Genomic DNA, 111467 nt, shown 5'->3' with positions numbered 1-111467 from the left:
GCTGCTGCCGGCACAGGCGCGCGACAAGCTGCGCTCTTTGACGCCGGTTCCCTACGCACCCGCCCGCAAGGAAGCTCTCGCGCTTGCCGGCAGGCACCTTGCCGCCGAGGCGGAGGCGGCCCTCGTCTTCATTAGCGACGGTGTGGATCTCAAAGCGGACACGTCCATCGCCGCCGACCTGGCAGCCCTGAAGCCGGCGCGTCCGCCGCTCGTCATCACCGGCGGCATTGCCGCGCCACTCGCCCTTACCGCACCTGATAATGCGGCCGGATCCCTCACCGTGAAGGTGCTGCGCGCCGATGTCGGCACCGCCCGCAGCGGCATGGTCGAGGCGCGCGATTTGAAGGGACTGAGCATGAGCGAAGCCCCATTCGCATTCGAGGCCGGCGCGCGGGAGAGCGAAGCGCGCTTCGACCTGCCGGTGGAAATGCGCAACGAGATGGCACGGCTTGAAATCGTCGGCGAGCGGTCGGCCGGTGCGGTGCAGTTGCTCGACAAGAGATGGCGTCGCCGCTCGGTCGGCGTCGTCTCGGGCGCGAGCACCGACACCGGCCAGCCGCTGCTGGCGCCGACCTATTATCTCGCCCGCGCGCTCGGCCCTTTCGCCGACGTGCGCCTCGCCGATGGCGGGGCGCCCAGCGAGGCCATCACCCGCTTCATCGAGCAGCGGGTGCCGGTGATCGTGCTCACCGACGTCGGCACGATTCCGCCCGCCACCCGCGCGCGGCTGGTGAAATATGTCGAGGACGGCGGGGTCCTGGTGCGCTTTGCCGGCACGCGCCTCGCCAACGCTCAGGACGACCTGCTCCCGGTGCGCCTGCGACGCGGCGGCCGCGTGCTCGGCGGCTCGCTTTCCTGGGAAACGCCGCAGCAACTCGGAAGCCTGACCACGGACGGCCCGTTCCGCGACCTGCCCATGCCCAATGACGTGACGGTAAACCGGCAGGTGCTGGCCGAGCCGGACGGCGCCCTGGGCGAGCACACCTGGGCGACGCTGAAGGACGGTACGCCGCTCGTCACCGGCGCGCGCAGGGGCAAGGGCATGGTGGTGCTGTTCCATGTCACCGCCGACACCTCTTGGTCCAACCTGCCGCTCTCGGGCACATTCGTGGAGATGCTGCGCCGCGTGCTGGCTCTGGCCGACACCACCGCCGCGACGGAAGAGACCGCAGCCAGCGCGAGCGCCGCGCGCACACTGCAGGCCGCGATCCCGCCGAGCCGCCTCCTGGACGGCTTCGGCGTATTCCATCCCGCAGGCCCGCTCACGCGGCCCCTGCCTTCCGGCTTCACCGGCCGTGCAAATGCCGAGCATCCTCCGGGCTTCTACGGACCGCCCGATGGGCTTGTGGCGCTGAATGCCCTGCTGCCGGACGACAAGCTGAGCCCGCTTGACCTCACGCCGCTGGCCGGCACCATCGCCCCGCTGCAAGCGGGCGAGCCACGCGACCTGCGCGGGCCGCTTCTGGTCACCATCATGGGTTTGCTCCTGCTGGACGCGCTCGCGGTGCTGTTCCTGGCGGGCGGCCTCTCCCGGCTGAGCTATCGGCGCTCTGGCACCGCGCTCGCCTTCGCGCTCGCCGCCCTCTGCGCTGCCCTGCTGGCTGCCCCACCCCCGGCTTATGCGCAGGCCCCGGCCACCCCGGCGGTGAACCGCGCCGGCGATGATTTCGCGGTGAAGGCGACCTCCCAGACCCGTCTCGCCTATGTCACCACGGGCGATGCGGACGTCGACCAGATCAGCCGCGCCGGGCTCGGCGGGCTGTCCACATTTCTCGGCCAGCGCACCGCGCTCCAGGCGGGCGAGCCCATGGGCGTGGACCTCGCGCGGGACGAACTCTCCTTCTTCCCCCTGCTCTACTGGCCCATCCTCTCCACCACCCCCGTCCCCTCCCCGGCGGTATTGGCGCGGGTGGACGCCTATATGAAGCAGGGCGGCACAGTCATCTTCGACACCCGCGATGCCCTCGAAAGCGCATCGGGCGGGCCGCTCTCCCCGGCCGCGCAGCGGCTGCGGGAAATCCTCTCCGGCCTCGACGTGCCGGAGCTTGAGCCGGTGCCGCGCGACCATGTGCTGACCAAGGCGTTTTATCTCCTGAAGGATTTTCCCGGCCGCTTCACCGGCGGCACCACATGGGTTGAGGCGCTGCCGGCCGCACGCGAGGGCGAAGACCGCCCCGCCCGCGCAGGCGATGGGGTTTCTCCCGTCATCATCACCGGCAATGACCTTGCCGGTGCCTGGGCGGTCAGCGAGACCGGAGAGCCTCTCCTCCCGCTCACCCCCGGCGAGCCACGCCAGCGCGAACTTGCCTTCCGCACCGGCGCCAACATCGCCATGTATGTGCTGACCGGCAACTACAAGGCCGATCAGGTCCACGTACCCGCCCTGCTGGAACGACTCGGCCAATGAGCGGGCGTTACTCCCTCCAGACGCGCGGCCTTGTCCCCTCTCCCGCTTGCGCGGGAGGGCTAGGGAGGGGGAGTTGGCCCGATACGAGCGGCACAAGCTCTCGCTTTGAGGCTCCTGCCCCCTCCCCAACCCTCCCCCGCACGCGGGCGAGGGAGCGCATCGCGCCTGCCCCGTTAAAAGCCTCGGCCGAACAGCAAACCGCCATCGTCTCGGCGGCAGGCGCGCGGATGAGGAGCCGCCATAAGGATGCCGCATGACCTACGGCCTCGCCTTCGAACCGTTCCTGCCCTGGCCGCTTCTGGCGGGTGCAGCGTTTGTCGCCTTGGTGCTCGCCGCCCTGCTGCTCGCCTCCCGCACGCGCGGCGCAGCGTTCCGTGCGCTGGCGCTCGCGGCGGGCCTCGCCGCACTCTCGAATCCCTCGCTCACGCGAGAGGAGCGCGAGCCGCTGTCCTCCGTGGTTGCCGTGGTGGTGGACAAGAGCGCGAGCCAGGATTTCGGCGATCGCACGGCCCAGACCGACGCCGCCCGCGCCGCCGTGGCGGAGCGCCTCGGCCGTCTTCCGGGTATCGAGGTGCGCACCATCGAGGCTGCCGCCCGCGACGGCGAGACCGACGGCACGCGCCTGTTCTCCGCCCTCTCCGCCGGCCTTGCGGACGTCCCGCCCGAACGGGTGGCCGGTGCCATCATGATCACCGACGGCCGGGTGCATGATGCGCCCGCCGACACGTCCACGCTCGGGTTTTCCGCGCCGGTGCACGGCCTCATCACCGGGCGGGCCGGCGAGCGCGACCGGCGAGTGAACCTGGAGAAGGCGCCACGCTTCGGCATCGTCGGACAGAAGCAGTCCATCATCTTCCGCGTTACCGACGAGGGCGCCCCAGCCGGCGCACGCGTACCCATGACGATCCGCCGCGACGGCGAAATCATCGCCAACCCGATCGTCACCGCCGGGCAGAACGCCACGGTGGAGGTGGAAATCGCCCACGCCGGACCGAACATCGTCGAGATCGAGGCGCCCCCGCTCCAGGGTGAACTCACCCCCATCAACAACCGCACCGCCGTTTCCATCGACGGCGTGCGCGACAAGCTGCGGGTGCTGCTGGTCTCGGGCGAGCCGAACGTGGGCGAGCGCACCTGGCGCAACCTGCTCAAGAGCGATGCGAATGTGGACCTCGTGCACTTCACCATCCTCCGCCCGCCGGAGAAGCAGGACGGCACGCCCATCAACGAACTCTCGCTGATCGCCTTCCCCACGCGCGAGCTGTTCCAGACCAAGATCCGCGACTTCGACCTGATCATCTTCGACCGCTATTCCCAGCAGGGGGTGCTGCCGCAGATCTATTTCGACAATATCGTGCGCTATGTCCGCAACGGCGGCGCCGTTTTGGTGGCGGCGGGCACCGATTATGTCGAGGCCGGATCGCTCTACAACACGCCTTTGGAAGACATCCTGCCCGGGGTTCCCACCGGCGATGTCACGCAGGAGCCGTTCCGCGCCAAGCTGACCGAACCGGGAAAGCGCCACCCCGTAACCCGTGCCCTGCCGGGCTCGGAGAGCGACCCGCCGAACTGGGCGCGCTTCTTCCGCGTCATCGATGCCGGCATCCGCTCGGGCACGCCGGTGATTTCCGGCCCCAACGACAAGCCGCTGCTGCTGCTGGACCGCGTCGGCGAAGGACGCGTCGCCTTGCTGCTGTCCGACCACATCTGGCTGTGGGCGCGCGGCTATGAGGGCGGCGGCCCCTATATCGATTTGCTGCGCCGCCTCTCCCATTGGCTGATGAAGGAGCCGGACCTTGAGGAGGAGCGCCTGAAGCTCTCCACCTCGGGCCGCGAACTGGTGGTGGAGCGCCAGACCATGGGCGACACCGTGCCGGTGGCCCGCGTGGTCCCGCCCACCGGGCCCGAGCGCAACCTGACGCTGACCCAGGTGGAGCCCGGACTGTGGCGCGCCACGACGCCGGCCGACCAGCTCGGCCTGTGGCGGGCCTCCAACGGCAATCTCAACGCGCTGGTGAACATCGGCCCGCTGAACCCGAAGGAGTTTGCCGAAGTCACCAGCACCCGCGAGGTTCTTAGCCCCATCGCCACCGCCACCGGCGGCGGTCTCTGGCGGCTTGCGGACCTCTCGGGCAGCGTGCCGCGCATTGTCCCCGTCACCTCAGGCGAGCGCCTCGCCGGCGATGACTGGATGGGCCTGCGCACCCGCGATGTCAGCGTGGTGACGGGCATCGGGCTGTTCCCGGTCTTCGCCGGGCTTTCCGGGCTGCTTCTGCTGCTGGGCTTGCTGACGCTGAGCTGGGTACGGGAGGGGCGGTGAGGGGCGTGGGCGCCCCTTACCGCGGTTATTTAAAAATATGTCGCATCTTCACCGACGAGAAGATGTCGAATGGCATTGCCTACAGGAAACCCGCAACCTTTTTCGCCCGGACTCCAGAATAAGTTTTCCACTCTTGTGATAGTCGCCAGCATATATGTCTGCACCAACCATAAGCATGGCGTGAACGAGAGTCTGCGCGGAATCCACGCCGCCTCCATCGAAGGAGTTTCGGCCATCCGGCCAATCTATTTCATATCGACACTGCCACGCACGATCTTCTTCTCTCGGTGCAAAAATCCGCACCTGCCTGAACATCTATTTCGCCGTCTGGAGACCGTATTTTCAATATGCGGCTTGCGATCATGACGCCCTCAGAAATTCAAAGAGGAATTCGACGCCCGCTCGGCCCTTACTGAACTGCATCATCGCTGATTCATCAGCGCCCCGCCCCCCTCCGGCGCCCACATCATCTCACCATATGGCCGCGCACGCCCGCCAGGAAGTCGCGCCATGCCGGGATCGTCAGGAACGAACCCGAGAGGTTGAGGTGTCCATTGTCCCGGAACAGCGGCAGCCCGTCCGTTGACGACGGCCGGCAGGCTTGGGCATCACAGAACAGCGCGCGAGGCAGGAATACGCTGACGCCGGGGCGTCCATCGGCAATCGCGCGCAGGCTTTTCTCCAGGGGGAGCGCGACCGCATCCGACGTTGCGCGCGTCTCGTTGCACCAGCTTTCATCCAGGCCGAGGAAGCGAAACCGTAGCAGACAGCGCCCACCGCCAAGCGAGAACTGGCCGGCGGTTGCCACCAGCACCACGGGCTTTCCGGCGGCGGCAATGCGGTCAACCGCCGTCTGGAGCTTCTGCATCGACGGCTCCAGCGCGGCGCCGCCAGGCCAGTTGCCGCCGATGATCACGAGTTGCACCCGCGGCTCGCTGAGGATCTGTTCCAGCGCATTCGCCCGAAACGCATTGCAGGCGCGCGTCTCCCCCGTAACCATCGACCCCAGCGCCGGGTCAGGGGCTTCCGGCGCACAGCCCGCTTTGGTGAGTTGCAGAAGACCGAACTTGTCCTCGCGCCCCAGGGCATCCAGCGCGGGCGCGTGATGATCGGCGAAGGAATCGCCCCACAGCACGATCAGCGGCGCCTGCGGGTCCATGTCGCCGAAGCGGCACGGCACGTCCGGGCGCGGCGCCAGAAGGCAGGACTTCTGCCCCCGCCAAGGCTCAGCGGCGAGCGTCTGCGCCTTCAGGAAGGCGGCGCTGGTGCGGCCCGGCAGACCATTGGTGGCGATCATCACCCACGCCAGCGCGACCAGCATTCCCAGCGCGACGAGACCCACGCCGACGCTGATCCATTCGCTGCGCGCGTTTGACGGACCGTGGCGGCGGAACGGCGCCTCTATGAACCGCCAGGACAGGATCGAGACCACCACCATCACGGCCAGAAGCAACGCTTCCCGCACCAGCCCAGGCTGCACCCCCAAGGTCAGATAGCGGTACACAGCGAGGATCGGCCAGTGCCAGAGATAGAGCGAATAGGAGATCAGCCCGATCCCCGCGAATGGCGCAAACGAGAGCAGCCGTCCGACGATGGTCGAGCGCCCCTGCTCTCCCGCCCAGAGAAGCAGCAGTGCGCCGATGGTCGGCACCAACGCCGAAAGGCCGGGGAAGACGGTGTGGTGGTCGAACAGCGCCAATGCGGCGAGGATCATCGCCAGGCCAACACCCGCCATCGCCTCGGGCACCCACCTGCCGCGCACCGGCGGCACAAGCCCGAGCGCCAGGACGGCGCCCAGCAGAAGTTCCCAGAACCGGCCGTTGGCGTTGTAGAAGGCGGCCAGGGGCCGATCCACCACGTTGCGCGTGGCAATGAATAGCGAGGCCGCCAGCAGGGCGTAGACCACGAAAGGGCGCACCCGTGCGAGGCGCGGGTGAAACAGCACCGCCAGCACCAGCGGCCAGGCGAGATAGAACTGCTCCTCCACCGACAGCGACCAGGTGTGCAGCAGGAATTGCGTGTCGGGGGTGGCGCCGAAATAGTGCGTCACCGAGAGGAAATAGCGGTTGGCGAAAAAGATCGACGCGGACCGAAGCGATTCCCCGAAGCCCACCAGCAGGTCCGGCGGCAGCAGCACCAGGGCGGCAATGGCGGTTAAGAGCGCCATGGCGAAATAGGCCGGCACGATGCGCCGGATGCGCCGGTCATAGAAGCGCAGCAGGCTGAAGTGCCCCTCCCCCAGATCCTTCGCCAGGATCGAGGTGATGAGATAGCCGGATATGACGAAGAAGATATCGACCCCGACATAGCCGCCGGGCACGAGCGCGGGATTGAGATGGTACAGAACCACGGGCACGACTGCGAGCGCCCGCAGGCCACTGATGTCCGAACGATACTTCATGAGGAGAATGGGCCTGCCCGTCTTACCAACGCGCGGCGATCCTACTCACTCACGAGCGAATTGCCCACGCTTGGGAGGTCGCGTTCCCCCGGAAGCCGACATCGTTAGCCTGTCCCCTACTGCGCGGCCGCCGCCTGCTCCTCGCGCTTGCGGATCGTCTCCTGCCGCTTGGTCATGATGGACGCGAAGATCACGATCAGGGTGACGATGGCGATCATCACGGTGCATACCGCGTTGATTTCCGGCGTCACACCCATGCGGACCTGGGAATAGATGCGCATCGGCAGCGTGGTGGCGCCCGGCCCGGTGGTGAAGGAGGCGATCACAAGATCGTCCATGGAAAGGGTGAAGGCCAGCATGAAGCCGGACACCACCGCCGGCAGGATCAGCGGCAGTGTGATGATGAAGAAGGTCTTGAACGGCGGACAGCCGAGGTCGAGCGCCGCCTCCTCCAGCGAGCGGTCGAAGGTCACGAGGCGCGACTGCACCACCACCGCCACGAAGCACATGGTGAAGGTGATGTGGGCGAGCGTGATGGTCCAGAAGCCGCGCTCGAAGCCGATCGCCACAAACAGCAGCAGCAGCGACAGGCCGGTGATGACTTCCGGCATCACCAGCGGCGCGTAGGTCATGCCGGAAAACAGCGAGCGCCCGAAGAAGCGGCCGTAGCGGGTGAGTGCCATGGCCGCCATTGTGCCGAGCACGGTGGCGATGAGCGAGGAGAGGAACGCCACCCGAAGCGTCACCCAGGCCGCATCCAGAAGCTGCTCGTTCTCCAGCAGCGCGCCGTACCACTGGGTGGAGAACCCGCCCCAGATGGTGACCAGCCGCGAGGCGTTGAACGAATAGATCACCAGCAGCAGAATGGGGATGTAGAGAAAGGCAAACCCAGCCACCAGCGCGGTGACGTTGAACCAGGACAGTCCCTTGTTCATTTCCCCGCCTCCAATTGGCGTGCCTGGATGTTCTGGTAGATCACGATCGGCACCACCAGCACGATGAGCAGCAGCACCGCCACCGCCGATGAGGCGGTCCAGGAGCGGTTGACCGTGAACTCGGTCCACAGCGACTTGCCGATCATCAGGGTGTCGGAGCCGCCCAGCAGATCGGGGATGACGAACTCGCCCACCGCCGGGATGAAGCACAGCAGCGCCCCCGCCGCGACGCCGGGAAGAGAGAGCGGAAATGTGATCAGCCAGAACGCCCGCATTGGCGGACATCCAAGGTCCTCGGCCGCCTCCAGCAGCGTCATGTCCAGCTTCTCGAGGGCTGCATAGAGCGGCAGCACCATGAAGGGCAGGTAGGAATAGACGATGCCGATATAGACCGCGAAATTGGTGTTCAGGATTTCCAGCGGCTGGTCGATCAGCCCCATGGCCTGTAGCGCCTGATTAAGCAGGCCATCCTGCGAGAGGATGCCGATCCAGGCGTAGACGCGGATCAGGAACGAGGTCCAGAACGGCAGGATCACCAGCATCAGCAATGTCGGCTGCATCGATCGCGGCGCGCGCGCCATGGCATAGGCGATGGGATAGCCCACCAGGAGCAGGAACACCGTGGATAGCGAGGCGATGACGAGGCTGGAACCGTAGGCTTCCAGGAACTCGTTGTCCCAACTCAGCACGTAGCCGTAATTGTCGAAATTCAGCTGGGAGATGAAATCCTTGAAGCCCGCCCAGCCCTGCGAGAGATCCAGCAGCGGCGAATAGGGTGGCTGCGCGATCACATCCTGCGACATGCTGATTTTCAGCACGATCAGGAACGGCACCAGGAACAGCACAAGCAGCCACAGATAGGGAACGGCGATGACGAACGATCGCCCCTTGCCCTTGCTTCCCGCCATCGACATGACGCCCCTCCCCTAGTGGCTCAGGACCACGCCGGCATGCGGCGTGAAGGTCACAAAGACCTTATCTTCCCAGGTGATGGGCCGCTCGACCATGCGGGAGAGGTTCGGTTGCGAGACCTTGATGCGGGTGCCGCACGGCAATTCCACATGGTACACGGAGAGGTCGCCGAGATAGGCTATGTCCCAGATCTGGCCCTCGAAACAATTGCCTGCCGCCGCATCCGGGGGATCGAGCGAGATGCGTAATTTTTCCGGCCTGATGGCGAGCCAGACCGAATCGCCCACCTTCGCATCCGAGGGCTGCGCGATCTGGATCGGGTGCGGCGTGATCGGCGTGGTGAGGCGCAGATCATTGGCGAAGCAGCCCTCGACCTTGCACACCATGATGTTCACGTCGCCGATGAAGTCGGCGATATATTTGGTCGCCGGCTGCTCATAAATGGTGGCGGGCGGGGCCACTTGCACCAGCACGCCGTGGTTCATGACGGCGATGCGGTCGGCCACCGTCATGGCTTCTTCCTGGTCGTGGGTCACGATCAGGAAGGTCATCCCCAGTTCCATCTGCAGGTCCATCAACTCGAACTGCGTCTCTTCCCGCAGCTTCTTGTCGAGCGCGCCCAGCGGCTCGTCCAGCAGCAGCACCTTGGGCCGGGTGGCGACCGAGCGCGCCAGGGCGACGCGCTGGCGCTGGCCGCCGGAGAGTTGGTGTGGCTTGCGCTTGGCAAAACTCTCCAGCTTCACCAGGGAAAGCATCTCCTCGACGCGAGCGTTAATCTCCACCTTGGACATGCCGGCCTGCTTGGGGCCGAACGCGATGTTCTCCGCCACGCTCATGTGCGGGAACAGCGCATAGGACTGGAACATCATGTTGACCGGCCGCCGATACGGCGGCACGCCGACCAGATCTTCCCCGGCCAGGGTGATGCGGCCGTCGGTTGGCTCCTCGAACCCCGCAAGCATGCGCATCAGCGTGGTCTTGCCGCAGCCCGAAGGGCCGAGCAGCGCGAAGAACTCCCGCTCGAAAATGTCGAGGCTCACATTGTTCACGGCGGTGAAATCGCCGAAACGCTTCACCACATTCTCGAACCGGATCAGGGGCGTCGCGGTCGGGTCGGTCCAGGGAGAAAACGTGCGCCGAACGGCGCCGATGTTCTGCGTCCGCGCTTTGGCCATAAGCCCCCACTGTCTGTTCTGCTTGATCTTGACCGAAGGCTAACCCCGTACCGGCCGCCGCTCAAGTCTTGTGCAGGCGCAAAAAACGAGCGCAATGCACCATCCCCGCATCATAAAGGTGCATATCGCCTCCCCGGAGCGGGGGTTTCGGCCGATGGGGTTGCGCCCCCTGCCGGCATGTGGCAGGAACGGCCCGCTCGCGGTGGTTCACCCGCCGCCGACGCTCTCGCCGGCATCAAGCTGGCAAGATTTTCCGAGCCCGGCATCAGCCCGGACCCGGACGCTGCGGTAGCTCAGTGGTAGAGCACTCCATTGGTAATGGAGAGGTCGAGAGTTCAATCCTCTCTCGCAGCACCAGCAATTCCCGTGAATTTCAAGTTGTGATTTCGTTAAGCTGGATGCGTGCATCGTCCGCTCGCTCGGCCTCGCCGATGGAAGATCCTCTGCCGATGGGTCACGCGCGGCTGAGACGGAACAAGGACGGCGCTTTCATACTTCGGTCGGGTCGCGGTGTTGCTGAGCTTGGTCGGGGGTGGTAATGCCCACGCCCCTCAATGCCGCCTCAAGACGGTGAGATATTTCAGAATGCAAAGCGATTTCATAGCGATCCTCCCCATGTCCATGGCCCTTCTCGTCATGTCTGTTGTCTGTCTGGGCACCGTTTCTTTCGTGCATCGCGTGTTTGTGGAGAAGCCGCAGCGCGCAGAGGAAGTCGCGAACCGGACGTTTCACTAAGCGCGCGCTGGGGCAAGCAGGCGCATAACGCGCCTCCAAGGCGTCCAGAATCAATTTTGTCCCCGCGCGCACAAACCGCAGCGCGCTGGACGAACAGACGGTGATGCTCCGTAGACGAGCCGCCACGGCGCCTATCATCGCTCTCGGCGCCCTCTTGTTTCCCTCAATCAGCAGCAGGCGGCGCGCTTCTCTCGCCAGCGGGCACCTTTGCGTGCGCGGTGCCTCCTCGCATGCTTGCGGGGACCGGCCATTTCGCGCCTCCCGCCCCCCCCCACGCGCAAGTGCCAAAGAGAAAAGGCCGCCACCTGTGAGGGAGGCGGCCTTGTGGCCCTGTCATCGCTGGGGTGGAACGCTATTCCACCTCGCTCGCCGGCTGGGCGCCGCGCGGGATCCAGCCCGCGCGCTTCAGTTTGCGCAGGCGGAAGGCGATCTGAGCGATGACCAGAACCAGCGCCAGGAACAGGAACACGGCGCTGATGGGACGCTCGACAAACGTCATGAGATCGCCGCGCGAAATCAGCATGGCGCGGCGGAAGTTCTCCTCGAACCTCGGCCCCAGAACGAACCCAAGCATGATCGGGGCGGGGTGGAAGCCGAGTTGCAGCAGCAGGTAGCCGCCGAGACCGATCACCAAGGTCTCGCCCACCGCGAACAGATCGTTGTTGGCGCTGTAGACACCGATGCAGATGAAGAACAGCGCGCTGGGATAAAGATAGCGATAGGGGATCGAAAGCAGCTTCACCCAGATGCCGATCATCGGCACGTTCAGGATCACCAGCAGAATGTTGCCGATCCAGAAGCTCGCCACCAGTCCCCAGAAGATGTCGGGATGCTCGGTGATGAGCTGTGGACCCGGCGTGATGCCCTGAATGATCAGGGCGCCGAGGATCAGCGCCATGACGCTGTCGCCGGGAATGCCCAGGCTCATGGTGGGGATGAAGTCGCCCTGCACCGCCGAGTGGGTCGCTGCCTCCGGGCAGGCCACGCCCTCGATGGCACCGCGCCCGAAACGCTCCGGCGTCTTGGAGATCTTCTTCTCCGTGGCATAGGCCACGAAGGAGGCGATGGTCGGCCCGGTGCCTGGAATAAGGGCGCACAGGCTGCCGATGAGCGTGCCGCGGATCATCGCCGGGAAGGCCAGCTTCAGTTCCGCCTTGCTCGGACGCATGTCCGAGATGCGCACCGTCTTATGCTGGGTGGAAATCTTGGCGACCCGGTTCACGCTCTTGAGGAATTCGGCGATGCCGAAGATGCCGAGCGCCAGGGCGACGATCTCGATGCCGTCCAGCAATTGCGGCGAGCCGAAATTGAAGCGCGGCTCGCCGCTGTTCACGTCGGTGCCGCACAGGCCGAGGAGCAGGCCGAGCACGGTCATCGCCACGCCCTTGAGCGGCGAACTCTTCGCCAGCGTGGAGCCGGCCAGCAAGCCGAGGAACATCAGCGAACAGATCTCCGCCGGCCCGAACTTCAGCGCGACCCCCACCAGGACAGGCGCGAAGAAGATCATCTCGATGATGCCGAACGATGCCCCCACGAAGGAGGAGATCATGGTGATGCCCAGCGCCACGCCGCCCTTGCCCTGTTGGGTCAGGGGAAAGCCGTCCAGGCAAGTCACAGCGTGCGGGGGATGGCACGGCAGGTTGAGCAGGATGGAGCAGATCGCCCCGCCGTACTGCGCGCCATAATAGATGCCGGCCAGCATTAGGATGGCGGCCACCGGCTTCATGGCGAACGTCAGCGGCAGCAGCACCGAGATAGCGGCCATGACGCCCATGCCGGGTAGCACACCGACAAGGTTGCCGAACAGCACGCCGACAAAGCACCAGAGAAGATTTTCCGGCTGGAGCGCGACGCCGAAGCCGCCCCATAGATCGTTAAGTGCAGTAAACATGGCGCCTCACCAGATCACAAGCTGGAATGGAATCTGCAAGGCGTACCAAAACAGCCCCGCCAATACGCTCGTCATCACGCAGGCGAGCGCCAAAGCGCCCTTCCATGACATCGTGCGGTCGCCCATGGCCGAAATGAACACCAGCGCGAAGGTCGCTGGCCCGAAGCCGGCATATTCGGCAAGCACAATGAAGGAGATGATGCCGGAGATGATGCAGAGGCAGCCGCGCACATCGGGAAGATGGAAGGTCTCGCCCGGCTCCACCTCGACCTCGCCGGAGCCGTTGAGTGCGCCCGACACGGCGATCGCGGCGCCGAGCGCCGCGAGGATCACGCCGAGGATGACGGGGAAATAGCCGGCGCCCATATGGGTGAGGCTGCCGATATGGTGGCGCAGGCCTTCAAGGATGGCCCCAACCCCGACGCCGACCATGAGAAGGCCGCCGTAGATATCGCGCCTGGACAGAAAATGGCGGGCGAACACGTCCCGCCACCCCTCGCCGCCGCGCGAACCCGCGCCGGGCAAGCGGGCGGATTTATTGCCCGTATTGGGAACCGACATCACTCAGGCTTCCTCTCTCACGCACCGGTCTGCGCCGGCTGTTCGGTTTCTGCACAGGCGCGACGACGGGAATAAAGCCGCCCCCGATCCGCGTCAGACCTTCCCCTACGCTAACAACACCTCACGCATGGGAAGCTTACTTCAAAATCAAGCGGATTATCCACCCAATTACATTACCTAAAGTCAGTAAATACCGCTAGGTAAGGCAATTTATTGCAGCATCATTCGATATATACGCCATCTATATTTAGGAAAATCGATCATTTTATTGAAAAACGCAAAATGTTTTTTTCCAACTGGGAACAGAACATCTTACGCAAGGGCATTTTTGCGCCCCGCAAATGCAGAGGCTCGAAAAGAGGATGCACGACGCGTGCTCGACACGCGCGTTATCGCAGGGCACACAGCCCAAGCCTCGAGAAAGGCTTACGTCAGATACCGGAGATACTCATGGCCGAGATTCCCGCCTCGATCCTCACCGGCCTTCGGGTCAACTTCGTCCATCCCGACGAACTGGGCAGCGCGCTGATCCTGGATCTCACCACCGATGAGGGCGAGCAGCGGTTCGTCCTGCCGTGCAACCCGGCGCTGAGTAGCGAAACGGTGGAGCAGATCGGCGATGAACTGATGGCGGCCCTCGACAAGCTGATCGCCCCGTCGGACGACGACGCGGCTGAATAGCGAAAGCGCGGCAGGCGGCGGCACAAAATGGCGAATCCGGGCGTTGCTACCTCGAACCTGGCAATGAGGCCCAAATGATCCGCCAAGCCGCCCTTATGAGAGCCGCCCCTCTCGTCGCACTCCTGATCTGCACCGGTGCGACGGGGGCATGGGCCCAGGCCCCGACTCCTACCCAGGCTCCGGCGGTGCCGGCTGTGCCCAACCCCGCGCCGCTTCCCGTTCCGCCCCCGGCACCTAAGGCCGCAGCGAAGGCCGCGGCCAAAGCTGAAGCGGCGGCGGAAGCGGAAGGTGGAGCCGAGACGGCCCTGGTGCTCGCTTGCAAGGAGCGCGCGCTCTCGATCCTGAGGCAACGCTCTCCCTCGATCGAGGATCTGTTCGTCGACATGGATGGCGTGACGGTGGCGAAGGCGGACGTCTCGGTTGGCGACACCAAGATCCACACCGTCATCATGGGCGAGGCTTACATACAGCGCGACCAGACCGACAAGGTGCACCGCTTCCTGTGCCTGACCGGCGAAAGCGGGAAGGTGCTGATGACCTTCTTCACCGAACGCTGATCGCGCTCACTGCTGGCCGATGCACCTGACCGTGCCGGACATACGCACCTCGCGTGAGGGAAGCGCTATGGTCATGTCCTGCACCAGAGCGGTGCTGAGGCCGTTGGCGGTCAATTCCTTATATTGGGGACAAAGCTCGGGCTTGCCCGGCCCGATGATTGCCGAGAACACCACCTGCGCGGGCTCGATCTTGACCGGCGCCTCGTCGTCATATCGGCGGTCGATCAAGACCCGGCGCGCCTCGAGATCGAACAGCGACAGCGTGCGGTTGGGGCCGGTCCCCTGGTCCAGCACAAGCACGCCGCCGGTGAGGCCGAGGACGTAATTGGCATCGTTCGGGCCGCCGACGCTGTAATCGCCGGTGCGGCGCTGGAATTTGCAGGCTCGGGATTGTCCAGGGGTCAGGCGCTGGACCAGGATATCGCTGCCGACCGCGTTTTCGCGCGCCGCGTGGACCACCTGGAAGTGTGAGCTGCGCACGCAAACGGGCGCCGCCTTCGCCGCCGCTGCGCCGGTGGGCGCCAGCAGCAGCAGGCCGAGAAGTGCGACGGGGATCGCGCGCTTGGGCATGAAGGACTCCGGCGGAGAGGACGCTAAAGCGGTTTCAGCAGAATTCCGCGTGATGCGCCAGCATCCTACCGCGAGGACACCGACATCGGTTGTCTTGCCTCAACCCTTCTCGCCTTAGATTTTCTTGCCTCAAGCCTTCCGGGACTCGCGCCGGATCAGCGCCGCCGGCAGCCAGAGGGTGGCCTGGACGGGCGCGCCGGCGCCCTCGTCGAACACAAGACCCCCGTCGCTCTGCGCCGCGAAGCGGGCGACCAGACGCAGCCGGGTTTCGCCCCTCACGCTCGCCTCGCGCGCGGTGCCCTCGGGACTATCCAGGGCAAACGCGATGGCCACATAGTCGCCTGGGGTCAGCCCCTCCACCTCCACGTTGCGCACCATCCGCCGGCTGGCCTCGACGGTCAGGCGCGCGCCGGCGGGTGCAACCTCCTTGAGGCCGAGCACCAGATCCACCAGCGCCAGATCGAATCGGGCGGGGTCGACGAACACATCGATGGACTGCTCTTGCATGTCGGGAAGTTCGAGGGGTGGCCAGATCGATCCCATGAGCAGTTTGTGGGCGGCAATGAGCGAGGTGCTCACATTGACGATGCGCGCCTCCGAGCCGCGCGCCCGCACACCCGCCAGGAGGCGCTGCACCGTGGAGACGCCATGCGCCGCGCCCTCGACCGCCTCCTTCAGGTCGACGTTGAACGATTCGTTGCGCTCACCTGCCGGTGCCGCCTGCGGCAATTGCTGGCGCACAAGCGCCAGCAGCGTCAGCACCACGCCCAGCAGTGTGTCCGCACCGCGCTCGACCCGGCTGGCCGGCTCGCCCGCGATCACGTCGACCGGCTCCCGGCCGCGCGTGCGTGGCACCGTGTCCGCGCCTGAGGGTTGCCAACGCAATAGTCCGCGCAGAACCAGCGCTCCGGCCGCTGCGAGAATGCCGCTGACACCAGCGGCGGCAATGCCGTAGCTCGCCAGGCGGCCGTACCAGGGGGTCAGTGCCTCCGCCTCGCCCACCGCGTAGATCAGGGTGAGCGGAGAATTGGGCAGGGTGCGGAATGCGGTGATGCCAGATTTGCCGTCGAGCCCGCCTGCGCCTGATATCAGGCCGGAACTCTGCGCGGCCGCCCGCGCCACCAGTTCCGGTGGCGCTTGCATGCGCTCGCTGGCATTGCGGGGGCTAGGGGACCGGAAAATCAGCGATCCGTCCTTTCGCATCAGGGCTGCAACGGCGTTGCTGTCCGGCGGAAAGGCGCCGCGATAGAGCGAATGAAAATATTCCGGGAAGATGGTCACAGCGGCGACGCCCCGAAACACATCATCGCGAATCACGCGCCGGCTGGCGGTGAAAGAAACCGAGCGGGAGAACTGGCCTCGGAACGGCTGAGAGAAGAATAGGCCGTCGTGTCCCGCCTTTCCCGCCAGAAAATACTCCCGATTCTGCACCTCATAGGGCGGCATCGGGAACGCACGGCTGCTCGCCGCGAGGCTTCCTGCCTCGTCCACAAGGAAAACCGATTCGAGAGAGGGTAGCCGCCGCTGCACTTCCAGCAGTGTTTTGTGCACTTCGCCGTCCGTACGCAATTCCGCCAGTGGACGGTTGGCGATCGCCAAATCCACCTGGAGCAGCGCCACATCAATTGCACGGAACACCGAATCAACGTGCTCCGCCAGCATGTAGGAGGTGGCCAGCGCCTTCTGCCTGGCGTCCCGCATTTCCACGGCCCGGTCATACCAAGCCACCCCGGCGAACATCAGAAGAGGCAGCGCCACGCACAGCGCCACAAAGCCCACAAGCCATTTGCGGCGCAAACGACCTTCGGTCGCACGCTCGAAACGCATGAAGCGGAAATTCATGCTGGGCCCACCCCCGAGGGACGGCGCAGCCTATTCCACCCATGGCGCAAGAGCGAATCGTGTGGACGAAAGAGGCTGTGAGGAGGCGAACCCGCGCGAGATTGTCATGCAAACGCAGCGGAAATGGCGGGAAAATACCCGGCAAACCCTGGGGATTTCAGGGACGCCCGCACCATCTGGTCATTTTCAGAGAGTGAAGTGGTGGAGCCAGGCTCCACCTAACTTAGCTATCTCGGGATTTCCGGACCACCCACGCATCCGCTGACAGCGCTTAATTTCTGCCCCCTTCTCTGTCCCGACATTTCTTGACGTGTCCGTAGAGCGCAGTATTTTGTTGGGGTGAATGTTGGGGTGTCGGGATGGCGAGGCAAGTCAACAAGCTGACGGCGCGGACCGTCGCCTCTCTTGCGAAGCCGGGACGGCACTCGGACGGTGGCGGCCTCTACCTCGTCATTGATGCGACCGGCGCCAAGCGCTGGGCATTCTTGTTCCGGTGGCAAGGCAAGTTGAAGGAAATGGGCTTCGGAGGCGTGACGTCGGTATCGCTGGCGGATGCGCGCGAGAAGGCAGCAGCAGCACGCCGTCTCATCGACACCGGGAAGAACCCCATTGAGGTGCGCAAGCACGCTGCCGCCGAGGACGCCGCGCGGATGACGTTCGGAGCCTTCTCCGATCAACTCGTGGAAGACATCAAATCCGGCTTCCGCAATGAGAAGCACCGCTGGCAATGGAAGCATACACTGGAGGTCTATGCCGCGAAGCTTCGCGACCGCCCCGTTGACGAAATCAGCACGGAGCAGGTGCTGGAGGTGCTGCAACCTCTCTGGCAGTCGAAGCAGGAAACGGCCTCTCGCCTTCGCGGCCGAATAGAGCGGGTGTTGGACGCGGCTAAGGCCAAGGGCCTGCGCTCGGGGGAAAACCCGGCCCGCTGGCGCGGTCACTTGGACAATCTGCTCCCCCGCCGCCAAAAGCTCCAGCGTGGCCACCATCCTGCCTTGCCCTATGCCGAGGTGCCGGCCTTCGTAGCGGAGTTGCGCACGCGGGAAGCTATTGCGGCGCTCATGCTCGAATTCACCATTTTATGCGCCAGCCGCACGGGCGAGGTGATAGGCGCAAGGTGGTCGGAGCTGGATCTGAAGGCCAAGGTGTGGACGGTCCCGGCCTCGCGGATGAAGGCAGGCAAAGAACACCGCGTGCCCCTGGGGTCTCGCGCCCTTGAAATAGTCGAGACAGTGAAGCCGCTGCGCACTGAAGGCGATTTTCTGTTCCCTGGCCCCAGGAAGGGCAAGCCGTTCTCGAACATGGCGATGCTGGCATTGATGAAGAACCGCATGGAGCGCACTACCATAACGGTCCATGGGTTTCGCTCATCCTTCCGCGATTGGGCGGGCGAATGCACGAGCTTCCCCCGTGAGGTCGCCGAAGCCGCCCTTGCCCATATCGTGGGTGATGAGGTCGAACGCGCATACAGGCGGGGCGACGCGCTGGAGAAGCGGCGGAAGCTGATGCAGGCGTGGGAGGATTTCGTCACAAGCACGGGCGCGGCCGATAACATCGTCCCTATTCGCGCGGGGTGACGTGGGGGGCGGGTATGGCGGACGCCATCCGCGCCGCCCTGAAGCAGCGGGTGTCATCTTCGTTGCCGAGAACGGGGAGGGGCCGGGGGTGCGGCTCAAGAAGGTGCGGGATGAAGGCACGCCACCCGGCAAGCTGAACGCGTCAAACGACGACTGAGGGGGCCAGATGTGGAGGCTAGTTGACGCCGCTCGTTTACTGGCCCTCTTCCTCTACATCCGGATGATGGGGAAATGGGTGGCAGCCCCATTGCTCAACCCTCCAAAGGTCGCTCCCGAACTCAGTTCCTCTCTTTCGTTGATTGGCTCCCGGTTGGAAGTTGGGAGGGCACCAGGAAGTGAGCTGGCACGTGCGCTGGAGCTTATAGGCGAATTGCCGCTCGAAAACATTGAGCAGGCTGACAGAGCAATCGCCTTCTATGCACGTCTCTATCAGCAAGCACCCAAGATAGGAGTTATCAGCTGGCTTAGGGGGCGCCGAAATGCTCGGCACCAGTTGGTTCGCGAAGCTAATCTCGCTTATCTTTTTCTGTTTCATCGCAACGGCCACTTACGGGAGGCTGCCCTGAGAGCGCTTGTGGGTGGGATTTCGTCTCCATTTTTCTTTGCAGTTGTTGCGTGGCGGCTGAATGATTGGGTGCCTGAGGTCCGACAGGCAGCTGTGGACTGCGCAGGGCGCTGTTTCCCGAAATCGGACCCGGAAGTAGTGGCCCGTTGCGCCGCCGTGCTTCTCATTCGCCGACTTGCCTGGGAAAGGTGGAGCGTCGAAGACAGAGTTCTAGACGAGGCGTTTGCACGACCCGACGTTGCTGCATGCTTAGCGGACTTGATAGTCCAGAGCACAACAGGCCCCCTTCCAACCCTGCTACGGGCCGCGCTTCGAATCCCAGCACTCGATCTGCATTTGTCGCGCATCGCATTCAGTGCAGTTCAGCCGGTTGTTCGCGCCACAGCTCTCAGGATACTCATCGATGGTGTTGCGGAGTGGCCATCACGATATGGATGGGAGTGGATCGACAAGTCGATGGGCCTCCGTGTCCGCAAGGTCGTGTATGATCGGCGTGACCTGGCTGCTCCCATGGACCGCCATAAAATAATCGAACGCGGCATTAGTGATCGGTCAGCGATAGTGCGCCGTGTTGCAATTACGGGCGTCGTGCAGCACTTGCGCGGTACAAAGCAAGGGCTTAGCTACGCGCAACAGCTCCTGGAGGATTCTTCGCCTTCCGTTCGCGAGTGCGCGCAGTTCATCATGCGCGATACCCCGGATCATCCTGAAGGATAGTGGGAAATCTGAATCAGATTTCGGCGCAGGGTGGAAGTTTTGCACTATCCTTTATAGCCTGCTGCAATTCTGGAGTGATGCCCGACCACAATGTAGATTGCTTAAGAGCCAGCTCGAAGCCCTGATAGTGTACAGCACGAATGATCTGCCTGAACCAGTCAACATAGGACCATTCGCGCGGCTTTGGACTATAAAGGCAACCGCGCTCAGCGTCCCAATGAACCTCCATCGCCTCGCGGTAGATATGGGCAAAGGCCGCCGTCGCCGGCTTCACCCACAGTGATCCTCTCTCGTCGATCCCAACCGCCTCAATTGTATCCGTACGCATCGCGCATCTCCCAACACACGATGCAACTAGCTTCAAATGCTGGCAACATTCATGGGTTCACAACCTAGCCTTCGGGCCTGTCGATGAGGCCATCGCCCGCAGCATGTCGGGCATATCGACAGCATCACTGTAGACAGTTCAGTTGCTCGGCAACTTATCTGACAATAGGCCTCTTCTCCGGTCTGCGGAAACAAAGCCTGCGGCAATTTGGGTGCCTGTGTCGCGCGGTGGCATCGTGCTTATGCGGCGGCATGCTTAGATACGACATCAAAACGCGGACGTTGGCAGCCTGTCTTTCTGCGCTCGCGGGATATGTGGACGCCTTAGGGTTTATCGCGCTCGGCGGGTTCTTCGTCTCCTTCATGAGTGGGAATTCTACCCGCCTGGGCGTGGGCATAGAGGGGGCGCGTGAATCCGCTCATTGGGCCATCGCAGCGGGCCTGATCGCCACCTTCGTCATGGGCGTCGTGGTTGGCACTGTGCTTGGGCGCTTCATCCGCCGCAGGCGACATGTTGCGCTTCTCGCATTCGTTGCCGCGCTGTTGGCCGCTGCCGCGATGTGCCATGCACTTGGACTACTCGCACCATCGGTCGCGTTGATGGCTTTCGCTATGGGGGTCGAGAACACAGTTTTCGAACGTGATGGGGAGGTAAGCATTGGGCTCACTTACATGACCGGAACGCTTGTAAAGCTGGGGCAGCGCATAGCCTCGGCATCAATGGGTGGGCCGCGTTTTGCGTGGGTCGCGTACCTCGTCCTCTGGCTTGGCCTTGTGTCCGGTGCAATTATGGGGGCGCTCGTCTATCCCTATCTCGGCTTAGGAGCGCTGTGGTTTGCGGCAATGGGGGCGGCGCTCCTGGCTGTAGCGATGGCTAAGGTGGACCTATAGGCAGACGGTATATCGCCTCTGCAAGCGGGTGAGCCCGCGCTCAATCATCTGACCCTCGCGGAAGATAAAGAGCTCTCGACTCCAAGCTGTGCCTTTGCCATTCTGCACGTATCGAATCCCGCGCAGATGGGTATAGAGGAAACGCTCCATGATCGACGGTCTCTACAAGGTCCATTTCAAAACCCCGCTCGGATACGGATCAGGGGTTGTGCATCTTCTGGATGGCCGCGTTAGGGGCGGCGATGCAGGTCTTTACTACACCGGAACGTACGAGGTCAGCGGAGATAGCTTTGGCGCAACCGTTCTGACAGCAAGGCACACGCCGACGCCTGGGTTGGGCTCGGTCTTTGGCGTCGACAGTGCAAGCATTGAGTTAACCGGCACAATTCTACCCGGAGTGCTGACCACAAAGGGAACAGCCGCAATCGCTCCCGGTGTCACGTTTGATGCTGTACTCACTCGTATTGCAGATTAGACGAGCCCACGAGTTACACCGCCAACTGCCTCAACTGCTGGTTCCTAGGGTTGAGGTCCATATCGTCTGACCCCAAGCGCGTCCGGGCACAACGGGCTCACTGATTGTGGCACTTGCGGCCGGGATCAATGGGGCGGCACGCGACGCCTACCATGAGACAATCGCTCACGCTTCCTGACGCGAATCCAAACCAGCGAGCCACGGCGGCGCGCTGGTGCGTACTTCCAAGTCAACGGCTATATCCGCGAGGTATCAAACGCTGACCGCTATCGTTATGCGTTCGCGGCGGCTAGGGCATGGTCACCATGACCATGCCCTCGCGCAAAACAGGGTCGTCACTGACGCGACGGTGCTGCGCTTTCCTTCAAAGTGCTCGATAAGCACCTTAAGGATGTTGCTGTTTTGGATTTTAACCCGGTGCTCGGCTACATGGCTAAGCTTTTCTTCAATGCCCATGCTCATAGCTTTCAGAGCGGGCTCAGAACGCTGCAATCCAGCTACAAAGTCAGCTCCGACGCACTCCGGAACGCTCTAATCGTCGCCCGCCACTCGGCCCAAGCTTATGAGGACGCTGTTCGGGAAGATCCATCAGCATGGATAGGCGAGGAGGAAGGCGGGGAAATTCTTTGGTGCCAGTCTCAGTTCAACGAGATGGAGATCGAACAAACGGAGGCCGCATTAATGTCACTCCGGAAGGCTTATGCAATTGCAATCTACCACTTCTGGGAGCGAAGCGCTATCAGATGGACCGAAGCGCACAAATCTCACCATAATAAATTGGCTGAACTCTGCATTAAATGCGGCCATCCGATTCATATTAAATTGTGTAATATCCAATATTTGGCAAATTCACTTAAGCATAATAGTCAGGAATACGGTAAAAAACTTCGAACTGCTTGGCCAGATGTCATTCCTGGCCGCCCTCAGAAATTTGGAAGCGCCACCGAATGGTACGATTCCATCCATCTAACAGATGCCCATATCCAAGAGATTTTCGAGGTCCTGTACGCGTCTGGCCCCCAGGTGCATGTTGAGCCGTTAAGTTCGGTTGCGAATGCCAGCGAGACGTAGGGGCGACGGCTCGCTTCGGCTTGTGGCGCGCGGCTCTGCGCCAGGGGTCAAATCAAGGCCGAGCGAGTTGCTGTGACGCGGATGCTGGGAGGCGGCGAGCTATGAGGTAGCGTTGATCTCGAAACCCCGCTTAAATCTAAAGCTGGCGGAAAGGGATGGGGTCAGTGGCTGGCATAAAAATATCCAACAGCAGGAACGTGACCATACGCGGAGTGTCCATTTCAAATTCTGACGTCGGGGTGGAAGTTGTAAACTCGGATGTCAATGTCGAAGGGCTTTCATTCAATAATGTTCGAATCCCTTGGCTAACAGATGGCACTTCATCGGGTCGGGTGCGCGGAACCCGCATTAGAAACGACCCTAAGCTTAGACGCGAAGATGTGCGCACTTCCGGCTGGAGCCGACCAAAGGGAGCGCCGCTCCCGCTTATGTGCCCGAACTGCCAAACAGTATCTGCATCAAAGAATTATGTATTCGGCGGTATGTACTGGACTCTTTGGAATAACAACGAAGAGTGCCCCCAATGCGGATATCCGTCCGCGAAATTAGCTGAAGGTTTTTTTGATTTAAGCAATGAATTAGCGAAGATAATATCTGCTCCAGATCTGACTCATGATCTGATTTATATATTGCAGATAGAAATTAAATCATCATTTAGTAAAATACCATTCAATTTAATTGAAGACGTTACGTCTATAAACTCTTCCATTGGCGCTTGGTTGAGGAAGGCAGCTGTAGCGATAGGGTTTGGCGGGGCCATTGGGCTTCTATCGCTTAGCTTAGATGCGGCATCATATCTAAAGGACAGTGACGACACCCACTACGCAGCGATGCAATCTATCGAAGCACGTCAAACACATCTTCTAGAAAAGATACTCGGCGAGCTTGGAAATCGCACTGCCGAGGCTGTGGCGTCGAAAGAGGCCAAAAAAGGCGACCGCGTTGAACAGCATAGCGGCGGACCAACCGAGGCTCAGACCATAGATAAATCTGTGTCGACGAAATTCACTGCTAGCCCCAAACCAAAATCTCGTGAGATTCAGAGAAAGGCCAAGGCCGACGCTCGTCGAGAGCTTAACCCGCGTGCTCGGACGAAGTAGCAATATTATACCCTCCCGTCCACCTTCGCTGTCACCTACTTAGGCACTCAATAGTCAGCAAGTAGGGCGTTGCGGCCCATGGGGCTGGGCATCGCCGCGCGGCGCCGATGCGGCTCAAGATGTTGCCAATTGTTCTCATTTTTCGTCATTTTTCGTCATACATGTCCGCGAACAACTCGCTCACCCTGGCGACCACCTTTGGATGCTTGGTAATGCGCGTCGAATTGCGAGGGTCTGAATAGCCCGCTTCCCGTATCGCACAGGTCGCGGTCCTGCCCTTCACCAGCTCTTGTGCGACGACCTCCCATCGCGGGTTTGAAAGAACGCCCATACTCGCCGCTCCTCAGTGCTCGGTGCAGTGTGTGGCGGCCCATTCTTCTTCCGACATGGGCTGGTCGCTGACGGTGAAGTTGGTGTTCACGTTCTCGCTGCGGTCAACGAACATACCCAGCTCTTTGCCGAGCAGCTCAAGGGCGCGGTTCGCAACAGAGCCGTCATAGCGGTATTCCCCGCTCGCATTCCCGTCGCCGTCGCGGACAGGGCGGGCCTGCATCGAGCGCTCTACGTTCTCCATCAGCTTGCCGAGCACCCACTCCCTATCGATGGCGAGCGCCTGCGTTGCTCTCTCGGTGGCTTCCTTGACCATCTCGGCGTCCAGGGCGTGCATTTCCGCGACACGCTGCAGAATGCTGCTGTCATGTTGCAGGCGGGATGCAGCACCCCGGTTCGGGCGATAGCCGGCATTGCGATATGCCTCGCTGGCGCTGCTGCCCTTGGACAACTCGCGAGCAAAGGCTTCATGCCGGGAATTGCGAAGCACACCCATCATCGCGCCTCCTGGTCATCAAAGCCCAGGGCGGCCGGCAGAGCCTTCCGGTAACGCTGCATGATGCGGATCTCGTCGCGGCGGGTGGGCTTCATGGGGAACTGCTCGAACAGGGTCCGCATCCGTTCGGGGTTCAAGATGGCGTCCTTGATGATGTCGTCCACGTTGGCGAGGCCGGCCTTGCGCATGGCGCTGACGGCGCTGGCCCCGAGGAAGGCCGCTGCTCCGCCTATCGGACCGGCGACGCCATAGCCGACCGCGCTCGCACCAGCAGTGGGGGCGGCGGAAGCGATGATGCCGACTAGGTGAGCCAAGGCAGATTTGGTCCCACCGGCGGCCTCGATGGTGTCTTGTGCGGTGTTCGACTGCCCTGGAAGCTTCGCTGCCGTCACCGAGCGGTTGGAGCGCTGAAGGTCGCCCGCGATGGCCCGCATGACGTTCAGCTCCCTGTCCTTGAAGCCGGCAGCGCGGAGCGCGGCGGTGTTCTCGCGGATGAAGGTCTGGAAGGCATCCGACTTTAAGACGCCTTGGCCCGACGTGGCCGCCTCGGTGTTCGACACGAAACGGTTGGTGACATAGTCGGTGATGGCCTTTTTCAGGCCTTCCCCGGCGTCCGGGTTGCCGTTGAATTGGCGGCGCAGCCACAGCATCTGCTTGGTTGCGTCCTGGCGGTGAAAGACCGCCCCGACCGCGCGCGAGACATCGGCGGGGTCTTCAATCTGAAGCAGCTTGGCGACAACTCCGGTCTGATAGGCATCCAAGGCGGCTTTCCGCTGGATCGCTACCCCCTCCATGGCCTGGGAGGCGCGGACGGGGTTTGCCACCAATCCCTCAATCTCGGGGAAGGCCCGGAGCGCATCAGCATGGGTGCGCTTCCAAATCTCTACCTTCTTCGGGTCCAGGGTGCCGTCCGGGCGCTCTGCGGTGCTGCGAAGGGTGGACAGCGCATAATCGCGCACTTCCTGCACCACCTCGGGGGATGCAGCCTTGCGAAGGGCCTGAACATCCTCATAGCCCGTCCGGCCGGGGTGGAAGAACTTGCTGGGGACGGTGCCGAAGGGTACGCGATAGGGGCCCTCCGAGCCTTCCTTGCGGAGCACCTGGCCGACTGGCCCATTGCCATAGGTCTGCGCGCGCTCCTTGGTGGCGGCGCTGGCGGCCTTCAGTCTATCGACGGCTTCGGCGTCGAAGTTGGGTTCAAGGCGAGAGCCTTGTATGCCTTCAGCTCCCGGAGCATCTGGAAATTTCCCTCCGCCCGGTACTTGCCTTCCAGATACTGGATAAGCTCCGCCCGCTCCGAAGGGGGCATCTCCGCCACCAATCGCTCCAGAGTTTTGCCCCAAACTCGCTTCTGCGGCGCGCCGTTCATTCCATCCTTGAATGTCTCGCCTCAGGAAGGCTGCAATGGTGTCCTCTTCGGACATCTCTCCCCGAGCAACCGCCTGCTCCTGTGCCTCAGCCTGCCGGGACACGGCGCCTTCAATGTCGCCTTCGATTTTGCCCCGAAGCTGAGACATGCGAGCATAAACCGGCGTCCGCCCGTTGTCCCGCAACTCTTGGCGCATTGCCGTGGAGACCCGCGAACGCAATGCCGTCATTTCGCTGAAGGGCGCAACGTCCGGCAATCTTGCCGCCGCGAGGAAGATGGCGCGCTCTTCGCCCTCCATGGGCTTTGCCGACTTTGGCTGGGAGCGGGCGATTTCCAAGGCGGACTTCTTCGTGTCGCTGGCGGGCAAAGCAAGCGTCCCATCGGGGTCTACCGCTTTCCAAAGCGCGCCTTCCTTCGCCCTAGCAGCAGTCTCCGCCTCCGAGAGCCCCTGACGGACGGTGGCGCCGTAGCCCTCCGGCGTACCCCGACCACCGATGGCCCCGGCAGAACTCCGGGCGTTGGTGGTCGCGGTGTCGAGTGCGGCTGCCGTGCTCGCGTCCAGGTCGGCAAGGCCCTGCCGGAGCGCGGCCACCACGTTCTCAGATGCCGCTCCCTTGGGTTCGATGCCCTCCAAGGCGGTCAGGCGCGCGGTGTTCTGGTCGGCGAAGCGTTGATTGAATTCGTCGGGGGCTTTCGTTTTCACCCCTCGCTCAACGGCAGATAGCCCCATGTCGCCGGTGAGTTGCGCCGACGTGGGATTAGAGCCTGGGACAATTTCCCGAGGGGCGGTTTCAATGGCCTCACGCACCGCCTCGGGGTTTGTCGCCCGGCGGTCGAGGGTCTGGGCGGCCGTGCGCTCTTGTCCCCGCACCGTCAGTGGAGCGAGATAATCTCCGGCAGCGCCGGCACCGGCTCTTACCGCAGCAGGAATGGCGGTGGCGCCCGCAGCCATGCCACCCGCCAGCAGGCCGCCCACCATCTCGCCGAGGGGGCGGTATTTCTCGGGGAGCCTCTCCGCTACCAACTCGCCACCAGCACCAGAGGCGCCGCCGACAACGGCATTGGCCGCAAGATCCCCGGCGGTTGTGGATCGGCCTAGCACCTTGCCCGCGATGTTCACCGCGCCTTCCGAGACGGCGCCGAGGCGCCCAAGGCCAGCAAGCGCCGCTTCGGGCGCAATCGCATAACCGACACCCGCGCCGGCTGCGCGCGCCACCTGCTGCCCCGGATTGGCGGGGGCAACCTTCTCAGGGTCGTTGATCCCTAGCATTTCCCCCCAGCGGGCAAGGGACTGGCTACCGAGGGGGCCGGGCTGGATCTCCTGCACCGGGGCGCCGCTCACGGCCCGCGCCTGCTGTCCGGCCTTGTTCAGCAGCCAGGTCGCGGCATCGACCGGCATGCCCGCAACCGAGTAGATGGCGCCATTCAAGCCGGCCGTGAAGTTGTTGAAGGCGCCGGTCTTCGGTGCGCCCGCTTCCTGCTTGGCGCGCTCCTGCTGCAATCGCTGAAGCCCAACCTCTGCCAAGTCGGCCCGGTCGAACACGTCACCGCTGCCCGCCGAGGGGAGGCTGGCAAAGGCCGCGTCCATGCCGCCCGGAGCGCGAATATCCTGCTGCGCGCCGTACTGGCGGCTCTGATCTTCATGAAGCCGCTGGGCGTAAGCCGTGGCGTTCTGCGGGTTGTCGAATGCGCCGAGGTGCTTCCCGGTCATGCGGAAGGTTGCGACGGCCTCCTTGTCAGACAGGTTGCGCCCGTTGTCGCTCACGGTCGGGATCAGGTATTCCCGGCCGTCGATGTTGACGCCGATCGAGCGCACGGTGCTGAAGGAGTCATCCGGGTTGTTGACCACCGGCCGGCGCCCGAGGTCGATATTGCCCGGCTCCAAGAGGCCAGCGGCACCCGTACCACCTGACTGCTGCGTGAACGGGTCATAATCGACTGGCTCAAACCGCGCCGCGCGCTGAGCTGCTGCGGGCTGGGCGAACGGATCGTGGTCGACGGGCTCGAAAGTGGGCATCAGTTCGTCACCTTCAGAAATTTGCCGGGGCGGTTCGGGTCCGGAACGTACCAATTGCCGTCCGGCGCCTGCCTCGGGGGAGCGGCGCCCTGGCTGCCCTGTTGCGGAGCCCGCCCAGCTGCGCCGGTTTCAAGAGAGGGATACGGCGCGCCAGTGGGTGGGGCGGCAAACTGGCTCGGGCTTTTCGAGCCGTTGGGACCTGCTACTGGCGGGACATAGGTGCCGGCGTTCGCCCCGGTTGAGTACGGGTCTTGCTTGGCCTGGGGCTGGCCCTTCGCCTTGGTCTTGGCCCGCTCCAACCCGGCTGTCACCACCCCGGCAAGTTCATCGAGCGCCTCGTTGAAGGCCTTTGGGGACTGGGCGCGGTTCAGGCGGCCGAGTGCGGCCGTTGCCTTCTCGCCTTCAATGTCGGTGATGGCGCCACCACCTCGCAGCATGTTGTAGGCCTGGAGGAAGGTCTGGCCCTTCAGCTGGTCAACCCGCTGGGCGAAATCGTATTCGGGAGTGCCGGGCACAGTGCCCATGAAGCTGGTGGCGCCCGTCCCCCAATACATGGCGGGGTCGGTCTTGATCGCGTTGATCGCCGACAGGGTGTTGCCTGCGGCCGCGATGGTATCAGGGAGGGAAGCCGCCGCCGTACCCTGCGCGGTACCCTCCGCCTTGGCTGCTGCAACGCCTGCCACGTTCTTCGGGATGACATTGACCGGCTGCCGCGTGATGGGATCGAGCACGATGGTGTGGGTGCCGGCATCAACCAGGATGGGCTTCCCCGACAGCACAACACCCGGCGGCATTTGCGACTGCTTCACGGTGCCATCGGTGCCAGGCTGCAGCATGACGGGGTTTCCGTCCGCATCCTGGCCGTAGACCGGCTGCACGCTGTATTTCGTCCCGCCCACTCCGCCGGCCCGGCCGGCAGCGAGGTCATAAGTTCTGTCGGAATTCGCCTGGGCGCGCGATGCTTCCTGCCGGCGCCACGCTGCATTTTCCTCGTTCTGGGCGAAGTCCGAAACCGCCCTGGCGCCCTGCACGTCCCCAAGACCGAGCAACGTGGAGAACGAAGCGGGATAGTCGGGCCTGCCTCCGGGAGCCATCGGCCCGCCCTGGCCCAAGAGAGCCAGACGACCCTCCTGGATCTTGCGTACCTGGCCGTATTGCTGACCTTCGGTGTAGGCATCAAACAGGCCGGAGACAGCTTTCTGCCAATCGGCGTTCGCCTGGGGCATCTGCCCAAGGCCCTGATTGGCATGGACGACGGGGAAAGAGGGCATCAGGAGTTCTCCCCGGACTGGTGCGAGGACGGGACGACCGCAAGCCGGAAGCCTTCGCGCTCCATCTTCTCGAAGACGGACCGGCGGAGATATTCTGACCGGCTCATGTGATTGCGGCGGGCCAGCGCGCGGACGGCTTCGGAAAATCCGGTCGGGGCGCTAAATCCCACGGGTTCAGGAAACAGCATCGAAATCTTCCCTTGCTGATTAGGGAGATTCTATCGAAGCCGTTGGGAAATCGCGAGTTTTCGCGAAACTGCACCAGACTGCATGCGACTGCATGAGACTGCACCAGACTGCATTTCACGGAAACGTGATCAGTGAATTGACCGGTGATCGGTTCGCCTGGGCATGGTTTCCGGCGCTGCGGCTAGCTGCTGGCGCCAGCGAGTGACGGTGCCGAGGAGGCCGAAGAGGGCCAGCATGTCATTCGGCATTCCCAGCCACTCGGAGACGTTCAGCCCCAGAAATCTCGTCGTCTCGGCTTTCTCGTTTTGCGGCTCTGCCTCGCAACGCATCAGCGACAGGCGGGCGACTTCATCGCGGGCCGAGATACATCCCGCCGGTGCATGGAGCATGTTCCACCGATCGATCATCAGCCACTCGATGTCGGCGGTTTGCTGAGCGCTCTGTACCCGCAAGGCCTCAAGCTCCGCGCGGCTGGCGGCGGCCTCCTCGCGCCACACGGTCGCCACCAGATCCGCGATTTGGTGATTGCGGTGGGCGGCTCGTCTCCGGCGCTCGCGTCGGCGCGCGGCCTTGCTGTTGCCCTTCAGTTCGTCAGTCATGATGCAGATCCTTCCGCGATGTAGACCAGCAAGCTCTGCCGTGGATATCGAACCGTCCGCCCCAGCACGACGAAAGGCGGGCCAACCTGCCGGCCAGCCTCCCGCGTCGTGCGACGCCACCGGGCAAGGGTGTCCTCGTGCACGCGCATGTGAGCCGCCGCCTCGGGAGCGGTCAGAAGCTCGCCGAATGCGACGGCATCTGAATTGGCCTGCGGAGTCGCTGGACGGGCGTTTTCGGAAATTGGCACCAAGCTCGACGGAAGCGACGCCTCGGCCGCTGGCGCCGCTGATTTTGAATCCTGAAGGCGTCCAATCATGCGGCGCCCCCGGTCTCGACGCGCTCCGCTGCCCATTGGGCGAGGATGGCGGGGGGCACGCGGCAATCCGGGTTGCCGGGTTCCGATCCCCAGTTGCCGGGCCAATGGCCGGTCGCCCAAGCGTTCTTGACGTTCTCCATGGGCGGAAGGTTGCTAGGCCAGCCAGTTGGGCGAGAGGTCTTCGCCGTGGCCTCAGGCGTCCCGGCATAGTCCCGCCACACGCTGGTGAGGAAGGTCGCGGCCTGCTTCACGAACCGGGTGCCGGTGTTGTTGGTCCTGTCCGTCTCGGCCTTGTAGGCGCGGGCCGCACCGATCAGAATTTGCGGGTCGGTGCCGGCTTTCACGATCCGGGCGAAACGCTCTCGGGCTTTCGTCCAATCTTGGGCGCCCTCCCGTTTCGGATAGGCCCCCTTGAAGGCGAAGAAATCCTCATGGCTCGGAAGTCCCCCATCGGGGGATATAGGGGGTAATCTAATATCTAATTTCTGGACCGCGCGCGTATGCTTGAGCGCCGCTTGTAGCGGGGCTTCATCTATCTCATTGATTTTGTTGATGTCGCCTTCATTTTCGGCGATTTTTCTCCGAGTTTCGGCCGACTTAGTTCCGCCTTTCGCGCCACTTTCGGCCAGTTTTTTTGCCGCTTCTTCTGCGATTTGTAGCTCTTCAACTGCGCGCTGGTTGGTCAAATATCCATCCGCTTTGCACAGCTTGCCGGCCTCCAAGAGCACTGCGCGGATCTTATTCCACTGGCGCGTGGAGCACCCACAGTGGCCCGCAATCCACCGAGCATCGTCGGGGATCGGGCCGCGCCGGTCATAGATCAGATCCAGCACGACCGAGTAGGCGCCCTTCACCTCAAGGGAGAGCCCAGCGGTGCCATGCAGGAAATCCGAAGGATAGCGCTTGTACCAGGGTCTCGTTCTCATGGCTGGCCCCCTCGGGAAGCACTGCTGGGAAGCCAGAAGCCCTCGGACGCAGTCCAGAATTCCAAGACGACGGGCTTCATTTTCGCCCAAGCTCTCGGGCTCACGCGCGCCCACTTGGCGAGCTTCGCGTCATTGTTGGGAAGGCGGCCGCCGGGCTTTTGCCAAGCCGCTATCAAGAGCAGCGCATACACGCCGGCTTGTTCAGCGGAGAGGTGAGCCGTATCCACCAGGAAGCTGGTGGTGCAGACGCGCATTGGGGGAAAGCGGCTCATTGGCGGTGCTCCCCGTAGCCGGGGCCATCGGGCCGGATGGCGCTCGCTGCTATGTCGCAGAACAGATCCTTCGTGAGGGTCGGCCCGTTCCGGTTTTTGGCCGTGATGACCTCCAACTGGTTCTTCACGCCCTGATATTCGGCCAAGGTCGCCGGGTTGCCCTCCTGGTATTCGGGGGACTGAGCGACGTAGTAGGCCTGCCGATAGACGAACATCACCACGTCCGCGTCGGCCTCGATATCGCCGCTCTCCCGCAAGTGGTGAAGCTGCGGGCGCTTGCCCTCCCGCTCACCTTCGCGGTTGAGCTGGCACATGAGGACGATGCACACACCCTCGCGCTTCGCCACTTCGCGCAAGCCGGCGGTTATCTCGGCAACCTCATAGGTCCGGTTGCCTTTGTAGCGGTCGGTGGCCCGAACCATCTTCAGATAATCCACGAAGGCCACGCGCAGCTCTGAGCCCCGCTTCGCCATCCGCTTCTTGGCAGCCGCGATCCGCACGCCGATTTCGCCCACCGAGAGGCGCGCGGCGTAGTCCAGTTCCAGGGGCAGGCGCGCCAGGTACTCCTTCGCCTCGATCAAGCGCCGCATCTGGTCATCCGAGATGTGGGCGGCCTTGATCGATGAATAGTGGATCGCGTTCTGACGATTGAAGGTGATGTCCGCCAGCAGCCGGGCGCCCAGATCCTCCCGTCCCATTTCTAGGCTGAAAAACTGCACCCCATGCCCTGCTGCCGCACACTGCCATGCCGAGCTGGTGGCGAGCGTCGTCTTCCCCATGCCGGGCCGCCCCGCGACGATGATAAGCTGACCGGCGAGGTAACCGGCCATTACATCGTCCAGGGTGGTCCAACCCGTCGTGGCGCCCAGCGGGGCGCCCTGACCGGACAGCCGGTCGTTCAGGCGTTGCAACAGCGCCTCGCCGGTATCGCCGGCAACCTCCCGCGTACCGCCGATATCGACCAGCGAGGCGCGTACCTCGTCCAACTCGCTTTGCAGGGTTGCCAGACGGTCCGCCGGCATTCCGTTGGCCGTCTTGCTGCGTTCCACCGCTTCGTGCGCCGCCCGCAGCGCCCAGCTATCGCGAAGGTCTTGGGCATAGCCCTTCAACATCATCGCGGGGGCCGCCTCCCGCATGAGGCCGGCGACGAAGTGGCCGAATGTCGTCTCACCCACGAAGGGCGCGTTCCAGGCGGTGTGCAGATCCCCCGCGAGGGTTCGAGCATCGCAGGGCAGGCCCTTGCCGAACCTATCCAGCATGGCGGTGTAAATCGCCTGGTGGGCTTGGTCGGACAAATGAACCGGCAGAAGCGTGCCGCTGACGTGGGGCAGCAACTCAGGCCCGAGGAGCAGCGCCCCGAGAAGGGCGCCCTCCATGGTCGATGTAATGGCGGCATCATCCATCGGCGTTGCCTCCATCGCCTACGGAGAGGAGAGCCTGCCGGATGATTTCGCCGTCAATGGTGCGCTCAACCTGCCGCCACCACTCCTCATCTTCTTGAAGGCCCAGGGTAGCCAGTGCTTCACAGAGCACCCCGTTGGGCGTGCCCGGGAAGGCGACCTCGGCCGCCCTGAACTTGTCGCGCCCCTGATCCTGAGCGGCCTTCATCACGTCGATGATCTGGGCCATGACCTGTTCGCGGATGGTGCTGGTGGTGCTGGTCATGACAGCGTCTCCCCGATCAGATCCACCGCGCGGACGCCATCTTGGCGCCAAAGGGCGAGAGCTTCGCGAGCTTCCCCGTAGGACGGGCCATCCCACACGCCGAGATGGCCGCCTTCCTCGTCGACATAATCGAGGAAGTACCAGTGCTGGCCGACCTTGGACGGGTCGGCGTCGCTGATGATGATGCCGCCGTCGAGTTCGACATGCGGCGCCTTGCGGAAGCGGAGGACGTTGCTCACGCGCTCCTCCCGTATTCGAGGGGCGCGCCCGCCGGGAGCGGGGCCGGCGGCGCAGCGGTGGCCCCGGATCGTTCCAGCACCACGACCATAGAGCGAAGGATGTACCTCGCGTGAGTGCCGGCGAAGGAGCCGGAATGCGGCTCGTCAACAGTCTCGATGACGACGCCTTCAGCGCGCAGGAGCCATACGTAATGGCTCCACCTCGGTGCAGGGTTGGAAACCGGGGTCAGCCCCAGGTCTCCCGCCTTGTTGAGCTGATCCAGCGCCCAGGCTGCGCGCCCGGCCACCATGATCACCGTGCCGCCTTCGCCCCCGACCTGGGCGCGGATGAGAAGAGACTGAGCGCCACGCATCAGTGCGTCTCCTTGATAAGCCCGAGGCCGGCCGCTTCGGCGTGGGCAAGGGCGACATGAAAGGGCACACGGCAGCGCGCCGCGAGGCGGCGGGCGGCGACGTGCAGCGGGTTGAAGGAAGCGGCTGGCGCAGGGCGCCAATCGAACAGAGGGAGGCCACTTGCCTCCCTGACGTTCTTGCCCGGATTGAGGGCGTGGGTTATATGAGACATGAAATTTCTCGCAGGGGTGTGAGAGGTTTCAGGCACACGAAATCAGCACCCGGCGCCGCCACAGCGTCGGGTGTTTGTGTTTCTAGGCGGCGGCAGAGGTCGCCTGATTGAGAGTGGGAAGCGCCGCCAGAAACGCGCGCTCGTCGTCAGAGGTGATGATTGTACGGCGCCCGACCTTGCAGGCGCGCAACGTACCCGACTTGATCAGGCGATAAGTCGTCACCTCGCTCCAGCCATGGCGCTTGCTGAAGTCGGCGACGCTGGAAGAACGAAAATCGCTCATCTGCTCCTCACATACTTTGCGACACTTCGGGGTATCCCTGGTGTCAGTGAGAAGAAGATAAGATGCTCAGTCGAATAATATTATAGGGTATTAAAAATAGCTGAGGACAGGTTCACTTGTTGTGGGTGCTATTTTTAATATGGGGGGTTTTTATTCGCTTAAGCTTTTGTCTTTCAGTTTTGAGCGTGTCGCTTGAAAGTGAATGCGCTGCCAATTGCACGGCGCTGCTCATCAGGCTATCGCCCGTCATGCCAAGATCGAGCAATTCCTGGCGGGAATTAAACATCGACTGGGCGCGGTCATCAGTAACTTCGTCATCCCGGAAGCCCACATACCAATTGGAAATCGCTGCTGCGAATTCTCCCTTGGATGAAGGGGAGAGGGCGGCTGCCAGGAAGTTGAAATTCTCCGCGATGCGCCTACAGGCTTCCGCACGCGTTGAGCCGGCGGTGATCAAGACATCAACTGTCATCGCCACATATGCCCGTGCCACCCATATGTCGCCTGCATCAGGCGGCCGCCCCGTCTTCTTATTAGGCTTAAGAAAGTGCCGGACAACTCCGTCGTCCAGCTCTCCCAGCGCGAGCGCGAGTTCTACGAATTCAGAAACATTTCCCGGCCTGAAGCCAACTTCTCTCATGTATTTTGCAATTTCAGCCAGGGCCATTGAGTAACGGGCCCTATCTCGCTTCGCGAGTTCTCCCAGGCGCAAAACGTTGAAAACTTCATTCAGCCGGTTGTCGCAAGCATCTACGCTGGCTTTATATCGAAAATACTCTAGCACCTTATCCAGGGCGTCTTGCGGCACCGCGAATTGAATATGCGCAGAAACCTTGGCCGAATATGACCAATCATCATTACTATCTGTCATGGCCCGCACCGAACCTACACCTAAGGAAGCGCAAGGAAATCGGGGGTGCGTCCCGACTTGTCGGCTGGCCGGCCTATCCTTGCGCAGCTTGTTAGGCGGCGGCAGCTATTGCCTGCGCCGCCGCTTCAATGTCGCTTGCGTAAAGCCCTGGATGCGCGGCAACCTTGAAAAGCCGCAGCAGCTCGGGGGAGGTCTTGGCCGACCTTGGCGACGGCCGGCGCGTGTGTTGCGATTAGCGCGAAATCAGCCCGCCCCATGGGTGGCCTCCTCACGCTCTCCGGTGAGGTACGCTTCCACTTCCTCGATATCCGCCTGAAAGGAAAACGAGCCCGAACCGAGGACGGCGCCGTTCGTGATGGCATCCACCAGCATGTAGCCGCCGAAGTCCACGGCACGGGGGTCGCGGCGGCGAGACTTCAGCAGCCGCAGTCCTTGCCTGTCGGCTACCCGGCGAAGGCGGTTTTCCCTCACGTCTCCAGACATCCGCGCACCTCGTCTATGGAATAAGCGATGCCGAGATTCTACTGGAAGATGTACCGGGAACAATGGGGGAACACTGCTTCTCCCCGATATTCGTACCCCGGCGCACTCTCCCCGCTCTGAGAGGCACGATGCTGTCTCGGTTGCGCGCCAACACGGCGCGCAAGACGGTCCGAAGGCGACGCCCCGGAGCTGAGGCGCATTGGAAGGGTAGACCGTCATGGTACCCCCTTCGAATGGCGTGTATCACAAAAAATATGAGGAATCGGCGCCGCTATCGTTTTAGGGCGCTTACAAAGAGACTGACTATCGCGATGGCTAAGGCAAGCCAGCTAAGCCAGGGCTTGGCGATGTTATCTCTTTCGATCGCAATTTCGCGCCTGAGTGAAAGCCGGGCCTCCGGCGTCAATACCCAAATTCCAAGCGCAGTTTGCGTCCAGCTACTGTCGTCTTCATCGGTCTGAATATTCCTCGGATATGGAATATTATATTTTATGCATTTTCTGATTATTTGGATCGAGCGAATGTCCTCAACTTCAGACTCAAGATCAACTATATTCGTTCTATATTCATGCATCTTCCATTCGTATTCCTCAGAATTTTTGTCGATGGATTTCAGCGCGGTAGTATATTCATAATCAAGTTCGTCTATATGCTCTGTTAGAACAGCGAGGCGCACCTGCTCATCGCGCCATTTCCATAAATCGTGCCACCAACCTCTTTGCGCCATGGTGTCGTTCATCCGCTCAACCAGTTTCACATTCGGAGGAGTGATGAGATGCGTCAAGGCCAAGGCGCGCGCTCGCATCCGCTCTTGCCGGAGATGTGCGAAACAGCGCAATAATGGGGCTCTGAGCGCAGCGAGAAAGATGCGCTGGAGTGGGGCGCTCGTGGTCAGCAAATGACAAATTGTCGTTTGCTGGCTGGCTGCAAGCTAAGCCGGCCTAGCGAGGTACATTTGCACGAACAATGAGGCAGCCATAATCGCCACGGTGACAGCTACGCAGATTGCAGAGACCTTAGTCCACCACGCAGTGTCTTTGGCCGATTGAGTTGCCTCTATCTGGGCTCTTGCCGCCTCGATCTGGGCGTCTGCAACCGCCGTGTCTCTTACAAACTGCCGGCGTCGGATTTCTATGTCGCGCCAATAAGACGCCTCAGATCCAGGCAGCTCCCCCGGCATCTTGAATAGCTCGTCGTCGGAAAAGCTCCTGAAGTTGCTCATTGCTCCGCCCACCTTGGGGCCTGGGTGTGCCACGCATCCGCGAAGGTTGGCCCCTCGCCGCTAAGGGTCATCTCAGGCGCGGGGTTATCCAAATCGATCACTTCGACAACCCACTTGCCGCTCCTGCACGAGACGGACAGCCGGAAATTCTGCGCATCATTCCGGCGAAGCATGTCGATTAGGTCTGCCTCTGCGCCGTCACGGCCATCCTTGGTTTTGCCGGGGGTATTCATGGCTCTCTCCCTCAGTCGTCGTTTGACGCGTTCAGCTTGCCGGGCGGTGTGCCTTCATCCCGGACCTTCTTGAGCCGCACCCCCGGCCCCTCTCCGTTCTCGGCAACGAAGATGACACCGGCGGCCTCCAGAGCCGAGCGAACGACCGTCAGCGTGGCATTTCTCGGCTCAGACATGCCGCCTTCAAATTGCCGAACAGTGACCACCCCAACGCGCGCAGCGTCGGCGAGCTGCTGCTGGGACCAATCTAGAAGTGCGCGCGCGGCGCGGCATTGAGCTGGCGTCATCATCCTCGCTGGATACCACGGACAATCGCCAATCGCCAGATGCGTCGAAAATCGCTTGATCTATCCTTAAGCATCTATTAGCGTCCGATCAGTCGATTATCGATGCTTTGGATAAAGCAATGCCTGACCGGACCGCCCCGAACAAATCCCAGATCATGCGCCGCGCATGGTCCCTCTTCCGCCAGTCCCTGGCGCGCTTCTCGCGCTCGGCTTTCGGTGCCTGCCTGCGTCGGGCATGGCATGAGGCCAAGAACGCCCCGGTGACGCCGCTCGCCACGCTCCGCGCCGTCATGGGCTGCGAGGAAGGCCTTGGCCGGGACGCGGTGATTGAACGCCTCACCCTGGCCCGGAACTGCGCCCGCTCTCAGGCTGCGCGCTACCGCAATGCCGGGCGCCCTGTGAGCTGGAGCGCCGCCAAGCACCGGTCGGCGGACGTCTGCCGCCTGGGCTCCATCGAATTCATTCTGGCCCGCGAAATCGCCGCCCGCGACGGCGTGCCGGCCTGACCACCCACCTTTCCAACCCACCAAACGGGAGACCTAATCATGGAAGTCATCAACGGGGGCCGCGTTAGCATCCCCTCCTTTACTTCCCCGGCGACGCACGTGCTGCTCGGGGCTGTTATCCTCGGCCTGAGCAATACCAAGAAGGGACGCCGCGCCCTGGAAGAGGCCCTGCGAGTTCTCGAAGGAGAAATCCACAGGCACACCGCGACGCGCCTGCATGGGCATCGGGTCGCCCCGGCCACGATGGAGGGAATGAAGCAAGCAGCGGGCGCGCTCCACGGGCTTCTCGGCATCGCTGCCACGACGTGAGGCGCCGAGCTGAAGCGATTCCGTCTGGCTTCCAGAGCCCCTTCCCTGCTTGCGGATCGCTGCCTTTTACCCCGTGAACTGAGCACCCCTCCGGGCGCCAGTTTCGCACCCTCACCCTAAAATTCGGAGTACCCTCATGACGACGCCTTGTGCGGCGAACCCTGCCGCTTTGCCTGCATCACGCCGCTCATTCCTTGCCGGGGCGTTGGCCTTCACCTTGGCAGCGGCGCCAGCGAGCGCGGCCGTGGTGATGAGCGAAATTGACCGACTGTGGCCCGCCGCCGAACGGCTGGCGAAGGCGTTCTCGGATGCAGACCGCGAGTTCAGCGCCGCCGATAATGAGTTCGAGCGCCGGAAACCCGCTCGCCCCGACCTAACTGATTTGCACCCACTCATCTACGCGGGCAACGACGGGTGGTCGAGTTGCCTGACCCCCGCAGGATACACCGTGTATTACGGCACCGCTGAACGGTGGCGCCGCGCGGTGCAAGAGGTCAAATCTCCTTGGGAGCGGAAAGAGGCCGCGAAACGCCTGGCTGCTGCCGAGAAGTACGAAGCGGAAGTCGCCGCACTTGAAGCCGAGCTTCGGCTTGACGACCTTGAGCAGGCGCATGGCGAGGCGTGGGACGCTTCCAGTGAAATCGATAGCGCCATTCTCGCGCTTCCAGCCGCGAACCTTTCTGACGTTCTGAAAAAGATCACCATCGCCCACCGCCGCGACCTTCTCATGCAGAGCGGCCAGCGGGCGACCCTTGGCGTGTTCGCCGACATCGAGCGCCTCGCACGAGGTGGGCGATGACCACCGGAAATAGCCCCACTCGCCGGAGCTTCCTCGGCCATGTTGCCGGCGCCTACGTCGCGACCGTCATGCCGCTGACCGCTGCTACGGCGTCAGATCCCATCCTGGATATCGTCCGCGCCTATCGCGCTGAGGAAGCCCGCCTGATCGACCTGACCGGCGCCCCAGGCGAAGACGAGACAATGCCCGTTTGGGATGTGCTGGAACACGGGGAGCGCTTGGCGCCCGCCCGCACACCATCACCGTGTCGCCCGCCTCGCGACGGTCGCTCCGATCGACACTTCCAAAAGACCTGATCCGGTCTTCGCCGCCATCGAAGAATGGCGACGGGCGAACGCAGCCTTCATAGCAATGGATGAGGTGCCAGACGATGAGAGCGCCCGTCTATGCCGCGAGGAGTCGATGGCAACGCTTGCGGTCCTGCGCGCCACGCCAACCAGCCTCGCCGGCCTTCTCGCCTTCTGCCAGTTCGGGAAGGATCTGTCCGACTGCCAGCATTCGCTCCAGCTAGGCGGACTTGAAGGCCATAACCCAGGAGCTTCGTCGGGCCTCGACCTGCCGGACGCAGAGGTGATGTTCTTTGCCGCTCTAGTCGCCGCGGCGCAGCGTCTCCTACCAGCCGGCGAATGAGGGGGGATGCCGTAAGTTACAGGATGGAGCGCACTCGGCGGGCATACTGTCGGGCCAAGTGGGGCGCACCGTTTTGGCGGGTCGTGGCGGCTGACACGCGGTTCATTCCGAGTTCCCGCCTAACGCCCAGCTAGGGCGTCTTCACTCTGGCCCGTGTCCTCAAGCCTGAATTCGGAAAATCCGTGGGTGTCTTTCCACGCGACGAGAAGATGGCCACATCTAAGGCAGTCTTGTGCCTTGCGTGCCCGCAGCGACGTGGGGGCCGGCACAGCTCGGTGCACCGCTTTACATATCCTGCACGTAAATCGGACGTTCTTTGGCATAATGAGAGCTCGGAGGGTGTTTGAAAATGCTAGCACGGCTACTCCGGCCGGCGAATTCGCGGTGCCAACCTCTCCGGCACTCAAACATGACGCTTTTGCTCTCCCCTTTCCGTGTCTCCGCTTGCAGCCGACCAGCTATAAATAGGTTCTATTGCAAGGAGCAGTCCCATGACCTTTGCTCTGGGCGAAAGCCTAAAAAGCACATGGGTGTCCATTTTCCGCCGGAGAGGTGGCGATGGAAGCTACACCCGCCTCTTCGAGAATTTGGACGCACCACGGCGAGACGCGTTGCTATCTGCGATTGAGCTTCAAGCATCGGAACTGCCTGTCGTTGGCAGCGTCCAAGATACGAGAAATTGGCTCGCTCTCACGACAGATCGTCTCATCTGGTGCATTAACGGAGAGCGTCAACAAATATCGGCGGATGAAATCCGGGAGGCGACATCTGATCTAAGTCGGCTTCAACATAGTTGCGGCAAGTTAGAGATGAGGCAACTTACTGTAAGAACGATAAGTGGCAGAGAATATTTTATAGAGCTAGAGCCTGGGGCGCCTCTGAGTGGGGTCTGGAGCATTTTGAATCACCTCGGGGCACGAAATCGCAACACGTCTATAAGAGGCGGTTAACTGCATATAGCACAGATAATCCACTCGAATTCTGGCCTGCGGCATACCTTAACAGCCGCTCCGGCTATGGCCGCCAACCCTGCCCGGTTAGGTAAGGTGGGCGGTGTTTCCCGCAGCCGGAGTGGCAAGTTCGTTTGCAAGGTGCCGTTCACCCTCCGCCGTCGTCCCGAACGAATAACCGCTCCTGGACCGCACTCGAAGCGCCATCCGGCACCGCCTCATAGTGCAGGTCGGCGTAATAGACCCCGCACCAAGATTGCAGTTTGCGGACCTTACGCGGCCGGCCGCGCCCGCACTCCAGCAGGTCAATAAGCAGATGCAGGTCGATGTCAGCTCCAGCGCGGACCGCCAGGCGCGCGACGCGATAGCCCTTGATTTTATGGGGGCAGAATCGGCAGGCGACGCGCACGACCGCATATGGATAATCGACAAGCTTTTTGATCTCGCGCACCGCTCACCCCTGCGCGTCCTTGAGCTTTGCGTGCGGCATTCGCCGGCGATAGCCCCGCGAGGCAACCCGCGACATTTCGTGCTCAAGGTAGGCTTGCCCCACCAGTAGCGCCCGGATCGTGGCGCGCGGATCGCCATCACAGGCGGCTAGGGCCTCATCAATCTCAGCCTCGCTGACGTCAAAGGGGGATTGTTCGGCGGGCAACGGCTCGCTCGGCATGGCACTCTCCATTGGCTCGGTCGGCCATATGAATCCATGAGAACGAAAAGAGAACAAGCCGCTACATCTGGTATGGTCAACGGCGCTTCGGCGGGTGAGAGTGGCCGCTACTGATCGACGCGGAGCCCCGGCCATGTGCAATCTCTATGACGTGACGACCACGCGCGAGGCGATGCGGGCACTGCGACGCTACATCCACGACATGACCAACGGCGCGCCGTGGCCGCCGCAGATGTACCCGGACTATGCCGGGCTGATCATCCGCAAGGGCGCGGACGGCGAGGAGGAGTTGGCGTTCGCGAGGTGGGGGATGCCGTCGAGCCGCAAGGCGATTCTGGACGCCGCCACGAAGCGGGCGGACAAGCTGCGCGCCAAGGGCAAGGATGTGGATTTTGACGCAGTGCTCAAGATGGAGCCAGACGGTGGGACCACCAACGTACGCAACACCAGCAGCTCACATTGGCGCCCATGGCTTGGACCTGCGAACCGCTGCCTTGTCCCGCTGACGGCCTTCGCCGAGCCCGGCAAGGACGCGGAGGGCAAATTCCAGAATGTCTGGTTCGCCGCCGAGCAGCCGCTCGTGTTCTTCGCCGGCATCCAAATGCTCGGGTGGTCCGGGGTGCGTAAGGCGAAGGAAGGGTGGGTGACATCCGACCTCTATGCCTTCCTCACGACAGATCCGAACGCTGAGGTCGGCGAGATCCACCCGAAGGCGATGCCGGTAATCCTCACTACCGCCGAAGAACTCGATGTCTGGATGCGGGCTCCCTGGTCCGAAGCCCAGGCCCTACAGCGTCCGCTGCCAGACGGTTCGTTGCAGGTCGTGGCGCGCGGGCCAGCGCCGGGAGCGGAGCCGAAGCAACTCGCGCTGCTGTAGCCTCCGGGGCGGCGGCCACCATGCCGCAGGCTACCCCAGGCCGAATCACCTTCGTGTCGTGGCCGCAGCACCAAACAGACCCCAGCCAATCGCCGGAGTCAGCGACAGGTGATTCGTTCTCCCTGCCATTGAGGTCGCGTGCCCGGCTCCAAACCGGGCATCTCGGGAGGGGTGCTCAAATAGTGCTGGTGGAGGCCGCTAACCGTTGCGGCGGACGGATTGAGGTGCGGTGCCCTGCAAGCATGCATCGTCGGGGGGATTTCACCTAGGGAATCAGCCTCGACGCGTTGACCTGAAAGGATTTGGCGACTGCGATTCCACTGGAGGCAATCGGCGCCTTAGGCCAGCACCCAGATTTCCCCCGGCGCGCCGAAGCCGGAGCAGGAAATTCAAGCGACGCTGGCTGTTGGGGTAAATGTTGGGGTGAGCACCCAAACCGCAGCGAATTGTTCAGCAACTTCAACTGCTAAGGGAATATTTTTGGTGGAGCCAGGCGGAATCGAACCGCCGACCTCTTGAATGCCATTCAAGCGCTCTCCCAACTGAGCTATGGCCCCACCGGGCCGCGGGATGAGTGCTCTTTCGAGCACTTCGGGAAGTCCCGCGGCAGTGTGCTTGGGGGAATGTCCCCCGAGCGAGAGCGGCCTTTAAGCACAAGCCGCTGAAGTCATCAAGTCTCTTCGTCGTCCTCGATGCCATCACCGATCAAATCGATGACGTCATCCCCTTCATCCTCGTCTTCTTCGAGGAATGTGTCCTCTTCGTCGTCGACGATGTCCTCATCGACGTCGATGTCGTCGTCGACGGGCACCGACTTCGTGGTGGTGGTTTCCTCGTCGGCTTCCTCGAGGCTGATGACCTCGACGTCGGCGACGTCATCCCCATCCGCCTCGTCGACGACGGCCGCAGCCGCAGCGACGGGAACCGGACGTGGTTCACCCCGCGAGCTGCTGCGAACCGCAGGCTCGAAATAGGAACGCGGATAGGTCTCTCCCGTATAGGGCGAGACCACCGGGTCCTTGTTGAGATCGTAGAATTTACGGCCCGTCACGGGACAGATCCGCTTGGTGCCGAGTTCAGGCTTCGCCACTGCAAGACCCTTCGGTGGGCTTAAAAAGGAGGGTGCTCATTGACGAATGCCTATGGCGCTGTCAAGGCACAATCCGCCGACACGCCTTGGTGCATAGCACGCCCTCGTGATAGAGGCGGCGCGCAAACCCCTTTGCCCCGACCCTTTTGAAGGCTGCCATGTCCAGCACATTCCTGCCGACATCGTCTGCCAGCGCCCACGGCACGGGAGATCCCGTGCCCGCACGCGGCTACCCCTCCCCCGCCCTGGCGGGCCGCGTGCGTGTGCCCGGCGACAAGTCCGTTTCCCACCGCGCCCTGATTCTCGGTGCGCTTTCACGCGGCGAGACCCATGTGCGCGGGCTGCTGGAGGGCGAGGACGTGCTCAACACAGCGAAGGCGTGCGCGCAGCTCGGCGCACAGGTCGAGCGGCTGGGCGAGGGCGAATGGCGCGTCACGGGCGTTGGGGTCGGTGGCTTCCGGGCGCCTGAGGCCCCTCTGGATTTCGGCAATTCCGGCACCGGCGTGCGACTGATGATGGGTGCGGTCGCCGGCAATCCCATCGCCGCCACGTTCGATGGCGACGCCAGCCTGCGCAAACGCCCCATGGGGCGCGTGGTCGACCCGCTGGCCGCAATGGGCGTCGAATTGATCTCCGCCGCTGAGGGCGGCCGACTGCCTTTGCGCATGCGCGGCCTCGCCGACCTTGCCGCCTTCACATATGAGACCCCCGTCCCCTCGGCGCAGGTGAAATCCGCCGTGCTGCTGGCCGGTCTTGCCGCAGCCGGAGAAACCGTGGTCAGCGAGCGCGAGGCAACCCGCGACCACACCGAGCGCATGCTGCTGCATTTCGGCGCGGACGTGACAGTCGAGCCGTTTGGAGAGCACGGCCGCCGCATCACGCTCGCCGGCCGCCCCTCGCTTCTCGGGGCGCCGGTGGTGGTGCCCTCCGACCCCTCCTCCGCCGCTTTTCCGTTGGTGGCGGCGGTGATTGTGCCCGGCTCCGACATCATCATCACCGACGTGATGATGAACCCGCTGCGCACCGGCCTCATCACCACGCTGAAGGAAATGGGCGCGCAGATCGAGACCGTTGCGGAGCGCACCGAAGGCGGCGAGGCCGTGGCGGACCTGCGTGTGCGGCATTCCAAGCTGCATGGCGTCGAGGTTCCGGCGGAACGCGCGCCGTCCATGATCGACGAATATCCCATCCTCGCCGTCGCCGCAGCATTCGCCCAAGGCCGCACGATCATGCGCGGCCTTGCCGAACTGCGGGTGAAGGAAAGCGACCGCCTCGCCGCCGTGGCCGACGGGCTCGCGGTCTGCGGCATCGTCCACGAGGTGGTTGGCGATGACCTGATCGTCGAGGGCGGCTTCGTCGTTCCCGGCGGAGGGCCGGTCGCCACCCATATGGATCACCGCATCGCCATGGCCTTCCTGGTGCTGGGATTTGCCACGAGGGACGGGGTTGCCATCGACGACACCACCTTCATCGCCACCTCGTTTCCCACCTTCATGCCGATGATGCGCGGGCTCGGCGCCGTGATCGCGTGAACCGTCCTCTCGTTATCGCCATCGACGGGCCGGCAGCGTCGGGCAAGGGAACGCTGGCCCGGCGGATCGCACAGACCTTCGGCCTGGCGCATCTCGACACCGGCCTGCTCTATCGCGGCGTCGGCGCCCGCTGCCTCGCCGAGGGAAATCTCGCGGATGAGGCCGCAAGCGCGGCAGCGGCGCGCGCGCTGGATATTTCCACGCTGGACCCGGATGACTTGCGCAGCGCCGAAATCGGCGAGGCGGCCTCCGTGGTGGCGGCCCGGCCTGCTGTGCGCGCGGCGCTGTTCGAGCTTCAGCAGCGATTCGCTGACCAGCCGGGAGGCGCGGTGCTGGACGGGCGGGACATCGGCACCGTCATCTGCCCCTATGCGCGGGTCAAACTTTTCGTGACCGCAACGCCCGAGGTTCGGGCCGAGCGGCGCTATCGCGAACTGCTCGCGCGCGGGGCGCAGACCACGTTCGAGGACGTGTTGGCCGATATCCGCGTACGTGACGCGCGGGATTCAGGCCGCGCGTCGGCGCCCCTCGTCATGGCCGAGGATGCCACGTTGCTGGATACCACCACGCTGGGGATCGAGCAGGCGTTCGCGGCGGCCATGGCGGTGGTGCGGGGGAAGATCGGCCAGGGCTGAGTCCGGCACATCGTGTGGACAAGCCAAAATGGGTCTGATAAGAGAACGCTCCGCTCGGCAGAGTCGCCTGTCTGGTGCGCAAGCATCGGCCGTCTACCGAGCAATCAAACTCAAGTGCGACTGCGATCGGCGCAACAGCTCGAAGAGGCAACACGTGCAAGTTCTCGTCCGCGATAATAATGTTGATCAGGCCCTGAAGGCGCTCAAGAAGAAGATGCAGCGCGAGGGGATCTTCCGCGAGATGAAGCTGCGTGGTCATTACGAGAAGCCGTCCGAAAAGCGCGCTCGCGAAGAAGCGGAAGCTGTTCGCCGGGCTCGTAAGCTGGCCCGCAAGCGCGCTCAGCGCGAAGGCCTCATCCCTTCAAAGCCGCGTCCGACCCCGACCCGCTGAACCTTCTGCAGCCCCGTTTTGCGGGTGCTGATGGGTTTCACGCTTCGACGCGCTTAAAATCTAAAAATCCGCGCAGCCCCTGGCCGCGCGGATTTTTTGCGTTGGCAAGTCGCGTACGCAGAGGCAACCAAAGCACGTATTGTGCGTTGCACCTAAGAGGCGCAGCCTCAAGCGCCTCCATGTGCTGTTCAGTCGATGGCATGAAATCGTAAGCGCTTTCATGTAATTGAACCTGGAGCTGTGCGGAATGGGCGTCAGGCGGCGTCTTGGTTCAGCGTGGCGACACGGATGTCGCGTTTTCGGAGGGCAGGCATGGTCGCTCGTGTCATTTCGGTCGAACCGTTCGATATCGTCGTGTTCGGCGCGACAGGCGACCTAGCCAAGCGCAAGCTGCTGCCTGCGCTGTACGAGCGGGAACTGGCGGGACAGGTGCCGGGCGATGCGCGCATCATTGGCGCCTCCCGCCGCCCCATGGAGCGTGAGGCCTTCCGCGCCTTCGCCCGCGAATCCGTGGAGGAGAGCGGCGGCCCGGTGGAAGCTGAGGCGCTGGAGCGTTTCCTCAACCAGATCGACTATATCGCCGTGGACGCCGTCACCGACGCGGGCTGGGCGGCGCTGCGAGACTATCTCTCCACTGGGGAAGATCGCATCCGGGTGTTCTACCTCGCCGTGGGGCCGGACCTGTTCGACGACATCTGCGCGCGCATTGGCTCCCATGGCCTCGTCACCGCCAAGACGCGGGTGGTGGTGGAAAAGCCGGTGGGCAAGAATCTCGCCTCAGCCCGCGCGGTGAATGCGGCTGTCGGCAAGGTCTTCCCCGAAGAAGCCGTGTTCCGCATCGACCACTACCTCGGCAAGGAGACGGTGCAGAACCTGATGGCGCTGCGATTCGCCAACGCGCTGTTCGAGCCGGTGTGGAATCACGCGCACATCGATCATGTGCAGATCACCGTCGCCGAAAGCCTCGGTGTCGCCGGCCGGGCGGGCTATTACAACACCGCCGGCGCGTTGCGCGACATGGTGCAGAACCATATGCTCCAGCTCCTGTGCCTCGTCGCCATGGAGCCGCCCGTCAATATGGGCGCTGACGCGGTGCGCGATGAGAAGCTGAAGGTGCTCAAGGCGCTGGAGCCCATCGACGAGAGCAACGCCCAAAGCCTCACCGTGCGCGGCCAGTATCGAGCCGGCGCCTCGGCGGGAGGTGCCGTCCCTGGATATCTCGAGGAATTGGGCGGGGACGAAGCGAGCCAAACCGAGACCTTCGTCGCGATCAAGGCTGAGATCGGCAACTGGCGCTGGGCCGGCGTTCCGTTCTACCTGCGCACCGGAAAACGGCTGGCGAACCGGGTCTCGGAAATCGTCATCGCCTTCCGCCCGATCCCCCATTCGGTCTTCGACGGCAACGCCGGGCCGATCATGGCCAACCGGCTGGTGATCCGCCTTCAGCCCGACGAGGGCGTGAAGCTGTGGCTGATGATCAAGGACCCTGGCCCCGGCGGCATGCGGCTCCAGCATGTTCCACTCGACATGAGCTTTGCCGAGGCTTTCGGCGTGCGCAACGTCGACGCCTACGAGCGGCTCATCATGGATGTTGTGCGGGGCAACCAGACCCTGTTCATGCGGCGCGACGAAGTGGAAGCGGCGTGGCGCTGGGTCGATCCGATTCTCGACGCCTGGCGCGCCTCGCGTGAGACACCCAAGCCCTACACCGCCGGCACCTGGGGGCCATCCGCCGCCATCGCGCTGATTGAGCGGGACGGGCGCACCTGGGTGGACGACGTGTAGGATGTAGGTGCACGCCCTCTCCCCCAGGAGAGACAATCGCCACCGACCGCAAGGCGAAAGTCCGCATGACACTGTCCTCGCCCATCGCCCTGAACACCTATCCCGATCCCGAAGCCCTCGCCCGGGCGTTGGCCGCCCATGTGGCGGAGGCGGTGCGCGCGCGGATTGCGCGGGACGGGAAAGCCGCGCTGGCGGTTTCGGGCGGGCGGACGCCGACGCGTTTCTTCCAGGCCCTGTCCGGCGCACCCCTCGACTGGGCGAAGGTTACGGTCACGCTGGTGGACGAGCGCTGGGTGCCCGAGACCTCGGATCGCTCGAACGCGGCCCTGGTCCGGCGCACTCTGATGGTCGGACCTGCGGCGGCGGCGACCTTCCTGCCGCTCTATACCGGCGACGGCTCGCCAGAAAAGGGATTGCCCGCCCTGGAGGCCAAGGGGCGCACGCTCCCCCTGCCCTTCGCCGCTGTCGTGCTCGGCATGGGCGATGACGGGCACACGGCCTCGTTTTTCCCTCATGGCGAGGGACTTGAGCAGGCCATCGACCCGCAGGCGGGCCCTCTGCTGTGCGCGGTGCGTGCTCCGGCAGCGGGGGAGCCGCGCGTGACCTTCACGCTGCCAACCCTTCTTGGAGCGGACACGTTGTTCCTCCATGTGGAGGGAGAGGGAAAACGGCATGTGCTGGAACAGGCCCGCGCTGCAGGGCCGGTCGAGGACATGCCGATCCGTGCGGTTCTGCGCCAATGCGCGAGGCCGCTCGATATTTTGTGGTGCCCCTGATGGAGACGGCCATGACCAGCGACCGCGTGCAGCTTCCCGGCATCTGGCAGGCGCTGGAGACGGCGCACGCGGCAAGTACTGAGACCCGACTGACCGACCTTTTTGCCGATAAGGACCGCTTCGCCCGCTTTTCCGCCCGCTTCGGCGATCTGCTGCTGGATTTCTCCAAGACCGCGCTGACGCCGCAGACCCTGCAACTGCTGCTCGACCTCGCGCGGGCGGCCGGCGTCGAGGCCCGGCGCGATGCCATGTTCTCCGGCGCGCGCATCAATTCGACCGAGAATCGCGCCGTGCTCCATGTGGCGCTGCGCGACACCTCCCCCGCCCCGCTCGCGATCGATGGCGCGGATATCAAGGTGGATGTCCGGGAGACCTTGGATCGGCTCGGCGCGTTCGCACAGGCGGTCCGTTCCGGCGCCATCGCGGGACATCGCGGCCATGCCTTCACCGACGTGGTGAACATCGGCATCGGCGGTTCGGACCTCGGCCCGGCCATGGCGACCCTCGCCCTAGCGCCCTATCACGATGGGCCGCGCACGCATTTCGTCTCGAACGTGGACGGCGCCCATCTCACCGATGTGCTGAAGCCGCTCAATCCCGCCTCCACTCTGTTCATCATCGCCTCCAAGACCTTCACCACGGTCGAGACCATGACCAACGCCCGCTCAGCCCGCGCCTGGATCGCGCAGGCATTGGGCGAAGACGCCGTGGGCGACCATTTCTGTGCGGTCTCGACCGCCCTCAAGGAGGTCGCCGCGTTCGGCATTTCCGCCGACCGCACGTTCGGTTTCTGGGACTGGGTGGGCGGGCGCTATTCGCTCTGGTCGGCCATCGGCCTGCCGGTGCAGATTGCCATCGGCCCGGATGCCTTCGCCGATTTCCTTGCCGGCGGCGCCGCCATGGACGGTCACTTCCGTACGGCGGACCTCGCCGCGAACCTACCGGTGCTTCTCGCGCTTGTGGGCGTCTGGCATCGCAATGTCTGTGACTACCCCAGCCGCGCGGTCATTCCCTATGACCAGCGCCTTGCGCGCTTTCCCGCCTACCTGCAACAGCTCGACATGGAGAGCAACGGCAAGAGCGTGACGTTGGACGGCGGCAAGCCCGCGACCGCGACCGGCCCCATCGTGTGGGGGGAGCCGGGCACCAACGCCCAGCACGCCTTTTTCCAACTGCTCCACCAGGGCACGGACGTGGTGCCGGTGGAATTCCTGATCGCCGCCGAGGGCCACGAGCCGCATCTCAAGCACCACCACGACCTGCTGGTGGCCAATTGTCTGGCACAATCCGAAGCCCTGATGCGAGGGCGCTCGCTGGAGGAGGCGGAGCAGCAGTTGCGCGCCAAGGGCCTCGACGCGCTGGCTGTTGCGGCCCTCGCGCCGCACAAGGTTTTTCCCGGCAATCGGCCGTCCGTCACCCTCGCCTATCCCCGCCTCGATCCCTTCATGCTGGGCGCCCTGATCGCGCTTTATGAGCACCGGGTGTTCGTGGAGGCCGCGATTTGGGGCATCAATGCCTTCGACCAGTGGGGCGTCGAGCTTGGCAAGGAAATGGCGACCGACCTGCTGCCCGCCGCCCAGGGCGGGCCGGTGCCGCCGGCCGCGTCTGGCTCCACGGCGGGCCTGCTCTCGCACTTGCGAAAGACTCTAGTCTAGCGTTGTTGCTATGCAGCATTGCAAGGCGCTTATGCGTATTTTGTATACCACAGGGCGTGCAAGATAGGTCAATATGGCATCCATAATTCAGGGTCGCTGAGACGCGGCCTGTGAAACCGGAGAGCCCCATGACCTTTCTCGATCTCGCCGCCCTTGCGGTTGCCGGTCTCGCGGCCAGCGCAGTCGTGGCGCAATTCGCCAGCCCGAAAGCCTTCATGGCCACCGCTGGCGTTCCCGGAATTCCGCTCGAAGTGGCCTTCGAGGACGACATGAACGTGCGCACAGCCGGAACGCGCTTCGGCGGAAACACGGGCGCGGATGAAAAGTCACCCAGTTGGGCGTCCTTCCCTCGCGCGTTCTGAACAAAAAGGGCCCTCCCGGCTTTCACCGGGAAGGCCCTGCGAGGTTGCCGCGCGCGTCTGCGCGAGGCGGGAGGTTCAGTGCGTGGCTTTGGCGGCCCGGGCTGACACGGTGTCGTCCGCCGCCTTGGCTTCCGCGATGAAGCGGGCGCGCATGGGTTTCAAGACGAACAGGGCCATCAGCGCCGCGATGGCGTTCACCGCCGCCGTGATGGTGAAGACCAGATCCCAATTGCCATATTGCACCACCATCACACTCGCCAACGGCACGACCAGCGAGGCCGTTCCCTTGGCTGTGTAGAGGAAGCCGGCATTGGTGGTCGCGAAGGTCGATCCGAACGTGTCGCCGCACGTCGCGGGGAACAGCGAGTAGATTTCACCCCAGGCGAAGAACACCAGGCCGGTCAGCAGCACGAACAGCACCGGGTTGGTGCCGAAGTGGGCGAGCGCCAGGATGCCCACCGCCTCAAGTGAGAACGCGATGAACATGGTGTTCTCGCGGCCGATATTGTCCGACACCCAGCCGAAGAACGGCCGGCAGACGCCATTCAGCACCCGGTCGATTGAGAGAGCAAAGGTGAGCGCCGGCATGGTGAGGCCCATCAGGCTCACCGGCACGCCGGCGATCTTGAAGTCCTTGGCAATGGAGCCAAGCTGCGCCGTCGCCATCAGGCCGCCGCCGGCCACCAGCACGAACATCACATACATGACCCAGAACACCGGCGACTTCAGCATTGCGGTCGGCTTGTAGTCGCGGCGGGTCTGCGCCACCTGCTTGCTCTGCGAACGCGGCAACTGGCCGGGCTTGGGGACCTGGAGGAACAGCGACATCACCAGCACGACGCCGCCCTGGATGAGGCCGAAGAACAGAAAGGTCTGCTGATAACCGGAGGTGGCGATCATTGCCGCGATCGGCACGATGGTGAGCGCCGATCCGGCGCCGAAGCCGGCGGCCGTGATGCCGGCGGCAAGGCCGCGGCGATCGGGAAACCACTTCAGCGCGGCACCGACGCAGGTGCCATAGACCGCCCCCGCGCCGATACCGCCGATGGCGGCCGCGATGTAGAGCGTGGTCAGGGTGTCCGCGACCGAGTTCAACGCCCAGGACACGGCGCACAGGATGCCGCCGATGAAGACGACGATGCGCGGACCGAACTTGTCCACGAACCAGCCCTCGACCGGAACCAGCCAGGTCTCGAACAAGACGAAAATCGTGAACGCCACCTGGATGGAGGCGCGCCCCCACTGGTGCTTGTCGTTCATCGGCTCGACGAAGAGTGTCCAGCCATATTGGAGATTGGCGATCATCGACATGCAGATCACGCCAATGACCAACTGCATCCAGCGGCCGCCCACGGGGCCGCTGCGCACGGTTTCAACTGCCGGCATTTCCTTCCCTTCCTTCTTCGGGGTCATCGCATTCTGTGACGATGAACGGTCCCGTGACGGTCACCATTCCAAACGCTTGGGGCTTTCTGCCTCTCACCAGGGTCACGTTAAGCGAATTTGGATGACGTATACCGCATACAGAGGGTAAGTTTCGGCTATGTAACGGTTAGGCAGGGCGCTAAATCTAAGAATATGCTTTCAATTGAAGCGCTTTAGACCCAAATAATACGTAAAATATACATTATATATTCGTATAATATATTTAGATTTACGATTGGATCGCACTATATAACTGAAGTACCTGCTAAATATACTTTCCCATTCCTATCATCCTGATATCCCGCGACACCGCAGGTCTCCGCGCGAAACAAAAAAAGCCCCGGCTTTCGCCGGGGCTGTAAGGAGCCGTCCGAGGACGGCTGGAGGGGCGTTTTGAGTCAGGCGCCAACCGGCGCCGGACGCGTCGAGAGCGCGGCCGCTTCGTTGTTCAGCCGGTGATGGCGGACGAGAAGCGGACGCAAAACCAAAATTGCGGTGAAGGCGGCGATCAGATCCATGGCCGCGACAATGTAGAGAACCGTCGCCCAGCTTCCGGTCGTCTCCATAATGATATTCGCAACCGGAACCAGCAGAGCCGCGACACCCTTGGCGCAATAAAGAACGCCGTAGATCTTGCCGACATGCGCGCTGCCGAACGTATCCGCCGCAGTGGCGGAAAACAGCGAATACACTTCGCCCCAGGCCAGGAACACGATGCCGGAGAGGATGACGAACGCCCACGGATTGTGCCCGAAAGTCCCCAGAGCGACGATGCCGATGCCCTCCATGGCGAAGGCGAAGAACATGGTCTTCTCACGGCCGATATGGTCCGACACCCAGCCGAACAGAGGACGCGAAATGCCATTCAGGATGCGGTCCAGCATCAGCGCGAACGGCAGGGCGGCCATGGCGAAGAAGTAGAGATTGACCTCGACCTTCTTGACCCCCAGATCCTCCGCGATCACCCCAAGCTGCGCCACCGCCATCAGACCGCCGGTGACGGTGCAGATGAACATGAGCAGCATGACGTAGAACACCGGCGTGCGAAGCGCCTCGCTGAGGGTGTAGTCCCGACGGCTCTGAGCCACGCTGGAGGAATAGACGATCTCACCCTTGCCCGGCGCGCGCAGGAAACCGGCGGCCAGCAGGATCACCGCGCCCTGGATCAGGCCGAACAGGAAGAAGGTTTCGGAATAGCCCGAGGTCTTCAGCATGTTGGCGATCGGCATGATGGTCAGAACCGTGCCCGAGCCGTAGCCCGCCGCGGTCAGCCCGACCGCGAGGCCGCGCTTGTCCGGGAACCACTTCAGCGCGCTGTTCACGCAGGTGGAATAGACGCAGCCGACACCGATGCCGCCGATCGCCGCGCCGATATAGAAGCCGGTCAGCGTGGTGGCATAGGAATTGACGATCCACGACAGGCCGGTGAAGATGCCACCCACGAGGACCACGGCGCGGGGGCCATACTTGTCGATGAAATAGCCCTCGATGGGCGTCAGCCAGGTCTGCACCACCACGAACACCGTGAAGGCCACCTGGATCGAGGCCCGGCTCCAGCCGTGGGCGTTCTGAATCTCGGGCACGAACAATGTCCAGGAATACTGGATGTTCGCGGCCGCGACCATGCATACGATGCCGGCAATCAATTGAAGCCAACGGTTTGCCGTCACCGTTGACGTACCACCGCGTTCAGAGGAGCCCATGTTTCCTGCCCTTTATCGAACTTCATTTTTATTATTTTAAGTTGCGGAAGCCGGCGCCCCCATTGTTGTTGTCCCTCCGGGAGCCGGCGATGTGAAAACTAGACCGCGCCGTTGGCGCGCATGCTCGCGATGTCCTCGTGCCCATAGCCGAGGAAGGCGAGCACCTCCTCGGTGTGCTCGCCCAGGAGCGGAGAACGCTCCACCGGCACGTCATTGTCCGAGAGGCGGATGGGGGACGCGACAGTCACATAGGCGCCGCGCTCGGGGTGCGGCACGTCCACCAGGAAACCGCGCTCGTACAGCGAGCGATCCTCGATGATGTCCTTGGTGGACAGCACCGGGCCGCATGGCACATCGATGGCGTACAACGCCTTCATCACCTCGAGCTTGGTGCGCCCGCGCGACCAGGTCTCAATGATGCCGAAACAGGCTTCCAGCCGCTGCGCGCGCACCTCGTGTGTGGCGAACCGCTGGTCCTCGATGAGATCGCGCCGCCCCACCAGCCGCATCAGCGGCGCCCAGCCCTGGGGCTGGATGATGACATAGCAATAATCATTCTCTCCGCCCGGCGCGCATCGCACGGCGGCACCGGGCTGTCCCCCGCCCGAGGCGTTGCCGGCGCGGGGCACATGATCGCCATCCGGCGCGCCGGGATATTCCCCGAGCGGGCCGCTGGCGAGACGCTGCTGGTCGCGCAGTTTCACCCGCAGCATGTTCACCACGCAATCCTGCATGGCCACCTCCACCCGCTGGCCCTGCCCGGTCACGGTGCGTTGATAGAGCGCCGCGAGAATGCCGGCGACGCAATGGATGCCCGTGCCGGTATCGCCGATCTGCGCACTGGAGGCGGTGGGCGGACCGGAGCGCCAGCCGGTGGTGCTCATGGCGCCGCCCATGGCCTGGGCGATGGTCTCGTAAGCCTTGGCTTCAACCCGACTTTCATCGGCGAAGCCCTTGATGGAGGCGTAGATGATGCGCGGGTTGAGGCTCTTGATGCGGCCCCAGGCGAAGCCCTGGCGGTCCAGCACCCCGGCGCCAAAATTCTCCACCAGCACATCGCTGCGCTCGATCAGGCGGGACAGGGCCTCCTGGCCCTGCGCGGACTTGATGTTGAGGGTGACGCTGCGCTTGTTGGCGTTCAGCATCGTAAAATAGAGGCTATCCACATTGGACTTGTCGCGGAGCTGCGAGCGGGTGATATCCCCGCGGCGCGGCATCTCGACCTTGATCACGTCGGCGCCCAGCCACGCAAGAAGCTGCGTCGCGGACGGTCCTGACTGCACATGCGTCATGTCGAGCACGCGCACACCATCGAGTGCCTTGCCCATCCCTAACCCCTGGAAACCTGCCCTGGCCACACCGGTCTATGCCGGCTTTTTTTGAAGGCCGCCGGAGCGGCCTTCTCTGGAATAACGTCTTTTGGATTACGTATGCCAGAATGGTAGGCATACCACCGTCTTTTTGCCTCGGCAAATACTTTGCGCCGGCTCTAAACGGGATCAGCGCAAAGCGGCGAGTGCGGCCGACATGCCGCCCGAAGGCTGGCCGGGCTGAGTCTCGGCCTCTTCCTCATGAAGATAGTGGCGCATCAGATCTGTAGCGCTGATGACCCCCACGAGACCGTGCTCCTCAAGGACCGGGAGATGGCGCACCTGATGCTCGTTCATCAACCGGAGCACCGTGCCGATACTGTCGCGCAAGGTGCAGGAAATCAGCGTCCGCTTGAGCAGATTGGCCACCGTCAGATTGGGCGTGTTGGCGCCATGGTCCACCAGCGCACGCGTGACGTCGCGCTCTGAGAACACACCGACCACGGTGTTTCCTTCGGTGCGGCACACGTCCTTCACGACGACGCTAGAGATGTTCTCGCGCTTCATGATGAGGGCGGCGGTGGCCACCGTCTCGTTCATACGCACGGTGATAATGCGGGCGTGGCGCTTCTCGCGCAGGATATCGTCGACCGAGATCATGGGGCGTCCCTTCCGTCAAAGCCCGCGGTTGAACCCGGGTCGTCTGCATTGGGAACAATGCTGGTATACGTAATACCCCATGTCAAGTACTGGATTCATTCCAGCCTTTTCCACGCGATCGGAGCTTCACAACGCCCCTTACTTGCCGAGGCGGGCGTTAGATGCCATCAAGATATGTTGTATTCTGACCCCTTCAGGGGGCGGACTGAACGGGGGGCCGCGCAGCGGCGTCAGGCAAGGGTTCAGATGTCGTATCAAGACATAAACGTGAGGCCGATCGAGACCGAATCGAGCTTCCGAATGAAGGCGTACAAGGCGCTTAAGGCAGCCATCATGGAGATGGACATCTACAGCCACGCCGAGGAAATCCGCCTGGAGGAGCGCCAGCTTTCAGAAAAACTCGGCGTGTCCCGCACGCCGATCCGCGAGGCCATGACGCTCCTCGAACAGGAGGGCTACGTGCGCTCCGTTCCCCGCCGGGGCATCTTCGTGGTGCGCAAGACCAAGCAGGAAATCCTGGAGATGATAACCGTGTGGGCTGCGCTCGAAGGCATGGCCGCGCGCCTTGCCTGCGCCGAGGCGAGCGAAGCCGAGATCAAGAAGCTGCGGGAAAACGTGCAGGCGTTCGCCAATCGCGACCCGGAGGAGTTCGTCTCGGAATATTCCGAAGCCAACCTCGCCTTCCACAAGCTCATAATCCGCATGTCGGGCTGCGATCTGATCGCCGAGACGACGGAGAGCTTGTTTCCCCACATGCGCGGCGTGCGCAAGCTGACCATCGGCCAGGACCACCGCGCGCAACGCTCGATCGTCGATCACACCCGCATCCTCGAGGCGATCGAGCAGCGCGACGCGGACCTTGCGGAGCGTTTGGTGCGCGAGCACACGCTCGGCCTCGCCAAGCATGTGGAAGACCACGGCGAGTTCCTGAACTGAGCAGCCTCGCGCTTCGGCAAGGCTTCGCGCAGCCCCTCTAAGGCTGGCGAGCAGACGGGCAATCCCGTTTCGCGCAACCCCAATGGGCGCTACCCTGGCGCTAGCATGATCCCGCCAGGGGAAATGATATGAGCATCTATTTTTCCGCGCTCGTCGTGCATGTGATCGCGGGGTCGCTGGCATTGCTGTCGGGGCCGGTGCCCATGTTTTCGCGCAAAGGCAGCCCGCTCCACCGCACGGCGGGCAAGGTCTATTTCGGCGCCATGATCGTGACCACGATTGCGGGATTTGCGCTCGCATTCATGCGCAGGGATATCCTCCTCCTGGCGATCGCGGTCTTCAGCTTCTTCCTGGTCTTCGCCGGATTCCGGGCGATCCGCGCCCTGCGTGGCCACAAGCCGGATCGGCTGGATCACCTCGCGGCCGGCGTCACGCTTGCTGTTCAGCGTGGGGCTGTTTATCTGGGACCTGCCGCTGCTTTCGGGGACGTGGAACATCCCGGGGCTGTTTTTCGGCGTCGTCGGCGGGCGGGTCGCGTTCCAGCACCTTCAAGCGCTGCGCGCACCCGAGAACGTGGACTGGCTGAACACCCATTTCTCATCCATGGGCGGGGCCTATATCGCCACTGTCACCGCAGCTTTGCTGGTGAATATCAACGTCTTGCCGAGCACGGTGGTGTTCATCGTGCCCACATTGATTGGAAGCGTGCTCATCGCCCGCGCGACGCGCAAATATGCGCGGCCGCGCCAGGCCTGATGATCACGGATTGGGGTTCTTGAAGCCCCACTTCCAGGGAACGACCTGAACGTCGCTCTCGAACAGGCCGGCCTTCGCGAACGGGTCATTCTCCAGGAAGGCCTCGGCCTCCGCCGCGCTCTCCGCCTCGACCGTGAGGATGGTGCCGACCATGCGGCTGCCGTCCTCGGTCATGATCGGGCCGCCGAAGACCACCTTGTCGGCATTGGCGTGCAGGAAGTCGAGATGTACGGGCCGCACATCGAGGCGCAATTGGCCCGCGCCCGGCTTGTCTTTCTTGAGCACGACAAACAGCATTCCGGTCTCCCTAAGGTGCCGGAGCAGTCCACGCCGCCCCGGCTTTTTTGATTTTCTTTGTCGCCGACGGCGATCTCAGGTTGCCGTCTTAAGCGGCCTTCTTCTTGGCCATCATCTCCACGAACCGGCCGAACAGATAGTGGCTGTCCTGCGGGCCTGGAGAGGCCTCCGGATGGTACTGCACCGAGAACACCGGCTTGTCGGAGAGCGCGAGACCGGCGTTTGAGCCGTCGAACAGGGAGACGTGCGTCTCCTTAGCGTTGTCCGGGAGGCTGTCGCGGTCCACGGCGAAACCGTGGTTCATGGAGGTGATTTCCACTTTGCCGGTGGTCAGGTCCTTCACCGGGTGGTTCGCCCCGTGATGCCCCTGGTGCATCTTCAGCGTGCGGCCACCGACGGCCAGGCCGATCATCTGATGGCCAAGGCAGATGCCGAAGGTGGGGATTTCCTGGGCGATCAGTTCGCGGATCACCGGCACCGCATATTCACCGGTGGCCGCCGGATCTCCGGGGCCATTGGAGAGGAACACGCCGTCCGGCTGAAGCGCCAGAATGTCCGCCGCCGGGGTGGTGGCGGGCACAACGGTCACCTTGCAGCCGGCCTCCACCAGCAGACGCAGGATGTTGCGCTTCACGCCGTAATCGATGGCGACGACGTGGAACTTGCCGCCCTCCTGGTGGCCGTAACCCTTGGACCAATGCCACGGGGTCTCGTCCCAGCCATAGCGCTGCGGAGAGGTGACGCCCGGCACGAGATCCATGCCCTCAAGGCCCGGCCACTCTTTCGCCCGCGCCTTCAGCGCTTCCACGTCGAACACACCATCCGGTGCGTGGACGATGACCGCATTGGGCATGCCTGTTTCGCGGATCAGCGCGGTCAGCGCACGGGTATCGATGCCGGAAATCCCTGCGATGCCGCGCGCCTTGAGCCATTGGTCAAGGTGGCGCGTCGCGCGCCAGCTCGAAGGGTCCGTCACCGCAGTGCGCACCACCACGCCCCGAACGCCGGATGCGGCCGCCATGGACACCGTCTCGATGTCCTCTTCGTTGGTGCCGACATTGCCGATGTGCGGGAAGGTGAAGGTGATGATCTGCCCGCTATAGGAGGGATCGGTGAGAATCTCCTCGTATCCGGTGATGGCGGTGTTGAAGCAGACCTCGCCGACCCCCTCGCCTGTGGCACCCAGACCAATCCCCTCAAGGACCGTTCCATCGGCGAGCACAAGCAGTGCAGTCGGTTTCGGCTCGGCCCAGCTTTCGGCCGGGCCAGTGGCTTGATCTTGTTCCTGGGTCATGGATCGCCTAAATAAGGGGTCACGCGCCGCTACGCCAGTGGCCCGGCGGTTGTGCCGCGATTTTCGTCACCGTGATATTCGTTCCAAGGTGGCGTTCGCACGACGCTCCGCGCTTTTCCCATATCCGACCGCCCCTCGCGTTTCGAGATGAGCGGCGATTGAGCTTTTCACGAGGACTGCCGTGCTCCGCGACGAAATCAACACTTCGCTCAAAGAAGCGATGAAGGCCGGCGACAAGATTCGCCTGTCCACCCTGCGCCTCGTCAACGCGGCCCTCAAGGACCGCGACATCGAGGCCAGAGGCAATGGCAAAGACCCGCTGGGCGACGATGATTTGCGTGCCCTTCTGGCCAAGATGGTGAAGCAGCGCGAGGAAAGCGCCCGAATCTACACCGAGAACGCGCGTCCGGAGCTTGCCGAACAGGAAAAGGCCGAGATCGCGGTGATCCAGAATTTCCTGCCCAAGCAGTTGGGCGAGGACGAGACCCGCGCCATCATCGCAGCTGTGGTTGCCGAAATCGACGCCAAGGGCATCAAGGACATGGGCCGCACTATGGCCGTGCTGAAGGAGCGCCACGCCGGCGCCATCGACTTCGGTAAGGCCTCTGCGTGGGTGAAAGAGGCGCTCACCGCGGGGTGACACGCCTGTGAACAGTGAGGACAGCGGGCACGGTGCGTAATTTCGCTGGCGCGTCGCCTCCACGCGGCGCACCTGCTATCCTTTCGTCCCGAGGCCCGTTGAGTCCATATCTGAATGCGCTTCCCCCCATCCTTTCTCGATGAGATTCGCACCCGTCTGCCGGTGTCGGATGTGGTCGGGCGGCGGGTGAAGCTGCGCAAGCAGGGGCGCGAGTTCGCAGGCCTCTCGCCGTTCAATCCCGAGAAGACCCCTTCCTTCTTCGTCAACGACCAGAAGGGCTTCTACCACTGCTTCTCCTCCGGCAAGCACGGCGACGTATTCGATTTCCTGATGGAGACCGATGGCCTGCCGTTCGGCGAGGCGGTCGAGCGACTTGCCTCCATGGCGGGCCTGCCGCTTCCCGAAGTGACGCCGGAAGCGAGCGCCCGCGAGGACCGCCGCCGGACGCTTCACGAGGTCATGGCGCTCGCCGCCACCCATTTCGAGAATGCGCTCCAATCAAGGGCTGGGGCGAAGGCGCGTGGCTATCTCTCGGATCGCAGCCTCGGCCCGACCACACAGACCCGTTTCCGCCTCGGCTACAGCCCACCTGACCGATTCGCGCTGAAGGAGGCGCTCGGCAAGCTCGGCGTCAGCGTCGCCGACATGGTGGAGACCGGCCTTCTCGTCTCCGGCGAGGATATCGCGGTTCCCTACGACAGGTTTCGCGACCGTGTGATGTTTCCCATCACCGATCTCAAGGGCCGCGTGGTGGGATTCGGCGGGCGGGCGCTGGAGAAAGAGGTCTCCGCCAAATATCTGAACTCGCCGGAAACCGTCCTCTTTCACAAGGGATCGCTGCTCTACAACGGCTTTGCCGCCCGCGCTGCCACCCACAAGGGCGCGCGCCTCGTGGTGGTGGAGGGCTATGTCGACGTCATCGCCATGGTCGAGGCCGGCTTTGAGGGCGCGGTCGCGCCGCTCGGCACCGCGCTGACCGAGGAGCAACTTCTCCTGCTCTGGCGCATGGCGGACGAGCCGATGCTGCTGTTCGACGGCGACAAGGCCGGCCGGCGCGCCGCCTTTCGCGCCATCGACATCGCCCTGCCGCATCTCAAACCCGGCAAGAGCCTGACCTTCGGCGCCCTGCCCGAGGGCCAGGACCCCGACGATTTGATCCGCCGCGCCGGCCGTGAGGCGATGGACGGTGTGCTCGGAAAGGCCGAGCCGCTCGCCGCCATGCTGTGGGCGCGCGAAACGGAGGGCACGAACCTCGACACCCCCGAGCGGCGGGCCGCTCTTGAGTCGCGGCTGGCGGAAATCGTCGCCTCGATCGTCGACGAGAGCGTGCGGCGGCATTACCGCCAGGATCTGAACGAGCGCATGCGCCGCCTGCTGTCGCCCAACCAGGGCAATGCCGGGGCATGGTCGGGCGCGCGGCGAAACCCTAAAGGCGGAAGCTGGGGAAAACCACAACCCGTGTCGCTTGCGCCACGCTCGGCAGAAATCTCCCGCACAGCGGCGGTTCGCGGCGGCGCGAACAATCTGCCGCGAAATGAAGCACTGCTGTTATTTTGCCTGCTGAACCATCCCTGGCTGATGGATGAGGAGGGGGAGGAAATTTCCACCCTCCCGTTCGCCCATTCCGATGCGGAACAGCTCTGCCGGGCGCTTTTGGAAGCCCATATGCACGGCGAGGTCACGGCGGAAACGCTGGTTTTTTCCGAGGCACTGGAGGCCATGCGCCGGCGCATCTGCGCCCTTCCGAACCCGCGCATGGACTGGCCCGCCTACCCAAATACCGGCCACGAAGACGTGAAACTCTGGTGGAGACAGCGCACGGCCTTGCATCTAAAGGCTTACGCGCTATCTAGAGAGCTGAGAGAGGCCGAGCAGCAATTGGGTGACGACCCGAGCGAGGTCAATTTTGCATGGCTGAGAGATGTGCGCGAGCGCCTTTCCGCCGTGGAGGGAACGGAGGCCCTGGTCGAGGGGTTTGGCGCGGCATCGGGCCGCGCATCGGCGCGAACAGTATGACGCGCACTCCCGGGACACGTTTTAAGGGGAACCGCTTCGCGGAAATCGCGGAGAGGTTCAGGCTGATTTAACGGGATCGTCGTAGGGACGGTTCTTGCAGGATGGAAGAGGCGGCGGGCCGATAGGTCGCGTCGCCGTTTCGCCGTTTGCAGGCGGCGATATGTCAGGAGATGTCCATGGCGAAGCAGGCGACCGAGGCGACCGAAGCGCCGGAGAAAGAGGCTGAGGCCCCCGACGGGCCTTTGCTCGACCTCTCGGACGCAGCCGTCCGGAAGATGATCAAGAATGCCAAGCGCCGCGGCTACGTTACCTATGAGCAGCTCAACGAAGTGATGCCCTCCGAGGAGGTGACGTCAGAGCAGATCGAGGACACCCTCGCCATGCTCAACGACATGGGCATCAACGTGGTCGAGGCGGAAGAGACCGCCGAGGAGGAGCCCGCCGAGGAAAGCGAGACCCCCGATGAGCCGGAAGAGGCCGAAGGCGGTGAGGTCGCGGAAGCCGCGCCCCGTCAGGTCGCGCGTTCAGAGACCAAGTCGGAACCCTCCGAGCGCACCGACGATCCGGTCCGCATGTATCTGCGCGAGATGGGCAGCGTCGAACTGCTATCCCGCGAGGGCGAAATCGCCATCGCCAAGCGCATCGAGGCGGGCCGCGAGGCGATGATCGCCGGGCTGTGCGAAAGCCCCCTCACCTTCCAGGCCATCATCATCTGGCGCGACGAATTGGTGGAAGGCCGCGTGCTGCTGCGCGACATCATCGATCTCGAAGCCACCTATGCCGGCCCCGAGGGCAAGAATCCCCCGCCAGCGGTGGGCGAAGACGGCGAGACCGCGCTTGCACCGGAAGCGGGCGAGGACGGTCTTTTGGGTGACGGTGCATCGCCCGATGGCGATGAAGACGACATGGAAAACTCCCTGTCGCTCGCCGCCATGGAACTCGAGATCAAGCCGAAGGTCCTCGAGACCTTCGATCGGGTCGCCGACAGCTACAAGAAGCTGCGCCGCCTCCAGGACCAGAACGTCGAATCCAAGCTCAAGAACGAGACTCTTTCCCCTGCGCAGGACCGCAAGGCGAAGAAGCTGAAGGAAGACCTCGTTCTCGACATGAAGTCGCTCTCGCTCAACCAGGCGCGTATCGACGCCCTGGTGGAGCAGCTTTACGAGATCAACAAGCGCCTGGTCAGCCTCGAAGGCCGGCTGCTGCGTCTGTCCGAAAGCTATGGGGTCACACGCGACGACTTCCTGCGCCAGTATCAAGGCTATGAGATGGATCCGAAGTGGATCCTGCGGGTCTCCAAGCTCGGCTCCAAGGGTTGGAAGGGCTTCGTCGCCGGCGAGAAGGACGCAATCCGCGACCTGCGCGGCGACATCCACGGGCTTGCCACGGAAACCGGGCTGGAAATCCTGGAATTCCGCAAGATCGTGCAGATGGTCCAGAAGGGCGAGAAGGAAGCCCGCCAGGCCAAGAAGGAAATGGTCGAGGCCAACCTGCGCCTCGTCATCTCCATCGCCAAGAAGTACACGAACCGCGGCCTTCAGTTCCTGGATCTGATCCAGGAGGGCAACATCGGCCTGATGAAGGCGGTGGACAAGTTCGAGTACCGGCGCGGCTACAAGTTCTCGACCTATGCCACCTGGTGGATCCGGCAGGCCATCACCCGCTCGATCGCGGACCAGGCCCGCACCATCCGCATCCCAGTGCATATGATCGAGACGATCAACAAGATCGTGCGCACCTCGCGCCAGATGCTTCACGAGATCGGCCGCGAGCCGACCCCGGAAGAGTTGGCCGAGAAGCTGGGCATGCCGCTGGAAAAGGTCCGCAAGGTCCTGAAGATCGCCAAGGAGCCCATCTCCCTCGAAACGCCTATCGGCGACGAGGAGGATTCGCACCTCGGGGACTTCATCGAGGACAAGAACGCGATCCTGCCGATCGACGCGGCGATCCAGAGCAATTTGCGCGAGACCACGACCCGCGTTCTCGCCTCGCTCACCCCGCGCGAGGAGCGCGTGCTGCGCATGCGCTTCGGCATCGGCATGAACACCGACCACACCCTGGAAGAGGTGGGCCAGCAGTTCAGCGTCACACGCGAACGTATCCGCCAGATCGAGGCCAAGGCGCTGCGCAAGCTCAAGCACCCGTCTCGGTCGCGCAAGCTGCGCTCGTTCCTGGACAATTGAGCAACGGTCCGACATCGGACCTCATCCATTGAGAAGGCCCGGCGCACCCCGCCGGGCCTTTTTCATGAACGGACCATTTGATCGTCGCGAACGGCATCAGCCCCAAATCGCCAGCATCTCGTAAGGCATAGAGTTTGCTTCCCTCCCCGCATGCCGCGCCCGCAGGCGCCCCAGCAGGAGGCTCTCATGCCGTTGGATCTATCGTTCGATCGCCGGACACTCCTCAAGGGCACGGGCAGCGTCGGCCTCGCCATGCTTCTTGGCGGCAACGCGAGCGCCCAGTCGCGCAACGAGACGCTGCTTGTGGTCCAGGAACTTGGGCCGAACAGCCTCGACATGCAGGGGGTCGGCTCGAACCAGACCGTCAACGGCATCTCCTGGAACACCTACGACCGCCTGCTCACCTACGCCCCCAAAACCCTGGCCGACGGCACGCTCTCCTATGACCGCGCCACCCTCGCTCCGGAATTGGCAGAGCGGTGGGAAGAGGCGGCGGACGGCATGTCGTGCACCTTCTTCCTGCGTAAGGACGCGATGTTTCACGACGGCACGCCGGTCACGGCGAAGGATGTGAAATGGTCGTTCGACCGCGCGGTCAGCGTCGGCGGCTTCCCCACCTTCCAGATGTCCGCCGGATCGCTGGAAAAGAAAGAACAGTTCGTGGTCGTGGACGACCACACGTTCCGCATCGATTATGTCCGCAAGGACAAGATGCTGCTGTTCAATGTGGCCGTGGTGGTGCCCTTCATCCTCAATTCCACCCTGGCACAAAAAAACGCCACCCCGGACGATCCCTGGGCAATGACCTGGCTCAAGTTCAACACGGCCGGCGGCGGCGCTTACAAGGTGGATAGCTGGAAGCCGGGCACCGAGACCCTACTCAGCCGCTTTGACGGCTGGAAAAGCGGGAAGATGCCGACCATCCGGCGCATCATCATCCGCGACGTGCCCTCCTCCGGCACCCGCCGCGCCATGTTGGAGCGGGGCGATGCCGACCTGTCCGCCGGCTTCCCGCCGAAGGATTTCGAGCAGATCATCAAGGAGGGCAAGCTGAAGGTGGTCGGCGTGCCGATCCCCAATTGCCTGTGGTACGTGGCCCTCAACACCGCCAAGCCGCCGTTCGACAATGTGAAGCTGCGCCAGGCCATCGCCTGGGCCCTGCCCTATCAGCAGATCCAGGACAACGCTTTCTTCGGCCGCGCCAACCCCATGTACGGCGCCAAGAGCGCGACACCGGCGGACGCCGTGTGGCCTCAGCCCTTCCCCTTCTCCACCGATCTCGACAAGGCGAAGGCCCTGCTGGCGGAAGCCGGCTTCCCGAATGGACTGGACACCACGCTCTCCTTTGACGTGGGCACCGCCACCGTGGGCGAGCCCACCGCCCTCCTGATCCAGGAAAACCTCAACAAGATCGGCGTGCGCACCGTGGTTGAGAAGATCCCCGGCGCCAACTGGCGCACCACGCTGAACAAAAAAGAGCTGCCGATGGTGCTCAACAGGTTCAGCGGCTGGCTGGATTATCCGGAATATTATTTCTACTGGAATCTCCACGGCAACAATTCGATTTTCAACATCTCCGCCTACAAGAATCCGGAGATGGACAAGCTGATCGACAAGGCCCGCTTCAGCACTGACAAGGCCGAATATGATGCGACCGTAAAGGCCTTCGTCGCGCTGTGCATGGCCGATGTTCCGATCCTACCGCTCAACCAGCCGAGCCACGACGTGGCCATGCAGAAGAACGTGTCAGGCTACGAATTCTGGTTCCACCGCGAGCCGGACTACCGGCAGTTCACAAAAGGCTGACGCTTCTTTAGGTCAAGCCTCTGCGGCGCACGACGCGGAAAGGCGGCTCTAAAGCCGCCTTTCCCATGTTTGCCACTACCGCACCGCTGGCGCCTCCACGAGAAGGGCGACGATCCGCCGAACCAGCGGCAAGACCAGCAGCAATGTTGGAAAGGCCACGACCCAGGACAAAGCCCAGGCTGCAGGCCACGTCGCCAGGAAATCCGGTCCGAAGCCGAGGCTGCGCGCCGTGGCGATGCAGGACACGACGAAGGTCATGAGGACCGACAGCACGAACGGCATGACAAACGCGCCAAAACGCGCAGGCAGCTTGCGCCGGTAGGTTGTTTTTGAAGACGGCATACGACCATCCTTAGATGGATGGTCCTGGCGGTCCGGATCGCAATCGCATCCGGCCGGCGAGGACCGGGTTGGATGCGTTGCCTAACGTCGGACGCTTACGACGCCCGCTTTACCGGGCGCACGTCACTAAAACCACTGCGGGCCGCAGGCCGTCAAGCGGATTTGGGGGCGCGGATCAAGCCGGCTGTGAACGCCTTAAAGACGGGCGCACGAGTCATTCAGGCGATGCGGCACGGGGGCCGGCTTGCAACCCCGCGCTGCATTTTGTATATTTCCAGCTCAGTTTGGCGTTAAGGGTACATCGCTCATTCGCGTCTCAGGGCATGCCTGCAGATATCGTTTAAGTGCAGACCCTTAACGCCAAACAGGCCAAAATTTATTAGAAATGATTATCGCTAATCAGATCAGATTAGATAGGCCGGATTTAATATTTCGCGGATTTGCGAATAGAGAAATACAAAATGACTGAAATGATTCGCGACTATACTTATCTGTCCGGCGCCCTTTTAGGCGCACATGTATTGGATTTTGAATTGATACCGGAATTCGGTATCGAAACTTTGGACTTGGTAAATTTACCCAGCGGCCACAGCGAATCCCAACAAGCTGGCATTGATGGTGGCTTCGCAGATTGGGGGGCGTTTGAAGCTGGCGCGATCCAGGCGAGCTACACCAACGAGCCAGTGGCTTTCGTTGAAGCGGGAGGCGATACATTCAGTGGCGCAGGGCTGCTGTCTGGAGGAGCATTGACAGTCGACGGTGGCTATTACAGTGCAGGTGCCCTGCAATTAGCGGGTTCCGCTAACATCATAGTGTTAGCGGGTTCCGCTAACATCATAGTGGGGACCACTATCGTCGATGCAGGCAGCCTAACCCTAGGAGACGGCATATCTACACTCGGATCTGGAAGTATGATAAAGAATCCAGATAGTATATTTAAATTTTATCCTAGCATAACACCAATCTTTGAAGTTCACGATTCCGAATCTGACGGATTTTTTGAAATAACCCCCACGATATACTCAGGACCGGTCAGCCGAATCTATTTCGAGATGGTTGGCGGATTTGGGAATGAGGTCATTTCGGCCTCCACATACAGTGACTTTATCAACGGAAACGCCGGCGACGACGCGATCGATGCAAAAGCCGGCGATGATGTGATCGACGGAGGTTCCGGCTCGAATTTCCTCACCGGCGGCGCCGGCTGGGACGTGTTCTTCCTGGACGGGCGCGGCGGACACGTCACTTGGAGCACCGTCACCGACTTCACGGCCGGCGAAGAGATCAACCTTTGGGGATGGCAGCCGGGTGTCTCCAAGATGTCCTGGACCGATATGGCGGGCGCGGAGGGCTATCAGGGCCTCACGATGCACGCGGACCTCGACGGCAATGGGAGCATTGACGCCTCTCTGACGCTTGCCGGCATAAACACCCGACCCGCCGTCACTGAATTGGACGGGCTGCTTTGGCTTTTCGGGTGAAAAGCGCGCCCAGATCACGAACGGTCAGCCTCACGCTGAGCGCAAATAAATTACACTCGTCGCCCGAAGTAATGGGTAATATTTTGCCTCAGACCGTCGCTTACTTGACGGTTCGGCGCGCTTACCCTGCGCCGCGAACTTGTCGTAGGTAAGCTTTTGGCTGGTTTGGCGGACACCTAAGGGAACGGCGTCGCATAATGATCGCCGATATATCGATAGTCTCAATGTTGCCTGTCTTAACTGTTTGATATCACTTCCGGGACGAATAAGAAGCGTGGCGATTGGGGTGACGCTAGGGCAATAACGACGGAGCGAATATTGAGTATTGTCTGGCCGGTTGATCAGCAGGTCGTTGCGACGTGTCCGTCCTGCGGTTTTCAGGGCTCATTTCGGCAGGTTCTGACGGCGGACGACCGCAAGACCCATTATGCGCTGAACGCCTGCCCGTCCTGCGGCGCGGCGTCTTTCTTCCCTCAGCCGACACCTGACTATGACGCGTCGCCTGAAGAGGCCGATGCTCCCCTCGCGCTGTATCTCCAGCAAGGCGCCGGCATCTTCGGCATTCTCGCCAACATCCTCGGACTCAAGTTCGGACCCCGCGCGCGGCTGCTGGAAATCGGCGGCGGGTTCGGCTTCTGCATGGACGCGGCGCGGCACCTTTTGGGCTGGAGCGTCAAAGGGTACGATCCCTCCTTCACCGCCCGTGCCGGGCGCACCATCCTCAATCTGCCCGTCGAGTTGGGCTATTTCACCCCCGCCGCGGAAGCCGCAAACACCTACGACGTCGTGGTGTGCTCGGAGGTACTCGAGCACATTCAAGATCAAGACGCCTTCCTGGACGCGCTGAAATCGGCCCTGAGCGCGGACGGCGTGCTCGTGCTCACCACCCCCAATGCCGGCGCATTGAAACCGCAGTTGGGCAGCGGCGCACTCATCCCGCTCCTCTCAGTCGGTTATCATACGATATTGCATACCGCCTCCAGCCTTGAAGCCGTCTTGCGGCGCGCGGGGTTCACTGAAGTGGAGGTCGTCGCGGAGGGACCCTCTCTGCGGGCGCGGGCGGGCATGTCGCGCACCGGATGGGGACATCTGGGTCCCGAGGCTGACATGCTGTATCGAAGCTATCTAGATCACCTCATCAAGCTACCCGACATAAGTACAGATCTTGCGCTTGGCGCGACAAGTCGACTCTACAGATCGAACGTGAACGCCGGCGACCTTGCCGCCGCCGAAGCCGCCTACGCCGCCTTCTCCGCCCTCTGCCTCAGCCGGTTCGGCGACCTGCCCGAAGCGCTAAAACTGGACTTTACCCAGGCGAATCTGGAGCAATTTCATAAGACCGCACCCATGTGCCTGGGCCCGGTTCTTTATCACCGCGCGATCCAACGCCTGCTCGGTGGCGAGACCCGCGCGAAGGTTGAGCTTCTCTTCGTTCGTGCCTTGGAAGCCACGTCCCTTCTCCGCACCACCCTCACCAACATCGGCAGCGAGGACGGCGATGCCGAAGACATCGAGTGGGTTTGCAAGGCCGAGCTTGTGCTCTGCGCGGCGCAGCGGGGTGATGCCGATCTTTCTAACCACTTGCAAAGGCTCGGCATCTCTCCCTCTCAAGAGTTCGGCGAGGCAAGGTTAGCCTCCATGAGCCGCCGCGCCTATGTCACCGCTGTCAACGCAGGCCACTACACCACCGCGCGCTCCTTGCAGCGGGTTCATGATGCGGTAATAGCGGCAGCGCAGGCCGACGCAGATCTCAAGGCCGAGGACCTCGACGTGCTCTATTGCGGAGCTGCACTGGAGGCCAATGCTCCATACGGCTCCAAGACAGTGGCGATCCGCAATCTTCGGCTGCTGCGGCAGCACCAGATGAAAAACCTGAAGTCGAGCGCGTCCCGCAAACCGGCCGCTGAATTGTTTCGGGCCGGGATCCAAATGGAGCGGATGCTGCTTGGGAAATCGGCTCTTACACAGGACCTTGCAGCACTCGACAAGGATCTGGCATCTTTCACCAGTCACATGGCTGGTACTAATCAAATCCCACAGAGAGATCCGAAAGTGTCTGCGCGATGAGACGGCTATTCGCAAAGGCAAAAAATCTGCGACGCAGGTGTAAAGACGAGATAAAAGTCGCCGTTGCAACGATTTTGGCGCATATCGAGCCGCGCCGGCCGCCACTGATCAACATCGAAGGTCTTCAGCCGCTCGGTCCGCGCGTCGCGCTGTTCTGCCATTTTGATCGGGCGGGCCGGGTCGCGCTGTATGTCCGCAAATATCTGGAAAGCCTCCATTCCGCCGGGTACGCGATCGTCTTTGTCAGCAACTCCGGCGCAGTAGAGCCGGAAGACCGCGATTGGCTCGTCAGGCATTGCGCAAAGGTCATCGTCCGCAAAAATATAGGATATGATTTTTCTGCATGGCGCGATGGTCTAGAGTACGGCGGCTTAGACCTCGTAAACATTGAATCTCTGCTCATTCTGAACGACAGCGTCTACGGCCCATTTGAACACATCGAACCGCTCTTAGAGAAGATCGACTATACTCAGGCTGATGTGTGGGGATGCACGGACAGTTGGCAGATGCGCCATCATCTGCAGTCCTATTTCCTGGCGTTCGGTCCGAAAGCGCTGAAAAGCGATGGATTCCAGAAATTCTGGAACAATGTGCTGCCATTCCGTTCCAAGCTTAAAGTCATCCGCGCTTATGAAATCGGTTTGACGCAGAAAATGCTTCGAAACGGCCTGCGTTGCCAGGCGATCTGGCCTTACACAGCGCTGGTCGACACGATTGTCAGCACAGCGGATTTGCGAGACGACGATCAGGATCAGGATCAGAACGCGGAGGGCGCCGAAAAGCCGCGCCGACGGCCGACTTCCGCTCTTTCCCTGTGTCGTTCTCAGGATCTGACATCGCTGGGCCTTGCCTTAAGCCGGCGCCCCATGAACCCAGTTTGCGATCTCTGGCGCGCCCTGCTCGACCAGGGCTTTCCCTTCATCAAGCGCGAACTGCTCAGGGACAATCCGACCCGTACGGTCGACATCATCATGTGGCGTCATCCTTCGTCCCCTATCCCACGGGCATATCAAGATCTTATTCTCAGCGACCTCTCGGAGGTTCTGAAAAACCGGGCTCCGTAGACGCAGCGAGCCCGACGTGGGGTGCTTTTTTTCAGGCTTGATCCACGCCATCATCTCGTCAGTGGTGAGTTAGGACGCCTCGGAGACCAATGCAGCCCTCGGACCGCCTCCCGATGAGCGACGTCAATCCATTGTCACCAAGGGCTCGCAACCGACAAGCTTGCTCAATTGGCGCAGGCGATTGTTGACGCGCTCGTTCACCAGGTCCGACAGGCGGGCGGGAACCGAGAGCACCAATTGGGTGCCCCGCACCTCCAGCCGCGTCGAAGGCAGGATGCCGGCCATGGCCGCTGAGAGCGAATAGGCGATCCGCATGGCCGCGCCCAGCATGCGGGCCCGCTCGAGCATGGCAGGCGTGACCAGTTCGATCAGCCGCGGCGGCGTTTCCTCTGGCGCAAGCCCGATGTGGCGGAAATAGACCGGCAAGGCCACGGAAACGCGGCTCGGGTGATCCACCCCGGCAAAGGCCGCATGGGCGATGATGTTCAGGCTCTGCTCGGCGCGATAGTCAGGGTGAGCACGCCAGCTGACATCGGCAAGCAAGCAGGCCGCACGCCGAATGCGACGCTCATTGCGGTTTTCCGCAAGCGTCGGCGCGGAATCGAAGAAGCGGTCGGTCCACGCGACCATTTCCTCCTGGTGCAAAGGCGCGCGCGAACGCAGCAGGTTGAACTCCTGCGCCGCGAGGATCAGCGGGTCTTCCCGCTGCTGGGCCTTGTCCAGAAGCGAAAACAGCAAGCCCTCGCGCACCCCAAGGGCGGAGATCAACACCTGCGAAGGGCGCCCGTACTGCACCAGATTTTCAAGCACCAACGCGCCGTATGAGAGCAGCGGACGGCGGGCCAGGGACACCGCATCGATATTGCCCAGCGCCTCCACATCGCCGCGATGGACGATGCGGGCGAAGGCCAGGGCCTCCCGCGCGGGGATGGCATAGCCGTGCATCACATGCAGCGGATACCCCTTCTGGAACATGTGCAGCCGCGCCAGGGCGCGCCAGTTGCCACCCACCGCGTAGAAGGTGCGCCCCGCCAATTGCCCCAGAACGGGCACATCCTGCATGGCATCACGGACGATCTTCTCGGCCTTGCGCATGGATTTGGCGGAGCGGTCCTGAAGCGCGAGACTGCCGAGCGGCAAGGTGATGCCGTTGCTGGCAATGGTATCGCCGCGCACATCCACCAGTTCGAGCGAGCCGCCTCCAAGATCCCCGGCGATGCCGTCGGGTTCGTACACGCCCGAGATCACGCCGGCCGCAGCGAGAGACGCCTCCCGGCGTCCGGACAGGATTTCGATCCGGCTCCGACAGATGGCCTCGCACTGGGCGATGAAGTCCGGCCCGTTCTTCGCATCGCGCGCGGCGGCGGTGGCGAGCGCATAGAGCGTCTCGACCTGCATGGCATCGCACAGGGCGCGGAACCGCCGCAGCGCGGAAAGCGCCTTGTCGATGGCGTCCTGCGCCAGCCGTCCGGTCGACAGCACCTCCCGCCCCAACCCGCACAGCGCCTTCTCGTTGAAGATCGGTGTGGGGGCACGGCTGAGCGCCTCGTAGACCACGAGGCGCACCGAATTGGAGCCAATGTCGATAACGGCAATCGGCGCCGCCACGGTCATCAGATCGGTCAGGTGCGGCCCGCGACCGCGGGCGTCACCGGCGGAGGAGGAGGCTGCGCGGCGAAGAATTTTTGAGAGACTTTCCACGTCCCGACAAGCTCGGATTTGTCATGAAATATTGATGGGCGTTGAATGATTCTTCGCCTGGGGCGGGGACTATGCGTTCGGAGGAGCCGTCGGGCAACACCTGCCAGCTCTGTTCGTTGTCGATGATGTTGGCCACCATGATCTGATCCAGCACCTGCTCATGAACCGTGGGGTTGGTGATGGGGCAAAGTGTCTCGACGCGACGGTCAAGATTGCGGGTCATGAGGTCGGCGGAGGAAATGTAAACCACCGCCTTGGGGTGCGGCAGGCTGTGGCCGGCGCCGAAGCAATAGATTCGGCTGTGCTCCAAGAAGCGGCCGACGATGGACTTCACCCGGATATTCTCCGAGAGACCCGCAATGCCGGGCCGCAGGCAGCAGATGCCGCGCACGATGCAGTCCACCTTCACACCGGCGCTGCTCGCCGCGTAGAGCGCGTCGATAATCTCAGGGTCCACCAGGGAGTTGCACTTGAGCCAAATGGAGCCGGGTCGTCCGGCCAAGGCATGCTCCATCTCTTCCCTAATGTTGGCCAGCAGACGCGGCTTCAGCGTGGTCGGCGAAACCGCCATCACGTCGAGTTCGCCGGGGGTGGCGTAACCGGTGATGAAGTTGAAGATGCGGGCCACGTCCTGTGCGATCACCGGGTCGGCGGTGAAGAACGAGAGGTCAGTATAGATGCGCGCCGTGATGGGGTGATAATTCCCGGTGCCCACATGGCAATAGGTGGCAAGCGTGCCGCCTTCGCGGCGCACCGCCATGGACAGCTTGCCGTGGGTCTTCAGGTCGATGAAGCCGAACACCACCTGCACGCCCGCGCGCTCCAGGTCGCGCGCCCAGCGGATGTTGGCCTCCTCATCGAAGCGGGCTTTGAGTTCCACCAGGGCAGTCACGGACTTGCCGGCTTCCGCCGCCTCGGCGAGAGCCTTGACGATCGGGCTGTCCGAAGAGGTCCGATAGAGCGTCTGCTTGATGGCGACCACGTTAGGGTCGCGCGCCGCCTGGCGCAGGAACTGCACCACCACGTCGAAGGATTCGTAAGGGTGGTGGACCAGAAGGTCCTTTTCCCGGATGGCGAGGAAGCAATCGCCGCCATGGTCGCGGATGCGCTCGGGGAAGCGCGCGTTGTAGGCCGGGAATTTGAGGTCCGGCCGATCCACCGAGACAAGCTGGGAGAATTCGTTGAGGGCGAGCACGCCCTGAACAACGAAGATCTCCTCGTCCTGCACATCAAGTTCGCGGGCGACGAAGTTGCGCAGTTCGTCCGGCATGGCGGCGTCCGCCTCCATGCGAATTACCGAGCCGTAGCGGCGCTGCTTCAGCGCGGTCTCGAACAGGCGGACAAGGTCTTCCGCCTCTTCCTCAACGTCCAGGTCGCTGTCGCGGATGACGCGGAACACGCCCTGCCCCTTGACGGCATAGCCGGGGAACAGGCGGGCGATGAACAGGCCGATCATCTGCTCGAGCGTGATGAAGCGCAGCCCGTCGCTATCCGGCAGGCGGATGAACCGCTCGACCTTGGCGGGAATGCGAATCAGCGCGTTCATGCCGCGCCCGTCGGTCTGCCGCACCAGTTGAAGCGCCAGCGAGAAGCCGAGGTTGGGAATGAAGGGGAATGGGTGGGCCGGATCGATGGCAAGCGGCGTCAGCACGGGAAAGACGTGATGGAGGAAATGCGACTGGAGCATTTTCAAGTCGCTGGCGGTCACATCGGAACCGTCCACGAGGTTGATGCCGACCCCGACCAGGTCCCGGCGCAGCTCGCGCCAGCGCGCCTGCTGATCGAAGATCAGCTTGCTGGCCACGGTCATGATCGAGGCAAGCTGCTCGGTAGGGCTGAGGCCGTCCGGGCTCGGCTCGATGACGCCTTCGCTGATCTGCTCCTTCAGGCCCGCGACGCGGACCATGAAGAATTCATCGAGATTGTTGGCGGAGATGGAGAGGAAGCGCAGTTGCTCCAGCAGCGGATGATGGGTGTTGGAGGCTTCCTCCAGAACCCGCCGATTGAAGTGCAGCCAGGAAATTTCGCGGTTGATGAAGCGTTGCGGCGAACTGGCGAGATCCACCTGTACCCCGTTCTCCGTCACCGGAACCACTGTTTCATCCGCAACGGAAAGGGCTGCGTTCTCGTTCGCGCTCATCATTTGTCCCCAATGTCCGCCGGAACATGGCCGCCTTGCATGACCACTCTATGACGGTTCCGCGTCAGTCCTCATCCTCTTGTGCGCTCGTGCTTTCCCAAGCGCGCAGCACCTCGGCGGCGAAGGCCCGCGTCACCGGCCTATGACCCGCGAGCGACGCCCGGTCGATCGCCGCCACAAGCGCCTCCGCGCCGGCGACCGAACGCTCCATCCGCGCGAGCAGATATTGCACCGTCCCCTCGTCCACCGGGATCTGCCGGTCGGCGAACAGCTTGACCAGAACCGCCGCGAGCAGCGGATCGTCTGCCGGGCCGATCTCGACGGCGGGGATGGCGCGCAGGCGCGAGGAGAGGTCGGCGGTGGCGAGCGTGAAGCCGGACGGCGCAGACCGGGCGGTCATGAGGATATGGGCTCTAGTTTCCTGTGCATGGTTGAGCATGTGGAACAACGCCGCTTCGTCGAATCCGCCCTGCGCCAGATCCTCCAGCACCAGCGCCCCATGCTCCAATGCGGTGGGGACGCCGGCGCGGACAAGTTCGGCGGCGCTGATGATGTCGGCATGCGCCTGTGCTGCGAACACCGCTGCCAGATGGCTCTTTCCGGTGCCGCCTGCGCCCACGAGACAGACCACGGGCGCCGGCCAGTCGGGATAATTGTCGATCAGCGCCAGGGCGGCGGCGTTGCTGGGGGCTTCAAGAAAGTCCTCGCGCCGCAAGGCCGTGGAGGCCGGCAAATCGAGCGGCAGTTGCGGATTGAAACGCGCGCGCCCGGCCATGGCTCAACGGTGCTCCAGGAAGCGCACGTCCTCGGCGCCCTCGATCTCTTCACCGGTGTAGAGCGGGCTGTGGAAATACTGGCTGAAGCCGAAGCGCACCAGCACCCCGACGGCCGCCGTCAACGGCACCGCCAGGAGCAGGCCCACGAAGCCGAAGAGATAGCCGAAGGCGAACAGCGAGAACATGAGCCACACCGGATGCACGCCGATGCTGTCGCCCACCAGCTTGGGGGAGAGAATGTAGCCCTCGACAGTCTGCCCGGTGACGAAGATGCCGAGAATGATGCCGATCATGGTCCAGTCCGGGAAGAACTGGACGATGGCGACACCCATGGCCAGCACAAGGCCTGTCAGCGAGCCGACATAGGGAATAAAGGTAATCAGGCCGGAGACGATGCCGATCAGTAGGCCGAAATTCAGCCCCGCCATACTCAGCGAAATGGCGTAGAAGCTGCCGAGGATGAGGCAGACCAGCGCCTGTCCCCGGATGAAACCGGCGACCGCGAGGTCCATCTTCCGGCCCAGGTCCTGAACGACCGGCTTCTGGTGCACCGGAATCCAGCTATCCACGGTCTGGAGCATGTGGTCCCAGTCGCACATCACGTAGAACACCACCACCGGCGTGACCACCATGAGTGCGAACACCGAGACCAGCGCCTGTCCGCCGGACCAGATCGAGGTCAGCAGGCCGAGCAGATAGGCGACGCCCTGGGACATCACATCCGACAGGGAACGCTGAACGTCCGGCAGGCGGTCTCCAAAGAAGTGGTTGATCCACTCCCGGTTCTCATCCGTTACCAGCCCCTGCAGGCGGGTGACGTAGCTCGGCATGTTCTGGATGAACTCGAACAGCTGGCTCGAGAGCAGCGGCAACACCACCAGCAGGAAGATCACGATCAGCATGACGAACATGCCGACGATCAGCAGGGACGAGGGTGTGCGCCCGACGCCGAGGCGTGCCAGCCGCTCGACGATCGGATTGAGGAAATAGGCGATCGCAATGCCCGCGACGAACGGCAACAGAATGCCCCGGAGCAGCCATAGAACGACGATCGCCACGATGAGGGCGCCGATCCAGAACCTGACCTGGAGCCGAAATGGCATTGCGCCGTCCCCGAATTGCCGCGCGGCACAGTTCCGCTGCCCGGCGCTGTTCAGTTGGCCATATGGCGCATCCAATCCGCGAGATAGGCAGCAGCGGAAAGAGCCGTCAAGAGGCCAACGGCCACAAGGCCGAGTTCAAACACCAGGTGCAGCGAAAAGCCGAAGCCGGCACTCGCCAGCACCAGCGCCGCGAACACGATCTGCGCCATGGTGTTCACTTTGGAAATCACCAGCGGCCGGATATGGAGCGGCCGGGCCATCAGCACCGACAGCAGGATGGCCCCGACGATCATCACGTCCCGCGTCACCACCGCGATGGCAACCCAGCGGGGAATGAGACCCACCACCGCCAGCGTCACATAGATGGACACCAGCAGCGCCTTGTCCGCGAGCGGATCGAGGTAGGCGCCCAACTCGGTCTGCATATTGAAATTCTTGGCGAGGAAACCGTCGATCGCGTCGGACACGCCCGCCAGGACAAACAGCCAGAACGCCAGTTGCACCTCGTTCGAGGCGATGGCCCAAACCACCACCGGCACCAGGAAGATGCGAAACAGCGTGATGAGGTTGGGGAGGCTCATTTTAGCGGGCTCATTAAGCCGACCATACCTCAAATCGCGTCTGGCCGCCCCCCACGGAGGACGGGCGGCCAGACGTTGGCTGTCGCCCTAACCGCGCTTGATGACCAAGGGGCCGAAGCCCTGATGACTGGCCATGGCCTGGATGCGGTTGATGTTGACGTGGCGCGGCAGGGTGCAGGCGAAGAACACCTGCTCGGCGATGTCTTCCCCGACCATGGGCGCGACGCCCTGGTAGACCTTGTCGGCCTTTTCCGCATCACCCTTGAAGCGAACCAGGGAAAACTCGGTTTCGGTCATTCCCGGCTCGATATTGGTGACACGGACCCCCGAGCCGGCGATATCGGCCCAGAGGCCGAGCGAGAACTGCTTCACGAACGCCTTGGTGCCGCCATAGGCATTGCCACCGGGATAGGCATAGTCCCCAGCGATCGAGCCGGTGAGGACGACGTGGCCTTCCTTGCGGGCGATCATCGAGGGGAGCGTCGCGCGGATGGTGTGGAGCAGGCCCTTCACGTTGGTGTCCACCATGGCGTGCCAGTCCTCCATCGCGACCTGATGAGCAGGCTCCAGGCCAAGGGCGAGGCCGGCATTGGCGAAAACGATATTATAATCGGCGAAGGGCGCAGGCAGCGTCTCGAAGGCGGCGCGGGTGGCATCCCAGTCACGCACGTCCACCTCGATCGGGTGGACCTTGTCTCCGAATTCGTCGGCCAGGGCCTTGAGCCGGTCGGCACGCCGGCCGGCGACGATGACGCGGCTTCCCGCTCCGGCGAAACGACGGACAGCGGCGGCGCCAATGCCCGAGGTGCCGCCGGTGATGAGGACGGTGAGCGTCTTCGGGTCCAGCATCTGATACATCGGCGACCTTTCCGGTATGAGTTGTCCCGCAAATAGAACATCGTGGGCCTATCGCGAAGACCCGTTTCAAGAAATCGCCGTACGCTGGGCGCCGGCGTGAGCGGGGCAACGCGGGACAGACGCCGCGACGCATTAACGCTATCCTCACGCTTCGGACGCAGGGTCATGCTCTTGCCATGTTCTGGAGGAAGGTGGGTCGGCTCACAGTCTCCTGAGGGGGCGAACTGAGAGTTGCCGGGTTTGGGACGTGAAAGGGCTTTATCCGCCTCATTACGTTCCAGGTTGCAGCGGCGAAAGTGCGAAGCACCGGGAGCGACAGCGTCCGGTGCGACGGCATTGGGAGACGGTTTTGATGAAGCTCTATTTTGCTCCAATCGCCATGACCTCGGCGCTCCTGATCTCAGGGTGCAGCACCGAGCTGGATGGATTCGGAACAAAAACGAGCGCCGTCGAGTCCGCCCGCATCCTCAATGCGCCGACCAGCCCGATCGAGAGCGCGCCAATGGCGGCGCCGGGTTCTGTCGCTTCGTCCGCCCCACCCGTGACGGGAGCTGGCGCCAACACCGCCCGGGCGGCCGTGACGCCCACCGCCACCGCAAGTGCCGGCAACGTTCCCCTCACCCCGCCACCCGTCAATCCGGGCGGTACCGCCTATGCCGCGTCGAACACGCAGGAACAGCTTTCCGGCGCGTGGACGTTTTCCTGGGACAATGGCGCGCATACCTGCCCGCTGACCCTCTCCACGGCACGAGGCGCCAGCGGCTTGTCGGCTCAAGCCGACATCTCGTGCCCGAGCGAAATCTTCATGACCAAGGGCTGGGACATGCTCGGTTCGGACCTCGTGCTCCAGAACCATGTCGGCAAGGTCACTGCCCGGCTCGCCCCCGCCGGTCCCAACCGCTATGTCGGCATCATCGCCGACAACAATCAGTCGATCGTCCTTACCCGCTGAGGCGGGTGCTAGGGACGGAGCGCACCGGCGTCCGATCCACGAATATCGAAGGGTCTTAGCGGGCCTGGATTGTCGTGATCGCGCTGCCACGATCAGCGTGCCGCTGCCCCTCGGCCGGGACAGCGAAAATGATCCAGCCGACGATTATCGCATAAGCCACGGCGAACATGACCCAATCAAGCCACGGCTGGCGGACGGCCTCATTGTCCGAGACGAGCCGCTGCGTGGCCGCCCGATCTGTCGATGAGTAGGACATTCCACAATCCTTATGGATATTGTGGATATATAACCACCAATGACAGGGAATTGTCAATATTACGTTAAATTTTTGTGATTATTTCAATGCCCCTCGAATACGGGTGGGCGCTTTTGTACGAACGCGGCAACACCCTCCGTAAAATCCCTGGTGCCCACGCTGCCGAGGAAGGCATCGCGCTCGGCAGCAAGTTGCCCGACGAGATCGCGCTCAAACGACCCGCGCAGCAGCGCCTTCACCCGGCCATACGCCTGGGTCGGCCCGGCGGAGAGTCGGTGAACCAGAGCGTCCACCTCGCTCGCAAGCTGATCGGCGGGCACCACCTTGTTCACCAACCCCAGCCGCTCCGCCTCTGCAGCCCCGATCACATCGCTGAGCAGGGCGAGTTCCAGCGCCTTCCGCAAGCCCACCACCCGAGGCAGGCTCCAGGATGCGCCGCCATCCGGGCTGGTGCCGATCCGGGTGTAGGCCAGGGTGAATTTCGTATCCTCTGAAGCGATCGCAAGATCTGCCGCAAGGGCAATGCTCAGCCCGGCGCCCGCGACCGCACCGTGCAGCGCCGCCACCACCGGCTGGCGCAAGCTGGTCAGCAGGCGCAGCGCCTCATGGAACGGGTCGATAATGGAGGCCACCACCTCTGCCGCCTGCTCGCCCGCTTCATGGAAACGGCCGACATCCCCGCCCGCCAGGAACCCCTTGCCGGCGCCGGACAGCACCACGACCCGAACCGAAGGCTCCACCGCGACCGTCTCCACCGCCCGCTTGAACGCCAGGATAGAATGCTCGTCTATGGCATTGAGGACGTGCGGACGGTTGAAGCGGATGCTGGCGATACCGCCTGTGAGGGCGAGAAGCACGGGATCGGCATCGGACATGGGCATTCTCCCTTGAAATTTTCTGCGACCTGCGACTGGCCGAGCAATGCGTTGTTGCGCCACCCCGGACTTGGCGGCGCATGAGCATGCGTGCCACTTAATCCTATCGCGCCTGCGGTTCACATCCACCGGCCTTCGAGGATCACTCCCATGCCGCTTCCGGACGCCCTGCGGGGACGCATCAAGGCCCCCATCATCGCCGCGCCCATGTTCCTGGTGTCGAATCCGGACCTCGTGGTGGAAACCTGCACTGCCGGCCTTCTCGGCAGCTTTCCCGCCCTGAACCAGCGCACGACGCAGGGCTATGCCGACTGGCTGGACGAGATAACCGGCCGCCTCGACGGCGTGCAGGATGCGGCGCCGTTCGCTGTGAATTTGATTGTCCATCGCAGCAACCACCGCCTTGAGGCTGACCTGAAAGTCACGGTCGACAAGAAGGTACCGGTGGTCATCACCTCCCTGGGCGCGGTGCCGGAAGTGGTGAAGGCGGTCCAATCCTACGGAGGCTTGGTATTCCATGACGTGGTCAGCCGCCGCCACGCCGAAAAAGCCGCGGAAGCCGGCGTCGATGGCATCATAGCGGTCTGCGCTGGCGCCGGCGGCCACGCGGGCCTGCTGAGCCCGTTCGCGCTCGTTCCAGAAATCCGTGGGGTCTTCGACGGCACTATTATTCTATCGGGCGCCATGTCCACGGGCACACACGTAGCGGCCGCACGGATGCTCGGAGCCGACCTTGCCTATTTGGGAACGCGCTTCATCGCCACACGCGAGAGTGAGGCGCCGGACGCCTACAAGGCAATGATCAAGCTAGCCGAAGCAAAAGACATTCTCTATACACCGGCCATCTCAGGGGTACCCGCTAACTTCCTGCGACCCAGCATCCTTGCGGCAGGTCTCGATCCAGATCATCTGCCGGAGCATGGGGGGCTCGACATGGAGGAAGAGGCGCGCGCCTGGAAAAATATCTGGTCCGCTGGCCAGGGTGTGGGGTCGGTCCTGGATGTTCCATCCACCGGCGACCTCTGCCGCCGGCTGATCTCCGAGTTCGAGGCGGCGCGGGCCGCTGCTGATCGGATGCTTTAGAGAGCGGTCTAGCGAGACCCCCTCAGGAGTAAAAAGTTAGCCGCCTTCTGAAAAAACTCTGCCTGCTTCGCGGGCTGGTAAACCGAACATTCGCCCGGGGGGGGCGTCCAAATGACCGTATCCAACCGCACGCAGAAGCCGCGTGCTTTTTTCTCCAACCTTGTTGCGAGGTTGAGCGTCGCCCAGAAAACCGAACTGAGTGTCGGCGCCCGCTGGTGGATGATTTTCGCGATCCTCCTCGCACCTGGTCAGGCGTACGCCCAGGAGGGCAGCTATACCATCCCTCTGTCCGCGTCCGGCGCGAACGGCATTTCCGTAGACTATATCTGCAAGGCAGACGGCTACGTCGGCCCGTTCATCAACACTGCGAACATCGGCTCGCCCTCGTCGGGCGAAGTGAGCATCTTCAGCAGCGTCGATCTCATCAAGAGCGCGACCTTCTTCGACCGGGACAAGGACAGCGTCTCCATCGTCTTCCCGAAGACCTGGCGCTACGCCACCGACACCGACTCGAATGCCGGGTTCTTCGTGCTCAACGCCCCCTTCAAGCTGGATAGCCCGGACGGCTTCCCGGACGCCGTGCGTGCGCTTACCAGCTTGTCGCAGCTCTACCTCCTGCAGTTTGCGGCGGCCAAATACATCGCCGCTGATTTCGGCGGCCGGAAATATATCGCCGAGATCAACCCGAAGGCGCTCACCGCAGAAGCAATCAAGAAGTGCTTCGAGACGGCGGGATATTCCAACGTTCTGGCGAAGCTGAAGGGAGCGGCGGCCGACAAGATGACCCCCGCCGATCTGAAGCAGACATGCCTTGCAGTCTACGGCTTCTATAATGGCCTCGAAGACCTGATCCAGGGGGCGGATGACGACACCAAGCGCCGCATGGCAGGCACGGTGAAATATCCCACCCGCGAACGCTCGGACTGCTTCCAGACCAAGCAGTTGTCCCAGCCGGACCTCACCAAGGCGGCGATTGAGGCGGCATCGCTCGCGACCAAGCTGGATTATTCGGCCCTGATCCAGTCCGTGCACAAAAAGCCTCTGCCGCCAGCCGCCTACAACAGCCTGAAGAGTGTCTGGGGGGCGAAGGATATTCCCGGAATGGCCGATGCCGAGAAGGAGAAGGCCTCCGCCGACCAGGCGGCGAAGATCCGCTACACCTATGTGCTGTATGCGCGCGTCCTCGCCTGCGTCGAAGCCTTCAAAGAGGTGTCAGGACCTCCCTTTACCGCCGGCCAGATCAACGCCATGAAGCAGCGAGTCAAGTCCATCGAAACCCGTTTCAAGGATGTGTCACAATCGATCTGGGACGACGCGATGAAGGAATACCCCTCCATGCTCGCGTCGGCGCGCTACACGACCTCGACGAACTCGTCGGCCGCTCTGGATGCGTGCGCGCACAACGCCGGGCTGTTCGAGATTTTCGCCGCTAAGCTCGGAAACCAGGCCGCGCCCCCGCGGTTGTGAGGATAAAGCGGCCGGAGCCTCTTCGGCCGCTTTCAGTCTCAACACCTGGGCGATAAGGAGAGCCGTGTCGCCGCCCGGCGGCGGCTCCCTGGTCGCCGGGTGGGCACACATAAAATCAACATTACTTCGTGTGAAATTATTATTTGCACATTTTCGGCGAATAAATTACTCTTAGAGCCGCTATTAAGAGCATAATTCACGTTTATTATATGTGCATTATGCATTGGATCGAGAGAAATGACGTCACCCCTACAGCAGAAGCTGAAGATCCACGGCCCCACCGTCGTGACGGCGAACCGCCTCACGGACGGCGTCGTGGTGTGGCTGACCGGGGCGCACGCCTGGTCCACGGATATCGCGGACGCGGAAGTGGTGACCACTTCGGAAGGTGCGATTGCGCTGCTGACAGTCGCTCATGGCGACGAAATTCACGCGGTGGGGGCTTATCCCGCCCCGGTCTCCCTCTCGGATGGGCGCGCACAGCCGGCCAATCTGCGTGAGAGAATCCGCGTGAGCGGGCCGACGTTCGAGCTGGAAGGCGGCGCATAGGCGCCGGACCGGATCACATCATGTATGTTTATGACGAGTTTGACCGAGCGTTCCTTCAGGAGCGGGTGAGCGACTTCCGCGATCAGGTGGAACGGCGGCTGGCCGGGGAACTGGACGAGGAAGAGTTCAAGCCGCTGCGACTGATGAACGGCGTCTACCTTCAGCTCCACGCTTACATGCTACGCATCGCCATCCCCTACGGCACACTGTCGGCGGACCAGATGCGCGCGCTCGCCCACGTGGCGCGGCGTTATGATCGCTGCTACGGCCATTTCACCACCCGCCAGAACATCCAGTTCAACTGGATCAAGCTGAACGAGTTGCCGGATGCCATGGCGGACCTTGCGGCCGCCGGCATGCACGGGCTTCAGACCTCCGGCAATTGCATCCGCAACACCACCACGGACCAGTGGGCCGGTGCGACGCCGGAAGAGATCGAGGATCCGCGCCTCTATGCGGAGATCATCCGCCAGTGGTCGACGCTGCATCCGGAATTCACCTATCTCCCGCGCAAGTTCAAGATTGCCATCACGGCGGCCAAGCACGACCGCGCCGCGATCCGCGTTCATGACATCGGCCTGCGCCTGCATCGAAAGGATGGCGAGATCGGCTTCGAGGTGATCGTCGGCGGCGGTCTCGGCCGCACGCCGTTCATCGGCAAGACGATCCGCGAGTTTTTGCCCAAGGAAGATCTGCTCTCCTATCTGGAGGCCGTTCTGCGGGTCTATAATTCCGGCGGGCGGCGCGACAACATTTATAAGGCGCGCATCAAGATCCAGGTCCACGAAGTCGGCACGGAGGAATTCGCCCGCCGCGTGGAGGCAGAATGGGCGCAAATCCGCGAGGGCGCGCTTCTGCTCGATGAGGCCGCCTTCGACACCATCCGCGACCGCTTCGTGACGCCCGACTTCGAGGTGCTGGAAAGCAACCCGAGCGTACTAGCGGACGCGCTGAAGAGTGCAGATTTTGCCCGCTGGCACGCCAATGCGGTCGCCCCCCATAAGGTGCCGGGCCACGCCATCGTCACCCTGTCGCTCAAGCCGGTGGGCAAGCCGCCGGGTGATGCGACGGCGGATCAGATGGACGGAATGGCGGACCTCGCGGATCAGTATGCCTATGGCGAAATCCGCGTCGCCCACGAGCAGAACATCACCTTCCCCCATGTCCGGCAGAAAGACCTGCCGGAACTGTGGCGCAGGCTCACGGCATTAGGCCTAGCGACGCCGAATATCGGCCTCGTGTCCGACATCATCGCCTGCCCGGGCCTCGACTATTGCTCGCTTGCGAACACCCGCTCCATTCCGGTGGCGCAGCGCATTTCCGAGCGGTTCGCGGACGAAGCCCGCATCGCCGACATCGGCCGGATGCACATCAACATCTCCGGCTGCATCAATGCCTGCGGCCACCATCATGTGGGCCACATCGGCATCCTCGGAGTGGAAAAGCGGGACCAGGAGTTCTTCCAGATCACCCTTGGCGGCAAGGCCAACCACAAGGCACGTCTCGGCGAACTGCTTGGCCCTGCCGTCCCGGAGGGAGAGGTGGTCGAGGTTGTGGAACGCATCGTCGATACCTATCTGGAACTGAGAGAGACGCCGCAGGAGAGCTTCATCGCTGTGATCCAGCGCCTCGGTCTCGATCCCTTCAAGGAGCGCGCCTATGCCGCTCGTTAAAAATGGTGAAGTGATCCCCGACGCATTCGTGCGCGTCGATGCGGACGCCGCACTGCCCGATGGCCCGGTGATCGTGCCCCTCGCGCGCCTGCTCGATGAAGCCAAGGCGCTGGCCGGGCGCAACAGCCCGCTGGGTGTCTCGGTGCCGAACAGTGCCGATGTGCGAGTACTTGAGCCGGTGCTGCAGCATCTGTCTGTCGTGGTCTTGGACTTCCCGAAGTTCCGCGACGGGCGCGCCTACAGTCAGGCCCGCCTGCTACGCGAGCGGCTTGGATATGGCGGCGAACTGCGCGCGGCGGGGAATGTGCTGCGCGACCAGTTCCTGTTCATGGTCCGATGCGGGTTCGATGCATTCGAGATCACCAAGGCGGCGGATATCCACGCCATGGCTGAAGCTCTGAAATCTTATTCCGTCTTCTACCAGCCGACGGCCGATGGCCGCCGTACAGCGGCCGAGGCGCGCCTGTCATCGCGCCCGGCCTGAGGATCCCGTCATGGGCTATCTGAATTTTGCCCAAACCGTTTCCGAAGCCGAACTGACGAGCAACGTGGCGCGGCTTGACGCACAGTTACGGGATGCCTCGCCGCTGGAAATCCTGTCCACCGCTCGGGAGACCCACGCCGGTCGAATTGCCGCCGTCTCCTCGTTCGGCACGGAATCCGCCGTGCTGCTGCACATGATGGCGCAGGTGGATCCCTCGATCCCTGTGATCTTCCTCGACACTGGGCATATGTTTCCCGAGACGCTGGCCTATCGCGACCAGTTGATCGAATTGCTGGGACTGAGCGCCGTGCGCACCAGCCATCCGGACCGGGTGGAGCACGATCTGCGCGATCCCAACGACGGCCTCTGGTCGGATGACCCCGACGCGTGCTGCGCGTTGCGCAAGGTGGAGCCACTCGACCGGGCGCTTGCGCCGTACGATGCCTGGATCAATGGCCGCAAACGCTACCAGGCGGCGACGCGCGCGCGCATCCCCGTGGTGGAATTCGACGCGGGGCGCGTCAAGTTCAATCCCCTCGCTGCTCTCGGCCCGGCCGAGATCGAGGGCTGGATGACTGCCCACCGACTGCCTCATCACCCGCTTCAGACGTTAGGCTTTACCTCCGTCGGCTGCATGCCCTGCACCAGCCGGGTGGCCGCCGGAGAGGACGCGCGCGCCGGCCGCTGGCGGGGACAGGCCAAGACCGAGTGCGGAATTCACGTCAAGAAAGCCATTTAAACAGTTATTTCTTGTAATATAATTATCTCTACTAATTTTATTGATTAAATATTGACGCTCCTCCGAGGCGATGCCATCGTTCGGTCAACCGGCGGCGACAGCAGCCGATCCATCGCCGAAGGTGCTTCGATGTCTTTCCACACGTCTTTCAAAAAGCTCGCCGCAGGCGCCCTTGCGCTATCGCTGTCGGCAGCGCCCGTGGTGCCTTCATTTGCAGCCGAAACCACGCTGCTAAACGTGTCCTACGACCCGACCCGCGAGCTTTATGTCAGCGTCAATAAGGCGTTCGGGGCCGAGTGGGCCAAGACCCACCCTGGCGACACCCTGACGATCCGCCAATCGCATGGCGGCTCCGGCGGCCAGGCCCGATCGGTCATCGACGGCCTGGAAGCGGACGTCGTCACACTCGCACTCGCCTATGACATCAATGCGATCGCGCAGCGTGGACTGATCGCCACCGACTGGCAGAAAAAGCTGCCGGACAATTCCACACCGTATACCTCGACCATCGTATTCCTGGTGCGCAAGGGTAATCCCAAGGGCATCAAGGACTGGAACGACCTGGTCAAGCCGGGCATCAAGGTTGTCACGCCGAACCCGAAGACCTCCGGCGGCGCACGCTGGAACTATCTCGCCGCATGGGGCTATGCGTTGAAGCAGCCCGGCGGCGACGAGGCAAAGGCCAAGGAATTCGTCAAGGCGCTGTACAAGAATGCCCCCGTGCTCGACAGCGGCGCGCGTGGCTCAACGGTCACCTTCGTCGAGCGTGGCATCGGCGACGTGCTGATCGCCTGGGAGAACGAAGCTTATCTCTCGGTCAACGAACTCGGTCCGGACAAGTTCGACATCGTGACCCCCTCCATTTCCATCCTCGCCGAGCCGCCGGTCGCGGTGGTGGATAAGGTCGTCGACAAGCGCGGCACCCGCGCCACCGCCGAAGCTTATCTCAAGTTCCTCTACACCCCCGAGGGACAGGAAATCGCCGCGAAGAACTTCTACCGCCCCCGCAATGAGCAGGTGGCCGCGAAGTTCAAGGACAAGTTCGCTCCCGTCAGCTTGTTCACCATCGACTTGTTCGGCGGCTGGGCCAATGCGCAGAAGACCCACTTCGGCGACAACGGCATATTCGACCAAATCTACAGCAACTGACGCCTTATCCCGCGCGGCATCTCCTCCCGCCGCACCGGGCCGCCGCGCCCCGCCAGGCGTGCAGAGCCTGGCAGGGCAGCGGCGGATTACCACCTCCCCTGAAGCTGTTAAAATGTGAAGCGGCCCGGATGGCCGCTTCACCTCGTTTCAAGCCGGGGGCCGATACGCCCATTCGTGCCGCTCATTCGCGCAAGGACCCAGATGGCACTCGCCGCCACACAGCGCCCGTTGTTCCGCAAGCGCAGCGTCATTCCCGGTTTCGGGCTGACGCTCGGGCTGACGCTCACCTGGCTTTGCCTGATCGTGCTGCTTCCGCTATCGGCGCTGTTCATCAAGACCAGCGAGCTTAGCCTCGATCGCTTCATCACCATCGTCACCAGCGCACGCACGCTTCACGCCCTCCAGGTGTCGTTCGGCCTTTCGCTGGCGGCGGCGGTGATCAATCTGGTGTTCGGCTCCATCGTGGTGTGGGCGCTGGTGCGTTACGACTTCCCGTTCCGCCGGGTGGTCGATGCCATCATCGACATTCCTTTCGCCCTTCCCACCGCCGTGGCCGGTATCGCGCTGACCTCGCTGTATGCAGAGAACGGCTGGATCGGGTCGCTGCTGGCCCCGCTCGGCATCAAGGTCTCATTTACCCCGCTCGGCATTCTGGTCGCGCTGGTGTTCATCGGCCTGCCGTTCGTCGTGCGGACCGTTCAGCCGGTGCTGGAGGATTTGGACAAGGAACTTGAGGACGCCGCCGCGAGCCTCGGCGCAAGCCGCCTTCAGACCGTGGTCCGCGTGGTGCTGCCTTCGATACTGCCGGCCCTGCTCACCGGCTTTGCCCTCGCCTTCGCGCGCGCCGTGGGCGAATACGGCTCGGTCATATTCATTGCCGGCAACCTGCCCGGCATCTCGGAGATCGCGCCGCTGCTCATCGTCATCCGGCTGGAGGAGTATCGCTACGCGGACGCCACCGCGATTGCGACCGTCATGCTTGTGGCCTCCTTCCTTCTGTTGCTGGTCATCAACCGCCTGCAGCGGTGGAGTGAAACGCGCGGGAGGAGCGCATGAGCATCTCCAGCGAAGCCGCACCCCACGCCCTCGCCTCCGAGGGTCTGCCGGCCGTGCCCGCCACCCACACGGTGCGACGGCCGGGACCCGTGAACACCGAGCCGGCAGCGGTGCGCTTCACCATCATCTTCATCGCCCTCACCTTCCTCGGCCTGTTCATCGCCCTGCCGCTGGTGAACGTGTTTTTTGAAGCGTTCCGGCGCGGCTGGGTGGCCTATGTGGCGGCCCTGGTCGACCCCGACGCGCTCGCGGCGATCCGCCTGACGCTTCTGGTGGCTGTCATTTCGGTGGCTGCCAATCTGGTGTTTGGGCTGGTGGCGTCCTGGGCCATCACCAAGTTCGACTTTCCCGGAAAGAGCCTGCTGATCACGCTGATCGACCTGCCGTTCTCGGTCTCTCCTGTGGTGGCCGGCTTGGTCTATGTGCTGCTGTTTGGGTCGCAGGGCCTGTTCGCCTATTGGGTTCAGGCGGCGGATATCAAGATCATCTTCGCCCTGCCCGGCATCGTGCTGGCGACCATCTTCGTCACCTTCCCCTTTGTCGCCCGCGAACTGATCCCGCTGATGCAGGAGCAGGGCACGGCGGAGGAGGAGGCGGCGATCTCGCTCGGCGCCTCCGGCCTTTCGACCTTCTTCCGCGTGACGCTGCCGAACGTGAAATGGGCGCTGCTCTATGGCGTGCTGCTCTGCAACGCGCGCGCCATGGGCGAGTTCGGCGCGGTGTCGGTGGTGTCGGGCCATATCCGTGGCCTCACCAATACGATGCCGCTGCACATCGAGATTCTCTACAACGAGTACAAATTCGTAGCGTCGTTCGCCGTGGCGACGCTCCTGGCCCTGCTGGCTCTGGTGACGCTGATCGCCAAGACGCTGCTCGAGGCCCGCCTTTCGGAGCACCGCCGATGAGTATCGACGTCGTCAACGTCTCCAAGCGTTTCAAGGATTTCAACGCGCTGGACAATGTGAGCCTGCACATTCCCGGCGGGGAACTGGTGGCGCTGCTGGGGCCTTCGGGCTCCGGCAAGACCACGCTCCTGCGCATCATCGCCGGGCTCGACTGGCCGGATTCCGGTGAGGTGCGGTTCGACGGGCAGGATGCGCTCTCCCGCTCGGTGCGCGAGCGCAATGTGGGGTTCGTATTCCAGCACTACGCCCTGTTTCGGCACATGAACGTGTTCGAGAACGTCGCGTTCGGACTGCGCGTGCGCAAAGGCGCGGACAAGCTCCCCGAAGCCGCCATCCGTGACAAGGTCAACCAGCTTCTCTCCCTGGTGCAGATCGACTGGCTCTCCGACCGCTACCCCGGCCAGCTCTCCGGCGGCCAACGCCAGCGTGTCGCCCTGGCGCGTGCGCTTGCGATCTCGCCGCGCGTTCTGCTGCTGGATGAGCCGTTCGGTGCGCTCGATGCGAAGGTCCGCAAGGAATTGCGCCGCTGGCTGCGCAACCTCCACGAAGAATTGCCTGTCACCTCCGTCCTCGTCACCCACGACCAGGAAGAGGCATTGGAGCTGGCTGATATCGTCGTGGTGATGGGCAAGGGCCGCATCGAGCAGGTGGGCTCGCCGGGGCAAGTTTACGACGCACCGGAAACCGCGTTCGTGCACGACTTCATCGGAGAAAGCCTGTCGCTGCCGGTGGATGTCCGCGATGGTTCGCTGTTCGTCGGCGGCCGGCAATTGGCGCTGGACAGCCAGGGCGTTGCGAATGGGCCGGCGCGCATTTTCGCCCGTCCCCATGACGTCGACCTCGCAAGTGCCGGCGAGGCGCCGATTTCCGGTCGTGTTCTCGCTGTGCGCACCTTCGGCCCGATACGTCGCGCCGATATCGCAATCCCCGGAAACGGCACGGATATCGTGGTGGAAGCGGCCGTGCCCCATTCCGACACGCTGCCGGTGGGCAGCGTCGTTGGCCTCGTGCCGCGTCGCTACCGGGTCTTCGCCAGCGTCTGAGGCGTGTCGGAGGCGAGTTTCAGATCCTCGATCTGCTGCCGGGTGTCGCGTGAGAGACGCGATGCCTGGCCCGGCGGCACGAAAGCGCTGTCCTTATGGGGCGGCGACGAGGATTTCGCATCGAACACCCGCGCGCCTTCCGCCGTCATGACGATGTCGCCGCGCCGAAGGGTGGCATCCTCCTTAACCGGCACGGGGGCAAGACCGGTCGGTCCCTGGCCGGTGCAGGTGCAGGCGTTATCCAGCTTGGTGCGGTAAACATAGGCGTTGGGAATGGCGCTATAGGACCGGCCTGCGTCGTTGGTCGCATCCTCGATGTTGGTGCCCGAGCCACGGAACACCTGGGTCTCCGCCTTCGGGCAGAATGAAGCGCATTGGGACTGAGCATCCGCGGCATTGGTGAGCGGGAAATAGCGACCGTCGCACATGCGCACGCAATAGGCCACGGTGCGGCTCGGCGTGCGGGGCGCCTCGGCGGCGTCGGGCGCCAGTCCGGGAAACATCGCCATGGGCTGGGGCGCCCGCGGCCGGGCGAGCCCACCGAAGATCGCGGCGAAGAAATCACCTGCGCTCTGGGCGCTGGCAGGCCCGAGTGCCCCAAAGCTCAAGACAAGCGCCATCACTGCGCTGCATGCTGCTCGCCGCACGATACTCTCCTGTGTGTCAGAATGGATCGACGGCAGCAGCCGGGATCAGGCGATCTTGCTCGGCCCGTAATATTTCTGCTGCTCTGGCTTCTGCTGTTCCTGCTTCTGATCACCCGTCGCGACGGGCGGCGGTGTAAGCAGCGAGGCAGACGCCGAGGAAATCACGGCCAGCAACGAAATCACCACGAAAGCGCGCGCGAATGCCATGTCACCCTCCTGCGAACAGGATCTAAAGCCAGCGCCCCTATGGCATCTGGAAACGTTCTGCTAACTCTGTTTGTGGGGATTGAGTTCCATGGATATTCGACACGGAACGGCCGCGCTTCTCTAGTCAACGCGCCTGTGCCGACCATGTATTTGAAATCCCCAGCACTTCGGGCAAGCTCCCCGCTTCAGTGCCGCCCGCGCCTCAGGCAGATTGACCGCCTCAATGATCGACAAGCTCGAATATTTGATCGCCCTCGCACGGGAGCGCCATTTCGGCCGGGCGGGAGAAGCGTGCGGCGTGACGCAGCCGACTCTTTCTGCCGGCATCAAGCAGCTTGAGGATACGTTGGGCGTGCTGCTGGTGCAGCGCGGCTCCCGCTTCATGGGCTTCACGCCCGAGGGCGAGCGCACGCTGGAATGGGCGCGCCGCATCGTCTCCGACAGCCGCGCCATGCGGCAGGACATCGATGCGCTGAAACGCGGGCTGGCCGGGCCGCTTCGGATCGCAGCCATCCCCACCGCTTTGCCCATGGTCGCCGCGCTGACGACGCCGTTCCGCGCACGCCATCCCGACGTGCGGTTCACCGTGATTTCGCGCACCTCCATCGAAATCCTGAACCACCTGGAAAACCTGGAGATCGACGCGGGCCTGACCTATCTCGACAACGAGCCGCTCGGCCGGGTGAACACGGTTCCGCTCTATCGCGAGCAATACCGTCTCGTGACCTCGCCCAATTCCAAATACGGCGACCGGCAGCATGTGAGTTGGGCCGAAATCGCCGAACTGCCGCTCTGCCTTCTGACCCCCGACATGCAGAACCGCCGGATCATCGACGGCCTGCTCAGCGCCGCCGGCGGACCGCCAAAGCCGACGCTCGAATCCAATTCCATGATCGTGCTGTTCACCCATGTGCGCACCGGCCATTGGGCCAGCGTCATGCCGGCCATGCTGGCGGATTCGCTGGGGCTGACTTCGATCGTGCGTTCGATCCCGATCGTCGATCCTGAGATTTCACACTCCATCGGCCTTGTGGTGCCCCATCGGGAGCCGACCACGCCCATTACAGCCGCGCTCGTGGCCGAAGCACGCCGCATCGCGCCTCGGCTGGAATCACTTGCCGACCGCGATCCCGCGCTCGTCGCGCTTCAACCCTGAGCCAGCGCGCCCGAAATGCTGCAGTGCAGCATAGAAGAAAGCAATCGGATGCCCGCGAAAATGCCCATTCCGGGGTGGTGGATGGCCGAAAGGGCCTTTTTTGACCGTCCCTGAGGCATTCCGCGCGGGTCACGAACGATAGAGATGTTCTATCGCAACATCCCACAGCCCGCTTGATTGCGGCTCTTTGTATGCCACACTCCTTATAACGATCACAAAAAGCGCGGCGTCACGCTGCCCTATGGGATGTGGAATATGCCGGTTGCCGGTTACGAGCCATGGAGCGCGGAGCGCGCTTCGCAGATCATCACAACGCACCGTGAGATGGCCGGCGCCACCATGCCGATCCTGCATGCCATCCAAGAGGCGTTCGGCTTCGTTCCCGACCCCGTGGTGCCGATGATCGCAGAGAGCCTCAACCTCTCGCGCGCCGAGGTCTATGGCGTCGTCACCTTCTACCATGACTTCCGCCGCGAGCCGCCGGGCCGCCATGTTATCAAGCTGTGCGCCGCCGAGGCATGCCAGGCCATGGGTTCCACCGAGCTTGCCGCCTATGCCGAGGAACGCCTCGGCATCGAGATGGGCGAGACCTCGCCGGATGGTCGGGTGACGCTGGAGCCGATCTATTGCCTCGGCCTGTGCGCCTGCGCGCCCTCGGCCATGATCGACGGGCGCCTTGTCGGCCGCCTCGATCGCGAGACCATCGACGAACTGGTGGCGGAGACTGACCGATGAACACCGCCCGCATCTTCGTCCCCAACGATGCCACTGCTGTCGCCTGCGGTGCCGATCGCATCGCCCGCAAGTTCGACGACGCCTTCGTGGCAGGCGGCACCAAGACCGACATCGTGCGCAACGGCTCGCGCGGCCTGTTCTGGCTGGAGCCGCTTGTCGAGGTTGAGACACCCGCCGGCCGCGTCGGCTACGGCCCGGTGAAGCCTTCCGACGTGTCCGGCCTGCTGGCTGCCGGAATGCTTGAAGGCAAGGACCATCCGCTCTGTGTCGGGCTGGTGGAGGAAATCCCCTACCTGAAGCGCCAGACGCGCCTGACCTTCGCGCGCTGCGGCATCATCGATCCGCTCTCGCTTGCCGACTACAAGGCGCATGACGGCTACAAGGGCCTCGCCAAGGCGCTTGAAATCGGGCCGGCCGCGATCGTCGAAGAGGTGTTCCAGAGCGGCCTGCGCGGACGCGGCGGCGCTGGCTTCCCGACCGGCATCAAGTGGCGCACGGTCGCCGGCGCGCCGGCCGACCAGAAATACATCGTCTGCAACGCCGACGAGGGCGACAGCGGCACCTTCGCCGACCGGCTCATCATGGAAGCCGACCCGTTCTGCCTGATCGAAGGCATGACCATCGCCGGCATCGCGGTAGGGGCGACCAAGGGCTTCGTCTACTGCCGTTCAGAATATCCCCTCTCCCTGGTGGTGATGGAAAAGGCCATCGCCATCGCCCGCCGCGCCGGCCTGCTCGGCGCGAATGTCGCCGGCTCAGGCTATGCCTTCGACATCGAGATGCGCATGGGCGCGGGCGCCTATGTCTGCGGCGAGGAAACGGCGCTGCTGGACAGCCTGGAAGGCAAGCGCGGCGTGGTCCGCGCCAAGCCGCCGCTGCCCGCCTTCAAGGGCCTGTTCGGCCGACCCACCGTCATCAACAATCTGATCTCGCTGGCCACCGTGCCCGTGATCCTCGACAGGGGCGGCGCCTTCTACAAGGATTTCGGAATGGGTCGCTCGCGCGGCACGATGCCGATCCAGCTTGCCGGCAACATCAAGTTTGGTGGCCTGTTCGAGACCGCCTTCGGTATCTCGCTGGGCGAACTCGTCAACGATATTGGCGGCGGCACGGCATCGGGCCGCCCGGTGCGCGCGGTGCAGGCGGGTGGGCCGCTCGGCGCCTATCTCCCGGTGCACCAGTTCGACACCCCGTTCGACTATGAGGCGTTCGCCGCGAAGGACGCGCTGATCGGCCATGGCGGCATCACGGTGTTCGACGACACCGTGGACATGGCGCACATGGCGCGCTTCGCCATGGAGTTCTGCTCCCACGAGAGCTGCGGCAAGTGCACCCCCTGCCGCATCGGCTCGACGCGCGGCGTCGAGACCCTCGACAAGATCATCGCCGGCACCAAGCGCGATGCGAACCTCGCCGTGCTGACCGACCTCTGCCAGACCATGAAGCTCGGCTCGCTCTGCGCGCTCGGCGGCTTCACGCCTTACCCGGTGCTCAGCGCCCTCACCCATTTCCCGGAAGACTTCGGCGTTTCGCCGAAGTTGCCCGTGGCCGCCGAATAGGAGACGTCCATGTCCCTCATTCACGAAATCGACTACGGCACCCCGCTCTCCAAGTCCGAGAAAATCGTCTCGCTGGTGATCGACGGCATGAAGATCCAGGTGCCGGAAGGCACCTCCATCATGCGCGCCGCTATGGAAGCGGGGAACCAGATCCCCAAGCTCTGCGCCACCGACATGCTGGATGCTTTCGGCTCCTGCCGGCTCTGCCTGGTGGAGATCGAGGGCCGCAACGGCACGCCGGCCTCCTGCACCACGCCCGTCATGGACGGCATGGTGGTGAAGACCCAGACCGAGCGGCTGAAGACCATCCGCAAGGGCGTGATGGAACTCTACATCTCCGACCATCCGCTGGACTGCCTGACCTGCTCCGCCAACGGCGATTGCGAGCTTCAGGACATGGCCGGCGTCGTCGGCCTGCGCGAGGTGCGCTACGGCTATGAGGGCGAGAACCACACCAAGCTGGGCAAGGACGAATCCAACCCCTATTTCACCTATGAGCAGTCGAAGTGCATCGTCTGCAATCGCTGCGTCCGAGCCTGCGAAGAGGTGCAGGGCACGTTTGCGCTGACCATTTCCGGCCGCGGCTTCGGCTCGCGCGTCTCGCCGGGCATGAGCGAAACCTTCCTCAATTCGGAATGCGTCTCCTGCGGCGCCTGCGTGCAGGCTTGCCCCACCGCGACGCTGAACGAGAAGGCGATGTTCGACATCGGCACGCCGGAGCATTCGCTTGTCACCACCTGCGCCTATTGTGGCGTCGGCTGCACCTTCAAGGCCGAGATGCGCGGCGACGAACTGGTGCGCATGGTGCCTTACAAGAATGGCAAGGCGAACCGGGGCCATTCCTGCGTGAAGGGCCGCTTCGCCTACGGCTATGCGACCCACAAGGACCGCATCCTGAAGCCGATGATCCGCTCCTCCATAGACCAGCCCTGGAAGGAAGTGAGCTATGAGGAGGCGATCGGATACGCCGCCTCCGAGTTCAAGCGCATCCAGGCCAAGTACGGCCGGCTGGCGGTGGGCGGCATCACCTCCTCGCGCTGCACCAACGAGGAAACCTATCTCGTCCAGAAGCTGATCCGCGGCGCCTTCGGCAACAACAATGTCGATACCTGCGCCCGCGTCTGCCATTCGCCCACCGGCTACGGCCTGTCCCAGACCTATGGCACCTCGGCGGGCACGCAGGATTTCGACAGCGTCGAAGAGAGCGACGTCATCCTCGTCATCGGCGCCAACCCGACCGACGGGCACCCGGTGTTCGGCTCGCGCATGAAGAAGCGCCTGCGCGAGGGCGCCAAGCTCATCGTCGTCGATCCGCGCAAGATCGACCTGGTGCGCACGCCCCATGTTGAGGCGTCCTACCATCTGCCGCTGCGGCCCGGCACCAACGTGGCGATCGTCACCGCGCTGGCGCATGTGATCGTGACCGAGGGCCTCGTCGACGAGACCTTCGTGCGCGAGCGCTGCGACTGGGCCGAGTTCCAGGAATGGGCCGCATTCGTGGCCGAGGAGCGCCACAGCCCCGAGGCGGTGCAGCGTTACACCGGCGTCGACCCCAAGCTGGTACGCGCGGCCGCCCGCCTCTATGCCACCGGCGGCAACGGGGCGATCTATTACGGCCTCGGCGTCACCGAGCATTCCCAGGGCTCGACCACGGTCATGGCCATCGCCAACCTCGCCATGGCCACCGGCAATGTCGGCCGCAACGGCGTGGGCGTGAACCCGCTGCGCGGACAGAACAATGTGCAGGGCGCCTGCGATATGGGCTCGTTCCCGCACGAGCTCTCCGGCTATCGCCACGTCTCGGACGGCGACACCCGTGCGCTGTTCGAGGGCCTGTGGGGCGTGAAGCTGGATGCCGAGCCGGGCCTGCGCATTCCCAATATGTTCGATGCGGCCGTGGATGGCACCTTCAAGGGCATGTACGTGCAGGGCGAGGACATTCTCCAGTCCGACCCAGACACGCGCCATGTCTCCGCCGGTCTCGGCGCCCTGGAATGCCTAGTCGTGCAGGACTTGTTCCTGAACGAGACCGCCAACTACGCCCACGTCTTCCTGCCCGGCTGCTCCTTCCTCGAGAAGGACGGCACCTTCACCAATGCCGAGCGGCGCATCCAGCGCGTGCGCAAGGTGATGGCGCCCAAGAACGGCTATGCCGACTGGGAAGTCACCGTCATGCTCTCCAAGGCGCTCGGCTACGACATGCCGTATGCGCACCCCAGCGAGATCATGGACGAGATCGCCATGCTGACGCCCACCTTCACGGGCGTCTCCTACAAGAAACTGGACGAGATGGGCTCGGTGCAGTGGCCGTGCAATGAGAAGGCGCCGGAAGGCACGCCCATCATGCACATCGGCGGCTTCGTACGCGGCAAGGGCAAGTTTATCCTCACCGAGTACGTGCCGACAGACGAGCGCACCGGCCCGCGCTTCCCGCTGCTGCTCACCACAGGACGCATTCTCAGCCAGTACAATGTCGGCGCCCAGACGCGGCGCACCGACAATGTGGCCTGGCATCCCGAGGACGTGCTGGAGATCCATCCCCACGATGCCGAGAACCGCGGTATTCGCGATGGCGACTTCGTGCGGCTGGAGAGCCGCGCAGGCTCCACATCCCTGCGCGCGGTCATCAGCGAGCGCATGCCCACCGGCGTGGTCTACACCACCTTCCACCATCCTGTGACGCAGGCGAACGTGGTAACGACCGACTTCTCCGACTGGGCCACCAACTGCCCGGAATACAAGGTCACTGCCGTGCAGGTCGCGCCGTCCAACGGGCCGTCCGCCTGGCAGGAAGAGTATGAGAAGCTCTCCCGCGAAAGCCGCCGCATCGCCGAAGCGGCGGAGTGAGCGGGCTATTGTGAACCGGCAGCCCTCCCTCCACCTGCACCACCAAGCCCCCTCTCCCGCTTGCGGGGGAGGGCTGGGGAGGGGGAAAGTGCGGACGGTATCGAGCGGTGCAGCAGGTCCCGCACCCAGCCGATGCCCCCTCCCTGCCCTCCCCCGAAAGCGGGAGAGGGTGCAAACGGAGAAGGCGCGGATAACCAGCCGCCGCTTGAACTTGCTCGCATTCAAGACGACCTTCAAGGCATCGCCTGAACCCGGTGCCCCCCATGTCTGATGACCTCATCCCCGACTTCCCGGATCCGGTTCGCCGGATCACCCGCCGTGCCTGGCGCGATGGCGTGGCGAGCGAAGGGGAGCGCGCGGTGCCAGAGGAGACGCCGGTAGCGCTCACCTATAACGGCACGACCCATGCGGTGATGATGGCGACCCCGCTCGATATTGCCGCCTTCGCCCTGGGCTTCTCCCTGACTGAAGGTATCATCGCCGCGCCCAACGAGATCCTCAGCTTGGACGTGATCGCGGTGGAGGACGGCATCGAGGCGCGCATGTGGATTGCGCCGGAGAAGATGGCGGTGCTTTCCGCGCGACGGCGACATCTCGCCGGTCCCACCGGCTGCGGACTTTGCGGCGTCGAGAGCCTTTCGGAAGCGATCCGCCCCGCCGCGCAGGTTATCTCCGACGCTGTTTTTACCTCAAGCGCCCTACTGGAAGCCATGGCCCTGCTCGGCCCCGCGCAGGCGCTCAACCATGAGACCCGTGCTGTACACGCGGCTGGCTATTATGAGCCCGGACGTGGCCTGCTGGCGGTGTGCGAGGACGTGGGGCGCCATAATGCCCTCGACAAGCTGGTGGGCAAGGTGGCGGCGCTCGATACCCAACCGGATCGCGGATTGCTGCTGCTCACCAGCCGGGTCTCCATCGAAATGGTGCAGAAGGCGGCGGTGCTGGGGGTAGGCGTGATCGCCGCCGTCTCTGCCCCGACCTCCCTTGCCATCCGCACGGCCCATGCCTCCGGCATGACCCTGGCTGCCATCGTGCGCAGCGACGGTTTTGAAGTCTTCACCCATCCCGGGCGCATTGCGTCCAGCCCATCCTCACGGCAGGCACATGTCGCATAAAACCACCAACGACCGCCTCGTTTATATGGCGAACCAGATCGCCACCTTCTTCGCCAGCCAGCCCCACGCCGCGGCGGTGGAAGGCACCCGCGTGCACATCGAGAAGTTCTGGGATCCGCGCATGCGCAGCAAGATCGCCGAGCACATCGATCATGGCGGCGAGGGCCTGAGCCCGATCGCCAGGGAAGCCTTGGAAGGTCTCAAGCCAGTCAAAGCCGCGTAAGCCGTCTATGCGTGTTGTCCCGGACAAGCGATTGCCCGCTTCGCGGAAATCTTGCGCTGGGTCCCGGATCTGCGTTCGAGCTTCGCTCTCACTTGTCCGGGACAACCGCGCTCAAGCCGTCACACGACGTGCGCGGGTGCGAGGGCGCAGGGGAGGTCTCCGGCTTCCACCTGGATCGCGGCATGGCCGATCTGGAACTTCGCCTTCAGGCCGGCGCAGGTGTCAGCCAGGAACGCATCGTCCAACGCCGCGCCGGGACGCACGAGATGAGCGGTCAGAGCGTTCTCCGTGGTGGAAAGCGACCAGATGTGCAGATCGTGCACCTCGGTCACGCCCGGCTGCTTTCCGAGATAAGCCTCCACCTCGGCCCGGTCGATACCGGCCGGCACCGCGTCCATGGCCATGTCGACACTGTCGCGGAACAGGCCCCAGGTGCCGAGGATAATGGCGACCGAGATCGCAAGGCTGACCACGGGGTCGAGCCATAGCCACCCGGTCAGGGCAATGACGCCGGCGGCGATCACGACGCCGAGCGAGATCGCCGCATCGGCGATGAGATGAACGAAGGCGCCGCGTACGTTGAGGTCGCTTTTGCGGTCCGCCATGAACAGCAGCGCCGTGCCGAAATTCACGCCGATGCCGATGAGCGCCACCACCATCACGATGCCAGTGTCCACGGGACGCGGATCGGACAGCCGCGAAATGGACTCGACGATGATGCCGCCGGTTCCGAGCAGAAGGATGATGGCATTCGCCAGCGCGGCGAGGATTGAGGAGCGACCGAAGCCGAACGTGCGCTTCGCGGTGGGCGGCCGGCTCGAGAGCCAGGCGGCCGCCCAGGCCAGCAGCAGGCCGAGCACGTCGGAGAGATTGTGACCGGCGTCGGCGAGCAGCGAGAGCGAACCGGAGAAAAAGCCGAACACCGCCTCGATGATGACGAAGCCGAAATTGACCGAGGCGCCGATCGCGAAGGCGCGCAGCGATTTCGGCAAGGCGTGCGCGTGGTCATGGCCGGCGTGAGAATGCCCCCCATGGCCGTGAGAATGCCCCTTGTGCGCTGCCGGGTCGTGAGCGGCGTGCTTATGGCCGGCGTGCTCATCACCGTGGCCAGAATGGTCATGGCCGGAGTGCCCGCCCCCGGCATGGTCGTGGTCGCCGCCGGTCCTGCTGGTGTCGCCCGCCATGATCCATCCCCGCTCGCATCAAGCCGGCTTCAGTAAACACCATTCGGTGTCATTGCGGTGTCGCCTTAAGCGCACACCACTTACGTCAGAAACCCTTCAACCAGTCCCGCGAAGGCCTCAGGCATCTCGATGGAGGACATGTGCGCGCAGTCCAGGACCTCGCGGCGTGCGCCGGGAAGGTGGGCGGCGATCAGGTCCCCACAGGAGTCCGGTGTGGAACGGTCCCTGGCACCGATAATCACCATGGCCGGCACAGATACCTGCTTCAACGCCTCGCGGAAATCCATGTCCCGCATGGCGCAACTGGTGCCCATGTAGCCGCCCGCCGGCGTGTCCACGATCATCTGCCGCACCGGCGAAACCTTGGCCGGCTGGGCGGCGAGAAACTCGGGCGTGAACCAGCTTGCGACCACCGCATCGGCCACCGAAGCCGTGCCGGCGGCGCGGATATGCTTGATCCGCCCCTCCCACAGGCGCGGCGGGCCGGCATGGGCGGTGGTGTTGGCGAGCACCACCCGCTTCAAACGGCCAGGCGCGTTGAGCGCCATCCATTGCCCCACCATGCCGCCGAGGGAAAGCCCACACAGATCGACCCGGGGAATGTTCAGTGCGTCGAGAATGTTCAGGAGATCGCGGCCGAGATCGCCCATGGAATAAACCGCATCCGGCGCGGCGCTTTGCCCATGGCCGCGCGCGTCGTAGCGGATCACCCGGAAGCGGGCTGCGAGGCGGGGAACGATGCTGTCCCACATTTCAAGGGAAGTGCCCAGTGAATGCGCGAGAACCAGCGGTGGCGCGGTTTCCGTACCGTCTAAAGCGATGCGGAACCTCTCTCCGGAGAAGCTAAGGAAGGGCACGGGAAACCTCGGGTCTTCAATAAGCCCGGTCTATCCCCGGCGGGGGCAGGAGGGAAGACATCCGCGCCCGAAAAGGGTTCCCCGGCAACGCCGGGGAACCCTTTGCTCAGTCGAGATCGGCGTCGAGAATGGCCATCTGGAAATTATAGGAGAGATCGCCATCCTCGTCGTCCTTGTAGAGGACGCCGATGAATTCATCCCCGAGATAGACCTCGGCGGAATCCTTCTTCTTCGCCTGCGCCGTCACCTTGATCTGCGGGTTGCCGAACAAGGTGCGAAGATAGCGCTGAACGCGCTCCAGCTCGGTCTTTTCCAAACGTCAGTCCTCCAGGGGTACGAATGGCCACCGCGGCGGCCACGTTGTGCGGGCGGCTCAGATGTCCGCTCCGGCGAAGATGTGATCGTCGAACATCTGGTCCATGGCGCGCGCCGGCTCGGCGCACCCAGCCTCCCCCACCACCTTTGCGGGGATGCCCGCGACCGTGGTGTTGTGCGGCACCGGCTTCAGCACCACTGAGCCAGCCGCGATGCGGGCGCAATGGCCGACTTCGATGTTGCCCAGAATTTTCGCGCCGGCGCCGATCAGAACGCCACGGCGAATTTTCGGGTGGCGGTCTCCGGTTTCCTTGCCGGTGCCGCCCAAGGTCACGCCCTGAAGGATCGATACATCGTCCTCGATCACCGCAGTCGCACCGATGACGATGCTGGTGGCATGATCGAGGAACAACCCACGGCCCACGGGGACCGCCGGGTGGATGTCCACAGCGAACACCGAGGAGGCGCGGCTCTGGAGGTAGAGGGCGAAGTCCTTTTTCCCCTGCATCCACAGCCAATGGGCGAGACGGTGGGTCTGGAGCGCGTGGAAGCCCTTGAAGTAGAGCACCGGCTCAAGCGCGCGCGTGGCCGCGGGGTCACGGTCCAGTACCGCCATGATGTCGGCACGCAGCGCCTGGGAAATGGAGCGATCTCCCGCAACCGCCTCATGATAGGTGGCGCGGATAATGGAGCCCGGCAGCTCGGCGTGGTCGAGCCGCGCGGCGATGCGCGCGCCGATGACAGCCTCCAGGCTGTCATGGCCAAGGATGGCGCCAATGAAGAAGCCGGCCAGCAGCGGCTCCTTCTCGGAGGCTTCGTCGGCCTCATTTCTAAGGCGCGCCCACACCGGGTCGACCACGTCGTGCCAACGCTCACTGGTTGCCTTGGTGACAGGCGTCTGGAACAGGGGTTGCGGCATTCCTGCCTCCCAATGGATCATTTTCGCGACCGTTCTAGCACACGGGACGGCAGCGGCGCACCCCGCCGATGCATAACCGACCTTCAGGGTCTGCGGGATAGGAAATCCAGAACGCCCTGCTTGAACACCTTGTCACCCACTGCGGGGTTATGGTCGCGGCCGGGAATATCGAGCGCCGCGCCATGGGGCAGCAAGGCGGCAAGCTCCTGAGCGGAGCCGGCGATGGCATCCCGCGTGCCGACCGCCACCAGCGCCGGCTGGCGGATCTGTGCCACCTCCTCGCGGCTAACGCTTTGGCGAGACCCACGAATGCAAGCCGCCAGCGCTTTCAGGTCCGCCTTGTTGGCATCGCCGAACGCCCGGAACATGCGCCCCATGGGGTCTGTAACATCATCAAGGCTCGGTGCTTCCAGAGCTTCCGCGATAGATTGCGGGAGCCCGCCGCCATCCACCAGATGGATGCCGAGCCCACCCATTACCAGGGATCGCACGGCTTCGGGATAGAGCAGCGCCATCTGCGCCGTGACGCGGGCGCCCATGGAATAGCCGACGACATCCGCTCGCGCGAGACCAAGATGCTCCAGCAGGCGCAGTGCATCCTTGGCCATGAGGCGGGTATCGTATTGGTTCGGCTCATAAAGTTTCACCGAGGCGCCATGGCCGCGATGGTCGAAGGCGATGGCGCGGCGTCCCGCACCGGTGAGCGTCTTGAACCAGGAGGTGTTGACCCAGTTGACCTCCTTGGTGGAACCGAAGCCATGGATCAGCAGGACCGGATCGCCAGTGCCCTCTTCCACATAGGCAAGTTCCAGTCCATCGGAGGAAAAGGTCGGCATGGTGTCCTCGGCATGGTGTTCGCGGCGATCCGGGCAGGTCTATAACGGATGGCTCACTTGCGATCACCACAGAATATCGTGTCCTGACAGGTGACTACGCCCTCGGCCGTAGCCCCTGGGCAATGAGGTCGTAATATTCGCAGGCGACGTCCTGGGCGCTCTTGGTGCCGCCGGGCCTGTACCAGCGCGTCATCCAACTCAGAAGCGACAGCACCGCACGCCCGACCACTGCGGGGTCGGCATGCTGGAACGCTCCGATGGCGACGCCGTCGGCGATGATCTTCCGCAACAATCCTTCGTGGGCATCGCGCAGGCGTATCGCGTCCTGCTTCAGCTTTGCATCGGCCATGCCGGAGAAGCCGACCAGCATGGTGACGAAACTGTCCGTGTTGTCAGAGAGATATTGCGCATGGGCGATCATGAAGCGCCGAAGCTGTTCGGGCGGCGGGTCGTCCGGCAGCACCGCTTCCTGGCTGGCGTCATGGAGCCCGGAGAGAGTCGCGATGATGATAGCGTCGTAGATTTCTTGCTTGGAGCGGAAGTAATTGTAGATCGCCCCCTTTGAATAATTCATGGCGGCCGCGACCTCGTTGAGGGAGCTGGCCTCATAGCCTTTCGCGGCGAATTGCCGGGCGGCCTCGCGCAGAATGACGGCGCGGGGGTCTGCGTTCAAAGGCGGGCGGCCGATGCGGCGGGCCGGCCTGTCCTCCGGAGAAACCGCCACGACGCGTTCTCCCGGCTGAATTTTCAGCTTGTTTCCATGCCCCATGAACATGCACCTTGTGGCCGGACGAAGCTTCCCAAGATCGAAACCTATTTACATTCCTACCGGACGGAATGTAAATAGGTTTAGGACAGTCCGGGCAATCGGAGGAGGCATCTATGGCGGCGGCAACGGGGAAACTGAGCTTCGATTGGGAAGACCCTTTCGACCTGGAGGGGCAGCTGACCGAGGAGGAGCGGTTGGTGCGCGATACGGCGCGCAATTATGCCCAGGAAAAGCTGCTGCCGCGTGTCACCTCGGCCTATATGGACGAACGCTTCGACCGCGAAATCATGAGTGAAATGGGAGACTTAGGCCTCCTCGGCTCGACCATCCCGGAGACCTATGGCGGAGCTGGCCTAGGGTATGTAAGCTATGGGCTGGTGGCCCGTGAGGTCGAGCGGGTGGATAGTGGCTATCGCTCGGCCATGAGCGTCCAATCCTCCCTCGTCATGCATCCGATCTTCGCTTACGGCGACGAGGCGCAGCGGCTTAAGTACTTGCCAAAGCTTGCGTCTGGCGAATGGGTCGGCTGCTTCGGCCTGACCGAACCCGATGCCGGCTCCGATCCTGCGGGCATGCGCACGCGGGCGGACAAGATCGACGGCGGCTATCGCCTCAATGGCGCGAAGATGTGGATTTCGAACGCGCCGATTGCTGATCTAGCCGTGATTTGGGCAAGATCGACTGCGCATGGCGATGCGATACGTGGCTTCATTGTCGAACGCGGGGCCAAGGGGCTTTCGACCCCCAAGATCGGCAACAAGCTCTCGCTGCGCGCCTCCATCACCGGCGAAGTGGTGATGGATAATGTCGATATTCCCGAGGAAAATCTTCTCCCCAACGTGTCGGGTCTGAAGGGTCCGTTCGGCTGCCTTAACCGGGCGCGCTTCGGCATCGGCTGGGGCGCCATGGGCGCGGCGGAAGCCTGCCTCTCGGCGGCACGGCAATACACGCTGGACCGCAAGCAGTTCGGCAAGCCGCTGGCGGCGAACCAACTCGTCCAGAAGAAGCTGGCGGATATGTCCACCGACATCGCCTTCGGCCTCCAGGGATGCCTGCGCGCCGGCCGGCTGTTCGACGAGGGGCGCCTGCCGCCGGAGACCATCTCCTACCTCAAGCGCAACAATTGCGCGAAGGCCCTGGACATCGCCCGCATGGCTCGGGACATGCACGGCGGCAACGGCATCTCGGCCGAGTTCCATGTGATGCGGCATTCAGCAAACCTGGAGACGGTGAACACCTACGAAGGCACCAGCGACATCCATGCGCTGATCATCGGCCGGGGCATCACCGGCATCCAGGCGTTCTTCTGAGATCCTCTCCGCCCCCACCAACGACTTCGATCCGATGCCCGGCCTTGTGCCGGGCATTTTCGTTTGCGCGTCCCCGACAAGAAATAAGTTTCCGATATTGAACAACTGAAACTTTCCGTTACGATCCTCTCCAACAAGGCGTGAAGAGGGGAATGGGAGCGGGTTGCCGACGCGCCACGGCGAACGCTCCAAAGGCCGGCACCGCAGGTCCGCAGCGCGGATGGGCGAGGCCGTTGCCGCACAGCGAGGCCGTGCCGTGTACGTGCTCGAAGCCCGTGGACTGAGCCGCGAGTTCGGCGGTTTCAAAGCCGTCTCAAACGTGGATTTCGGCCTGGAACAGGGCACGATCCACGCTGTCATCGGCCCGAACGGCGCCGGCAAGACCACGCTGTTCAACCTGCTCACCAAATTCCTCGACCCATCGTCCGGCCGCATCTTCCATCGCGGCGACGACGTCACGAAGCTGCGCCCCCCGGCCATGGCGCGGCGCGGCGTGGTGCGCTCGTTCCAGATCTCGGCGGTGTTCGCCGGGCTCACGGTGCGGGAGAATGTCGAACTGGCGCTGCTGAACGCGAACGGCATCGCCTGGAGCCTGCTGGGCAAGGTGTCCGGCCATCCCGCCGTGCGGCGCCGGGCCGACGAACTGATCGAGACCTTCGGCCTTCAGGAACACGCCGATGCCCGCGCCGCCAATCTCTCCTATGGCCGCAAGCGGGTGCTGGAACTGGCGACGACGCTCGCCATCGATCCCGAGATCCTGCTTCTGGACGAGCCCATGGCCGGGCTCGGACACGAGGACATCGGCCGCGTCACCGCGTTGATCCGGCAGGCGGGCGCCGGCCGCACCATCCTGCTGGTGGAGCACAATATGCGCGTCGTGGCGGACCTTGCCGACACCATCACCGTGATGGTGCGCGGCGAAATCCTGGCCCGCGGCAGCTATGCCGAAGTCTCCGCCCGCGCCGACGTGACCGCCGCCTACACCGGAGGGCAGCACCTTGGATGAGACCCTGAAGATCAAGGCCCTCAAGGCCTGGTACGGCGAATCCCAGGCCCTGCACGGGCTGGATTTTGAGGTGCGCGGCGGCGAGGTGGTGACGCTGCTCGGCCGCAACGGCGCCGGAAAGACCACCGCGTTGCGCTCCATCATGGGTTTGGTGCCCAAGCGCGCCGGCTCCATCCGCTTCGGCGCCACCGAACTGGTGAACGCCCCGCCCCACCGCATCGCCCGCACCGGCATCGCCTTGTGCCCCGAGGAGCGCGGCATCTTCTCCAGCCTCAATGTGCGCGAGAATCTGATGCTGCCGCCCAAGGTGCGCCCCGGCGGCATGGAGCCGGAAGACATCCTCGACCTGTTCCCGAACCTGCGCGAGCGGCTCGACAGCCAGGGCACCAAGCTCTCCGGCGGCGAACAACAGATGCTGGCGCTGGCCCGCATCCTGCGCACCGGCGCACGCATCCTGCTGCTCGACGAGCCCACCGAGGGCCTCGCGCCCGTCATCATCGCGCAGATCGGCGCCACGGTGCGCAAGCTCAAGGCGCTGGGCTTCACCATCCTTCTGGTGGAGCAGAACGTCGCTTTCGCCGCCGGGCTGGCCGACCGCCACTACGTGGTCGAACTCGGGCGCGTGGTGGACGAAATCCCCGGCGCGGCGCTGGCGGGCCGCATGGATTCGCTCAAAACCTATCTCGGCATCTGAGGAGGACGAGGCCATGACCATGATCTTCGGCGTGCCCTCGGCGGTGCTGTTCGGCCAGCTTCTCCTTGGGCTCATCAACGGCGCCTTCTACGCCATGCTCAGCCTTGGGCTCGCGGTCATCTTCGGGATGATGAACATCGTCAATTTCGCCCATGGCGCGCTCTATATGATGGGCGCGCTGGGGGCCTGGCTGCTGCTGGAATATCTTGGTGTCGGCTATTGGTGGGCGCTGCTGCTGGCGCCGCTCGGGGTCGGGCTGTTCGGCATTCTCATCGAGCGGACAATGCTGCGGCCGCTTTACAAGCTCGATCATCTCTACGGCATGCTGCTGACCTTCGGCCTGTCGCTGATCATCCAGGGGGTGGCGCGGGATTGGTTCGGCTCCTCCGGCCAGCCCTATGCCATTCCCGCCGCGCTCACCGGCGGCACCAATCTCGGCTTCATGTTCCTGCCCACCTACCGCGCCTGGGTGATCGTCGCTTCGCTGGTGGTGTGCCTGGGCACATGGTTCATCATCGAGCACACCAAGCTCGGTTCCTATCTGCGGGCGGCGACCGAGAACGCCCCGCTGGTGCAGGCGTTCGGCATCAACGTGCCGCGCATGATCATGCTGACCTACGGCGCCGGCGCGGCCCTGGCGGCGTTCGCCGGCGTGCTGGCGGCGCCCATCTATCAGGTGAGCCCGCTCATGGGCGCGGACGTCATCATCGTCGTGTTCGCGGTGGTGGTCATCGGCGGCATGGGCTCGATCATGGGCGCGGTGGTGACGGGCTTTTTGGTGGGGCTGGCGGAAGGGCTGACGCGCACCTTCTATCCTCAGGCCTCCACCACGGTGGTGTTCGTGCTGATGGCGATCGTGCTGCTGCTGCGGCCGGGCGGCCTGTTCGGCTCGAAGCCGGAGGCGGTGGCGGGCGCCCATGCGGTGATCGAGGCGCCCCCTTCCTCCCCGAAGGTCGAGCGGGCGGTGTTCGCCGCCATGGCGGTGCTGCTGCTCATCGCGCCAGCCTTCGTCTATCCCGGCTTTCTCATGAAGGCGATGCTGTTCGGCCTGTTCGCCTGTGCCTTCAACCTGATCGCCGGCTACGGGCGGCTGGTATCGTTCGGCCACGCCATGTTCCTGGGCTCCGCCGGCTATGTCTGCGGCCATGCCGCCAAGGTGTGGGGCCTTCCGCCGGAACTCGCCATCCTCGCGGGAACCGCGACCGCCGCCCTGCTCGGCCTCGCGTCCGGCTGGCTCGCCATCCGGCGCAGCGGCATCTATTTCGCCATGGTCACGCTGGCGCTCGGCCAGATGGTCTATTTCGTTGCCCTCCAGGCGCCGTTCACCGGCGGTGAGGACGGGCTTCAGAATATTCCGCGTGGCACGCTGTTCGGCCTGTTCAACCTGGCCGACCCCAAGGTGCTGTATCTGTTCGTCCTGGCGATTTTCCTGCTCAGCTTCCTGCTGATCGCCCGTGTGGTGAAGTCGCCGTTCGGGCAGGTGCTCCAGGCGATCCGCGAGCATGAGCCCCGCGCCCAGTCACTGGGCTTTTCCACCGACCGCTACAAGCTCGTGGCCTTCACCCTCTCGGCGACGCTGGCGGGCCTCGCCGGCTCCACCAAGGCGGTGGTGGTGCAGCTCGCCACCCTCACCGACGTGCACTGGACCATGTCCGGAGAGGTGTTGCTCATGGCCTTCCTCGGTGGGGTGGGCACGCTCTACGGGCCGCTGGTGGGCGCGTTCATCGTCATCGCCATGCAGACCTATCTGGCCTCGCTGGGCCAATGGGTCACGGTGATCCACGGCGCCATCTTCGTCGCCTGCGTGCTGGCATTCCGGCGCGGGCTGGTGGGTGAACTGATGGCCTTTCTCGCCCGCAGAAGCCGGGGGGCGACGCCCCCGGCCGCCGCGCGGCCGGCTCCCGATGCCGCCTAGAATTTCTTATTTCGTATTTTTGTATCCGATACGAAACTTATGCGTTGAATGGTGAATGTCCGAGGGATAGCATCGCCTCACTTCCAGATAAAAAAGGGAACAAGCCATGGTTCAGGACCTCTCGTTCCAATGGCGGGGCGCCGCGGCGGCGCTCGGCTTCTGTGCCCTCCTCGCCTCCGGGCCTGCCGGTGCTCAAACCACGCCCGCTGCCGCCCCTGCGGCGGCTGGCAAGCTCAGCGATGATCAGGTGAAGATCGGCGTGCTCACCGACATGTCCGGCCAGTGGTCGGATATGAACGGCCCCGGCTCGCTGTTGGCCGCGCAGATGGCTGCCGAGGATTTCGGCGGCACCGTGCTCGGCAAGCCGATCGTCATCGTCGGCGCCGACCACCAGCAGAAGGCGGACATCGGCGTCGGCATTGCCCGCCGCTGGATCGAGAACGAGCAGGTGGACGTCATCTCCGACGTCACCAACAGCGCCATCGCCCTGGCGGTGCAGCAGCTGACCAAGGACGCCAACCGCGTCGCCCTGTTCTCCTCGCCCGGCACCACCGACCTCACCGGCAAGCAGTGTTCGCCCACCGGCTTCCAGTGGGTCTATGACAATTATTCCAACACCGTCGCGCCGGTGAACGCCCTGATCAAGCAGGGCAAGAAGACTTGGTATTTCGTCACGGCGGACTTCGCCTTCGGCCAGTCGCTCGAAAAGATCGGCATGGCGCAGGTGAAGAAGGACGGGGGCACGGTGGTCGGCTCGATCCGCAACCCGTTCAACTCCCCCGACATGTCGCCCTATCTTCTGCCGGCTCAGGCCTCCAAGGCTGAGGTGATCTTCCTCGCCAACGCCGGCAAGGACCTCACCACTGCGATCAAGCAGGCCAATGAGTTCGGCATCGTCGCCGGCGGGCAGTCGCTGGTGGGGCCGGTGATGTTCATCTCCGACGTCCACGCCCTCGGCCTCCAGACCGCTCAGGGCACCTCCTTCGTCGAAGGCTTCTATTGGGACACCAACGACGAGACCCGCGCTTGGGCCAAGCGCTTCTTCGAGCGCCGCAAGGCGATGCCGACCGCACTCCAGGCCGGAGTCTATTCCTCCATCACCCATTATCTCAAGGCGGTCCAGGCGGCCGGCACGGACGAGGCCAAGGCGGTCGCGGCCAAGATGAAGGAAATGCCGGTCAACGACTTCTTCGCCAAGAACGGCAAAGTGCGTGAGGACGGGCGCATGGTGCACGACTTGGCCCTGGTCGAGGTGAAGAAGCCTTCGGAATCCAAGTACCCGTGGGATTACTATAAGATTCTCGCCACGATTCCCGGGGACCAGGCCTTCCTTCCGCTGTCGGAAAGCGAATGCCCTCTGGTGAAGAAATAAAGGACGGGGCCGGGCTTGCGCCCACCCCCAGGAGGAGTATCCATGCCGCGCGTTGCCGAACCGAAACGCTCCGCCCGAGGCGCTCGTGCGTCCCGTGCGGACGAGACCGGCATCGCGCCGGTGCCGGCCGAGCGTCCGGCGGAACGTGAAACGCCGGCGCGCGGCAAGCGGACCGAACCCGAGGTGGTGGTTCAGTCCAATGTGATCCCCGCGCATTTCGCCGGGGAACGGGGCGGCGCGGGCGACCGCGTCGACCTGGGGCTGAAGCTGAAGCGCATGCGCACCGACAAGGGTTGGACCCTGGAAGAGGTGAGCCAGCGCACCGGGGTCGCGCGCTCCACCTTGTCCAAGATCGAGAACGGGCAGATGTCGCCCACCTATGATGTCCTCCAGCGGATCACCCGCGGGCTGGACCTCGACCTGGTGGAATTGTTCGACACCCGCAGGCAGGTGGCGCCGGGCGGCCGGCGCAGCGTGTTCCGCGCGGGCGAGGGCAAGCAGCATCCGACCCGCACCTATCATTACGAGGTTCTGGCGACAGACCTGTCGCGCAAGCAGATGCTGCCGTTCAAGGCCAAGATCCGCGCGCGCAGCCTGGATGATTTCGCCGGCTGGGTGGCGGCACGAGGGCGAGGAATTCGTATGCGTGATCTCCGGGCAGGTTGAGGTGTTCACCGAATTTTACGCCCCCGTGGTGCTGGCGCCGGGCGACAGCATCTATTTCGACAGTGCGATGGGCCATGCCCTGGTCTCGGTCAGCGACGAGGAGGCGGAGGTGCTGTGGATTTGCACCGGCGCCGTGCGGATGGATTGAGGAGTTGACGATGGTGCGTGTGCTGAATGCCGAGCAGGTCCATGCGCAGCTGGGCTATCCCAAGCTGGTGGCAGCGCTGGAGCGGGCGTTCGCGGAGGGGGCAGAGCGAGGCGCCCGTCCGGCAGGCATATGAGGTCGGCACCGGCGGCGTGCCCGCGCATCTTCTCACCATGCCGGTGTGGCGGCGCGGCGATGCCATCGGCGTGAAGCTGGTCAATGTCTTCCCCACCAATGCCGCCATCGGCCTCGGCGCGGTGCATTCGCTGTTCGTGCTGTTCGACGGTGAGACCGGCGCGCCCCGCGCCATCATCGATGGGGATTCGCTCACCAACCGGCGCACGGCGGCCAGTTCCGCGCTGGCCTCGACCTATCTTTCCCGCCCCGACAGCAGCACTCTGGTGGTGGTCGGCACCGGCCATCTCTCACGCTATCTCGCGGCCGCCCATTGCAGCGTACGGCCGATCACCCGCGTGCTGATCTGGGGCCGCTCGGCGGAGAAGGCGGCGGCCATGGCCGCAGGCCTGCGCGCCACCGGACTTGCGGCCGAGGGCGTCACCGACCTTTCCGCCGCCGTCGGACAGGCCGATATCATCGCCTGCGCCACCACCTCCACCGTCCCCCTGGTGCTGGGCGCGGACGTGAAGGCCGGCACCCATGTGGATCTGGTCGGCGCCTTCACCAAGACCATGCGCGAGAGCGACGATGCGCTGATCGCCAAGAGCGAAGTCTATGTCGACACCCGCGCCGGCGCCTTCGCCGAGGCCGGCGACCTGCTGCTGCCGGTGGCGGCGGGCACATTCTCGCTCGACAAGGTGCGTGGCGATCTGTTCGACCTGTGCTCCGGTAAAGTCGCGGGACGCGCGAACGCCGCCGACATCACGCTGTTCAAGTCCGTGGGCACGGCGATCGAGGATCTGGTGGCGGCGGAACTGGCGACGGCGGAACCGCCGCTCGCCCGCGCGTCTTGAGTTGAGATGGCGGCTCCCCGCACCGGCCGGGCGGCGCGCCGCAGGAGATGGCCATGACCATCCACCAGAAGGAAGGGTTCTGCACGCTGTGCCGCTCGCGGTGCGGCACGATCAACCTCGTCGAGGACGGGCGGCTGCTGGCGGTGAGGCCGAACCCCGCCCATCCCACCGGCAAGGCGCTCTGTCCCAAGGGCCGCGCCGCGCCGGAAATCGCCCATAGCGCGCGGCGCCTCACCTCCCCCATGCGCCGGACCGCCCCCAAGGGGGCGGCCGATCCCGGCTTCGTGCCGATCTCCTGGGACGCAGCGCTGGAGGAGATCGCCGGCCGCCTCTCGGGC

General features: G+C 63.5%; 113 protein-coding genes, 2 tRNA genes and 2 pseudogenes (1 of these 117 running past the window's edge). 62 read left to right on the top strand and 55 right to left on the bottom strand.

Annotated elements, in window-relative coordinates:
- A protein-coding gene (locus tag ADADO0_RS09590) for a DUF4159 domain-containing protein (protein ID WP_511304907.1) crosses the window boundary here: on the top strand, positions 1 to 2407 show its 3' portion. It extends 431 nt beyond the left edge of the window; only the last 2407 of its 2838 coding nucleotides appear in the window; the start codon falls outside the window, past its left edge; the stop codon is at positions 2405 to 2407.
- Between the two features lie 253 nt (positions 2408 to 2660).
- Positions 2661 to 4727 (top strand): hypothetical protein, encoded by a 2067-nt coding sequence (locus ADADO0_RS09585; RefSeq protein ID WP_511304906.1) that lies wholly within the window; start codon positions 2661 to 2663, stop codon positions 4725 to 4727.
- A 48-nt stretch (positions 4728 to 4775) separates the two neighbouring features.
- Here ADADO0_RS09585 and ADADO0_RS09580 read toward each other — a convergent pair whose 3' ends face one another.
- The 5 genes from ADADO0_RS09580 to ADADO0_RS09560 form a co-directional block, all read right to left on the bottom strand.
- A complete protein-coding gene (locus tag ADADO0_RS09580; protein ID WP_511304905.1) occupies positions 4776 to 5042 on the bottom strand; it encodes a DUF6968 family protein in 267 nt (88 codons plus the stop codon).
- A 151-nt stretch (positions 5043 to 5193) separates the two neighbouring features.
- Positions 5194 to 7128 carry an acyltransferase family protein gene (locus ADADO0_RS09575; protein ID WP_511304904.1) on the bottom strand — a complete coding sequence of 645 codons (1935 nt, stop codon included), beginning with the start codon at positions 7126 to 7128 and terminating at the stop codon, positions 5194 to 5196.
- A gap of 116 nt (positions 7129 to 7244) precedes the next feature.
- Complete coding sequence (locus tag ADADO0_RS09570) at positions 7245 to 8063, bottom strand: ABC transporter permease (protein WP_511304903.1); 819 nt, start codon at positions 8061 to 8063, stop codon at positions 7245 to 7247.
- Complete coding sequence (locus ADADO0_RS09565; protein WP_511304902.1) at positions 8060 to 8977, bottom strand: ABC transporter permease subunit; 918 nt, start codon at positions 8975 to 8977, stop codon at positions 8060 to 8062. The genes ADADO0_RS09570 and ADADO0_RS09565 overlap by 4 nt, the downstream gene beginning before the upstream one ends.
- Positions 8978 to 8989: 12 nt before the next feature.
- Complete coding sequence (locus ADADO0_RS09560; protein WP_511304901.1) at positions 8990 to 10150, bottom strand: ABC transporter ATP-binding protein; 1161 nt, start codon at positions 10148 to 10150, stop codon at positions 8990 to 8992.
- A gap of 282 nt (positions 10151 to 10432) precedes the next feature.
- On the opposite strand from ADADO0_RS09560, the gene ADADO0_RS09555 reads away from it, so the two are divergent.
- Positions 10433 to 10507 (top strand) — tRNA-Thr (locus tag ADADO0_RS09555).
- Positions 10508 to 10639: 132 nt separating this feature from the next.
- On the opposite strand, the gene ADADO0_RS09550 is transcribed toward ADADO0_RS09555, so the two are convergent.
- The 3 genes from ADADO0_RS09550 to ADADO0_RS09540 form a co-directional block, all read right to left on the bottom strand.
- Positions 10640 to 11011, bottom strand: a complete 372-nt coding sequence (locus ADADO0_RS09550) for a hypothetical protein (protein WP_511304900.1) — start codon at positions 11009 to 11011, stop codon at positions 10640 to 10642.
- 226 nt (positions 11012 to 11237) lie between these two features.
- Complete coding sequence (locus ADADO0_RS09545; protein ID WP_511304899.1) at positions 11238 to 12776, bottom strand: tripartite tricarboxylate transporter permease; 1539 nt, start codon at positions 12774 to 12776, stop codon at positions 11238 to 11240.
- A 6-nt stretch (positions 12777 to 12782) separates the two neighbouring features.
- On the bottom strand, positions 12783 to 13337 hold the full coding sequence (locus ADADO0_RS09540; RefSeq protein WP_511304898.1) for a tripartite tricarboxylate transporter TctB family protein: 555 nt from the start codon (positions 13335 to 13337) through the stop codon (positions 12783 to 12785).
- 450 nt (positions 13338 to 13787) lie between these two features.
- On the opposite strand from ADADO0_RS09540, the gene ADADO0_RS09535 reads away from it, so the two are divergent.
- Together ADADO0_RS09535 and ADADO0_RS09530 are read left to right on the top strand one after the other, a co-directional pair.
- Positions 13788 to 14018, top strand: coding sequence for a hypothetical protein (locus ADADO0_RS09535; protein ID WP_511304897.1), 231 nt, complete (start codon positions 13788 to 13790; stop codon positions 14016 to 14018).
- A gap of 74 nt (positions 14019 to 14092) precedes the next feature.
- Positions 14093 to 14575 carry a hypothetical protein gene (locus ADADO0_RS09530; protein WP_511304896.1) on the top strand — a complete coding sequence of 161 codons (483 nt, stop codon included), beginning with the start codon at positions 14093 to 14095 and terminating at the stop codon, positions 14573 to 14575.
- 6 nt (positions 14576 to 14581) lie between these two features.
- Here the strand turns inward: ADADO0_RS09530 and ADADO0_RS09525 are convergent, their stop codons facing one another.
- Together ADADO0_RS09525 and ADADO0_RS09520 are read right to left on the bottom strand one after the other, a co-directional pair.
- The gene (locus ADADO0_RS09525) at positions 14582 to 15145 is read right to left on the bottom strand and encodes a hypothetical protein (RefSeq protein WP_511304895.1); all 564 of its coding nucleotides are present in this window, start codon (positions 15143 to 15145) and stop codon (positions 14582 to 14584) included.
- A 129-nt stretch (positions 15146 to 15274) separates the two neighbouring features.
- Entirely contained in the window at positions 15275 to 16987 is a 1713-nt protein-coding gene (locus ADADO0_RS09520) for a hypothetical protein (RefSeq protein WP_511304894.1), read from the bottom strand.
- A 359-nt stretch (positions 16988 to 17346) separates the two neighbouring features.
- Between ADADO0_RS09520 and ADADO0_RS09515 the strand changes: the two genes are divergently transcribed.
- Both ADADO0_RS09515 and ADADO0_RS09510 read left to right on the top strand, forming a co-directional pair.
- Positions 17347 to 18564, top strand: coding sequence for a tyrosine-type recombinase/integrase (locus tag ADADO0_RS09515; protein ID WP_511304893.1), 1218 nt, complete (start codon positions 17347 to 17349; stop codon positions 18562 to 18564).
- A 166-nt stretch (positions 18565 to 18730) separates the two neighbouring features.
- On the top strand, positions 18731 to 19846 hold the full coding sequence (locus ADADO0_RS09510; RefSeq protein WP_511304892.1) for a hypothetical protein: 1116 nt from the start codon (positions 18731 to 18733) through the stop codon (positions 19844 to 19846).
- A 13-nt stretch (positions 19847 to 19859) separates the two neighbouring features.
- On the opposite strand, the gene ADADO0_RS09505 is transcribed toward ADADO0_RS09510, so the two are convergent.
- Positions 19860 to 20174 (bottom strand): hypothetical protein, encoded by a 315-nt coding sequence (locus tag ADADO0_RS09505; RefSeq protein WP_511304891.1) that lies wholly within the window; start codon positions 20172 to 20174, stop codon positions 19860 to 19862.
- Positions 20175 to 20425: 251 nt separating this feature from the next.
- On the opposite strand from ADADO0_RS09505, the gene ADADO0_RS09500 reads away from it, so the two are divergent.
- The 4 genes from ADADO0_RS09500 to ADADO0_RS09485 all read left to right on the top strand — a co-directional run bounded on the left by ADADO0_RS09500 (position 20426) and on the right by ADADO0_RS09485 (position 23710).
- Positions 20426 to 21064: a YoaK family protein gene (locus ADADO0_RS09500; protein WP_511304890.1), complete on the top strand. Its 639-nt coding sequence runs from the start codon at positions 20426 to 20428 to the stop codon at positions 21062 to 21064.
- A gap of 148 nt (positions 21065 to 21212) precedes the next feature.
- Positions 21213 to 21539, top strand: a complete 327-nt coding sequence (locus tag ADADO0_RS09495) for a GrlR family regulatory protein (protein ID WP_511304889.1) — start codon at positions 21213 to 21215, stop codon at positions 21537 to 21539.
- Between the two features lie 369 nt (positions 21540 to 21908).
- The gene (locus tag ADADO0_RS09490; RefSeq protein ID WP_511304888.1) at positions 21909 to 22610 is read left to right on the top strand and encodes a hypothetical protein; all 702 of its coding nucleotides are present in this window, start codon (positions 21909 to 21911) and stop codon (positions 22608 to 22610) included.
- Positions 22611 to 22774: 164 nt separating this feature from the next.
- Positions 22775 to 23710 carry a hypothetical protein gene (locus ADADO0_RS09485; RefSeq protein WP_511304887.1) on the top strand — a complete coding sequence of 312 codons (936 nt, stop codon included), beginning with the start codon at positions 22775 to 22777 and terminating at the stop codon, positions 23708 to 23710.
- Positions 23711 to 24053: 343 nt separating this feature from the next.
- On the opposite strand, the gene ADADO0_RS09480 is transcribed toward ADADO0_RS09485, so the two are convergent.
- The 17 genes from ADADO0_RS09480 to ADADO0_RS09400 all read right to left on the bottom strand — a co-directional run bounded on the left by ADADO0_RS09480 (position 24054) and on the right by ADADO0_RS09400 (position 37344).
- A complete protein-coding gene (locus ADADO0_RS09480; protein ID WP_511304886.1) occupies positions 24054 to 24536 on the bottom strand; it encodes a terminase small subunit in 483 nt (160 codons plus the stop codon).
- Positions 24536 to 27922, bottom strand: a complete 3387-nt coding sequence (locus tag ADADO0_RS09475) for a hypothetical protein (protein WP_511304885.1) — start codon at positions 27920 to 27922, stop codon at positions 24536 to 24538. Before ADADO0_RS09475 ends, ADADO0_RS09480 begins: the two co-directional genes overlap by 1 nt.
- A complete protein-coding gene (locus tag ADADO0_RS09470) occupies positions 27922 to 29193 on the bottom strand; it encodes a hypothetical protein (protein ID WP_511304884.1) in 1272 nt (423 codons plus the stop codon). The genes ADADO0_RS09475 and ADADO0_RS09470 overlap by 1 nt, the downstream gene beginning before the upstream one ends.
- A 317-nt stretch (positions 29194 to 29510) precedes the next feature.
- Entirely contained in the window at positions 29511 to 29981 is a 471-nt protein-coding gene (locus ADADO0_RS09465; RefSeq protein WP_511304883.1) for a hypothetical protein, read from the bottom strand.
- A 313-nt stretch (positions 29982 to 30294) separates the two neighbouring features.
- Positions 30295 to 31224, bottom strand: a complete 930-nt coding sequence (locus ADADO0_RS09460) for a YdaU family protein (protein WP_511304882.1) — start codon at positions 31222 to 31224, stop codon at positions 30295 to 30297.
- On the bottom strand, positions 31221 to 31496 hold the full coding sequence (locus tag ADADO0_RS09455; protein WP_511304881.1) for a DUF1376 domain-containing protein: 276 nt from the start codon (positions 31494 to 31496) through the stop codon (positions 31221 to 31223). Before ADADO0_RS09455 ends, ADADO0_RS09460 begins: the two co-directional genes overlap by 4 nt.
- The gene (locus ADADO0_RS09450; RefSeq protein ID WP_511304880.1) at positions 31493 to 32899 is read right to left on the bottom strand and encodes a replicative DNA helicase; all 1407 of its coding nucleotides are present in this window, start codon (positions 32897 to 32899) and stop codon (positions 31493 to 31495) included. The genes ADADO0_RS09455 and ADADO0_RS09450 overlap by 4 nt, the downstream gene beginning before the upstream one ends.
- Complete coding sequence (locus tag ADADO0_RS09445) at positions 32892 to 33161, bottom strand: hypothetical protein (RefSeq protein ID WP_511304879.1); 270 nt, start codon at positions 33159 to 33161, stop codon at positions 32892 to 32894. The genes ADADO0_RS09450 and ADADO0_RS09445 overlap by 8 nt, the downstream gene beginning before the upstream one ends.
- Complete coding sequence (locus ADADO0_RS09440) at positions 33158 to 33400, bottom strand: hypothetical protein (RefSeq protein WP_511304878.1); 243 nt, start codon at positions 33398 to 33400, stop codon at positions 33158 to 33160. The genes ADADO0_RS09445 and ADADO0_RS09440 overlap by 4 nt, the downstream gene beginning before the upstream one ends.
- The gene (locus ADADO0_RS09435) at positions 33397 to 33753 is read right to left on the bottom strand and encodes a winged helix domain-containing protein (RefSeq protein ID WP_511304877.1); all 357 of its coding nucleotides are present in this window, start codon (positions 33751 to 33753) and stop codon (positions 33397 to 33399) included. The genes ADADO0_RS09440 and ADADO0_RS09435 overlap by 4 nt, the downstream gene beginning before the upstream one ends.
- Positions 33753 to 33965, bottom strand: a complete 213-nt coding sequence (locus ADADO0_RS09430; RefSeq protein WP_511304876.1) for a hypothetical protein — start codon at positions 33963 to 33965, stop codon at positions 33753 to 33755. The genes ADADO0_RS09435 and ADADO0_RS09430 overlap by 1 nt, the downstream gene beginning before the upstream one ends.
- Positions 33966 to 34047: 82 nt before the next feature.
- Complete coding sequence (locus ADADO0_RS09425) at positions 34048 to 34248, bottom strand: helix-turn-helix domain-containing protein (protein WP_511304875.1); 201 nt, start codon at positions 34246 to 34248, stop codon at positions 34048 to 34050.
- A 112-nt stretch (positions 34249 to 34360) separates the two neighbouring features.
- Positions 34361 to 35119: a hypothetical protein gene (locus ADADO0_RS09420; RefSeq protein WP_511304874.1), complete on the bottom strand. Its 759-nt coding sequence runs from the start codon at positions 35117 to 35119 to the stop codon at positions 34361 to 34363.
- A 243-nt stretch (positions 35120 to 35362) separates the two neighbouring features.
- Complete coding sequence (locus tag ADADO0_RS09415; RefSeq protein ID WP_511304873.1) at positions 35363 to 35602, bottom strand: hypothetical protein; 240 nt, start codon at positions 35600 to 35602, stop codon at positions 35363 to 35365.
- A gap of 271 nt (positions 35603 to 35873) precedes the next feature.
- Complete coding sequence (locus tag ADADO0_RS09410) at positions 35874 to 36341, bottom strand: hypothetical protein (RefSeq protein ID WP_511304872.1); 468 nt, start codon at positions 36339 to 36341, stop codon at positions 35874 to 35876.
- A 479-nt stretch (positions 36342 to 36820) separates the two neighbouring features.
- The gene (locus tag ADADO0_RS09405) at positions 36821 to 37057 is read right to left on the bottom strand and encodes a hypothetical protein (protein WP_511304871.1); all 237 of its coding nucleotides are present in this window, start codon (positions 37055 to 37057) and stop codon (positions 36821 to 36823) included.
- An 11-nt stretch (positions 37058 to 37068) separates the two neighbouring features.
- The gene (locus ADADO0_RS09400; RefSeq protein ID WP_511304870.1) at positions 37069 to 37344 is read right to left on the bottom strand and encodes a helix-turn-helix domain-containing protein; all 276 of its coding nucleotides are present in this window, start codon (positions 37342 to 37344) and stop codon (positions 37069 to 37071) included.
- Positions 37345 to 37463: 119 nt separating this feature from the next.
- On the opposite strand from ADADO0_RS09400, the gene ADADO0_RS09395 reads away from it, so the two are divergent.
- The 5 genes from ADADO0_RS09395 (at position 37464) to ADADO0_RS09375 (ending at position 39588) form a co-directional block, all read left to right on the top strand.
- Positions 37464 to 37850: a hypothetical protein gene (locus ADADO0_RS09395; RefSeq protein WP_511304869.1), complete on the top strand. Its 387-nt coding sequence runs from the start codon at positions 37464 to 37466 to the stop codon at positions 37848 to 37850.
- A gap of 39 nt (positions 37851 to 37889) precedes the next feature.
- Positions 37890 to 38159, top strand: coding sequence for a hypothetical protein (locus ADADO0_RS09390; protein ID WP_511304868.1), 270 nt, complete (start codon positions 37890 to 37892; stop codon positions 38157 to 38159).
- Positions 38160 to 38403: 244 nt separating this feature from the next.
- Positions 38404 to 38958, top strand: a complete 555-nt coding sequence (locus ADADO0_RS09385; protein ID WP_511304867.1) for a hypothetical protein — start codon at positions 38404 to 38406, stop codon at positions 38956 to 38958.
- Entirely contained in the window at positions 38955 to 39254 is a 300-nt protein-coding gene (locus ADADO0_RS09380; RefSeq protein ID WP_511304866.1) for a hypothetical protein, read from the top strand. Before ADADO0_RS09385 ends, ADADO0_RS09380 begins: the two co-directional genes overlap by 4 nt.
- Positions 39255 to 39360: 106 nt before the next feature.
- Positions 39361 to 39588: a hypothetical protein gene (locus ADADO0_RS09375; protein ID WP_511304865.1), complete on the top strand. Its 228-nt coding sequence runs from the start codon at positions 39361 to 39363 to the stop codon at positions 39586 to 39588.
- A gap of 1098 nt (positions 39589 to 40686) precedes the next feature.
- Here ADADO0_RS09375 and ADADO0_RS09370 read toward each other — a convergent pair.
- Positions 40687 to 40989 (bottom strand): hypothetical protein, encoded by a 303-nt coding sequence (locus ADADO0_RS09370; RefSeq protein ID WP_511304864.1) that lies wholly within the window; start codon positions 40987 to 40989, stop codon positions 40687 to 40689.
- A gap of 3 nt (positions 40990 to 40992) precedes the next feature.
- Entirely contained in the window at positions 40993 to 41208 is a 216-nt protein-coding gene (locus ADADO0_RS09365; protein ID WP_511304863.1) for a hypothetical protein, read from the bottom strand.
- A gap of 133 nt (positions 41209 to 41341) precedes the next feature.
- Between ADADO0_RS09365 and ADADO0_RS09360 the strand changes: the two genes are divergently transcribed.
- A complete protein-coding gene (locus ADADO0_RS09360; protein ID WP_511304862.1) occupies positions 41342 to 42085 on the top strand; it encodes an SOS response-associated peptidase in 744 nt (247 codons plus the stop codon).
- Positions 42086 to 42566: 481 nt separating this feature from the next.
- Here the strand turns inward: ADADO0_RS09360 and ADADO0_RS09355 are convergent.
- Together ADADO0_RS09355 and ADADO0_RS09350 are read right to left on the bottom strand one after the other, a co-directional pair.
- Positions 42567 to 42642, bottom strand: a tRNA-Ala gene (locus tag ADADO0_RS09355).
- 113 nt (positions 42643 to 42755) lie between these two features.
- On the bottom strand, positions 42756 to 43175 hold the full coding sequence (locus tag ADADO0_RS09350) for a TIGR02300 family protein (protein WP_511304861.1): 420 nt from the start codon (positions 43173 to 43175) through the stop codon (positions 42756 to 42758).
- A gap of 158 nt (positions 43176 to 43333) precedes the next feature.
- Between ADADO0_RS09350 and aroA the strand changes: the two genes are divergently transcribed.
- The 7 genes from aroA (at position 43334) to ADADO0_RS09315 (ending at position 50311) form a co-directional block, all read left to right on the top strand.
- Positions 43334 to 44707, top strand: coding sequence for a 3-phosphoshikimate 1-carboxyvinyltransferase (aroA, locus tag ADADO0_RS09345; RefSeq protein WP_511304860.1), 1374 nt, complete (start codon positions 43334 to 43336; stop codon positions 44705 to 44707).
- Entirely contained in the window at positions 44704 to 45342 is a 639-nt protein-coding gene (cmk, locus tag ADADO0_RS09340) for a (d)CMP kinase (protein WP_511304859.1), read from the top strand. The genes aroA and cmk overlap by 4 nt, the downstream gene beginning before the upstream one ends.
- A gap of 154 nt (positions 45343 to 45496) precedes the next feature.
- Positions 45497 to 45733, top strand: coding sequence for a 30S ribosomal protein S21 (rpsU, locus tag ADADO0_RS09335; RefSeq protein WP_511305081.1), 237 nt, complete (start codon positions 45497 to 45499; stop codon positions 45731 to 45733).
- A 312-nt stretch (positions 45734 to 46045) separates the two neighbouring features.
- The gene (gene zwf, locus ADADO0_RS09330) at positions 46046 to 47518 is read left to right on the top strand and encodes a glucose-6-phosphate dehydrogenase (RefSeq protein ID WP_511304858.1); all 1473 of its coding nucleotides are present in this window, start codon (positions 46046 to 46048) and stop codon (positions 47516 to 47518) included.
- A 65-nt stretch (positions 47519 to 47583) separates the two neighbouring features.
- Positions 47584 to 48294, top strand: coding sequence for a 6-phosphogluconolactonase (pgl, locus tag ADADO0_RS09325; protein WP_511304857.1), 711 nt, complete (start codon positions 47584 to 47586; stop codon positions 48292 to 48294).
- An 11-nt stretch (positions 48295 to 48305) separates the two neighbouring features.
- Positions 48306 to 49949, top strand: coding sequence for a glucose-6-phosphate isomerase (gene pgi, locus ADADO0_RS09320; RefSeq protein WP_511304856.1), 1644 nt, complete (start codon positions 48306 to 48308; stop codon positions 49947 to 49949).
- 128 nt (positions 49950 to 50077) lie between these two features.
- Positions 50078 to 50311, top strand: a complete 234-nt coding sequence (locus ADADO0_RS09315; protein WP_511304855.1) for a hypothetical protein — start codon at positions 50078 to 50080, stop codon at positions 50309 to 50311.
- Between the two features lie 75 nt (positions 50312 to 50386).
- Here ADADO0_RS09315 and oxlT (ADADO0_RS09310) read toward each other — a convergent pair whose 3' ends face one another.
- From oxlT (ADADO0_RS09310) to ADADO0_RS09295, 4 genes are all read right to left on the bottom strand, one after another.
- Positions 50387 to 51697: an oxalate/formate MFS antiporter gene (oxlT, locus tag ADADO0_RS09310; protein ID WP_511304854.1), complete on the bottom strand. Its 1311-nt coding sequence runs from the start codon at positions 51695 to 51697 to the stop codon at positions 50387 to 50389.
- A gap of 437 nt (positions 51698 to 52134) precedes the next feature.
- Positions 52135 to 53439: an oxalate/formate MFS antiporter gene (gene oxlT / locus ADADO0_RS09305; RefSeq protein WP_511304853.1), complete on the bottom strand. Its 1305-nt coding sequence runs from the start codon at positions 53437 to 53439 to the stop codon at positions 52135 to 52137.
- A gap of 98 nt (positions 53440 to 53537) precedes the next feature.
- Positions 53538 to 54767 (bottom strand): formyl-CoA transferase, encoded by a 1230-nt coding sequence (frc, locus tag ADADO0_RS09300; RefSeq protein ID WP_511304852.1) that lies wholly within the window; start codon positions 54765 to 54767, stop codon positions 53538 to 53540.
- Positions 54768 to 54938: 171 nt separating this feature from the next.
- Positions 54939 to 55406, bottom strand: a complete 468-nt coding sequence (locus tag ADADO0_RS09295; protein WP_511305080.1) for a CBS domain-containing protein — start codon at positions 55404 to 55406, stop codon at positions 54939 to 54941.
- A gap of 249 nt (positions 55407 to 55655) precedes the next feature.
- Here ADADO0_RS09295 and ADADO0_RS09290 point away from each other — a divergent pair, with 249 nt between their 5' ends.
- Together ADADO0_RS09290 and ADADO0_RS09285 are read left to right on the top strand one after the other, a co-directional pair.
- Positions 55656 to 56345: a GntR family transcriptional regulator gene (locus ADADO0_RS09290; RefSeq protein WP_511304851.1), complete on the top strand. Its 690-nt coding sequence runs from the start codon at positions 55656 to 55658 to the stop codon at positions 56343 to 56345.
- Between the two features lie 128 nt (positions 56346 to 56473).
- A complete protein-coding gene (locus ADADO0_RS09285) occupies positions 56474 to 57124 on the top strand; it encodes a DUF2306 domain-containing protein (RefSeq protein ID WP_511304850.1) in 651 nt (216 codons plus the stop codon).
- Here the strand turns inward: ADADO0_RS09285 and ADADO0_RS09280 are convergent.
- Complete coding sequence (locus ADADO0_RS09280; protein ID WP_511304849.1) at positions 57105 to 57398, bottom strand: YciI family protein; 294 nt, start codon at positions 57396 to 57398, stop codon at positions 57105 to 57107. The two genes, ADADO0_RS09285 and ADADO0_RS09280, sit on opposite strands and share 20 nt — an antisense overlap.
- An 88-nt stretch (positions 57399 to 57486) precedes the next feature.
- Entirely contained in the window at positions 57487 to 58692 is a 1206-nt protein-coding gene (gene carA, locus ADADO0_RS09275; RefSeq protein ID WP_511304848.1) for a glutamine-hydrolyzing carbamoyl-phosphate synthase small subunit, read from the bottom strand.
- Positions 58693 to 58873: 181 nt separating this feature from the next.
- Between carA and ADADO0_RS09270 the strand changes: the two genes are divergently transcribed.
- From ADADO0_RS09270 to ADADO0_RS09255, 4 genes are all read left to right on the top strand, one after another.
- Positions 58874 to 59332, top strand: a complete 459-nt coding sequence (locus ADADO0_RS09270) for a GatB/YqeY domain-containing protein (protein ID WP_511304847.1) — start codon at positions 58874 to 58876, stop codon at positions 59330 to 59332.
- Between the two features lie 114 nt (positions 59333 to 59446).
- Positions 59447 to 61348 (top strand): DNA primase, encoded by a 1902-nt coding sequence (gene dnaG, locus ADADO0_RS09265; protein ID WP_511304846.1) that lies wholly within the window; start codon positions 59447 to 59449, stop codon positions 61346 to 61348.
- A 176-nt stretch (positions 61349 to 61524) separates the two neighbouring features.
- Positions 61525 to 63531: an RNA polymerase sigma factor RpoD gene (gene rpoD / locus ADADO0_RS09260; protein ID WP_511304845.1), complete on the top strand. Its 2007-nt coding sequence runs from the start codon at positions 61525 to 61527 to the stop codon at positions 63529 to 63531.
- 186 nt (positions 63532 to 63717) lie between these two features.
- On the top strand, positions 63718 to 65337 hold the full coding sequence (locus tag ADADO0_RS09255; protein WP_511304844.1) for an ABC transporter substrate-binding protein: 1620 nt from the start codon (positions 63718 to 63720) through the stop codon (positions 65335 to 65337).
- 75 nt (positions 65338 to 65412) lie between these two features.
- Here ADADO0_RS09255 and ADADO0_RS09250 read toward each other — a convergent pair whose 3' ends face one another.
- Entirely contained in the window at positions 65413 to 65679 is a 267-nt protein-coding gene (locus ADADO0_RS09250; protein ID WP_511304843.1) for a DUF2798 domain-containing protein, read from the bottom strand.
- 461 nt (positions 65680 to 66140) lie between these two features.
- Here ADADO0_RS09250 and ADADO0_RS09245 point away from each other — a divergent pair, with 461 nt between their 5' ends.
- The 3 genes from ADADO0_RS09245 (at position 66141) to ADADO0_RS09235 (ending at position 70291) form a co-directional block, all read left to right on the top strand.
- Entirely contained in the window at positions 66141 to 67160 is a 1020-nt protein-coding gene (locus ADADO0_RS09245; RefSeq protein WP_511304842.1) for a calcium-binding protein, read from the top strand.
- A 318-nt stretch (positions 67161 to 67478) separates the two neighbouring features.
- A complete protein-coding gene (locus tag ADADO0_RS09240; protein WP_511304841.1) occupies positions 67479 to 69227 on the top strand; it encodes a class I SAM-dependent methyltransferase in 1749 nt (582 codons plus the stop codon).
- A complete protein-coding gene (locus tag ADADO0_RS09235; protein WP_511304840.1) occupies positions 69224 to 70291 on the top strand; it encodes a rhamnan synthesis F family protein in 1068 nt (355 codons plus the stop codon). The genes ADADO0_RS09240 and ADADO0_RS09235 overlap by 4 nt, the downstream gene beginning before the upstream one ends.
- Before the next feature lie 123 nt (positions 70292 to 70414).
- Here ADADO0_RS09235 and ADADO0_RS09230 read toward each other — a convergent pair whose 3' ends face one another.
- From ADADO0_RS09230 to ADADO0_RS09205, 6 genes are all read right to left on the bottom strand, one after another.
- The gene (locus tag ADADO0_RS09230) at positions 70415 to 71905 is read right to left on the bottom strand and encodes a Ppx/GppA family phosphatase (RefSeq protein ID WP_511304839.1); all 1491 of its coding nucleotides are present in this window, start codon (positions 71903 to 71905) and stop codon (positions 70415 to 70417) included.
- A gap of 34 nt (positions 71906 to 71939) precedes the next feature.
- A complete protein-coding gene (locus tag ADADO0_RS09225) occupies positions 71940 to 74132 on the bottom strand; it encodes an RNA degradosome polyphosphate kinase (protein WP_511304838.1) in 2193 nt (730 codons plus the stop codon).
- Between the two features lie 64 nt (positions 74133 to 74196).
- On the bottom strand, positions 74197 to 74907 hold the full coding sequence (locus ADADO0_RS09220) for a P-loop NTPase family protein (protein ID WP_511304837.1): 711 nt from the start codon (positions 74905 to 74907) through the stop codon (positions 74197 to 74199).
- Between the two features lie 3 nt (positions 74908 to 74910).
- The gene (locus ADADO0_RS09215) at positions 74911 to 76011 is read right to left on the bottom strand and encodes an AI-2E family transporter (protein ID WP_511304836.1); all 1101 of its coding nucleotides are present in this window, start codon (positions 76009 to 76011) and stop codon (positions 74911 to 74913) included.
- Between the two features lie 50 nt (positions 76012 to 76061).
- Positions 76062 to 76592 (bottom strand): CDP-alcohol phosphatidyltransferase family protein, encoded by a 531-nt coding sequence (locus ADADO0_RS09210; protein WP_511304835.1) that lies wholly within the window; start codon positions 76590 to 76592, stop codon positions 76062 to 76064.
- Between the two features lie 87 nt (positions 76593 to 76679).
- Complete coding sequence (locus ADADO0_RS09205) at positions 76680 to 77450, bottom strand: SDR family NAD(P)-dependent oxidoreductase (protein WP_511304834.1); 771 nt, start codon at positions 77448 to 77450, stop codon at positions 76680 to 76682.
- Positions 77451 to 77802: 352 nt separating this feature from the next.
- Here ADADO0_RS09205 and ADADO0_RS09200 point away from each other — a divergent pair, with 352 nt between their 5' ends.
- The gene (locus ADADO0_RS09200) at positions 77803 to 78402 is read left to right on the top strand and encodes a protease inhibitor Inh/omp19 family protein (RefSeq protein ID WP_511304833.1); all 600 of its coding nucleotides are present in this window, start codon (positions 77803 to 77805) and stop codon (positions 78400 to 78402) included.
- Positions 78403 to 78457: 55 nt separating this feature from the next.
- On the opposite strand, the gene ADADO0_RS09195 is transcribed toward ADADO0_RS09200, so the two are convergent.
- Positions 78458 to 78658: a hypothetical protein gene (locus ADADO0_RS09195; protein ID WP_511304832.1), complete on the bottom strand. Its 201-nt coding sequence runs from the start codon at positions 78656 to 78658 to the stop codon at positions 78458 to 78460.
- 83 nt (positions 78659 to 78741) lie between these two features.
- Positions 78742 to 79533, bottom strand: coding sequence for an enoyl-CoA hydratase/isomerase family protein (locus tag ADADO0_RS09190; protein WP_511304831.1), 792 nt, complete (start codon positions 79531 to 79533; stop codon positions 78742 to 78744).
- A gap of 150 nt (positions 79534 to 79683) precedes the next feature.
- On the opposite strand from ADADO0_RS09190, the gene ADADO0_RS09185 reads away from it, so the two are divergent.
- From ADADO0_RS09185 to ADADO0_RS09140, 10 genes are all read left to right on the top strand, one after another.
- Positions 79684 to 80616: an NAD(P)H-dependent flavin oxidoreductase gene (locus ADADO0_RS09185; RefSeq protein WP_511304830.1), complete on the top strand. Its 933-nt coding sequence runs from the start codon at positions 79684 to 79686 to the stop codon at positions 80614 to 80616.
- Positions 80617 to 80727: 111 nt separating this feature from the next.
- Positions 80728 to 82083 carry a hypothetical protein gene (locus ADADO0_RS09180; RefSeq protein WP_511304829.1) on the top strand — a complete coding sequence of 452 codons (1356 nt, stop codon included), beginning with the start codon at positions 80728 to 80730 and terminating at the stop codon, positions 82081 to 82083.
- Positions 82084 to 82320: 237 nt separating this feature from the next.
- A complete protein-coding gene (locus tag ADADO0_RS09175) occupies positions 82321 to 82632 on the top strand; it encodes a DUF2849 domain-containing protein (protein ID WP_511304828.1) in 312 nt (103 codons plus the stop codon).
- Between the two features lie 20 nt (positions 82633 to 82652).
- Complete coding sequence (locus tag ADADO0_RS09170; RefSeq protein WP_511304827.1) at positions 82653 to 84305, top strand: nitrite/sulfite reductase; 1653 nt, start codon at positions 82653 to 82655, stop codon at positions 84303 to 84305.
- Positions 84292 to 84789, top strand: a complete 498-nt coding sequence (locus ADADO0_RS09165; RefSeq protein ID WP_511304826.1) for a DUF934 domain-containing protein — start codon at positions 84292 to 84294, stop codon at positions 84787 to 84789. Before ADADO0_RS09170 ends, ADADO0_RS09165 begins: the two co-directional genes overlap by 14 nt.
- Positions 84790 to 84799: 10 nt before the next feature.
- Positions 84800 to 85528: a phosphoadenylyl-sulfate reductase gene (locus tag ADADO0_RS09160; protein WP_511304825.1), complete on the top strand. Its 729-nt coding sequence runs from the start codon at positions 84800 to 84802 to the stop codon at positions 85526 to 85528.
- A 129-nt stretch (positions 85529 to 85657) separates the two neighbouring features.
- Positions 85658 to 86677, top strand: coding sequence for a sulfate ABC transporter substrate-binding protein (locus ADADO0_RS09155; protein WP_511305079.1), 1020 nt, complete (start codon positions 85658 to 85660; stop codon positions 86675 to 86677).
- A gap of 201 nt (positions 86678 to 86878) precedes the next feature.
- Positions 86879 to 87733 (top strand): sulfate ABC transporter permease subunit CysT, encoded by an 855-nt coding sequence (gene cysT / locus ADADO0_RS09150; RefSeq protein ID WP_511304824.1) that lies wholly within the window; start codon positions 86879 to 86881, stop codon positions 87731 to 87733.
- The gene (gene cysW, locus ADADO0_RS09145; RefSeq protein WP_511304823.1) at positions 87730 to 88638 is read left to right on the top strand and encodes a sulfate ABC transporter permease subunit CysW; all 909 of its coding nucleotides are present in this window, start codon (positions 87730 to 87732) and stop codon (positions 88636 to 88638) included. Before cysT ends, cysW begins: the two co-directional genes overlap by 4 nt.
- Complete coding sequence (locus tag ADADO0_RS09140; RefSeq protein ID WP_511304822.1) at positions 88635 to 89681, top strand: sulfate/molybdate ABC transporter ATP-binding protein; 1047 nt, start codon at positions 88635 to 88637, stop codon at positions 89679 to 89681. Before cysW ends, ADADO0_RS09140 begins: the two co-directional genes overlap by 4 nt.
- On the opposite strand, the gene ADADO0_RS09135 is transcribed toward ADADO0_RS09140, so the two are convergent.
- Positions 89657 to 90301 (bottom strand): DUF2865 domain-containing protein, encoded by a 645-nt coding sequence (locus ADADO0_RS09135; protein WP_511304821.1) that lies wholly within the window; start codon positions 90299 to 90301, stop codon positions 89657 to 89659. The two genes, ADADO0_RS09140 and ADADO0_RS09135, sit on opposite strands and share 25 nt — an antisense overlap.
- A gap of 72 nt (positions 90302 to 90373) precedes the next feature.
- Positions 90374 to 90535: a hypothetical protein gene (locus ADADO0_RS09130; RefSeq protein ID WP_511304820.1), complete on the bottom strand. Its 162-nt coding sequence runs from the start codon at positions 90533 to 90535 to the stop codon at positions 90374 to 90376.
- 223 nt (positions 90536 to 90758) lie between these two features.
- On the opposite strand from ADADO0_RS09130, the gene ADADO0_RS09125 reads away from it, so the two are divergent.
- From ADADO0_RS09125 to ADADO0_RS09100, 6 genes are all read left to right on the top strand, one after another.
- On the top strand, positions 90759 to 91691 hold the full coding sequence (locus tag ADADO0_RS09125) for a LysR family transcriptional regulator (protein ID WP_511304819.1): 933 nt from the start codon (positions 90759 to 90761) through the stop codon (positions 91689 to 91691).
- Between the two features lie 255 nt (positions 91692 to 91946).
- Complete coding sequence (locus tag ADADO0_RS09120) at positions 91947 to 92426, top strand: formate dehydrogenase subunit gamma (protein WP_511304818.1); 480 nt, start codon at positions 91947 to 91949, stop codon at positions 92424 to 92426.
- Positions 92423 to 93985, top strand: a complete 1563-nt coding sequence (locus ADADO0_RS09115; protein WP_511304817.1) for a formate dehydrogenase beta subunit — start codon at positions 92423 to 92425, stop codon at positions 93983 to 93985. The genes ADADO0_RS09120 and ADADO0_RS09115 overlap by 4 nt, the downstream gene beginning before the upstream one ends.
- Before the next feature lie 9 nt (positions 93986 to 93994).
- Positions 93995 to 96832, top strand: a complete 2838-nt coding sequence (fdhF, locus tag ADADO0_RS09110) for a formate dehydrogenase subunit alpha (RefSeq protein WP_511304816.1) — start codon at positions 93995 to 93997, stop codon at positions 96830 to 96832.
- 263 nt (positions 96833 to 97095) lie between these two features.
- Positions 97096 to 97947 (top strand): formate dehydrogenase accessory sulfurtransferase FdhD, encoded by an 852-nt coding sequence (gene fdhD / locus ADADO0_RS09105; RefSeq protein ID WP_511304815.1) that lies wholly within the window; start codon positions 97096 to 97098, stop codon positions 97945 to 97947.
- Positions 97937 to 98170: a formate dehydrogenase subunit delta gene (locus ADADO0_RS09100; RefSeq protein ID WP_511304814.1), complete on the top strand. Its 234-nt coding sequence runs from the start codon at positions 97937 to 97939 to the stop codon at positions 98168 to 98170. The genes fdhD and ADADO0_RS09100 overlap by 11 nt, the downstream gene beginning before the upstream one ends.
- 119 nt (positions 98171 to 98289) lie before the next feature.
- Here ADADO0_RS09100 and ADADO0_RS09095 read toward each other — a convergent pair whose 3' ends face one another.
- On the bottom strand, positions 98290 to 99162 hold the full coding sequence (locus ADADO0_RS09095) for a cation diffusion facilitator family transporter (protein ID WP_511304813.1): 873 nt from the start codon (positions 99160 to 99162) through the stop codon (positions 98290 to 98292).
- A gap of 39 nt (positions 99163 to 99201) precedes the next feature.
- On the opposite strand from ADADO0_RS09095, the gene ADADO0_RS09090 reads away from it, so the two are divergent.
- Positions 99202 to 99390, top strand: coding sequence for a hypothetical protein (locus ADADO0_RS09090; RefSeq protein ID WP_511304812.1), 189 nt, complete (start codon positions 99202 to 99204; stop codon positions 99388 to 99390).
- Between the two features lie 44 nt (positions 99391 to 99434).
- Here ADADO0_RS09090 and pcaD read toward each other — a convergent pair whose 3' ends face one another.
- From pcaD to ADADO0_RS09065, 5 genes are all read right to left on the bottom strand, one after another.
- The gene (pcaD, locus tag ADADO0_RS09085) at positions 99435 to 100211 is read right to left on the bottom strand and encodes a 3-oxoadipate enol-lactonase (RefSeq protein ID WP_511304811.1); all 777 of its coding nucleotides are present in this window, start codon (positions 100209 to 100211) and stop codon (positions 99435 to 99437) included.
- Between the two features lie 106 nt (positions 100212 to 100317).
- On the bottom strand, positions 100318 to 100527 hold the full coding sequence (locus ADADO0_RS09080; protein WP_511304810.1) for a DUF3126 family protein: 210 nt from the start codon (positions 100525 to 100527) through the stop codon (positions 100318 to 100320).
- A 57-nt stretch (positions 100528 to 100584) separates the two neighbouring features.
- Complete coding sequence (gene cysE, locus ADADO0_RS09075) at positions 100585 to 101445, bottom strand: serine O-acetyltransferase (protein WP_511304809.1); 861 nt, start codon at positions 101443 to 101445, stop codon at positions 100585 to 100587.
- A gap of 83 nt (positions 101446 to 101528) precedes the next feature.
- Positions 101529 to 102281 carry an alpha/beta fold hydrolase gene (locus tag ADADO0_RS09070; protein WP_511304808.1) on the bottom strand — a complete coding sequence of 251 codons (753 nt, stop codon included), beginning with the start codon at positions 102279 to 102281 and terminating at the stop codon, positions 101529 to 101531.
- A gap of 94 nt (positions 102282 to 102375) precedes the next feature.
- A complete protein-coding gene (locus ADADO0_RS09065; RefSeq protein WP_511304807.1) occupies positions 102376 to 103005 on the bottom strand; it encodes a TetR/AcrR family transcriptional regulator in 630 nt (209 codons plus the stop codon).
- A 158-nt stretch (positions 103006 to 103163) separates the two neighbouring features.
- On the opposite strand from ADADO0_RS09065, the gene ADADO0_RS09060 reads away from it, so the two are divergent.
- From ADADO0_RS09060 to ADADO0_RS09010, 11 genes and pseudogenes are all read left to right on the top strand, one after another.
- The gene (locus ADADO0_RS09060; RefSeq protein ID WP_511304806.1) at positions 103164 to 104360 is read left to right on the top strand and encodes an acyl-CoA dehydrogenase; all 1197 of its coding nucleotides are present in this window, start codon (positions 103164 to 103166) and stop codon (positions 104358 to 104360) included.
- A 220-nt stretch (positions 104361 to 104580) separates the two neighbouring features.
- The gene (locus ADADO0_RS09055) at positions 104581 to 105366 is read left to right on the top strand and encodes an ABC transporter ATP-binding protein (protein ID WP_511304805.1); all 786 of its coding nucleotides are present in this window, start codon (positions 104581 to 104583) and stop codon (positions 105364 to 105366) included.
- Entirely contained in the window at positions 105359 to 106060 is a 702-nt protein-coding gene (locus tag ADADO0_RS09050; protein ID WP_511304804.1) for an ABC transporter ATP-binding protein, read from the top strand. Before ADADO0_RS09055 ends, ADADO0_RS09050 begins: the two co-directional genes overlap by 8 nt.
- A gap of 13 nt (positions 106061 to 106073) precedes the next feature.
- A pseudogene (locus ADADO0_RS09045) lies at positions 106074 to 106949 on the top strand (branched-chain amino acid ABC transporter permease); the annotation flags it as partial.
- 87 nt (positions 106950 to 107036) lie between these two features.
- Positions 107037 to 107975: a branched-chain amino acid ABC transporter permease gene (locus ADADO0_RS09040; protein WP_511305078.1), complete on the top strand. Its 939-nt coding sequence runs from the start codon at positions 107037 to 107039 to the stop codon at positions 107973 to 107975.
- 106 nt (positions 107976 to 108081) lie between these two features.
- Positions 108082 to 109347, top strand: a complete 1266-nt coding sequence (locus ADADO0_RS09035; protein WP_511304803.1) for an ABC transporter substrate-binding protein — start codon at positions 108082 to 108084, stop codon at positions 109345 to 109347.
- 42 nt (positions 109348 to 109389) lie between these two features.
- Positions 109390 to 110013, top strand: coding sequence for a helix-turn-helix domain-containing protein (locus ADADO0_RS09030; RefSeq protein ID WP_511304802.1), 624 nt, complete (start codon positions 109390 to 109392; stop codon positions 110011 to 110013).
- Positions 109994 to 110161 carry a cupin domain-containing protein gene (locus ADADO0_RS09025; RefSeq protein ID WP_511304801.1) on the top strand — a complete coding sequence of 56 codons (168 nt, stop codon included), beginning with the start codon at positions 109994 to 109996 and terminating at the stop codon, positions 110159 to 110161. Before ADADO0_RS09030 ends, ADADO0_RS09025 begins: the two co-directional genes overlap by 20 nt.
- Before the next feature lie 10 nt (positions 110162 to 110171).
- A complete protein-coding gene (locus ADADO0_RS09020) occupies positions 110172 to 110294 on the top strand; it encodes a hypothetical protein (RefSeq protein ID WP_511304800.1) in 123 nt (40 codons plus the stop codon).
- 16 nt (positions 110295 to 110310) lie between these two features.
- On the top strand, positions 110311 to 111129 hold the full coding sequence (lhpI, locus tag ADADO0_RS09015; RefSeq protein ID WP_511304799.1) for a bifunctional Delta(1)-pyrroline-2-carboxylate/Delta(1)-piperideine-2-carboxylate reductase: 819 nt from the start codon (positions 110311 to 110313) through the stop codon (positions 111127 to 111129).
- 53 nt (positions 111130 to 111182) lie between these two features.
- A pseudogene (locus ADADO0_RS09010) lies at positions 111183 to 111467 on the top strand (hypothetical protein); the annotation flags it as partial.

The sequence above is a fragment of the Aquabacter sp. genome (assembly GCF_965279295.1).
Lineage (GTDB): Bacteria > Pseudomonadota > Alphaproteobacteria > Rhizobiales > Xanthobacteraceae > Aquabacter.
This window is presented reverse-complemented; position numbering and strand designations above follow the sequence as displayed.

Excerpts from the sequence above, each read along its gene's own strand:
- ADADO0_RS09585 (WP_511304906.1), top strand. The coding sequence starts at position 2,661 with ATGACCTACGGCCTCGCCTTCGAACCGTTCCTGCCCTGGCCGCTTCTG.
- ADADO0_RS09580 (WP_511304905.1), bottom strand. The coding sequence starts at position 5,042 with ATGTTCAGGCAGGTGCGGATTTTTGCACCGAGAGAAGAAGATCGTGCG.
- ADADO0_RS09575 (WP_511304904.1), bottom strand. The coding sequence starts at position 7,128 with ATGAAGTATCGTTCGGACATCAGTGGCCTGCGGGCGCTCGCAGTCGTG.
- ADADO0_RS09570 (WP_511304903.1), bottom strand. The coding sequence starts at position 8,063 with ATGAACAAGGGACTGTCCTGGTTCAACGTCACCGCGCTGGTGGCTGGG.
- ADADO0_RS09565 (WP_511304902.1), bottom strand. The coding sequence starts at position 8,977 with ATGTCGATGGCGGGAAGCAAGGGCAAGGGGCGATCGTTCGTCATCGCC.
- ADADO0_RS09560 (WP_511304901.1), bottom strand. The coding sequence starts at position 10,150 with ATGGCCAAAGCGCGGACGCAGAACATCGGCGCCGTTCGGCGCACGTTT.
- ADADO0_RS09545 (WP_511304899.1), bottom strand. The coding sequence starts at position 12,776 with ATGTTTACTGCACTTAACGATCTATGGGGCGGCTTCGGCGTCGCGCTC.
- ADADO0_RS09540 (WP_511304898.1), bottom strand. The coding sequence starts at position 13,337 with ATGTCGGTTCCCAATACGGGCAATAAATCCGCCCGCTTGCCCGGCGCG.
- ADADO0_RS09535 (WP_511304897.1), top strand. The coding sequence starts at position 13,788 with ATGGCCGAGATTCCCGCCTCGATCCTCACCGGCCTTCGGGTCAACTTC.
- ADADO0_RS09530 (WP_511304896.1), top strand. The coding sequence starts at position 14,093 with ATGATCCGCCAAGCCGCCCTTATGAGAGCCGCCCCTCTCGTCGCACTC.
- ADADO0_RS09525 (WP_511304895.1), bottom strand. The coding sequence starts at position 15,145 with ATGCCCAAGCGCGCGATCCCCGTCGCACTTCTCGGCCTGCTGCTGCTG.
- ADADO0_RS09520 (WP_511304894.1), bottom strand. The coding sequence starts at position 16,987 with ATGAATTTCCGCTTCATGCGTTTCGAGCGTGCGACCGAAGGTCGTTTG.
- ADADO0_RS09515 (WP_511304893.1), top strand. The coding sequence starts at position 17,347 with ATGGCGAGGCAAGTCAACAAGCTGACGGCGCGGACCGTCGCCTCTCTT.
- ADADO0_RS09510 (WP_511304892.1), top strand. The coding sequence starts at position 18,731 with ATGTGGAGGCTAGTTGACGCCGCTCGTTTACTGGCCCTCTTCCTCTAC.
- ADADO0_RS09505 (WP_511304891.1), bottom strand. The coding sequence starts at position 20,174 with ATGCGTACGGATACAATTGAGGCGGTTGGGATCGACGAGAGAGGATCA.
- ADADO0_RS09500 (WP_511304890.1), top strand. The coding sequence starts at position 20,426 with ATGCTTAGATACGACATCAAAACGCGGACGTTGGCAGCCTGTCTTTCT.
- ADADO0_RS09495 (WP_511304889.1), top strand. The coding sequence starts at position 21,213 with ATGATCGACGGTCTCTACAAGGTCCATTTCAAAACCCCGCTCGGATAC.
- ADADO0_RS09480 (WP_511304886.1), bottom strand. The coding sequence starts at position 24,536 with ATGGGTGTGCTTCGCAATTCCCGGCATGAAGCCTTTGCTCGCGAGTTG.
- ADADO0_RS09475 (WP_511304885.1), bottom strand. The coding sequence starts at position 27,922 with ATGCCCACTTTCGAGCCCGTCGACCACGATCCGTTCGCCCAGCCCGCA.
- ADADO0_RS09470 (WP_511304884.1), bottom strand. The coding sequence starts at position 29,193 with ATGCCCTCTTTCCCCGTCGTCCATGCCAATCAGGGCCTTGGGCAGATG.
- ADADO0_RS09465 (WP_511304883.1), bottom strand. The coding sequence starts at position 29,981 with ATGACTGACGAACTGAAGGGCAACAGCAAGGCCGCGCGCCGACGCGAG.
- ADADO0_RS09460 (WP_511304882.1), bottom strand. The coding sequence starts at position 31,224 with ATGAGAACGAGACCCTGGTACAAGCGCTATCCTTCGGATTTCCTGCAT.
- ADADO0_RS09455 (WP_511304881.1), bottom strand. The coding sequence starts at position 31,496 with ATGAGCCGCTTTCCCCCAATGCGCGTCTGCACCACCAGCTTCCTGGTG.
- ADADO0_RS09450 (WP_511304880.1), bottom strand. The coding sequence starts at position 32,899 with ATGGATGATGCCGCCATTACATCGACCATGGAGGGCGCCCTTCTCGGG.
- ADADO0_RS09445 (WP_511304879.1), bottom strand. The coding sequence starts at position 33,161 with ATGACCAGCACCACCAGCACCATCCGCGAACAGGTCATGGCCCAGATC.
- ADADO0_RS09435 (WP_511304877.1), bottom strand. The coding sequence starts at position 33,753 with ATGCGTGGCGCTCAGTCTCTTCTCATCCGCGCCCAGGTCGGGGGCGAA.
- ADADO0_RS09430 (WP_511304876.1), bottom strand. The coding sequence starts at position 33,965 with ATGTCTCATATAACCCACGCCCTCAATCCGGGCAAGAACGTCAGGGAG.
- ADADO0_RS09425 (WP_511304875.1), bottom strand. The coding sequence starts at position 34,248 with ATGAGCGATTTTCGTTCTTCCAGCGTCGCCGACTTCAGCAAGCGCCAT.
- ADADO0_RS09420 (WP_511304874.1), bottom strand. The coding sequence starts at position 35,119 with ATGACAGATAGTAATGATGATTGGTCATATTCGGCCAAGGTTTCTGCG.
- ADADO0_RS09415 (WP_511304873.1), bottom strand. The coding sequence starts at position 35,602 with ATGTCTGGAGACGTGAGGGAAAACCGCCTTCGCCGGGTAGCCGACAGG.
- ADADO0_RS09410 (WP_511304872.1), bottom strand. The coding sequence starts at position 36,341 with ATGAACGACACCATGGCGCAAAGAGGTTGGTGGCACGATTTATGGAAA.
- ADADO0_RS09405 (WP_511304871.1), bottom strand. The coding sequence starts at position 37,057 with ATGAATACCCCCGGCAAAACCAAGGATGGCCGTGACGGCGCAGAGGCA.
- ADADO0_RS09400 (WP_511304870.1), bottom strand. The coding sequence starts at position 37,344 with ATGACGCCAGCTCAATGCCGCGCCGCGCGCGCACTTCTAGATTGGTCC.
- ADADO0_RS09395 (WP_511304869.1), top strand. The coding sequence starts at position 37,464 with ATGCCTGACCGGACCGCCCCGAACAAATCCCAGATCATGCGCCGCGCA.
- ADADO0_RS09390 (WP_511304868.1), top strand. The coding sequence starts at position 37,890 with ATGGAAGTCATCAACGGGGGCCGCGTTAGCATCCCCTCCTTTACTTCC.
- ADADO0_RS09380 (WP_511304866.1), top strand. The coding sequence starts at position 38,955 with ATGACCACCGGAAATAGCCCCACTCGCCGGAGCTTCCTCGGCCATGTT.
- ADADO0_RS09375 (WP_511304865.1), top strand. The coding sequence starts at position 39,361 with ATGGCAACGCTTGCGGTCCTGCGCGCCACGCCAACCAGCCTCGCCGGC.
- ADADO0_RS09365 (WP_511304863.1), bottom strand. The coding sequence starts at position 41,208 with ATGCCGAGCGAGCCGTTGCCCGCCGAACAATCCCCCTTTGACGTCAGC.
- ADADO0_RS09360 (WP_511304862.1), top strand. The coding sequence starts at position 41,342 with ATGTGCAATCTCTATGACGTGACGACCACGCGCGAGGCGATGCGGGCA.
- aroA (WP_511304860.1), top strand. The coding sequence starts at position 43,334 with ATGTCCAGCACATTCCTGCCGACATCGTCTGCCAGCGCCCACGGCACG.
- zwf (WP_511304858.1), top strand. The coding sequence starts at position 46,046 with ATGGTCGCTCGTGTCATTTCGGTCGAACCGTTCGATATCGTCGTGTTC.
- pgl (WP_511304857.1), top strand. The coding sequence starts at position 47,584 with ATGACACTGTCCTCGCCCATCGCCCTGAACACCTATCCCGATCCCGAA.
- pgi (WP_511304856.1), top strand. The coding sequence starts at position 48,306 with ATGACCAGCGACCGCGTGCAGCTTCCCGGCATCTGGCAGGCGCTGGAG.
- ADADO0_RS09315 (WP_511304855.1), top strand. The coding sequence starts at position 50,078 with ATGACCTTTCTCGATCTCGCCGCCCTTGCGGTTGCCGGTCTCGCGGCC.
- oxlT (WP_511304854.1), bottom strand. The coding sequence starts at position 51,697 with ATGCCGGCAGTTGAAACCGTGCGCAGCGGCCCCGTGGGCGGCCGCTGG.
- oxlT (WP_511304853.1), bottom strand. The coding sequence starts at position 53,439 with ATGGGCTCCTCTGAACGCGGTGGTACGTCAACGGTGACGGCAAACCGT.
- frc (WP_511304852.1), bottom strand. The coding sequence starts at position 54,767 with ATGGGCAAGGCACTCGATGGTGTGCGCGTGCTCGACATGACGCATGTG.
- ADADO0_RS09290 (WP_511304851.1), top strand. The coding sequence starts at position 55,656 with ATGTCGTATCAAGACATAAACGTGAGGCCGATCGAGACCGAATCGAGC.
- ADADO0_RS09285 (WP_511304850.1), top strand. The coding sequence starts at position 56,474 with ATGAGCATCTATTTTTCCGCGCTCGTCGTGCATGTGATCGCGGGGTCG.
- ADADO0_RS09280 (WP_511304849.1), bottom strand. The coding sequence starts at position 57,398 with ATGCTGTTTGTCGTGCTCAAGAAAGACAAGCCGGGCGCGGGCCAATTG.
- carA (WP_511304848.1), bottom strand. The coding sequence starts at position 58,692 with ATGACCCAGGAACAAGATCAAGCCACTGGCCCGGCCGAAAGCTGGGCC.
- dnaG (WP_511304846.1), top strand. The coding sequence starts at position 59,447 with ATGCGCTTCCCCCCATCCTTTCTCGATGAGATTCGCACCCGTCTGCCG.
- rpoD (WP_511304845.1), top strand. The coding sequence starts at position 61,525 with ATGGCGAAGCAGGCGACCGAGGCGACCGAAGCGCCGGAGAAAGAGGCT.
- ADADO0_RS09255 (WP_511304844.1), top strand. The coding sequence starts at position 63,718 with ATGCCGTTGGATCTATCGTTCGATCGCCGGACACTCCTCAAGGGCACG.
- ADADO0_RS09250 (WP_511304843.1), bottom strand. The coding sequence starts at position 65,679 with ATGCCGTCTTCAAAAACAACCTACCGGCGCAAGCTGCCTGCGCGTTTT.
- ADADO0_RS09245 (WP_511304842.1), top strand. The coding sequence starts at position 66,141 with ATGACTGAAATGATTCGCGACTATACTTATCTGTCCGGCGCCCTTTTA.
- ADADO0_RS09235 (WP_511304840.1), top strand. The coding sequence starts at position 69,224 with ATGAGACGGCTATTCGCAAAGGCAAAAAATCTGCGACGCAGGTGTAAA.
- ADADO0_RS09230 (WP_511304839.1), bottom strand. The coding sequence starts at position 71,905 with ATGACCGTGGCGGCGCCGATTGCCGTTATCGACATTGGCTCCAATTCG.
- ADADO0_RS09225 (WP_511304838.1), bottom strand. The coding sequence starts at position 74,132 with ATGAGCGCGAACGAGAACGCAGCCCTTTCCGTTGCGGATGAAACAGTG.
- ADADO0_RS09220 (WP_511304837.1), bottom strand. The coding sequence starts at position 74,907 with ATGGCCGGGCGCGCGCGTTTCAATCCGCAACTGCCGCTCGATTTGCCG.
- ADADO0_RS09215 (WP_511304836.1), bottom strand. The coding sequence starts at position 76,011 with ATGCCATTTCGGCTCCAGGTCAGGTTCTGGATCGGCGCCCTCATCGTG.
- ADADO0_RS09210 (WP_511304835.1), bottom strand. The coding sequence starts at position 76,592 with ATGAGCCTCCCCAACCTCATCACGCTGTTTCGCATCTTCCTGGTGCCG.
- ADADO0_RS09205 (WP_511304834.1), bottom strand. The coding sequence starts at position 77,450 with ATGTATCAGATGCTGGACCCGAAGACGCTCACCGTCCTCATCACCGGC.
- ADADO0_RS09200 (WP_511304833.1), top strand. The coding sequence starts at position 77,803 with ATGAAGCTCTATTTTGCTCCAATCGCCATGACCTCGGCGCTCCTGATC.
- ADADO0_RS09195 (WP_511304832.1), bottom strand. The coding sequence starts at position 78,658 with ATGTCCTACTCATCGACAGATCGGGCGGCCACGCAGCGGCTCGTCTCG.
- ADADO0_RS09190 (WP_511304831.1), bottom strand. The coding sequence starts at position 79,533 with ATGTCCGATGCCGATCCCGTGCTTCTCGCCCTCACAGGCGGTATCGCC.
- ADADO0_RS09185 (WP_511304830.1), top strand. The coding sequence starts at position 79,684 with ATGCCGCTTCCGGACGCCCTGCGGGGACGCATCAAGGCCCCCATCATC.
- ADADO0_RS09180 (WP_511304829.1), top strand. The coding sequence starts at position 80,728 with ATGACCGTATCCAACCGCACGCAGAAGCCGCGTGCTTTTTTCTCCAAC.
- ADADO0_RS09175 (WP_511304828.1), top strand. The coding sequence starts at position 82,321 with ATGACGTCACCCCTACAGCAGAAGCTGAAGATCCACGGCCCCACCGTC.
- ADADO0_RS09170 (WP_511304827.1), top strand. The coding sequence starts at position 82,653 with ATGTATGTTTATGACGAGTTTGACCGAGCGTTCCTTCAGGAGCGGGTG.
- ADADO0_RS09165 (WP_511304826.1), top strand. The coding sequence starts at position 84,292 with ATGCCGCTCGTTAAAAATGGTGAAGTGATCCCCGACGCATTCGTGCGC.
- ADADO0_RS09160 (WP_511304825.1), top strand. The coding sequence starts at position 84,800 with ATGGGCTATCTGAATTTTGCCCAAACCGTTTCCGAAGCCGAACTGACG.
- ADADO0_RS09155 (WP_511305079.1), top strand. The coding sequence starts at position 85,658 with ATGTCTTTCCACACGTCTTTCAAAAAGCTCGCCGCAGGCGCCCTTGCG.
- cysT (WP_511304824.1), top strand. The coding sequence starts at position 86,879 with ATGGCACTCGCCGCCACACAGCGCCCGTTGTTCCGCAAGCGCAGCGTC.
- cysW (WP_511304823.1), top strand. The coding sequence starts at position 87,730 with ATGAGCATCTCCAGCGAAGCCGCACCCCACGCCCTCGCCTCCGAGGGT.
- ADADO0_RS09140 (WP_511304822.1), top strand. The coding sequence starts at position 88,635 with ATGAGTATCGACGTCGTCAACGTCTCCAAGCGTTTCAAGGATTTCAAC.
- ADADO0_RS09135 (WP_511304821.1), bottom strand. The coding sequence starts at position 90,301 with ATGGCGCTTGTCTTGAGCTTTGGGGCACTCGGGCCTGCCAGCGCCCAG.
- ADADO0_RS09130 (WP_511304820.1), bottom strand. The coding sequence starts at position 90,535 with ATGGCATTCGCGCGCGCTTTCGTGGTGATTTCGTTGCTGGCCGTGATT.
- ADADO0_RS09125 (WP_511304819.1), top strand. The coding sequence starts at position 90,759 with ATGATCGACAAGCTCGAATATTTGATCGCCCTCGCACGGGAGCGCCAT.
- ADADO0_RS09120 (WP_511304818.1), top strand. The coding sequence starts at position 91,947 with ATGCCGGTTGCCGGTTACGAGCCATGGAGCGCGGAGCGCGCTTCGCAG.
- ADADO0_RS09115 (WP_511304817.1), top strand. The coding sequence starts at position 92,423 with ATGAACACCGCCCGCATCTTCGTCCCCAACGATGCCACTGCTGTCGCC.
- fdhF (WP_511304816.1), top strand. The coding sequence starts at position 93,995 with ATGTCCCTCATTCACGAAATCGACTACGGCACCCCGCTCTCCAAGTCC.
- fdhD (WP_511304815.1), top strand. The coding sequence starts at position 97,096 with ATGTCTGATGACCTCATCCCCGACTTCCCGGATCCGGTTCGCCGGATC.
- ADADO0_RS09100 (WP_511304814.1), top strand. The coding sequence starts at position 97,937 with ATGTCGCATAAAACCACCAACGACCGCCTCGTTTATATGGCGAACCAG.
- ADADO0_RS09090 (WP_511304812.1), top strand. The coding sequence starts at position 99,202 with ATGGCCGTGAGAATGCCCCTTGTGCGCTGCCGGGTCGTGAGCGGCGTG.
- cysE (WP_511304809.1), bottom strand. The coding sequence starts at position 101,445 with ATGCCGCAACCCCTGTTCCAGACGCCTGTCACCAAGGCAACCAGTGAG.
- ADADO0_RS09070 (WP_511304808.1), bottom strand. The coding sequence starts at position 102,281 with ATGCCGACCTTTTCCTCCGATGGACTGGAACTTGCCTATGTGGAAGAG.
- ADADO0_RS09060 (WP_511304806.1), top strand. The coding sequence starts at position 103,164 with ATGGCGGCGGCAACGGGGAAACTGAGCTTCGATTGGGAAGACCCTTTC.
- ADADO0_RS09055 (WP_511304805.1), top strand. The coding sequence starts at position 104,581 with ATGGGCGAGGCCGTTGCCGCACAGCGAGGCCGTGCCGTGTACGTGCTC.
- ADADO0_RS09040 (WP_511305078.1), top strand. The coding sequence starts at position 107,037 with ATGGCGGTGCTGCTGCTCATCGCGCCAGCCTTCGTCTATCCCGGCTTT.
- ADADO0_RS09035 (WP_511304803.1), top strand. The coding sequence starts at position 108,082 with ATGGTTCAGGACCTCTCGTTCCAATGGCGGGGCGCCGCGGCGGCGCTC.
- ADADO0_RS09030 (WP_511304802.1), top strand. The coding sequence starts at position 109,390 with ATGCCGCGCGTTGCCGAACCGAAACGCTCCGCCCGAGGCGCTCGTGCG.
- ADADO0_RS09020 (WP_511304800.1), top strand. The coding sequence starts at position 110,172 with ATGGTGCGTGTGCTGAATGCCGAGCAGGTCCATGCGCAGCTGGGCTAT.